This window comes from Candidatus Avelusimicrobium sp., assembly GCF_050873505.1.
Classification (GTDB): Bacteria; Elusimicrobiota; Elusimicrobia; order Elusimicrobiales; family Elusimicrobiaceae; genus Avelusimicrobium.
In genome coordinates this window covers 1-107,106 of sequence record NZ_JBNMIY010000006.1, presented here as the reverse complement: position 1 = coordinate 107,106, position 107,106 = coordinate 1, and the positions used below count along the sequence as shown (strand labels likewise).

The 107,106-nt window shown below is 49.9% G+C and carries 101 protein-coding genes and 2 tRNA genes; 57 read left to right on the top strand and 46 right to left on the bottom strand.

Annotated features, from left to right (window positions below; genetic code table 11):
* Positions 1 to 298: 298 nt before the first annotated feature.
* Positions 299 to 1,015: a type IV pilin protein gene (locus tag ACR0QV_RS05125; protein WP_432635130.1), complete on the top strand. Its 717-nt coding sequence runs from the start codon at positions 299 to 301 to the stop codon at positions 1,013 to 1,015.
* Here the strand turns inward: ACR0QV_RS05125 and ACR0QV_RS05120 are convergent.
* The 6 genes from ACR0QV_RS05120 to ACR0QV_RS05095 all read right to left on the bottom strand — a co-directional run bounded on the left by ACR0QV_RS05120 (position 1,010) and on the right by ACR0QV_RS05095 (position 6,758).
* On the bottom strand, positions 1,010 to 2,113 hold the full coding sequence (locus tag ACR0QV_RS05120) for a glycerate kinase family protein (RefSeq protein ID WP_432635128.1): 1,104 nt from the start codon (positions 2,111 to 2,113) through the stop codon (positions 1,010 to 1,012). The genes ACR0QV_RS05125 and ACR0QV_RS05120 overlap by 6 nt on opposite strands.
* Complete coding sequence (locus tag ACR0QV_RS05115; protein ID WP_432635126.1) at positions 2,113 to 3,450, bottom strand: outer membrane beta-barrel protein; 1,338 nt, start codon at positions 3,448 to 3,450, stop codon at positions 2,113 to 2,115. The genes ACR0QV_RS05120 and ACR0QV_RS05115 overlap by 1 nt, the downstream gene beginning before the upstream one ends.
* 54 nt (positions 3,451 to 3,504) lie before the next feature.
* Positions 3,505 to 3,852, bottom strand: coding sequence for a hypothetical protein (locus ACR0QV_RS05110; RefSeq protein WP_432635124.1), 348 nt, complete (start codon positions 3,850 to 3,852; stop codon positions 3,505 to 3,507).
* A gap of 134 nt (positions 3,853 to 3,986) precedes the next feature.
* The gene (locus tag ACR0QV_RS05105; protein ID WP_432635122.1) at positions 3,987 to 4,286 is read right to left on the bottom strand and encodes a hypothetical protein; all 300 of its coding nucleotides are present in this window, start codon (positions 4,284 to 4,286) and stop codon (positions 3,987 to 3,989) included.
* On the bottom strand, positions 4,270 to 5,928 hold the full coding sequence (gene recN, locus ACR0QV_RS05100) for a DNA repair protein RecN (RefSeq protein ID WP_432635120.1): 1,659 nt from the start codon (positions 5,926 to 5,928) through the stop codon (positions 4,270 to 4,272). The genes ACR0QV_RS05105 and recN overlap by 17 nt, the downstream gene beginning before the upstream one ends.
* Complete coding sequence (locus ACR0QV_RS05095) at positions 5,928 to 6,758, bottom strand: NAD(+)/NADH kinase (RefSeq protein ID WP_432635118.1); 831 nt, start codon at positions 6,756 to 6,758, stop codon at positions 5,928 to 5,930. The genes recN and ACR0QV_RS05095 overlap by 1 nt, the downstream gene beginning before the upstream one ends.
* A 111-nt stretch (positions 6,759 to 6,869) precedes the next feature.
* Between ACR0QV_RS05095 and nifU the strand changes: the two genes are divergently transcribed.
* From nifU to ACR0QV_RS05050, 9 genes are all read left to right on the top strand, one after another.
* A complete protein-coding gene (gene nifU / locus ACR0QV_RS05090; RefSeq protein WP_428060985.1) occupies positions 6,870 to 7,715 on the top strand; it encodes a Fe-S cluster assembly protein NifU in 846 nt (281 codons plus the stop codon).
* 1 nt (position 7,716) lies between these two features.
* Positions 7,717 to 8,886 carry a cysteine desulfurase NifS gene (nifS, locus tag ACR0QV_RS05085; RefSeq protein ID WP_432635116.1) on the top strand — a complete coding sequence of 390 codons (1,170 nt, stop codon included), beginning with the start codon at positions 7,717 to 7,719 and terminating at the stop codon, positions 8,884 to 8,886.
* Between the two features lie 48 nt (positions 8,887 to 8,934).
* Positions 8,935 to 10,377: a bifunctional metallophosphatase/5'-nucleotidase gene (locus ACR0QV_RS05080; RefSeq protein ID WP_432635114.1), complete on the top strand. Its 1,443-nt coding sequence runs from the start codon at positions 8,935 to 8,937 to the stop codon at positions 10,375 to 10,377.
* Between the two features lie 66 nt (positions 10,378 to 10,443).
* Entirely contained in the window at positions 10,444 to 11,910 is a 1,467-nt protein-coding gene (locus ACR0QV_RS05075; protein WP_432635112.1) for a bifunctional metallophosphatase/5'-nucleotidase, read from the top strand.
* 1 nt (position 11,911) lies between these two features.
* Entirely contained in the window at positions 11,912 to 13,405 is a 1,494-nt protein-coding gene (locus ACR0QV_RS05070; RefSeq protein ID WP_432635110.1) for a bifunctional metallophosphatase/5'-nucleotidase, read from the top strand.
* Entirely contained in the window at positions 13,402 to 14,382 is a 981-nt protein-coding gene (gene dusB / locus ACR0QV_RS05065; RefSeq protein ID WP_432635108.1) for a tRNA dihydrouridine synthase DusB, read from the top strand. The genes ACR0QV_RS05070 and dusB overlap by 4 nt, the downstream gene beginning before the upstream one ends.
* Positions 14,383 to 14,496: 114 nt before the next feature.
* Complete coding sequence (gene rplM / locus ACR0QV_RS05060) at positions 14,497 to 14,922, top strand: 50S ribosomal protein L13 (RefSeq protein WP_428053854.1); 426 nt, start codon at positions 14,497 to 14,499, stop codon at positions 14,920 to 14,922.
* 15 nt (positions 14,923 to 14,937) lie between these two features.
* On the top strand, positions 14,938 to 15,333 hold the full coding sequence (rpsI, locus tag ACR0QV_RS05055) for a 30S ribosomal protein S9 (RefSeq protein ID WP_428053852.1): 396 nt from the start codon (positions 14,938 to 14,940) through the stop codon (positions 15,331 to 15,333).
* 504 nt (positions 15,334 to 15,837) lie between these two features.
* Positions 15,838 to 16,671, top strand: a complete 834-nt coding sequence (locus ACR0QV_RS05050) for a pilin (RefSeq protein ID WP_432635106.1) — start codon at positions 15,838 to 15,840, stop codon at positions 16,669 to 16,671.
* Positions 16,672 to 17,127: 456 nt separating this feature from the next.
* Here the strand turns inward: ACR0QV_RS05050 and ACR0QV_RS05045 are convergent, their stop codons facing one another.
* Genes ACR0QV_RS05045 through ACR0QV_RS05025 form a run of 5 tightly spaced genes read right to left on the bottom strand, consistent with a single transcriptional unit; the run spans position 17,128 to position 20,909 of the window.
* A complete protein-coding gene (locus ACR0QV_RS05045) occupies positions 17,128 to 17,922 on the bottom strand; it encodes a TlyA family RNA methyltransferase (protein WP_432635104.1) in 795 nt (264 codons plus the stop codon).
* Complete coding sequence (gene xseB, locus ACR0QV_RS05040) at positions 17,912 to 18,157, bottom strand: exodeoxyribonuclease VII small subunit (protein ID WP_428053842.1); 246 nt, start codon at positions 18,155 to 18,157, stop codon at positions 17,912 to 17,914. The genes ACR0QV_RS05045 and xseB overlap by 11 nt, the downstream gene beginning before the upstream one ends.
* 6 nt (positions 18,158 to 18,163) lie before the next feature.
* Positions 18,164 to 19,369 (bottom strand): exodeoxyribonuclease VII large subunit, encoded by a 1,206-nt coding sequence (gene xseA, locus ACR0QV_RS05035; RefSeq protein ID WP_432635102.1) that lies wholly within the window; start codon positions 19,367 to 19,369, stop codon positions 18,164 to 18,166.
* On the bottom strand, positions 19,370 to 20,617 hold the full coding sequence (locus ACR0QV_RS05030; RefSeq protein WP_432635100.1) for a replication-associated recombination protein A: 1,248 nt from the start codon (positions 20,615 to 20,617) through the stop codon (positions 19,370 to 19,372).
* 4 nt (positions 20,618 to 20,621) lie between these two features.
* Positions 20,622 to 20,909 (bottom strand): hypothetical protein, encoded by a 288-nt coding sequence (locus ACR0QV_RS05025; RefSeq protein WP_428060968.1) that lies wholly within the window; start codon positions 20,907 to 20,909, stop codon positions 20,622 to 20,624.
* 374 nt (positions 20,910 to 21,283) lie between these two features.
* Here ACR0QV_RS05025 and pheS point away from each other — a divergent pair, with 374 nt between their 5' ends.
* Genes pheS through ACR0QV_RS05010 form a run of 3 tightly spaced genes read left to right on the top strand, consistent with a single transcriptional unit; the run spans position 21,284 to position 24,980 of the window.
* Positions 21,284 to 22,324, top strand: a complete 1,041-nt coding sequence (gene pheS, locus ACR0QV_RS05020; RefSeq protein ID WP_432635098.1) for a phenylalanine--tRNA ligase subunit alpha — start codon at positions 21,284 to 21,286, stop codon at positions 22,322 to 22,324.
* Positions 22,325 to 22,333: 9 nt separating this feature from the next.
* On the top strand, positions 22,334 to 24,718 hold the full coding sequence (pheT, locus tag ACR0QV_RS05015; RefSeq protein WP_432635096.1) for a phenylalanine--tRNA ligase subunit beta: 2,385 nt from the start codon (positions 22,334 to 22,336) through the stop codon (positions 24,716 to 24,718).
* Position 24,719: 1 nt separating this feature from the next.
* Positions 24,720 to 24,980, top strand: a complete 261-nt coding sequence (locus ACR0QV_RS05010) for a hypothetical protein (protein WP_432635094.1) — start codon at positions 24,720 to 24,722, stop codon at positions 24,978 to 24,980.
* 75 nt (positions 24,981 to 25,055) lie between these two features.
* On the opposite strand, the gene ACR0QV_RS05005 is transcribed toward ACR0QV_RS05010, so the two are convergent.
* Positions 25,056 to 25,442 carry an acyl-CoA thioesterase gene (locus ACR0QV_RS05005; protein WP_432635092.1) on the bottom strand — a complete coding sequence of 129 codons (387 nt, stop codon included), beginning with the start codon at positions 25,440 to 25,442 and terminating at the stop codon, positions 25,056 to 25,058.
* Between the two features lies 1 nt (position 25,443).
* Positions 25,444 to 25,860, bottom strand: coding sequence for a secondary thiamine-phosphate synthase enzyme YjbQ (locus ACR0QV_RS05000; RefSeq protein WP_432635090.1), 417 nt, complete (start codon positions 25,858 to 25,860; stop codon positions 25,444 to 25,446).
* Between the two features lie 48 nt (positions 25,861 to 25,908).
* Between ACR0QV_RS05000 and ACR0QV_RS04995 the strand changes: the two genes are divergently transcribed.
* From ACR0QV_RS04995 to ACR0QV_RS04980, 4 genes are all read left to right on the top strand, one after another.
* Positions 25,909 to 26,814, top strand: a complete 906-nt coding sequence (locus ACR0QV_RS04995; protein ID WP_432635088.1) for a hypothetical protein — start codon at positions 25,909 to 25,911, stop codon at positions 26,812 to 26,814.
* A 60-nt stretch (positions 26,815 to 26,874) separates the two neighbouring features.
* Positions 26,875 to 26,948, top strand: a tRNA-Gly gene (locus tag ACR0QV_RS04990).
* Between the two features lie 692 nt (positions 26,949 to 27,640).
* Positions 27,641 to 28,141 (top strand): type IV pilin protein, encoded by a 501-nt coding sequence (locus ACR0QV_RS04985; protein WP_432635086.1) that lies wholly within the window; start codon positions 27,641 to 27,643, stop codon positions 28,139 to 28,141.
* A 169-nt stretch (positions 28,142 to 28,310) separates the two neighbouring features.
* Positions 28,311 to 28,997 carry a hypothetical protein gene (locus ACR0QV_RS04980; RefSeq protein WP_432635084.1) on the top strand — a complete coding sequence of 229 codons (687 nt, stop codon included), beginning with the start codon at positions 28,311 to 28,313 and terminating at the stop codon, positions 28,995 to 28,997.
* Positions 28,998 to 29,113: 116 nt separating this feature from the next.
* Here ACR0QV_RS04980 and ACR0QV_RS04975 read toward each other — a convergent pair whose 3' ends face one another.
* Complete coding sequence (locus ACR0QV_RS04975) at positions 29,114 to 30,235, bottom strand: deoxyguanosinetriphosphate triphosphohydrolase family protein (protein WP_432635082.1); 1,122 nt, start codon at positions 30,233 to 30,235, stop codon at positions 29,114 to 29,116.
* A gap of 53 nt (positions 30,236 to 30,288) precedes the next feature.
* Here ACR0QV_RS04975 and coaD point away from each other — a divergent pair, with 53 nt between their 5' ends.
* Positions 30,289 to 30,771, top strand: a complete 483-nt coding sequence (coaD, locus tag ACR0QV_RS04970) for a pantetheine-phosphate adenylyltransferase (protein WP_432635080.1) — start codon at positions 30,289 to 30,291, stop codon at positions 30,769 to 30,771.
* 363 nt (positions 30,772 to 31,134) lie between these two features.
* The gene (locus ACR0QV_RS04965; RefSeq protein ID WP_432635078.1) at positions 31,135 to 34,914 is read left to right on the top strand and encodes an MFS transporter; all 3,780 of its coding nucleotides are present in this window, start codon (positions 31,135 to 31,137) and stop codon (positions 34,912 to 34,914) included.
* 332 nt (positions 34,915 to 35,246) lie between these two features.
* On the opposite strand, the gene ACR0QV_RS04960 is transcribed toward ACR0QV_RS04965, so the two are convergent.
* From ACR0QV_RS04960 to ACR0QV_RS04950, 3 genes are read right to left on the bottom strand one after another with little or no spacing between them, the layout of a single operon-like run.
* A complete protein-coding gene (locus tag ACR0QV_RS04960) occupies positions 35,247 to 36,926 on the bottom strand; it encodes a SulP family inorganic anion transporter (RefSeq protein ID WP_432635076.1) in 1,680 nt (559 codons plus the stop codon).
* 6 nt (positions 36,927 to 36,932) lie between these two features.
* Positions 36,933 to 37,748, bottom strand: a complete 816-nt coding sequence (locus ACR0QV_RS04955) for a PHP domain-containing protein (RefSeq protein WP_432635074.1) — start codon at positions 37,746 to 37,748, stop codon at positions 36,933 to 36,935.
* Positions 37,748 to 37,972, bottom strand: a complete 225-nt coding sequence (locus ACR0QV_RS04950; RefSeq protein WP_432635072.1) for a NifU family protein — start codon at positions 37,970 to 37,972, stop codon at positions 37,748 to 37,750. The genes ACR0QV_RS04955 and ACR0QV_RS04950 overlap by 1 nt, the downstream gene beginning before the upstream one ends.
* A 149-nt stretch (positions 37,973 to 38,121) precedes the next feature.
* Here ACR0QV_RS04950 and ACR0QV_RS04945 point away from each other — a divergent pair, with 149 nt between their 5' ends.
* The 10 genes from ACR0QV_RS04945 (at position 38,122) to mscL (ending at position 48,142) form a co-directional block, all read left to right on the top strand.
* The gene (locus ACR0QV_RS04945) at positions 38,122 to 38,589 is read left to right on the top strand and encodes an SH3 domain-containing protein (RefSeq protein WP_432635070.1); all 468 of its coding nucleotides are present in this window, start codon (positions 38,122 to 38,124) and stop codon (positions 38,587 to 38,589) included.
* A gap of 111 nt (positions 38,590 to 38,700) precedes the next feature.
* Positions 38,701 to 39,171, top strand: coding sequence for a hypothetical protein (locus tag ACR0QV_RS04940; protein WP_428053808.1), 471 nt, complete (start codon positions 38,701 to 38,703; stop codon positions 39,169 to 39,171).
* 129 nt (positions 39,172 to 39,300) lie between these two features.
* On the top strand, positions 39,301 to 40,026 hold the full coding sequence (locus tag ACR0QV_RS04935) for a hypothetical protein (RefSeq protein ID WP_432635068.1): 726 nt from the start codon (positions 39,301 to 39,303) through the stop codon (positions 40,024 to 40,026).
* Positions 40,027 to 40,098: 72 nt separating this feature from the next.
* Positions 40,099 to 42,684 (top strand): preprotein translocase subunit SecA, encoded by a 2,586-nt coding sequence (gene secA, locus ACR0QV_RS04930; RefSeq protein ID WP_432635066.1) that lies wholly within the window; start codon positions 40,099 to 40,101, stop codon positions 42,682 to 42,684.
* A complete protein-coding gene (locus ACR0QV_RS04925; RefSeq protein ID WP_432635064.1) occupies positions 42,681 to 43,109 on the top strand; it encodes a hypothetical protein in 429 nt (142 codons plus the stop codon). The genes secA and ACR0QV_RS04925 overlap by 4 nt, the downstream gene beginning before the upstream one ends.
* A gap of 5 nt (positions 43,110 to 43,114) precedes the next feature.
* On the top strand, positions 43,115 to 44,746 hold the full coding sequence (lnt, locus tag ACR0QV_RS04920) for an apolipoprotein N-acyltransferase (RefSeq protein ID WP_432635062.1): 1,632 nt from the start codon (positions 43,115 to 43,117) through the stop codon (positions 44,744 to 44,746).
* Positions 44,739 to 45,857 (top strand): peptide chain release factor 2, encoded by a 1,119-nt coding sequence (gene prfB / locus ACR0QV_RS04915; RefSeq protein ID WP_432635060.1) that lies wholly within the window; start codon positions 44,739 to 44,741, stop codon positions 45,855 to 45,857. The genes lnt and prfB overlap by 8 nt, the downstream gene beginning before the upstream one ends.
* Positions 45,857 to 46,957 carry a radical SAM family heme chaperone HemW gene (gene hemW / locus ACR0QV_RS04910; protein ID WP_432635058.1) on the top strand — a complete coding sequence of 367 codons (1,101 nt, stop codon included), beginning with the start codon at positions 45,857 to 45,859 and terminating at the stop codon, positions 46,955 to 46,957. The genes prfB and hemW overlap by 1 nt, the downstream gene beginning before the upstream one ends.
* Entirely contained in the window at positions 46,954 to 47,661 is a 708-nt protein-coding gene (locus ACR0QV_RS04905; RefSeq protein WP_432635056.1) for a coenzyme F420-0:L-glutamate ligase, read from the top strand. The genes hemW and ACR0QV_RS04905 overlap by 4 nt, the downstream gene beginning before the upstream one ends.
* Positions 47,662 to 47,683: 22 nt before the next feature.
* Positions 47,684 to 48,142: a large conductance mechanosensitive channel protein MscL gene (mscL, locus tag ACR0QV_RS04900; protein WP_432635132.1), complete on the top strand. Its 459-nt coding sequence runs from the start codon at positions 47,684 to 47,686 to the stop codon at positions 48,140 to 48,142.
* A gap of 42 nt (positions 48,143 to 48,184) precedes the next feature.
* Here the strand turns inward: mscL and ACR0QV_RS04895 are convergent, their stop codons facing one another.
* Positions 48,185 to 48,457 carry a hypothetical protein gene (locus ACR0QV_RS04895; protein WP_432635054.1) on the bottom strand — a complete coding sequence of 91 codons (273 nt, stop codon included), beginning with the start codon at positions 48,455 to 48,457 and terminating at the stop codon, positions 48,185 to 48,187.
* Positions 48,458 to 49,092: 635 nt separating this feature from the next.
* Between ACR0QV_RS04895 and ACR0QV_RS04890 the strand changes: the two genes are divergently transcribed.
* The gene (locus ACR0QV_RS04890) at positions 49,093 to 49,890 is read left to right on the top strand and encodes a type IV pilin protein (protein WP_432635052.1); all 798 of its coding nucleotides are present in this window, start codon (positions 49,093 to 49,095) and stop codon (positions 49,888 to 49,890) included.
* Here the strand turns inward: ACR0QV_RS04890 and dacB are convergent.
* On the bottom strand, positions 49,887 to 51,347 hold the full coding sequence (dacB, locus tag ACR0QV_RS04885) for a D-alanyl-D-alanine carboxypeptidase/D-alanyl-D-alanine endopeptidase (RefSeq protein WP_432635050.1): 1,461 nt from the start codon (positions 51,345 to 51,347) through the stop codon (positions 49,887 to 49,889). The two genes, ACR0QV_RS04890 and dacB, sit on opposite strands and share 4 nt — an antisense overlap.
* A gap of 61 nt (positions 51,348 to 51,408) precedes the next feature.
* Here dacB and ACR0QV_RS04880 point away from each other — a divergent pair, with 61 nt between their 5' ends.
* Complete coding sequence (locus ACR0QV_RS04880; protein ID WP_432635048.1) at positions 51,409 to 53,187, top strand: DUF2207 domain-containing protein; 1,779 nt, start codon at positions 51,409 to 51,411, stop codon at positions 53,185 to 53,187.
* Positions 53,188 to 53,257: 70 nt separating this feature from the next.
* Here the strand turns inward: ACR0QV_RS04880 and ACR0QV_RS04875 are convergent, their stop codons facing one another.
* Entirely contained in the window at positions 53,258 to 54,874 is a 1,617-nt protein-coding gene (locus ACR0QV_RS04875) for a hypothetical protein (protein ID WP_432635046.1), read from the bottom strand.
* Between the two features lie 130 nt (positions 54,875 to 55,004).
* Between ACR0QV_RS04875 and ACR0QV_RS04870 the strand changes: the two genes are divergently transcribed.
* The 7 genes from ACR0QV_RS04870 to ACR0QV_RS04840 all read left to right on the top strand — a co-directional run bounded on the left by ACR0QV_RS04870 (position 55,005) and on the right by ACR0QV_RS04840 (position 59,759).
* Entirely contained in the window at positions 55,005 to 56,063 is a 1,059-nt protein-coding gene (locus ACR0QV_RS04870) for a M24 family metallopeptidase (RefSeq protein ID WP_432635044.1), read from the top strand.
* A gap of 1 nt (position 56,064) precedes the next feature.
* A complete protein-coding gene (locus tag ACR0QV_RS04865; RefSeq protein ID WP_432635042.1) occupies positions 56,065 to 57,129 on the top strand; it encodes a M24 family metallopeptidase in 1,065 nt (354 codons plus the stop codon).
* Between the two features lie 35 nt (positions 57,130 to 57,164).
* Positions 57,165 to 57,731 (top strand): elongation factor P, encoded by a 567-nt coding sequence (efp, locus tag ACR0QV_RS04860; RefSeq protein WP_428053286.1) that lies wholly within the window; start codon positions 57,165 to 57,167, stop codon positions 57,729 to 57,731.
* The gene (locus tag ACR0QV_RS04855; protein WP_432635039.1) at positions 57,731 to 58,186 is read left to right on the top strand and encodes a hypothetical protein; all 456 of its coding nucleotides are present in this window, start codon (positions 57,731 to 57,733) and stop codon (positions 58,184 to 58,186) included. Before efp ends, ACR0QV_RS04855 begins: the two co-directional genes overlap by 1 nt.
* A complete protein-coding gene (locus tag ACR0QV_RS04850; protein WP_428043244.1) occupies positions 58,183 to 58,524 on the top strand; it encodes a DUF192 domain-containing protein in 342 nt (113 codons plus the stop codon). The genes ACR0QV_RS04855 and ACR0QV_RS04850 overlap by 4 nt, the downstream gene beginning before the upstream one ends.
* A 29-nt stretch (positions 58,525 to 58,553) precedes the next feature.
* Complete coding sequence (locus ACR0QV_RS04845; protein WP_428043243.1) at positions 58,554 to 59,321, top strand: hypothetical protein; 768 nt, start codon at positions 58,554 to 58,556, stop codon at positions 59,319 to 59,321.
* Positions 59,322 to 59,438: 117 nt separating this feature from the next.
* On the top strand, positions 59,439 to 59,759 hold the full coding sequence (locus tag ACR0QV_RS04840) for a cupin domain-containing protein (protein WP_177746239.1): 321 nt from the start codon (positions 59,439 to 59,441) through the stop codon (positions 59,757 to 59,759).
* A gap of 50 nt (positions 59,760 to 59,809) precedes the next feature.
* Here ACR0QV_RS04840 and ACR0QV_RS04835 read toward each other — a convergent pair whose 3' ends face one another.
* From ACR0QV_RS04835 to metK, 3 genes are read right to left on the bottom strand one after another with little or no spacing between them, the layout of a single operon-like run.
* Positions 59,810 to 60,349, bottom strand: coding sequence for a DJ-1/PfpI family protein (locus ACR0QV_RS04835; RefSeq protein ID WP_432635037.1), 540 nt, complete (start codon positions 60,347 to 60,349; stop codon positions 59,810 to 59,812).
* A complete protein-coding gene (locus ACR0QV_RS04830) occupies positions 60,350 to 60,799 on the bottom strand; it encodes a C-GCAxxG-C-C family protein (protein ID WP_432635036.1) in 450 nt (149 codons plus the stop codon).
* Between the two features lie 51 nt (positions 60,800 to 60,850).
* Complete coding sequence (metK, locus tag ACR0QV_RS04825) at positions 60,851 to 62,011, bottom strand: methionine adenosyltransferase (protein WP_428043240.1); 1,161 nt, start codon at positions 62,009 to 62,011, stop codon at positions 60,851 to 60,853.
* A 572-nt stretch (positions 62,012 to 62,583) separates the two neighbouring features.
* On the opposite strand from metK, the gene ACR0QV_RS04820 reads away from it, so the two are divergent.
* The 13 genes from ACR0QV_RS04820 (at position 62,584) to ACR0QV_RS04760 (ending at position 75,603) form a co-directional block, all read left to right on the top strand.
* Positions 62,584 to 63,153 carry a type IV pilin protein gene (locus ACR0QV_RS04820; protein WP_432635034.1) on the top strand — a complete coding sequence of 190 codons (570 nt, stop codon included), beginning with the start codon at positions 62,584 to 62,586 and terminating at the stop codon, positions 63,151 to 63,153.
* A 645-nt stretch (positions 63,154 to 63,798) separates the two neighbouring features.
* On the top strand, positions 63,799 to 64,242 hold the full coding sequence (locus ACR0QV_RS04815) for a DUF192 domain-containing protein (RefSeq protein WP_432635032.1): 444 nt from the start codon (positions 63,799 to 63,801) through the stop codon (positions 64,240 to 64,242).
* Positions 64,239 to 65,705, top strand: a complete 1,467-nt coding sequence (locus ACR0QV_RS04810) for a M20/M25/M40 family metallo-hydrolase (RefSeq protein WP_432635030.1) — start codon at positions 64,239 to 64,241, stop codon at positions 65,703 to 65,705. The genes ACR0QV_RS04815 and ACR0QV_RS04810 overlap by 4 nt, the downstream gene beginning before the upstream one ends.
* A 26-nt stretch (positions 65,706 to 65,731) precedes the next feature.
* Positions 65,732 to 66,598, top strand: coding sequence for a VIT1/CCC1 transporter family protein (locus ACR0QV_RS04805; protein WP_432635028.1), 867 nt, complete (start codon positions 65,732 to 65,734; stop codon positions 66,596 to 66,598).
* 32 nt (positions 66,599 to 66,630) lie between these two features.
* Complete coding sequence (locus tag ACR0QV_RS04800; RefSeq protein ID WP_432635026.1) at positions 66,631 to 67,608, top strand: ABC transporter ATP-binding protein; 978 nt, start codon at positions 66,631 to 66,633, stop codon at positions 67,606 to 67,608.
* The gene (locus tag ACR0QV_RS04795) at positions 67,605 to 68,585 is read left to right on the top strand and encodes an oligopeptide/dipeptide ABC transporter ATP-binding protein (RefSeq protein ID WP_432635024.1); all 981 of its coding nucleotides are present in this window, start codon (positions 67,605 to 67,607) and stop codon (positions 68,583 to 68,585) included. The genes ACR0QV_RS04800 and ACR0QV_RS04795 overlap by 4 nt, the downstream gene beginning before the upstream one ends.
* Positions 68,586 to 68,595: 10 nt before the next feature.
* Positions 68,596 to 69,741, top strand: coding sequence for a M20/M25/M40 family metallo-hydrolase (locus ACR0QV_RS04790; protein ID WP_432635022.1), 1,146 nt, complete (start codon positions 68,596 to 68,598; stop codon positions 69,739 to 69,741).
* A gap of 11 nt (positions 69,742 to 69,752) precedes the next feature.
* A complete protein-coding gene (locus tag ACR0QV_RS04785; protein WP_428053300.1) occupies positions 69,753 to 70,778 on the top strand; it encodes an ABC transporter permease in 1,026 nt (341 codons plus the stop codon).
* A 1-nt stretch (position 70,779) separates the two neighbouring features.
* Positions 70,780 to 71,655 (top strand): ABC transporter permease, encoded by an 876-nt coding sequence (locus ACR0QV_RS04780; RefSeq protein WP_432635020.1) that lies wholly within the window; start codon positions 70,780 to 70,782, stop codon positions 71,653 to 71,655.
* Positions 71,656 to 71,702: 47 nt separating this feature from the next.
* Positions 71,703 to 73,322, top strand: coding sequence for a class I adenylate-forming enzyme family protein (locus ACR0QV_RS04775; RefSeq protein ID WP_432635018.1), 1,620 nt, complete (start codon positions 71,703 to 71,705; stop codon positions 73,320 to 73,322).
* Positions 73,315 to 74,829, top strand: a complete 1,515-nt coding sequence (locus tag ACR0QV_RS04770; protein ID WP_432635016.1) for an HD domain-containing protein — start codon at positions 73,315 to 73,317, stop codon at positions 74,827 to 74,829. The genes ACR0QV_RS04775 and ACR0QV_RS04770 overlap by 8 nt, the downstream gene beginning before the upstream one ends.
* Positions 74,830 to 74,880: 51 nt before the next feature.
* Positions 74,881 to 74,951, top strand: a tRNA-Gly gene (locus ACR0QV_RS04765).
* 19 nt (positions 74,952 to 74,970) lie between these two features.
* Complete coding sequence (locus ACR0QV_RS04760; protein WP_432635014.1) at positions 74,971 to 75,603, top strand: hypothetical protein; 633 nt, start codon at positions 74,971 to 74,973, stop codon at positions 75,601 to 75,603.
* Between the two features lie 208 nt (positions 75,604 to 75,811).
* On the opposite strand, the gene ACR0QV_RS04755 is transcribed toward ACR0QV_RS04760, so the two are convergent.
* Positions 75,812 to 76,420, bottom strand: a complete 609-nt coding sequence (locus ACR0QV_RS04755; RefSeq protein ID WP_432635012.1) for a LexA family protein — start codon at positions 76,418 to 76,420, stop codon at positions 75,812 to 75,814.
* Between the two features lie 670 nt (positions 76,421 to 77,090).
* Here ACR0QV_RS04755 and ACR0QV_RS04750 point away from each other — a divergent pair.
* Positions 77,091 to 77,717, top strand: a complete 627-nt coding sequence (locus tag ACR0QV_RS04750; protein ID WP_432635010.1) for a type IV pilin protein — start codon at positions 77,091 to 77,093, stop codon at positions 77,715 to 77,717.
* Positions 77,718 to 77,810: 93 nt separating this feature from the next.
* On the opposite strand, the gene ACR0QV_RS04745 is transcribed toward ACR0QV_RS04750, so the two are convergent.
* From ACR0QV_RS04745 to cdd, 5 genes are read right to left on the bottom strand one after another with little or no spacing between them, the layout of a single operon-like run.
* Positions 77,811 to 79,316 carry a UDP-glucose--hexose-1-phosphate uridylyltransferase gene (locus tag ACR0QV_RS04745; protein WP_432635008.1) on the bottom strand — a complete coding sequence of 502 codons (1,506 nt, stop codon included), beginning with the start codon at positions 79,314 to 79,316 and terminating at the stop codon, positions 77,811 to 77,813.
* 13 nt (positions 79,317 to 79,329) lie between these two features.
* Positions 79,330 to 80,304 carry a UDP-glucose 4-epimerase GalE gene (gene galE / locus ACR0QV_RS04740; protein WP_432635006.1) on the bottom strand — a complete coding sequence of 325 codons (975 nt, stop codon included), beginning with the start codon at positions 80,302 to 80,304 and terminating at the stop codon, positions 79,330 to 79,332.
* A 55-nt stretch (positions 80,305 to 80,359) separates the two neighbouring features.
* Positions 80,360 to 81,532 (bottom strand): galactokinase, encoded by a 1,173-nt coding sequence (locus ACR0QV_RS04735; RefSeq protein WP_432635004.1) that lies wholly within the window; start codon positions 81,530 to 81,532, stop codon positions 80,360 to 80,362.
* Positions 81,533 to 81,562: 30 nt separating this feature from the next.
* Positions 81,563 to 82,501, bottom strand: a complete 939-nt coding sequence (locus ACR0QV_RS04730) for a DUF5107 domain-containing protein (protein ID WP_432635002.1) — start codon at positions 82,499 to 82,501, stop codon at positions 81,563 to 81,565.
* Positions 82,502 to 82,527: 26 nt separating this feature from the next.
* A complete protein-coding gene (gene cdd, locus ACR0QV_RS04725; protein ID WP_428059647.1) occupies positions 82,528 to 82,962 on the bottom strand; it encodes a cytidine deaminase in 435 nt (144 codons plus the stop codon).
* A gap of 78 nt (positions 82,963 to 83,040) precedes the next feature.
* Here cdd and ACR0QV_RS04720 point away from each other — a divergent pair, with 78 nt between their 5' ends.
* Together ACR0QV_RS04720 and ACR0QV_RS04715 are read left to right on the top strand one after the other, a co-directional pair.
* Positions 83,041 to 83,643: a GDSL-type esterase/lipase family protein gene (locus ACR0QV_RS04720; RefSeq protein WP_432635000.1), complete on the top strand. Its 603-nt coding sequence runs from the start codon at positions 83,041 to 83,043 to the stop codon at positions 83,641 to 83,643.
* Positions 83,644 to 84,304: 661 nt separating this feature from the next.
* A complete protein-coding gene (locus ACR0QV_RS04715) occupies positions 84,305 to 84,931 on the top strand; it encodes a pilin (protein ID WP_432634998.1) in 627 nt (208 codons plus the stop codon).
* A 38-nt stretch (positions 84,932 to 84,969) separates the two neighbouring features.
* Here ACR0QV_RS04715 and rimO read toward each other — a convergent pair whose 3' ends face one another.
* Positions 84,970 to 86,265, bottom strand: coding sequence for a 30S ribosomal protein S12 methylthiotransferase RimO (gene rimO, locus ACR0QV_RS04710; protein ID WP_432634996.1), 1,296 nt, complete (start codon positions 86,263 to 86,265; stop codon positions 84,970 to 84,972).
* Between the two features lie 29 nt (positions 86,266 to 86,294).
* A complete protein-coding gene (locus tag ACR0QV_RS04705) occupies positions 86,295 to 87,674 on the bottom strand; it encodes a TrkH family potassium uptake protein (RefSeq protein WP_432634994.1) in 1,380 nt (459 codons plus the stop codon).
* On the opposite strand from ACR0QV_RS04705, the gene ACR0QV_RS04700 reads away from it, so the two are divergent.
* Positions 87,654 to 87,905: a hypothetical protein gene (locus tag ACR0QV_RS04700; RefSeq protein ID WP_432634992.1), complete on the top strand. Its 252-nt coding sequence runs from the start codon at positions 87,654 to 87,656 to the stop codon at positions 87,903 to 87,905. The genes ACR0QV_RS04705 and ACR0QV_RS04700 overlap by 21 nt on opposite strands.
* Positions 87,906 to 87,966: 61 nt before the next feature.
* On the opposite strand, the gene ACR0QV_RS04695 is transcribed toward ACR0QV_RS04700, so the two are convergent.
* Genes ACR0QV_RS04695 through ACR0QV_RS04685 form a run of 3 tightly spaced genes read right to left on the bottom strand, consistent with a single transcriptional unit; the run spans position 87,967 to position 90,317 of the window.
* A complete protein-coding gene (locus ACR0QV_RS04695; RefSeq protein WP_428053316.1) occupies positions 87,967 to 88,983 on the bottom strand; it encodes an SPFH domain-containing protein in 1,017 nt (338 codons plus the stop codon).
* A gap of 46 nt (positions 88,984 to 89,029) precedes the next feature.
* Positions 89,030 to 89,455 (bottom strand): NfeD family protein, encoded by a 426-nt coding sequence (locus tag ACR0QV_RS04690; RefSeq protein WP_432634990.1) that lies wholly within the window; start codon positions 89,453 to 89,455, stop codon positions 89,030 to 89,032.
* A 16-nt stretch (positions 89,456 to 89,471) separates the two neighbouring features.
* Positions 89,472 to 90,317, bottom strand: a complete 846-nt coding sequence (locus ACR0QV_RS04685) for a transglutaminase family protein (RefSeq protein ID WP_428053318.1) — start codon at positions 90,315 to 90,317, stop codon at positions 89,472 to 89,474.
* A gap of 169 nt (positions 90,318 to 90,486) precedes the next feature.
* On the opposite strand from ACR0QV_RS04685, the gene ACR0QV_RS04680 reads away from it, so the two are divergent.
* Complete coding sequence (locus tag ACR0QV_RS04680) at positions 90,487 to 91,065, top strand: prepilin-type N-terminal cleavage/methylation domain-containing protein (protein ID WP_432634988.1); 579 nt, start codon at positions 90,487 to 90,489, stop codon at positions 91,063 to 91,065.
* 90 nt (positions 91,066 to 91,155) lie between these two features.
* Here the strand turns inward: ACR0QV_RS04680 and ACR0QV_RS04675 are convergent, their stop codons facing one another.
* The 12 genes from ACR0QV_RS04675 to ACR0QV_RS04620 all read right to left on the bottom strand — a co-directional run bounded on the left by ACR0QV_RS04675 (position 91,156) and on the right by ACR0QV_RS04620 (position 101,325).
* A complete protein-coding gene (locus ACR0QV_RS04675) occupies positions 91,156 to 91,791 on the bottom strand; it encodes an OmpA family protein (RefSeq protein ID WP_432634986.1) in 636 nt (211 codons plus the stop codon).
* A gap of 134 nt (positions 91,792 to 91,925) precedes the next feature.
* Complete coding sequence (locus ACR0QV_RS04670; RefSeq protein WP_432634984.1) at positions 91,926 to 95,174, bottom strand: autotransporter domain-containing protein; 3,249 nt, start codon at positions 95,172 to 95,174, stop codon at positions 91,926 to 91,928.
* Positions 95,175 to 95,415: 241 nt separating this feature from the next.
* Positions 95,416 to 96,222 carry a hypothetical protein gene (locus ACR0QV_RS04665; protein WP_432634982.1) on the bottom strand — a complete coding sequence of 269 codons (807 nt, stop codon included), beginning with the start codon at positions 96,220 to 96,222 and terminating at the stop codon, positions 95,416 to 95,418.
* A 76-nt stretch (positions 96,223 to 96,298) separates the two neighbouring features.
* A complete protein-coding gene (locus ACR0QV_RS04660; protein WP_432634980.1) occupies positions 96,299 to 96,850 on the bottom strand; it encodes an OmpA family protein in 552 nt (183 codons plus the stop codon).
* A 44-nt stretch (positions 96,851 to 96,894) separates the two neighbouring features.
* Positions 96,895 to 97,392 carry a 2-amino-4-hydroxy-6-hydroxymethyldihydropteridine diphosphokinase gene (folK, locus tag ACR0QV_RS04655; protein ID WP_428053323.1) on the bottom strand — a complete coding sequence of 166 codons (498 nt, stop codon included), beginning with the start codon at positions 97,390 to 97,392 and terminating at the stop codon, positions 96,895 to 96,897.
* Entirely contained in the window at positions 97,392 to 97,742 is a 351-nt protein-coding gene (locus ACR0QV_RS04650; protein ID WP_432634978.1) for a 6-pyruvoyl trahydropterin synthase family protein, read from the bottom strand. Before ACR0QV_RS04650 ends, folK begins: the two co-directional genes overlap by 1 nt.
* Positions 97,739 to 98,536, bottom strand: a complete 798-nt coding sequence (gene folP, locus ACR0QV_RS04645; protein WP_432634976.1) for a dihydropteroate synthase — start codon at positions 98,534 to 98,536, stop codon at positions 97,739 to 97,741. The genes ACR0QV_RS04650 and folP overlap by 4 nt, the downstream gene beginning before the upstream one ends.
* Before the next feature lie 8 nt (positions 98,537 to 98,544).
* Positions 98,545 to 99,165 carry a GTP cyclohydrolase I FolE gene (gene folE / locus ACR0QV_RS04640; RefSeq protein WP_428053326.1) on the bottom strand — a complete coding sequence of 207 codons (621 nt, stop codon included), beginning with the start codon at positions 99,163 to 99,165 and terminating at the stop codon, positions 98,545 to 98,547.
* Positions 99,090 to 99,683 carry a 7-carboxy-7-deazaguanine synthase QueE gene (locus tag ACR0QV_RS04635; protein ID WP_432634973.1) on the bottom strand — a complete coding sequence of 198 codons (594 nt, stop codon included), beginning with the start codon at positions 99,681 to 99,683 and terminating at the stop codon, positions 99,090 to 99,092. Before ACR0QV_RS04635 ends, folE begins: the two co-directional genes overlap by 76 nt.
* Positions 99,658 to 100,002 (bottom strand): 6-pyruvoyl trahydropterin synthase family protein, encoded by a 345-nt coding sequence (locus tag ACR0QV_RS04630; RefSeq protein ID WP_428059637.1) that lies wholly within the window; start codon positions 100,000 to 100,002, stop codon positions 99,658 to 99,660. Before ACR0QV_RS04630 ends, ACR0QV_RS04635 begins: the two co-directional genes overlap by 26 nt.
* Positions 100,003 to 100,743: a DUF1189 family protein gene (locus ACR0QV_RS04625; protein WP_432634971.1), complete on the bottom strand. Its 741-nt coding sequence runs from the start codon at positions 100,741 to 100,743 to the stop codon at positions 100,003 to 100,005.
* 24 nt (positions 100,744 to 100,767) lie between these two features.
* Positions 100,768 to 101,325 carry a hypothetical protein gene (locus ACR0QV_RS04620; RefSeq protein WP_432634969.1) on the bottom strand — a complete coding sequence of 186 codons (558 nt, stop codon included), beginning with the start codon at positions 101,323 to 101,325 and terminating at the stop codon, positions 100,768 to 100,770.
* A 149-nt stretch (positions 101,326 to 101,474) separates the two neighbouring features.
* Here ACR0QV_RS04620 and ACR0QV_RS04615 point away from each other — a divergent pair, with 149 nt between their 5' ends.
* The gene (locus ACR0QV_RS04615; protein WP_432634967.1) at positions 101,475 to 106,490 is read left to right on the top strand and encodes a PAS domain S-box protein; all 5,016 of its coding nucleotides are present in this window, start codon (positions 101,475 to 101,477) and stop codon (positions 106,488 to 106,490) included.
* The last annotated feature ends 616 nt before the right edge of the window (positions 106,491 to 107,106 follow it).

Below are 107,106 nucleotides of genomic sequence, written 5' to 3'. Positions count from 1 at the left end.
GATCCTGGACTACGACTTTCCAGGATGACGACAATGACTAATTACCCCAGCGGTAGGTCCTGAAACGAGTTCAGGACGACGCCCTTATTTTGTTGTGTTTTTCGCCGTCATCCCGGAAGGTTTTTATCCGGGATCTGTCGTTGCTTTTCCGTCGTTTATTTTAAAGGGGTTGTTTCGTTTTTTTTTTTTGTTAAAATTTTGATAAATTGCGGTGGTCGTACCCGGATGTATCCGCCGTATAAAAACGCGTATAAAAGGCCGTTTTGCCCAAATATAAAGGCCTTAACAAGGAGAAAAAATGAAAGGATTTATGAATACTTTATTGTCATTCCAGGGCCCGCATACGAGCGGGAACCTGGAATCCAGAAATAAAATGAGGAGTTTTTCTAATAAACAGATTGGATCCCGGATCCACGTCCGGGATGACAACTACAACGGCAACGACAGATCCCGTATAAAAACACTACGGGATGACGACTATATGAAAAAAGAAGGTCATCCTGAATTTAGTTCAGGATCTACATCTTGGGTTGTTAGCCGTGGCTTTACCCTTATAGAACTTTTAGTAGTTGTCCTCATTATTGGTATTTTGGCAGGGGCGGCGTTGCCGCAATACCAGCGGGCCGTGCACAAAGCGCGCCTGACAAATGCCCTGCAAGTTGCATTTAATATCCGCAAGGCACAGGAAGTTTATTATTTAGCCAATGGAACCTATGCGGTTGATTTATCTTTATTAGATATTGACTATGGGAAAAGTTGCAAAATTTATAGTTATGATGTGAGTATGCTGACGTGCAAAAATGCGATTCTTGATAATATTTTAGGTGAAACCTCAATTAACAATTCCTACACAAACCAAATATATATGTACTATGGGGTTTACGATACGGGATATCCGCCGAAAGGGATTGCCGAAGTATCTGTTTATTTTGAACACTCTTCCAAGCCAAACCAAATTGAGTGTACGGGGAAAACGGATGAGGGCATTGCGCTATGCAAGAGCCTTAATTTATAAGGTGTTGGCAATTTGTTTTAAATATTTTTCCGCGTGCTGTTGCGCGCTGGTTTCGTCCGGGGCGAAGTCGGTCAGCACCGCTACTTGTTGGGGGGCAAATTTTTGGCGGATGAGCGCTTTTTCGTCCAATTTCCCGCAGATAAACAAAACGGGCTTTTTATATTTGTACGCCAGTTGGAGTACCGCCAAGGGGGCTTTGCCGTAAAAGGTTTGTTTGTCCAATTTTCCTTCGGCCGTAATTACCAGGTCCGCCCACGGAAAATATTTTTCTAGCCCCGCTTTTTTGAAAAGAAAATCCGAGCCCAAAATCAGTTGCGCGCCAAAGCAACTATACAGCCCCGCCGCAATGGCTCCGGCCGCCGCGGTACTGGCGGCACGGGCGGGATTTTTTTCACCCGCAGAAGTGAGTGCCTTGGCCCAGGCGGACATTGCTTTGTCCAGTAGTTTGACTTGTTCGGGCGAGGCTCCTTTTTGCGGGCCGAAAACCTTGGCTGAACTTTTGGGGCCCAACAACGGGTTGGTTACGTCCGCTACGCCGTATATTTTTACGCCCGCAAAATTTTTTCGCAAGGCGGACAAATCCACACACTTTATACGCAAAAGCGGTTCAGCCCCTAACGGGAGTTCCGCTCCGTTTTTATCATATAATTTGGCTCCGGCCGCCACCGCCATCCCGGCGCCACCGTCGTTGCAGGCCACGCCGCCAAGCCCTACATAAATGGTTTTAGCCCCCAGTCGGGCGGCCTTTACTAATGCTTGTCCCACGCCGAAAGAGGACGCGTTTAGCGGGTCCAGTTCCTCTTTTTTAGCGCTTCCCAGACCGCATACGCGCGCGGTTTCCACCACGGCGGTTTTGCCGTCAGAAAGGAACAAAAAGGAAGTCTTTTTATTTTTTAGGAAAGCGTTTTTGGCGGTTAGCGAAATGGTTTTGGCGTGAGGGTCCAAGGTTTTAAAAAAATCTATAAACCCGTCCCCGCCGTCCGATACCGGGAGCGCACGCACCTCGTGTTTTTTTTGCAAGGTGTGCGCCAATACTTGCGCCGCCTTTACTGCGCTTAAAGAGCCTTTAAACGCATTGGGCAAAACAAGAATATTCATTAGAATTTCCAACTGAATTGCGCTTGAATCACCGTGTTGGACGAGGCGGAATTTTTGAGTTCGCCGCTGCGCTGGGCAAACACTTGGCGCGCTTCCAGGCCGAGCATAATGTCGTCCACCCACGTTTCCACACCTAACCCTACACCGCCCGCAAAACTGTTGGATTTAATGGAGTGGCTTTGCATTTCGCCGCGGTAATTTAAGGTCAGCATTTCATACATAGCGGTGGCCGTTAAATAAAAGGCAAAGCGGCTGTTGGGGTTTAAGTAATAGTTGGCGGCCGCGCCCAGCGTGAGGATTTGCCCGCTGGTTCTAACCGTCGGGTCGGGGTAAGAAAGTTCGCGGCTGGCGGCGATGTCTGCATCGTTGGCGGCTTTTACAGCCGGGTCTTTATCTTCAAAGGAAGCGTTTGCAATGTTGGCAATGCCCAACACCGGGCCCGCCCAAAAGTTGCTCTCTTTCACGCGCCACAAAAATTTGCTGGATATGGCCGCGCTCGTGCCGCCTACGTCAATGGAATCGTCCTGCGCGTCGTAGCCTTCGCGTGAGGAATTATCCAACTTTAAATCAAGCGGCATTGCGCCCGCTTGGATAGCAAAATATTTAGAAAAATCTTTTTCGCGCGGTTTGTCCGCCGGTTTTTTTGCCGGCTGAACCGTTTTCTTTTTGGTTAATTCTTCCTTGGCCGCTTTGGCGTAATCCTGCTGGCTGACGGTTCCCGTTTTTACGCCTTTTACAAAGGCTTCCTCGTCCGTCAGCGGCTTGGGGGCGGCTTGGGTAACGGTGGCGGAAGGTGTAACAACCGTGCCGTTTACCACGGTGGCCTTTTGCGCGGCAAACACTTGGTCAATGTCGGAGTCAAACGTCAAGCCTCCGGCGGCTTCCACCACGGGGGCGGAGCCTTTGGCCGCGGCCGCTTGTTTGGCTTCTTCTTTGGCCTGTTGGGCTTCCTGCGTTTTTTCTACAAATTCTTTTTGCGCGTTTTGCCCGCGGTCGTAATCGTAGGCTTCAATAGATACGATTTGCGGCATATCCACGTTTACGGTGGCGCCGTCGTCGGTTTGTAATTTTAAGTTAAATTCGTCCAAATCCAAAATTACGCCCACTAACTGCGTACCGCCCTTTAAAATAATGCGGTGCTTGTCGGGCAGGATTTGTTCAATTTCGCGCTGGTTTAAGGTAATGGTGCCGAACGAGGTGGCCAAGTTGAGCGTATATTCGGTTTGGGATAAAATGGACCCGCTGATAAATTCCCCGGATTTCATTTTAATCGTTTCGGCTTGCCCCAAGCAGGCCAGACAAAATAAACATAAAACGGCAAATACGCTTTTCTTCATACAACCTCGCTCAAAATAAAAAAGGCGGCACGCCTAAGCGCACCGCCGGATAAGTTATTTGGATTCTTCTTCCACGGCTTCTACGGCGTGTTCTTCCTCGGCGGCCGGCTCTTCGTGAGCGCAGCAGCAAGGAGCCACGGCGTTTTTGATTTTGCGCAGCACTTTTAACACTTTGGCTACGGTCAAAAAGCCTACGGCGGCGGCTAAATCGCTGGCGACGTAGAACGCGGCGGCCAGCCACATTTCGCTACCGGAAAGTTGCGGATGCGTAAAGATAGCATACGCTTGGAAAACAGCATAAACAAGCGCCAAATAAAAGAGTACCACGAACAACACGGACAAGCCTTTTAAGCACAGCCAGTTGTGCGGAAACCATTTGGCACATTTGCAGCAATTAGACATAATGTATCTCCTTTTATGCGGGGAACATTTACCCCCAACACATATATTGTATCAAAAGAATACGCCCCCGGCGATATTCCTTTTACCCGTTAATTTATCTTTTTGGACAGTGTGGCGCAAGGGGAAAAATCAGGCTATTTGATAAGGGCCTTTTGGCAAGCGTCCAGCGCCTGTAAGCCCAAGATAAAAAAGCGCATACCCGCACACGCGAGCGCGGCTTGTAACGCGGCCAGCCCATACAGGCGGCGCAACGGAGCGGACGCGGTGGCCAATTCATTGGCGGACATAAAAAATGTACCCGCCCAACATATTGCCGCATATAGGCCGATAGCCAAGGTCAAATAGAAAAGAACGGTAAAAAACCGCCGTAGGCCGTTTAGTTCCAGCCAATTATGCGGCAAATACGGGGTAATTTTTTTAAAGGCGTTTTGCATTTTTAAGTAACTCCTCCGCGTGCGAGAAAGCGGCTGAATTTTTATCCGCGTTTCCGCCCAGCATACGGGCGATTTCCGTGGTAAGCGTTTCGCCTTGTAAGGGGAAAATGGTTACCTCGGTAGAATTTTTATCCGCTTTTTTAGTAACGTGGAAATTGTGGTCCGCTTGTGCGGCCACTTGTGCCAGGTGCGTTACGCAGAGCACTTGGCGGCCTTGGGCGGCTTGGTGCAGTTTTTCGCCCACCAGCCATCCCGTCTCCCCGCCGATACCCGCATCCACTTCGTCAAACACCATTACGGGCACGGTAGGAGCCAAAACGGTTTTAAGCCCCAACATCACGCGGGAAATTTCCCCGCCGGAAGCAATATTTTTTAACGGACGCAAGGCTTGGCCGGGGTTGGGAGAGAATAAAAATTCCACCTTGTCGGCTCCCGTCGGCCCGACGTTTTCCTCATCCATTTCCACGGCGGCGGAAAAGCGCACCGCGTTAAACCCAAGCGGCCGGATTTGCTCCGTCAGCAGGGCGGATAATTTTTGCGCCGCCGCAAAGCGTTTTTCGTGCAAGGCGGAGGCCAATTTGAGCAAAGCCTTTTTGCCCTTTTCCAGTTCCGCCAAAAGTTCCTGCTCGTGTTCGGCGGAGTTTTGCAAATTGTCAATGCGCTCGCGCAGGTCGTCCGCGGTCTTTAATACGTCGCCGATTTCCGGGCCGTATTTGGCCTTTAAGCGTTTGATTTTTTCGTGGCGGTCCAGCATTTTGTCCAAGGCGTCCGGCTCCAAATTGATGTCGTCTTTGTAGGAGCCCAAGGTATCGGCCACGTCTTCCAGCGTTACGAGCGCGCTGTTTAAATCCTTGGCCAGCGCGGCTAAATTTTCGTCTAACTCCGCCATACTTTCCAGTTCGCGTGCGGCTTTGCCCGCGCGGGCGGTGGCGGAATCTTCCGCCGCGTAAAGTTCGTTATAGGCTTCGCTTGCCATTTCCAACAGGCGCCCGGCGTGCTTCATCTTGGGCAGGGTTTGTTCTAATTGATAATCTTCTTCCGCCGAGGGGTTTACGTCCTCAATTTCCTTTAACTGGTAGCGGCTCATATCCAAGAGTTGTTCCTTTTCCTGCGCGCTTAAACGGGCAGAATCCAACTTGGCCTGTACGGCCTGTACTTGGCGGTAGGCGTCTTCCACTTGTTTGACAAGCGTATCGTGTTTGGCAAATTTATCTAACAGAAGTAAATGTACGGACGGATGAAGCAAACTCTGGTGTTCGTGCTGGCCGTGGAAGTCCACGAGTGCGCGCCCCAGTTTGGCAAGTGCGGAAACCGTTACCGCGCGGCCGTCGGCCCAGGCTTTATTTTTGCCCTTTTTGTCCAGTTCGCGCTTTAAGGTAAACACGTCGCCCGTAATTTGAAATTCCTTGCGTAAACTCTCCGGTAGCATATCGCTTGAAAAGGTGGCGGTAACGCACATTTTGTCAGCCCCGTCTTTAATGACGGACACGTCTCCGCGCGCCCCTAATGTAAAACCCAAGGCTTCAATAACGATAGACTTACCCGCCCCGGTTTCGCCGGAAAAGACATTTAGGCCGGGTGCAAAGTCCAGCGTTAAATCGGAAATGATAGCAAAATTTTGTACGCGCAGGCGCGAGAGCATTAGCGGTTCCCCCAGTTGAGTTTACGGTTTAAAATAGAAAAAAATCCACGTTCCTTTGGACACAGCAGTTTAGCCCGCACCGGCCCGCGGGTAATTTCCAACTTGGCGCCGGGCGGCAAGGATAAATTGATTTGGCCGTCAATGCTGGCCAAGGCGCGGCCCGTTTCCTGTTTAAAGGTGGGCGTAAGCGTGAGCGTGGCGTTGCCGGGCAGAATAAGCGGCCGCTGGTTAAGGGTATGCGGGCAAATGGGCGTAACCAAAAGAACATCTACCTCGGGTTCAATAATGGGTCCGCCCGCCGCCAGCGAATACGCCGTAGAGCCCGTAGGCGTGGAAACGATAACCCCGTCGCCAAAATAAGAGGGAATTGAAGTCCCGTTGAAGGCGGCTTCGGTCAAAAAAGAGCGCGGCTCGGCGGCGCGCAAAACGCAGTCGTTAAACGCCAAAAAATCCTGTGTTTTTTCGTCCGAGGTTAGCAGACGGACTTGCAGCATAAAGCGTTCGTTTAAGGCACAGTTGCCGTCCAATACTTGTTGCAGAGAAGTTTTAAAATCAGTTTTTTCGCACGCGGCCAAAAAGCCCAAGGTTCCGCAGTTAATGCCAAAAATCGGGATATTCAGCGGTGCGGCGGCGCGGGCACAGCAAAGCATTGTTCCGTCTCCACCCATACTGACGAGTAAATCCGTGGGCGCATTTGCCAGTTCATCAAGCGACGTAATCACGCGCACGGTGAGGCCGTTTTGGGCCAAATAATTCCGCACCTCCTGCGCTAGTGGCGCGACGGCGGTTTTGCGGGTATTGTAAAAAACGGCTGCGCAGTGGAAATTCATTACTCTTATTTTAGCAAAAAACAAATAACCCTTTTTAGGCCCGCCGCACACAGGCCCCACTAGACCAAAATGATATAATATATATATAAGGTAAAAGAAAGGGGGCCTACTATGTGGGACTATACGGAAAAAGTAATGGATCATTTTAAAAATCCGCGCAACGTGGGAGCCATTCCCAACGCCGACGGCACGGGCCAAGTCGGCAGCCTGGTGTGCGGGGACGCCCTTAAATTGACGATTAAAGTCAATAAAGATACGGATGTAATTGAAGACGCCAAATTTGAAACCTTTGGTTGTGCCAGTGCGATTGCGTCCTCTTCTATTTTGACGGAAATGGTTAAGGGCAAAACGATTGCCGAAGCGTCCAAAATTACCAACCAAGATATTGCCGACGCCTTGGGTACCTTGCCGGCCGAAAAAATGCACTGCTCGGTAATGGGTATGGAAGCCTTGGAAGCCGCGGTGAAGAGTTACCGCGAAGGCGGCAAAGCCGTGGTGTTTGAACAGCAGGCGGAAAAGATTGTCTGCCATTGCTTTAATGTGTCGGAAGAAACGATTATCAAGGCTATCCGCGCCAACCACTTAAAAACGGTGGAAGACGTAACTCACTTTACCAAAGCGGGCGGCGGCTGTGGCCGTTGCAAGGGCGAAATCCAAAAGATTTTGGATAAAGTAAACGGAGCCGAAGCCGCGGCTAATGCACCCAAGACCTTTGCACAAATGACGCTTGTGGAAAAAATCAGAAAAATTGAACAAGTGCTGGAAAGCGACGTCCGCCCGATGCTGAATATGGACGGCGGTTCTGCGGAACTGGTGGACTTAAACGGCACCGTGGTAAAGGTCCGCTTGGTGGGTATGTGCAGCGGTTGCGCCGGAGCGGCGGGCACGCTTAAACACGTGATTGAAAAAGCCCTCCAAGAAAAAGTGGACCCGTCCCTGACGGTGGAGCAGGCCTAATATGAAAGTGATTTATTTGGATAACAACGCCACTACCCAATGCGCGCCCGAAGTGGTGGAAGCAATGCTTCCGTATTTCAGCGAGAAATACGGCAATGCGTCCAGTATGCACACCTTTGGCGGCAACAACCGCCACGTGATTGATGCGGCCCGCAAGCAAATGGCCGACTTTTTGGGCGCCGCGTATGCAGACGAAATTATTTTTACGTCCTGCGCTACGGAAAGCGACAACACCGCTATTTTTTCTGCGGTGCGCACCCAGCCGGAAAAGAAGCATATTATCACCTCTGCGGTGGAACACCCGGCCATTATGGAACCGTGTCGCTATTTGGAAGCGCAAGGCTACCGCGTGGATTACATCGGCGTAGATGAATTTGGCCGCTTTAATATGGAGCAGTTCAAAAAGGCCATTGACGCGGATACCGCTATCGTTTCCGTAATGTTTGCCAACAGCGAAACGGGAACCATTTTTCCGATTAAAGAAATTGCCCAAATCGCGCACGCGCACGGTGCCCTTATGCATACGGACGCGGTGCAGGCGGTGGGTAAAATTCCGGTCAATGTACAGGAATTGGGCGTAGATATGCTGTCCTTATCCGGGCACAAATTCCACGGCCCCAAGGGCATTGGCGTACTGTATGTGCGCCGCGGCACCCGCTTTCTGCCCTATTTAATGGGCGGACATCAGGAAAAGCAACGCCGCGCCGGTACGGAAAATGTGCCGTACATTGTGGGCATTGCCAAGGCCGCCGAGTTGGCGCAAAAACGCTTTGCGGACGGCGCACCTGCCAAAATTGCCGCCCTGCGCGACAAATTGGAAAAGGGCATTTTAGCCACTATCCCGGACGTAAAGGTAAACGGCGACCCGGAACACCGCGTGCCGAATACTACGAACGTCAGTTTTGGCTATATTGAAGGTGAATCCATTTTGATGTACCTCAATGATTTTGGCGTTTGCGCCTCTTCGGGTTCGGCCTGCACGTCGGGCTCGTTGGAGCCGTCGCACGTGTTGCGTGCAATGGGTGTGCCGTTCCAGTTTGCACACGGGTCTATCCGTTTTTCGCTCTCGGACCAAACAACCGAGGACGATATCAACCTGGTGCTCAAAGAGTTGCCGCCGATTATTGAACGGTTGCGTAAAATTTCGCCGTTTTCGCGCTTTGCCGCTTAACTAACCTGCGCCCTTTTCGGGCGCAGTTCTTTTATATAGGAGAATCAAATGAAAAGACTATTGCTTGCCTTGCTTTTGCTGTTCCCGTTGGTTTGTTCCGCCAAAACATTAGTTATCTTTCATACAAGCGATACCCACGGATTTTTTTATCCGCAAAATAAAGTAGGCGGGTTTGCCGCCTTAAAAAGTGTTTTAAACCGCGAGGAAAACCCATATTTGTTGTTAGACAGCGGGGACTTTGCCAACGGTACGGCGGAAACTAAATTCTCCCGTGGGGCCAAGGCCGTGCAATTGATGAACGCGGTGGGGTATAACGCTTCCACCGTGGGCAACCACGAGTTTGACTTTAAGGACGCGGGCCTAGTGGACTTAATTAAAGAGGTCAAATTTCCTATTTTGGCCGCTAACCTGCGCGAAAAAGATACGGGTCTTCTGCCTGCGGGCGTGAAAGATGCACAAATATTTAAGGTAGGCGGCGTAAAAGTTGCCGTTATCGGCCTTGCCAACAATCATCCCACCAAACCCACTCAAAAATATACCTTTATTAAACCGCTTACGGCCTTGGAAAAAGCCTTGCAAAAGGTAGAGGCTGAAAATCCTTCCGTGGTGGTGGTTATTACGCACGATTCGTTTGTGGATTACCAACATGGCGTACTGCCGTATATGGGTCAAATTGCCGAGCGCTTTGAAGGGCGTGTGCAGTTGGTGCTTGGCGGGCACGCGCATAAAATCGTAAACGAGCGGTTGGGAAGTACCTTATATGTGGAAAGCGGCTCGCACTTGGAAGCGGTTTCCAAAATAACGGTGGATGTGGACGACGAAACGGGCGAATTTTTATCTGCCCAAGCGGAATTAATCCCGTTAAAGGTGGACGAAGTCGGGCAAGATAAAGCCCTTGCCAAATTGGCCGAAAGTTTGCGCGAACCGGGTATTGATAAAGAGGTGGCTGTTATCACCAAACACCTTTCCAAAAAGCCCCGTATTCCGAATACGTTAGACGGCGAATTGGACGATTGGCTGGCTGATGAGGGGCGGAAATATACCCAAACGGAAATTTTTATCCACAACACGGGCGGCACACGGGTAGATTTAACTCCCGGTTCGCTGACGCACCGCAAACTGATTGATTTATTCCCCTTTAACGACGTAATGGTATCTATGGAAGTGCCGGGCTACAAACTTAAAAAGTTTATCAAGGCCGGGCTTTTGCCTTGGAACAAATATACTTATTCCGGCGTAACGGTGTCCTTTGATAAAATTGGACATAACCGCGTGAAAAATTTGCAAATTAAGGTAAACGGACAGCCGCTTGAAAACCGCAAAATCTACCGCGTGGGTACGAACTCTTATATTGCCCGGCAGGAACTGTTTAACGGTTTACCCAAGAAACAAGTGGGCACGCACAAGGTCAGCCAATTAATTGAGCAGGCATTGTCGGCCGGCGAGTTATTCGTGCCCGAAGCGGGACGGATTACCTATCAGCAAAAATAATAGGCAACTTGAACACGTCCCGGCGTTTTTGTTAGGATAAATTATCTGCTTTTAAGGAGAATTTCAATGAAAAAGACTTGGCTTTTGCTGTTTGCGGCGCTTTTATTGCCGCTGGCCTTAATGGCTAAAACAACGACGATTTACCACACCAGCGACGTACACGGTTTTTTCTTCCCGCGTAATGGGCAGGGCGGTTTTGCCGCGCTGGAAGCCGTGCTGAAAAAAGGCCCGCAAAACTATTTATTGTTGGACAGCGGGGACTTTTCCAACGGCACCGTGGAAACCCGCAATTCCAAAGGCTTAAAGGCCGTGCAGATTATGAACCGTATGGGTTACGACGCCGCCACTATCGGCAACCACGAGTTTGACTTTAAAGACGCCGCCGTCGCCCCCATTTTGGCAAATGCGCAATTTGCCGTTTTGGCCGCTAACTTTTTTGATAAAGCCACGGGCAAATATCCGGCCACCGTACAGCCTTATAAAATTTTTGATGTAAACGGCGTTAAAGTAGCCGTTATCGGGCTCGCCAACCGCACGCCTACGAATCCGGCTAAGTCTTATGCGTATGGCAAACCGTTTGATGCGTTGGAAAAAGCGTTAAACGAGGTGGAAGCCAAGCACCCCAATTTTGTGGTGGTTATCGTGCACGATTCGTTTAAGGACGAAAAGCACGGCGTAGGCTCTTATGTGGGCGAAATCGCCAAACGTTTTGAAGGCCGCGTGCAGGTGGTATTGGGCGGACACGCACATAACATTTTGCAAAACAAATACGTAAACGGCACCTTGTTTGTGGAAAGCGGCTGCTATCTAAGCAACGTAAGCCGCATTACCGTGGAAACGGACGACAAAACGGGTAAGGTGGTGTCTTCTAAATCCGAACTTATCCCGCTTATCGTAGCCCAAACCGGCGAAGACAAAGCGATGAAGGAATATGTGGATTCCTTGCGCGAACCCGGCGTGGACGAAGTTGTCGGCGAGGCCAAGGAAACTTTATCCAAACTCCCGGTGGAAAAGGACCGCCAAGATTCCCCGCTCAACGACTGGATTGCCGATTTGCTCCGCAATTATTCCGGTGCGGAAATTGCCGTACATAACAACGGTGGTACGCGCGTGGACCTTAAAAAAGGCGAAGTAACCAAACGCGATTTGATTGAAATTCATCCGTTTGACAACACGGTTACTTTGGTAACGGTGGACGGAAAATTCTTAAAGAAATTTGTAAAGAAGGGTTTTGCCCCGCGCAGTTTATATACGTATTCCGGCTTAACGATTACCTATAAACAAACCAAAAAAGGCAAAGTAAAAGATCTTAAATTGTTTGTAAACGGCAAACCCGTGGAAAACCATAAAAAATATACGCTGGTTACCAATTCTTACATTGCGGGCGGCGGAAGCGAAGGCTGGATGTTTAAGCAAATCCCGGCGGAAAACAAAAAATTGGCCGGGGATAAAACCATCCGCGACTTAATGGAAGAAGCCCTTAAAAAGGGCCCGGTAACCGCACCCGAAACCGGGAGAATTATCAAACGCTGATATGCGCGTAAAGTCTATTCTGTTTATTTTATTGGCGGCCGCCTTATTAGGCGGCTGCCTGCACGAAGAACTGCACCCGGTGGATATTTATTATACCGCCGATGTTCAGGGGTTTTATTGGTCCCGTATGGAGCCGCGCTTTGAAAATAAAGAAGCGGGCGGATATGCGGTACTTAAAAATTTCTTACAAACCCGCCAAACCCCGTATCTGTTGTTTGACGGCGGAAACTGGTTCGGCTCCGCGCCGGAGGGAAACTTAACCAAGGGTGCCTATGTGGCCGAACTGACCAAAACACTTCCTTATACGGCGGGTTCCATCAGTGATAAAGATTTGGTTTACGGTTGGCCGTCCTTGCGCAATACCGTGCGCGAGTTGCCTTATCCCTTTATTGTTTCCAACTTGCAGTTGGAAGGAAAAATTCCGTGGCCGTTGCACGATTACCAAATCCGCACGGTGGACGGCATTAAAATCGGTATTTTCGGTTTGATTGACCCGCAGGCTATTAATAAAAACAAAGGCCGCCTGCTGGGTTTATCCGCGCAGGACCCGGTGCAAGTGGCCAAGGATATGACTTCCTTGCTTAGGGAAAAGGGCGTAGATTTTATTATTGTGTTAAGCGCACTAGGTGAGGAGCAAAAGGACGGCATCAGCGATGCCTCCTTGGCCGGAGAGGTGGAACATTTGGGGCTTATTTTAAGCGCCAATAAAGACCGCGAAAACGCCGAAACCGATACCGTTAATAATACCTTTATCGTTTATCCCGGCTCCAAATTGGATAGTATCGGGCACATCCGCTTGTTGTTTGATAAAAATAAGCAACTGCGCGATGTGGAGTTTCAGGATATCCCTTTGTTTAAAGACGAGTTTGGCGAGGACGCAGAAATCGCCTCCCGCGCGGCCGCCTTGCGTGCGGAAACCCGCAAAAAAATGAACGCCCGCGTAGCCGATTTGCCGCAGGCGGTGGCTACGTCCTTAACGGCAGAATCCCCGCTGGGCGATTTACTGGCGCAATGCTTATACAAATGGTCCAAACTGGACGGCGCGATTATCAATTCGGACTCTATCCGTAGCGCCCTGCCTGAGGGCCGCCTGTCGGAATATGATTTGTACAAAACATACCCGTACGGGGATAACATTACTTTTATTACCATTAAGGGCGCGGCCTTTTTAAAGGCGTTGGAAGCCTCGTTAAACGCCAAGGATAATTTTCCGCAGGTAGCGGGGTTTACCGTGTCTTACGCGGTTACGCCGGAAGGCAAAAAAATCCGCCAGGTAGTGCTTGAAAAAAACGGGCGCGCCATTACCCCGCGCGAAACTTACCGCTTTGCCGTTACGGACCACGTTTTGGCGGGCGGCTTCGGGCACGACGGGTTTATTGATTCGCTAGAATTTAAAAATACCTTTGTGGAAGCGCGCCAAATTATGCGCACTTGTTTGGCCCGCCAGAAAACAGTAGAACTGCCCAAGTTGGGCCGCTGGAAGAAAGTAAAATGAATTTAATTCACCCATTAAAAATCGGCTCCTTTACCGCCCCCAATAATTTGGTTTTGGCCCCTATGGCGGGCATTACGGACTCGCCCTTCCGCGTGTTGTGCTTAAAGGGAGGTGCGGGGCTTGTGTGCGCGGAAATGGTGTCCGCACACGCCTTGCACTACGGCAACGAAAAAAGCGGCCGGATGTTGCAGGTCAACCCCAAGGAGCACCCGGTTTCTATGCAAATTTTTGGTTCGGACGAAGCCACCATTGCCGAGGCCGCCAAAAACGCCGAAGCCCGCGGGGCCGATATTGTGGATTTGAACGCGGGCTGCCCCGTCAAAAAAATTAATAAGGCGGGTGCGGGGTGCGTGCTGATGAAAGACGAAGCCAAACTGGGCCGATTGCTGGAAGCCGCTGCAAAGAGTGTAAAAATCCCGGTAACGCTTAAAACGCGCATTGCGCTAACGCATAAGGAACTGTTAGGGTCGCGGCTGGCCAAACTAGCCGAAGATTGCGGCTGTGCGGCGGTAACCTTGCACGCCCGGGCCGCGGTGGATGTACACAGCGGGGCGCCTAATATAGAGGCGTTGTCCGAAGCGTGCGCGGCGGTAAAAATCCCGGTTATTGGCAACGGCGGCGTGCTGGAAGCCGACACGGCGCGGAAGTTTTTGGAAGCCGGTTGCGCGGGCGTAATGATTGGGCGCGGAGCCATTGGCAACCCGTTTATTTTTAAGGATATTATTAACGCTTTTGAGGGGAAAGAACCTGTCAGCAAGTCGCCCGAAAAACGGCTGGAAATTTATTTGGATCTCATCCGCGAAAACGTGTCTTATTACGGCGAGCGTATTGGCGTAAACCGCAGCCGCAAAACCGCCGGGTATTGGATAAAGGATTTCCCTAACGCCTCGGAAATGCGCGGCCTTTTTGTGCGGCTGGATACCTTGGCGGAGATTGAAAAATTATTCGCGGAAACCTTGGCGCGTTTGCACGCGTAAAAAAATCCCGTAAAATCTTGTACATTTTGATATAATATATAGGAAACCACGAGTCATTAAGACAGCGGCCAACCACTCCGCTGCGCATTAATTACAAAAGGTAGAAACAAAATTATGACAAAAACTTTTTTGCCTTCCGTAAAGGAAGTGGAAACCACCCGCAAATGGCATCACATTGACGCCACGGGCCAAACCCTGGGCAGATTGGCTACCCAAATTGCCGTCTTGCTTATGGGCAAACACAAAAAGACCTATACGCCCAATATGGACTGCGGCGACTTCGTCGTCGTTACCAATGCCGGCAAAATCAAATTGACCGGTAAAAAACTGGAACAAAAGGTTTACTTCTCTCACTCTGGCTATGCCAAGGGTGGTAAAGAAACCCCGGTCAAAAGAGTGTTGGAAAACAACCCCACCAGAGTCTTGGAACTGGCCGTTAAAAGAATGTTGGACGAAAACAAACTTCGCGCGCCCAGAATGAAACGCTTGCGCTTGTTTGCTGGCGAAGAACACGCTTTCACCGAACGCTTTGGTAAATAAGAGGGATAGAAATTTATGAACAATACGAAAGAACTCAAAACCGGAAGAAGAAAAACCTCCGTCGCCCAAGTTGAACTTTTGAAGGGTAAAGGGGTTATTACCGTAAACGCCAAATCTTTGGATGAATACTTCGGCAACCACGCCCGCTGCAAAGCCGCCGTTAAGGCTCCGCTCGTGGTTACCAACCTGGAAAAAGAATACGACGTTACCGCCAAAGTAGTGGGCGGCGGCGTGTCCTCCCAGGCGGGCGCTTTGCGCCACGCGATTGCGCGCTCTATCGCCGCAATCAGCGAAGATCTTAAAAAGACCGTTAAAAAGGCCGGTTACCTTACGCGCGATCCGCGTATGGTGGAAAGAAAGAAACCCGGTCAGCCCGGTGCCCGCAAACGCTTCCAGTTCTCTAAACGTTAATCGTTGGCTGGAAACTTGCAGGAAATGTTTTACAAAACCCCCGTTCCTTTTGGACCGGGGGTTTTTCGTGTCTGTGGAAAAGAGGGGCTTGTGGTATTGCATTTTGTCGTCATCCCGTAGGGTTTGTATCCTAGAATAAAAAAAGCGGTCATCCTGAACTGGCGGCCCGCAGGGTTTTCAGTCTTTACTTATTGGGTTGTTATCTAACAAAGTCATACTGGAATGTTTCTGTCCAGTATCTGTCGTTTTCCACTTTTTTAGTAACAACAGATTCCCGACTACAACTTTCGGGAATGACGACCTTTCCTCTTTGTCATCCCCGAGTGTTTCTGTCGGGGATCTGTCGTTGTCTTTTTGGCTGTTCACTATAAAGGGGTTGTTTCGTTTTTTTTTTTGTTAAAATTTTAATAAATTGCGGTTGGTGTACCCGGATGTGTCCGCCGTATAAAAACGCGTATAAAAGGCCGTTTTGCTCAAATATAAAGGCCTTAACAAGGAGAAAAAATGAAAGGATTTATCAATAGTTTAATGTCTTTTAGCCGTCACCCTGAATTTATTTCAGGGTCCAGCGAAAGAGAGTCAAGGTGCGGCTGGATACTGAAAACCCTGCGGGCCGCCAAACCTTACGGAATGACGTCTGTTTTGGGAGGCCGCACGCTAAATACCTCTATTTTGTCATCCCCGAGGAATTTAGTCGGGGATCTGTCGTTTCGGAAGAGGGCGACAACAACTAACAACAGATTCCCGACTACGACACTCGGGAATGACATCAATAATAACGACAGATCCCGTATAAATACACTACGGGATGACGGCAAAGAGATAAGTCATCCTGAACTTGTTTCAGGATCTACCGATTGTGTCGTTAGCCGTGGCTTTACCCTTATTGAACTCTTAGTCGTCGTTCTTATTATTGGCATTTTGGCGGGGGTGGCGCTTCCGCAATACCAAAAGGCGGTGGCCAAGGCGCGCTACACTCAAATGATTACGGCGGGGAAATCACTCAAAGACGCAATGGAAGTATATTATATGGCAAATGGGGATTACCCGGTGTATTGGCGAGATTTGGATATTACTTACCCCGGTTGCCACGAGGGAACAGGACGGTACTTACTTTGGTGTGATAAATTTGCAGTAGATATGTTTGCCGGGGAAAATAGAAACCTTGTTTTTTATGATACATACGGATTGGAAAACAATGGGACAGATAAAGATACCGCTTTTTTAGGCTCTCATACACAAGCCACTTATACGGTTTGGTTGGACCAATCAGCCAATCCCGGGAAAACTTCTTGCAGTAGTAGGATTACAGGCCTTTGCCAAAGTATGGGTTTTTAACAAATATAAAAAGCACCCCGGGCGTAATTAATCCGGGGTGTTTTATCTAAAAAAGTCATACTGGAACAAGTGCAGGACGACGCTCAATTTTTATAACGGCTTTATTTATTGTTGCCGTTATCCCCGAAGGTTTCTGTCGGGGATCTGTTGTTTCGGAAGAGAACAACCTCGGCAAAAACAGATTCCCGACTACGACACTCGGGAATGACGACTTTATGAAATAAGAGGTCATCCTGAATTTATTTCAGGATCTACCTATTGGGTTGTTGTTCATTACTGTTGGACCGAACGACAAACTACCCAAGATGTAGATTCTGAAAACCCTGCGGGCCGCCAGTTCAGAATGACCCCAATTTTTATAACGGCTGTTGTCTTTTTACTGAACGGCCGCGCGCCGCGTGCCGCCCGCAAGCCCGTTTTATTAGTGCGCGTCTTTGCAAAAACAGTATGGCTCTATTAATCAAAAGAGAGCGGAAAATCTGCCGCGCGCAGCGTGCGGCCCGCAAGGGTAACGTGCCACAGGTATTCGGTGTTTCCGTGCGTGCCTTTAATGGGGCTTTCAATCACTTCGCCGCACACGCCACCGTATTTTGCTTGCAGTTTTTCCTTAAAAAAATCTTGCACGCGCTTAATGGCCAGTTGGCGGTTTTCCTCGGTTTTTACAATGCCGTGCGGTACCTGCTTGGGCGTCAGTTCAAATTGCGGTTTAATTAAAAATACGATTTCGCTTTCCGGCGCCATTATCTTAAAAAGCGGCTCCATAATCATCGTAAGCGAAATGAAGGACACGTCCACCGCCGCAAATTGCGGGGCTTCGTCAAACAAATCCGCCGTCATATAGCGGGCGTTGGTTTCGGGCTTAAAGTGGAAGTTTTTGTAGCGGCGCATCTCATCGGCCAGTTGCCCTTTGCCCACGTCCACGCCATATACCTCTTTGGCTCCGGCCTGAATCATACAGTCGCTAAATCCGCCCGTCGCCACGCCGATATCCACGCATACTTTATTTTTAATATCAATGTTCCAATGTTTTAGAGCACCTGCCAGTTTCAGCCCGCCGCGCGACACATACGGGCAGGATTTTTCTTTGAGGGAAATTTTATCTTCGGGCAAAATGGTGCGGTCCGCGCGGGTGTCAACCTCGCTGTTTACCAACACTTCGCCTGCCATAATGGAGGCCTGCGCGCGGTTGCGGCTTTGGAAGAAGCCCTGTTCTACAAGTGCCATATCCAGGCGTAATTTTTTATTTGCCATTTTCGTCCTCGGCCAGTTCGGTATCAAAGGGTTCCGTCATCATTTCTGCCCCTTTCTTTTTTAATTCTTCCACTTTAAATTTGACGGTTTCCAACTTTTGCGAAAGTTCCTTGGAAAGGGTTACGCCCTCTTCAAACAGTTTGACGGAAGCGTCCAAATCGGTTTGTTCTTCCTCCAACTTGGCGACGATTTCCTCCAAGCGGGAGAGTTGTTTTTCAAAATTAAATTTTGTCATAAATCCTCACTTAACGGTGGTATGAATCATACCGTCCTGTACTTGAATATATACGGTTTCGCCCGGGGCGGTTTGGTTTACGCGGCTGATGACGGACCCGTCCCGCTTGCGCGTAATGCTGTACCCGCGTTTTAACACGGCTTGCGGACCGAGCGCCGCCAGTTGCCCTTGGGCCAGTTTAAAGCGGTGCGAAAAGGTGTTTAATTTTTCCTTCCAAGCGGTTTCCAGCCGGGCGGTTAATTCGTCCAAATCCTGTTCTTTGTTTTGCGTAATCGTTTCCGGGTGTGCAAATACGCGGCTGTTTACACACAGGTCGTAGCGGCGTTTAGCGCGTTCGTAAAACAAACTGACGGACTGCAACAAGCGTTTTTGTAATTGCTTGATATAATCCTGCGTGTTTTGCGAATTTTTTACCACCAATTCCGCCGCGGCGGAGGGGGTGGGGGCGCGTAAATCGGCTACGAAATCGGCAATGGTAAAATCCACCTCGTGCCCCACGCACGAAATAACAGGAATTTTGCTTTTAAAAATAGCGCGCGCGACAACCTCTTCGTTAAACGCCCACAAATCTTCTATGCTTCCGCCCCCGCGGCCTACCAATAAAACGTCTAACGCAGGTTTAAAATGGTTTAAATCCGCAATGGCTTGGGCGATTTGCGGGGCGGCCTCGTCCCCTTGCACAAGCACCGGGGCAATTAAAATTTCCAAATGAGGACTGCGGCGTTTTAATACGGATAAAATATCCCGCACCGCCGCACCCGTGGGCGAGGTTACAACGCCAATGCGTTGCGGATAAGCAGGAATCGGTTTTTTATGTTCGGGGGCGAAAAGGCCCTCGGCCTCTAATTTCTTTTTGAGTTTTTCAAATTCCAAATACAGGTTACCCTTGGATAGGGCTTCCACGGTTTTGACCACGATTTGGTAGCGCCCCTGTTTGGCGTAGCAGGACAAACTGCCCCACACGCGTACCTGTAACCCTTCTTGCAGTTCCCCCGGGAATTTGCGCGCGTCCCATTTAAACATTACGGCGGCTAACAGGGCTTCGCGGTCCTTTAAATCAAAGTAAATATGCCCGCTGGCGGCCTCGCGCAAGTTGCTGATTTCGCCCTCTACAAAAATATCGCGGAACACACCCTCCAACGTCTGCTTGACGGCAAGCGTAATGGCGGTAACGGTGAAAACCTGTCCTCTAAAAGGGGCTTCGGGTTCCATTTATTCTCCTTTGATTTTTTTGAGCCGCTCAATGAGGGAGGCTTCTTTACCCAACACGCCGGGTTTAAAAAATTTCATCGGGCTGGGCATATAGAGTTGTCTAACGTAATGGTTGGGATAATCGTGCGCGTATTTGTAGCCACGGTTTTTGCCGCCGGAGCGTAAATTGTCCGGCACCGGGCGGTACTTGCCTTCGCGTACTTCTTGCAAGGCGGCGTCCACCGCCAAATAGGCCGAGTTGCTTTTGGGACAGCAGGCCACATAAATAGCCGCGTGCGCCAAGGGGATGCGGACTTCGGGCATACCCAACTCTTCCGCCGCTTGGAACGCGGCCTGCGCAATCATCAGCGCGGCGGGCTCGGCAAGCCCCACATCCTCGCTGGCGCAAATTAAAATGCGCCGCGCGATAAAGCGCGGGTCCTCGCCGCTTTCCAACATACGCGCCAGCCAATAAACGGCGGCGTCCGGGTCTGAACCGCGCATTGATTTAATAAAAGCGGAAATAATATCGTAATGCTCGTCGCCCTTTTTATCGTAATTTAAGTGGCGGCGTTGGATGCACTCTTGCGCAATTTCCAAGGTAATATGTTTTATTTTATCCTCGCCCGGTTCCGTGGTTACGAACGCCAGTTCGGCCGCGTTTAGCATTTTGCGGCTGTCGCCGTTGGCTTGCGTGATAAAATAGTCGGCGGCGTCCGGGGCGATTTGCGCGTGCTCCTTTTCGGCCGCGCGCGTTAAAATTTTAAGCAAATCTTTTTCGCCCAACGCCTTAAATTCAAAAACGGAAAAACGGGATAACAGCGCGGTATTAATATAAAAGTACGGGTTTTCGGTCGTAATGCCGATTAAAATAATGTCCCCGCGCTCCACGGACGGCAATAATACGTCCTGCTGGGTTTTATTAAAGTGGTGGATTTCGTCCAAGATGACCAACGTGCGCTTCTGGTCAAAGGTGGGCGTGCGTGCGCGCTCCTTGGCTTCCGCCAGAACCTTTTTAATATCCGCCACCCCTGCGGCGGCGGCGTTTAGTTCCACCGTATAGGCCTGCGTGCGCGAAGCGATATAGCGCGCGGTGGCCGTTTTGCCACATCCGGGCGGGCCAAAGAAAACGGCGGATTTAATCATATCCGCTTCCAGCAGGCGGCGCAACATTTTGCCCGGGCCCAACAAGTGCGGCTGCCCGGCAAATTCTTCTAAGGTTTTGGGTGCTTGGCGCGCGGCCAGCGGAATATTTTCGTCTTCTTGCATAAATTTATTTATGGGTGGCGTTCAGGGCGGATTGCAGTTTTACAATCAAATCGTCCACGCGGGATTCTTCTTCCTTGCGTTTACCGCCGTCGTTTTGGCGTTGCAAATACGCTACGGCCGCAAAGTGAAGGGCGGTCATAAGGGCTTGTTTGAGCGTATCTATTTCGTCCAAACTCTGCATATATTTTTCCACCGTCGCGGCCAGGTCCGTCAGTTCCACGGCGCCGAGTTCGGTGGTTTCTATATCCAGCGGAATACGCTTGATTTCTACTTGAACAATCTCTTTGGCCATATAAGGTTATTTTACTTTTTTCCTTCTTTTGTGTGCAAAAAGAGTATGTTCTTTTTCTAATCGTAGAAAAAGAACGAAAAAGACTCGTTGCCCAACGTCTTATAAAATGCAGGTTTTGGCAGGCATTTTTACAACTCGCCTGCGGCTCAAACAAATAAAAATGCTCCCCCGCCAAAACCGCCTTTTATAAACAAGGCAAGGGCAACCAAAACAACCAAGAGGAAAACATACCGATTGCCGCCACGGATACAAAACGGGCCAAGCCCTGCATTAACGGCACGGCAAGGGCAACAGAAACGACAAAAAAGGAAACAACCGCTTAAATTTCGCTTTATTTTCCCTATACAGCCGCCTAAAATACTATAATAAGATATATGACTATCACCGAATTTCAACAAGCCTGCTCCGCTATTGAGCAGGACTACAAAACAAAAATCAGCCAAGCGGCCGATTTAGCCGCCGTGGAAGAACTGCGCGTAGCGGCCCTCGGGCGCAAAGGCGCATTAACGGAACTTTTAAAAGGTTTAAAAGATTTTTCCATTGAAGAAAAGAAACAAGCCGGCCCCTTGGGCAACGCCTTAAAGGCATCCCTTTCCGCCGCGCTTGACGAAAAAACCGAATTTTTTGCCGCTAAACAAATTAACGACGAATTAAATAAAGTAAACTTGGATTTGACCTTGCCCGGCTATCCCGTGGCCAAAGGACATCGCCACCCGCTTTCCGTGGCGCAAGACCGTATGACGGCGATTCTTTCCCGCCTGGGGTTTGAGTGGGCCGAAGGCCCCTGGGTGGAGGACGAAAAGCATAACTTTGATTTGCTTAACATCCCCCTGCACCACCCCGCGCGCGACGCGCAGGATACCTTCTTTGTGGACGGCAAAATGCCGCTCGTACTGCGCACGCACACCTCTAACGTGCAAAGCCGCTATATGGAAAAGCACAAACCGCCGCTTCGCATTATGGCCCCGGGCCGCGTGTTTAGAAACGACAGTTTGGACGCTACGCACAGCCCCGTGTTCCACCAAATTGAAGGCTTGTATGTAGATAAAAACGTCAGTATGGCCAGCCTCAAAAGCGACTTAACCGCCTTTATGAAAGGCCTCTTTGGCAACAAGGCCGAAATCCGCTTCCGCCCGTCGTTCTTCCCGTTTACGGAACCCAGCGTAGAAGTGGACGTGAAATGCGTGTTCTGCCAAGGCAAGGGTTGCAACGTATGCAAGGGCAGCGGCTGGATTGAAATGTTGGGCGCGGGTGTCGTGCACCCCAACGTGCTTAGAAACTGCGGCATTGACCCCGAACAGTTTAGCGGTTACGCCTTTGGTATGGGCGTGGAACGCTTGGCGATGATGATGCTCAACATTAAAGATATCCGCACGTTTTACGAAAACGACTTGCGCGTACTCAAACAATTTTAAGGACGGATTATGAAAATTTTGTATTCTTGGCTCAAAGATTTTATTGATATTGATTTAACCCCCGAGGAGTTGGTAAAAAAACTGACCGACCTCGGTATTGAAGTGGCCTCTGTGGAAAAAACAGGCGCGGATTTTGAGGGCGTGCGCGTGGCGCAAATCATCAAAATTGAAGACCACCCCAATTCCGACCATTTGCACTTGGTAACCTTGGATTTGGGCGGCGGCAAAACCCAGCGTGTGGTGTGCGGGGCGCCGAACGTAGCCGTTGGACAAAAGGTGCCGCTTGCGCTGTTGGGCGCCCGTGTGGGTAAAATGATTATGAAGCCCGTGGTTTTGCGCGGGGTGCCGTCCGAGGGGATGATTTGCTCGTCTGACGAATTGGGTTTAACCCATACCCGCGCGCACGGTATTTTGGTGCTGGATGAAAATTTGGAACTGGGTACGGATGTTTCCACGCTCTACGGTAAAGCGGATTCCTTGTTTGATTTGGAAATTACGTCTAACCGCCCCGATTTGCTTTCCCACTTGGGCGTGGCGCGCGAATTGGCGGCCTTGCTCAATAAGCCCGTCAAAATGCCCGCTATTAAAGATTTGCCCGGTGAAGGGAAGGCGCTTAACGTAGAAATTAAAAACGCCGAAGCCTGCCCGCGCTATATCGGGCGCATTATCCGCGGGGTAAAAAACGCCGAATCGCCCGAGTGGCTTAAAACCCGCTTGGCCGCTATGGGCCTCAACCCCAAAAACGCCCTGGTGGACGTAACCAACTATGTAATGTTTGAACTAGGCAACCCTCTCCACGCGTTTGATTTGCGCGAAGTAGAGGGCGATACGGTTATCGTCCGCAACGCGGAAGAAGGGGAAAAATTTACCGTTTTGGGCGGCCGTGAACTGACGTTAAATTCCAACTGCCTGATGATTGCCGATACCAAAAAGGCCACGGCCTTGGCGGGTATTATGGGTGGTTTAGACAGCGGCATTAAAGAAGATACCAAAGATATTTTTATTGAAGCCGCTTATTTTAATCCGCCGACCATTAATAAAACGGTCAAAAAATTTGCCATTTCGTCTGATTCTTCCCAACGCTTTGAACGCGGTACGGATATTGAGGGCGCAATGACGGCGATGCGCCGCGCGAGCGATTTGTTTGTGCAAATTTGCGGCGGCACTCCCAGCGAAATTAACGACGTTTACCCCATTAAATATGAAAACCCGACGGTTACGTTTACCCCGGCGGAAATCAACGCTATTTTGGGTACGCAGATTAGCGACGAACGCCTGAAAGAAATCTTCGGCCGCTTGGCGGCGGAATTTCACGCGGACGGCGACAAATGGACCTTTAAGGCCCCTACGCACCGCCGCGATTTAAACCACAAGTGGGACCTGGCCGAAGAAGCCGCGCGCTTTGCGGGCTACGATATGATTCCCGTCAGCGAGACCAAGGCCAGCCTGCAATTTGCCGACAATCCCAAAGGCATTGATTTGGGCAAAAAATATGCCGCGGCTTTAATTGGCGCGGGTTTCTGCGAGTGCAAGAACATTGATTTCTTAGGCGAAAAGGAACTCAAAACCTTTGGCTTTGACCCCAAGTTCTGTATTAAAATTAAAAATGCCTTGGCCCAAGGGTGGGATTATTTACGCCCGACCTTGTTGCCCTCTTTGCTTAAAAATGTGGAGAGCAACTTCCGCTTTGGCAATACCAACTTGGCGCTTTTTGAAACGACCAAAACGTTCCAATCCATTAAGGGCTTCCCGGTGGAAGGATATGCCGTGTCCGGCGTATTGACGGGAACCTTGGAGCAGGAAAAATTCTTTGGCGGAGCGGAAAAACCGGTAGATTTTTACTGGTTAAAGGGCCTGATGCAAGCCGTGCTGGCGGATGTGGAAGGCTTAACCTTGGTTCCGTCCAAAAAGGCCCCGGTGTATATGCACCCCAAAATTTGTATGGATATTATGCTGGGCGGCAAAGTAATCGGCGTGTTCGGCAAATTTCATCCGCTTGCGTTAAAGGCCAGCGGCATTAAAACGCCCGAAGTGTGGGGCTTTGAATTTGCCACGAAACTTATTGAAAAGGCCTTCTCCGCGCAGGATTTTAAACCCGCCAAGGATGTAGCGGTCTTCCCGCCGTCCTTGCGTGATTTATCCGTTGTGGTGGCCGAAAATGTTTCTTATGCGGATATCGTCAGCGCGCTTGAAAAAACGCCGCTTGATGTGGATATGAACTATCACTTAATTGATTTGTATCAAGGTGAACATTTGCCCGCGGGCAAGAAGAGCGTAACGTTTAGTTTGGCGTTTTCCAATAAAGAACGCACCTTAAAGGATAAGGAAACGGACGAAGCGTTTAACCGCATTGTGGAACAGTTGCGCGGACAAGTAGGCGCGGAACTGCGGTAATATGCAGGAAAAATTAAAACAACTGGAACTTTTAACGTCGCAGGTTCTCGCCCGGCAGAAGGAATTGCAGGGCGAGAACAGCGCCTTGAAGGCACGGGTGCGCACGTTAGAGGACGGCCTGGAAAAATTAAAAAGCACGGAAGCCGAATTGCGCGAACTCAAAGAGTGGAAGAAAAATACGCAAACGGTGTTAAAACGCTTGACCGCCCGGTTGGATAAAGAAATCGCCAAGGCCAAAGAGGACGAGGAAAAAATCGTTTAGTCGGAATTGGCGGCAGATTTAAAAAAACGGAACGCTTAATAAAAAGCGTTCCGTTTTTGTCAGGCTGAAAAATACTTACGCGGCGGGGGTCATTGCGGCTTTTACGTCCGCGCCCATCGGCGTGGGCATCCCGTTTTTGTTCACGCAAACCAGCGTGGTTTTGCCCTTGGTGCAAAGGCGGCCGTTTTGGTTGGTAATCAGGTTTTCAAACACAATTTTAATGTCCGAAACTTCCAACACTTTGGTGGATACGTCAATTACGTCCGCATAGCGCACGGAATATTTGTATTCCACTTCCTGCCGTGCCACCACAAAGTATAAGCCGCGTTCAATAAGGGCGGGCACGGAAAAACCCTTCTCCGCCATATAGAGCGTGCGGGCTTCTTCAAAATATTTTAAATAGTTTGCATAATACACCACATTGCCGCAGTCCGTATCGTGATAAAAAATAGTCTTCTTCATTTTACTCTCCAATAATTTTAATCAAAATCCGTTTGTTTCTTTGCCCGTCAAATTCCCCGTAGAAAATGGTTTCCCACGGGCCGAAATCCAGTCGCCCGTCCGTTACCGCTACCACTACTTCGCGGCCGAGTAGGGTGCGCTTCAAGTGCGCGTCGCCGTTGTCTTCCCCGGTCAAATTATGCTGGTACTTATCTACCCCATAAGGGGCTAATTTTTCAGCCCAGCGCAAAAAATCCGCGTGCAAACCGCGTTCGTTATCGTTAATAAACACGCTGGACGTAATGTGCATTGAATTGACAAGGCACAACCCTTCTTTAATGCCGCTTTTGGCGAGGGCCGCCTCTACCTGCGGCGTGATATTTACGATTTCGTAATGGTTTTCCGTACAAACCGTTAGATATTGGGTATAAGATTTCATATAATAAATTATACTTGATATGGAGGTCCGGCAGAACGGCCGTATGTTATGAAGAAAGAAGAATTAATGGATTTACTGCGCAATCCCGCCAAGTATCACCAAAAAAAACAAGCGGCCCAAAACCCGCAGGGGGCTAAGCAAACCCAGGCGCCCGTTACGGCCGAAAAACGCACGCAGGACACGCTTTTATTGGGCGTGGGTATAAGTGTGGTGGCCTTGGTGCTTATTACGCTGGTAATCATTTTATCTGCCCAAAAGCGGGCTGATAATTTAACGGCGGCGTTGGACCCCAACCAAGTAAAAGGGCTTGCCGTAGCCAATACCGAATTTAACCCCAACACGGGCGTAACGTATGTGCAACTGCAAGAAGGGCAGGACCGCAACGTGGCCGTGAGCAACTTGGGCTCCACTCTGCCGATTATCAGCCGCTTTAATTTCAAGGCGTTTACGCCCAAAAGTTACGAAATTATCGGCGCGGCCCCGTGGGCGCTTACCACCAATTTTTCGTCCAATATCGCCGACCCGGATTTAATGCGCTACCTGCTGGCCAACGATAAAATGTGCAAGGCCTTTTTGGCCCGCCCGGATGTAGCCCCCCTGTTGGAGGACCCGCAACTACTCTTGGCGTTTAGCGAGGACCAAAACGCAATGGCGGAGTTTTTTGACAGTGAAACCGTCAAACAGGTGCTCGCCAGCGAGCCGATGGTGTTGGCGGTGGCAAACAGCCGCTTTATAAGTTATTTGCTTATCAGCAAGGCTGCTAAATATTTCCGCGACCGCCCGCAAGAGGCCGCGCACATTATTGCGTCTAACCCGTACTTAAAAGAATTGCAGAAAAACCCCAATATTCGCAAAGCGGTGCAACAAAATACGTATTTAAAACCGATTGCCAATATTTTGCTCGGGGGCAATTCTCCGACGGGAAACGCCGCGAAAAAGACGGCAAAAAAATAATTGTTGCACACATTGCAAAAAAATTGTTATAATTTATGTGTTGAAGGTAAACAGATTTACGCGGGCGTGGTTCAATGGTAGAACGCGACCTTGCCAAGGTTGAGACGAGAGTTCGATTCTCTTCGCCCGCTCCATTTAAAAGCCCCGGATTATTCCGGGGCTTTTAGTTTTTTATATTGCTTCCTTTTTCCTTTTCTTAATATTGCCGAAAACATTGTTAAACGTGGCTTGCTGGCGGCCCGCAGGGTTTGCAGAATCTACTGCTTGTGCTGGTAGTTGTTTATAAAAATAAAGGTCATACTGGAAGGTTTGCCGGCGCGGAGCGTTCCAGTATTTGTTGTTTTTCCTTTTTTAATAACAACGGATCCCCGACTAAATTCCTCGGGGATGACAAGGGAAAAGGGCTTTTTATAAAAAAGAGGTCATCCTGAACTAAATTCAGGATGACCCTCATTTTTATAACGGCCTAATTGTTATAAATGTCTTTTGCCTTGTGTCGTCATCCCGTAGTGTTGTTATACGGGATCTGTCGTTATTTAAAAGAACAGCCACGACAAAAACAGATTCCCGACTACGACCTTCGGGAATGACGGCTATTCTTCCTTAGTTGTCATCCCCGAGGAATTTAGTCGGGGATCTGTCGTTTCGTTGGTGGCGACATTGCAAAAAGAGTGTGGCCCCATTAATCAAATGAGCGCGGAAAATATGCCGCCTGCAAGGTGCCGTCCGCAGGACGCGGCCCGCAGGGTTACATCCCCTAGTTTTTATTGCTCCTTTTTGTTAGAATATATGTCCCGGTGCGTGGGGCAATATAATAGGAGTGTTTATGAAGAAAGGTTTTACGTTAATTGAGTTGCTGGTTGTCGTTCTCATTATCGGCATTTTGTCTGCCGTGGCTTTGCCGCAATATACCAAAGCAGTCAATAAATCGCGGTTGAGTGAAGCGTGGACGACACTAAAAGCGATAAATGATGCTTACAAAGTTGCAAATTTAGAAACAGGTAAACCTTTGTACCAAATCACTTTTGACGATTTGGCGGTTTCTTTTACTGATGTTACTGGGCGCCCTGCCACGGGGCGTTCTTTTAGTGGAAAGAATTTTACTTATTCTTTGGATTCCAGTTTTGAAAGGAATAGTGCCTCTTTTGCCACTCCTATTACTGGGGAAGATATTACTTTTAATATTGCTGACGGACAAAGGCTTTGCCGTGGACTCTATAATGTGGCGGCTTGTAAAAAATATGGCTTTTCCAGAGGGGGAGGAGTAGGTTGTACTTCTGGGGCAGGGGCTTATTTGCAAGAAGGTGATACTTGCTTTGTGGAATAATTGACTTTGGATTAGACTATACAAAAGCCCCAGGTATATGCCTGGGGCTTTTTATGGGTCCTATAAAAAAGATAGGTCCAAAAAGCCATAAAAATGGGTCCAAAGGCCCTCGTAAATTTTCACTTAAAAATAGATACTTAAATAAGAAGGATGTACAAGGGGATAATATATGAAAAACATACTTTTTATTTTAGCGGCTTGTTTGATGGTTTCGCTGGTTAATGCGGCCCCCGCGGCCCAACAGCGCCCGCAGTTAAACGAAAAATTGCAGGCGGCCGTACAAGCGGCGGCGCAAAGACGCCAAGCCGTAGTGGATTTGGAAAAAGAAGACGACTTTGGCAATACGCCGGTTTTCGCCGCGGCGCAAAAAGGGGATGCCAAAGCGATTGCCGCCTATATTAAATCTGCCAAGAACGGCGCGTTCTTGCTTAAAACGGGCAAAAACGGCAATAACGTCTTCCACATTGCCCGCAACAAAGATTCCTTTTTAGCCTTGGCCTATGGTATCCGCTATTTCTATCCGCGCGAATACCAAAAACATTTGCACGTGTTGATGAACCAGCGCAACGAAGCGGGGGAACTCCCGGTGCAAACGCAAATTAACTACGGCCGGGCGGATATGTTCTTTGCGGAAATCCCTTATACCGATTTGTACAAGCGCATTATGAACATTAAGAGCAAACTTTCCGCCGGTGGCATTGTGGCCGATGTGGCGCAGACCGAAGCCGCCGAAGTGGTGGAAATGAGCAAGGACGGCAGCGGTCGCACGATTGCCCAAGCCGCGCGCGATAACGCTTCCGTACCGGGTATGGATAAAGTAGTCGCTTTCTTTAACGAAAACGCTTCCTACCTGTAAAAGATTTCTTATCCCCTGCACCTCCGGTTCCCCCACCGGGGGTGTTCCTTTTTTATACAATACAATGAAAAACGCCCGGCTAAAACCGGGCGCTCTTCTATCCGTTTGGCAAAGGCTTAACTAAAAAACTTAATGGAGTTGGGCAGAATAACGTCTTCCATTACGCTTAACGCAAACGAATCGGTCATCCCGGCAATATAGTCGGCGATAATCGTATCAATTTGCACGGGGTCCTCTTTATAGACATTTGTCATAGAGCGCATATATTTGGCGAAGTTTTTAGCGGTGGTTTTGCCCTCTTGGTCGTAGGCCCCGTAGTCAAAGCCGTAACGCTTAAAAATCGTGCGGAAATAATCAAACAAATCGCGGATACATTTGTCTATGGTTTCCTTGCGCTGGCGCATTTGCTCGTTGTGGTAAATGCGGGTATAGTTAAACTCGCGCAACTGGGAAATAAGCCCGAATTTATCGTCCGAAAAGCCGATACAGTCCTGGTCCTTGGAGTGGTTAATCAGGTCCAAGGTCAGCGTGTTGATAATTTCCCCGTTGGACGTGCCGATTTCTTCGCGGACGTCTTTCGGAATATCGTTTGTGGTAATGAGGTCCGCCTTTACGGCGTCCTCAATGTCGCGCCCCAAGTAGGCGATTTTGTCGGACAGGCGCACAATGCACCCCTCGTAAGTGGAAGGCATATGGTCGCGCCCGGTAATTTTTTCCAAATCGTTCGGCACGGCGGCGGGGCGGAGTTGGTTATTGGTAAAGTCTTCGCCGCAATGGCAGATAATTCCGTCCTTTACGGCAAAGGTTAAATTCAGCCCTTCCCCGTAGTTGGCTAAATGCTCCACTACGCGGTAACTGTTAATTTCGTGCAAAAAGCGTTTGGGCGTAATACAGGCGTCTATGGCGCGTTCGCCCTCGTGGCCGAAGGGGGCGTGCCCGATGTCGTGCCCCAGGCCGATAGCGTAGGCCATATCCTCGCTTAATTGCCAGTTGCCGCTTTTGTTGAGCCCCCGGCAAATAGTGGCGGCAATGGTGGCCACGTGCAGGACGTGTTCAATGCGGGTGCAAATGTGGTCGTTGTTCGGCGCAAAGAAAACTTGCGTTTTGTGTTTTAAACGCCGAAACGGCAGCGAGTGGATAATTTTTGTCTGGTCGCGGAAGTATTCATCGCGCAAGTCCGGCTTGTGCGGATGCGTGCGCTGTAAATAAATTTCATCGCTAAACGGATTTTTTATCATAAAATTATGATACCATAATATAGAACCTATATAGAAGCGTTAAGGAGCCCTTTATGACTGTTGCGGCCGTTTATGCAGGTACTTTTGACCCCGTTACTCTTGGACACGCGGATATCGCGCGCCGGGCGGCGAGGGCGTTTGGGGGGCTGGTTGTACTGGTTATCCCAAACGGAAATAAAAAGCCGCTTTTTAGCACGGCTGAAAGAGTGGCCCTGTTAAAGGAAACCTTTCAGGATGAACCGCTTATCCGTGTGGAACAGGCCGAAGGGCTACTGGCGGATTACCTCAAAAAAAATAACCTGCATATTTTGGTGCGCGGGGTACGCGGGGCGGCCGATATGGAGCACGAACTGACAAACGCTTATTATAATAAGTTGTTTTGCCCCGGGGCCGAAACGGTCTTTTTGCCTGCGCGGCCCGAATACGCTTTTTTAAGTTCGTCCGCGGTGCGCGAAGCCGCAGGCTACGGCGGGGATGTGTCCGCCCTGGTTCCGCCTTGTGTGGCAAGAGCCCTAAAAGACAAGTTTGACAAATAGACGTAATACAAAAGACTTATATAAAAAGTGGGTCTTTTGTCCCGTTGTGCAAGTTGGCAAAGTTTACTAAAATATAGTTGGAGACGGATAAAAGGAGTTTTAGATGTACTGCGCCAAAGACCAACAACTTGCGTGCCAGTGCTCGCCCCTGCAATTTTTAGCAGTAAACAAGGGGGGCGTGTCCGCTTTCCCTAATTCCCTAAAAATTTCCCGTATTCAACCAGCCGTACCCCCGGAAATATGCCTGCCCAAGCGGCAGGGCCTATTTTTATATAGGGCTAAAAAACCTAGGACTTCTAGGTCTTTTGGCCCTATTTTTTTTGTGAACTTTTTCCAATAATTAAGGGAGAGGAGAACCTTATTATGAAAACAACCCTGTCGCTTTTACTCAGTTTCTGTATTCTATTTAGCAGCGTTTCCCCGTCGCTGGCGCAAGCCTTGCCCGAAAAAGGCGGCAAGGCCGTGCTCCAAACGGGCAAAACGGTCGGAAAAGCGGTTAGAAAGGGCGTTGCCGTACCCAAAGTAACAATTCCCGCTAACGCACAGGTATATTCCGCCGGAACGCGTCTTGTCCAGTCTGCGCGTGCGTTGCCCAAAGGCACCAATATCTCCTCTCTTACCGTAGTGCCCAATTCTTCCGCTTTGCAGGCGTCTTCCGAGTTAATCTCCTCTAAACTTACGGATTTGACCGCGCATCACACTTTGGCTGTTGGCGAATTGACCGACGGTTTGCCGGGTCCGATTTTTGCCCAAACCTCTCCTGCGGCCCGCTCGGCTGCACTCCGCACCCAGTTTGTAACTTTCTACTTGCACGGCAACGCCAACTTGGCCCAGCAAGCCGAAGCCGTTAAATTTTACCGCACGGAATTGGAAACGCTGTCCGACGCCTTTGCCAAACTCCCCAAAGGCGATGAACGCTCTGCCTTGTTAATCGCTTCCAACAAAAGCCACGCCAATTACAAGGATGTGTTGGCTTGCAATCACGCTCTGTCCGATGCGGCGGCCTTGGGGTTGGTCGGTACCAAAGCCGATGCCCCGGCCTTGATTAATTTTTATAAGAAAGCCGTAAACTCTCCCTTTGAAAAAACCGCGGAAGTAATTGCTGCCCGCGGTTTGTTGCGACAGGGCGCTTATACCCAGTTGCAGGAACTGGCCACTCTTACGGGGGCCAAAGGTCCGTTCTGGCAGAACTTAGCCGCTGTGGCGCAAGAAAAAGGTTTGCCCGTTCAAATTAATGCCACCGCTGGCGAGGCCGCTCCCGCGTCCGCCGATATGGCCCGCTTTTTGAAATTGGGCTGCCCGCAAAACGTTTTAAACGCTGATGTATCCCGCCAGGCCACCCAAGATTGGTTGGAGTTGGGCGCAACCGCTCCTGCGGCTGCCCCGGTGGCTGTTAAAGCCCAAGCCGCCGCTCCGGCTGCCCCCAAGGTGGAAATGCCGAAGGTCCAGTTAGGCGGAACGGATTTATCTTTATCTCCTACTGCTGTACCGACCGCTGGCGAAGCCGTAGCCGCCGAAACGCCTGCGGTACCCGCTGAAACCAAGAGCACGGTAGAATTTTTAGGCCGCTCCGACAGCGACAATTCCGGCGTAATGTACAGCGGCGTGCCCGTGTTTGCTATCGGCAAACTCTTTAAAAAGGGGGCGGCTTGGCTCAAAAACCGTTTTAGCAAAAAAGCCCCGGAACCGATTTACCACGAACCGGGCTTGCACGATGCTACGCAAATCAGCGAAGTGTATTCCAACCTCCGCTCGCCCGAAGCCCCGGCTTCTGCCGACGCCTTAATGGGAGCCGGAGAAGAAGGCCCGGTGCCGGTGTCGGAAAAAGGTTTCAAATTAACCCGCGTGGACGAAAAAGGCATTGAGCGCATTTTGCCCGTCAATTTGGAAATCAGCAACCGCTTCCGCGTAAAAGGTTACAACCGCGTGGCGTTTGCCTTGACTCCCAATTTTAAACACGGCTATGTGGCGGAACTTCGCAACCAAACCCAGCCGCCCTTGCGTATGGCGCACTTCTATATGCGCTTACAGCAGGACCAGGTGGGTGCGTTGGTAGATTTGGTGCGCGCTTCCGGTATGACCAAATTTAGTTTGAAACTGGAAACCCGCCCGGATGTGGTGTATCAGGCCTCCGTCCAACAGGTAACCGATGCGACTACGGGCGCGCTGTTACCCTTGGAAGTAACCTTGCCGGAAAAGAGCGTGGCGCACGGCGAAAAGGTAGTCTTGATGCCGGAAGGCAATTTGGCCTTGAAAGGCACGGACGGAAAAATTCATCAACTTTCCCGTTTCTATGTCCGCTTGCCTAAGAACCAAATCGGCAAGTTTGTGCAAATTTTGCGCAACAGCCCGACCAAATTTAACGTGTCCGTCCACCCCACCCAAAACCGTGCGGATTTAATCGTGCGCGACGCTTCCTTGACGAACGTCAGTTTGGGTAAAACGATGGGGCCGGTGGTAAACGGGGCCTTGGATATGGACGTAAGCGCGGCCAACGGTATGATGTTCGGTATCAACTATGTGTTGCCGGGTCTGGCTTCCTTGCTGACGCCTGTGCTTAAAAAATACGGCGAAAAGAATTTGATGGTGCTGTCCTTGGCGATGTCCACCGCCGCGGGTGCTTTGGCTACTGCGGGCGGCTTCTACGGCTTTGTGGAAGGGATGGCGTTAAGCCCTGTGCAGAAAGGGCTGTTTATTACCGCCTTGTTCTTAATGAGCGGTTCCAGCATTTTAAAACAGTTGGTTTCCAACCTGCTCATCCGTGCTAACCGCGGCGAAGTAATTTTGAACGCGGCCAAGGACGCCTTGAAGACGGCTGAAACGGAAATGACCGTTGCCGAAAAGCAGGGCTTTGCGAAACTGGGCGAACGCGTAAAAGAATTTTTTACCAAAAAGTCCGAAGTCAGTTTGAAAGATATCGTGCTGTACAATTTAAGTTTCGTGTACAAAAACGTCGGCACCTTGGCCTTCTTGGCTTCGCCGTACTTGATTAATCACGGTATCCAACTGGCTACCGGGGTGGATTTGGGGCTGGACTATTCTATCAGTTTCCCGATTTACGCCGGGTACAGCGGTTGGGTGGCGTGGAAGGTATGGCGCGCCAAACTGCGCGATGCGTATTCCGCCAAGAACCTGGAACAGAGCCAGAAAATGTTGCAGGGCACGCTGGATGCGGGTGCCAAAGTGTTGGGTGAAGCCAAAGGCGAAGTATCTTCCTTAATGATTGACGATGTGGCCCGCGGTTTTAAAGATTCGTTAGATGCGTGGGTGTTCGCTAATGTAAAAATGGACTCCACCAAGAAATCGGGCGAATTGTATAAAGATGCCAAAAAGGAACTGTTTGCCGGACTTGAAAAACAATTATCCGAACAATACAATATCCCTGCTGATCGTATGAACTCCTTGGTCCACAAGGTTAAACACTCTGTGGCCGTGCAGGAAAACACGATTGGGAATATGGGCAAAATGTTAAAGGCTCCGGGTGTGGCGGCGTTGGCCTCGGCTATGACGTTGGCTACGATTCACGAGTTCGTCATTTCCAGTTCGTTCGCTACTTCTATGAAGTCGCTCATCAGCCAAGGTGAATTTGCGAACTTCTTGATTGCCTGCTCGCTCTACTTGCCGTTTATCGTGGGCCGCTTGGGTGGTAACGTAGTTAGCCGCCGCATTAGCCCCGATACGATGTACATCCTCTGCTCGGGCCTGTCTGCCTTGGGTACGGGTATAATGGCAACGGCGGGCGACAGCGTAACGCAAACGATTGCGGGTGCGGCCGTAGCCAGTTTGGGTGTAGGTAACTTCTTTACCCAAATGTATGACTACATTATGAACCGCTATCCCAAACAGAACCGCGAACTGTCCTCTATCTTGGCGTTGACGATGGCGATTGGTGGTTTGGGTGCTATCCCGGCGGGTTATTTCGCCTCTATGGGCGGCGTTGGCGTGCCGATGGACTTGCTGTATGCGGGCACGATGTTGGGCGCCAGTTTACTCTTAACGCCCGGTATGATGCGCAATTCCTCTATTGTAAAAGGGATGAAGTACGAAGCCGGCCGCTTGTGGAAGAAATTCAAAGGCGTGTTTAAACGCGGTAATAAAGGGACTACTCCCACGGGATTAGACAACGCGGCTCCTGCCAACTAATAAAGTAATTTTAGCACAACGCCCCGGGCACCTTATATGGCCCGGGGCGCTTTCGTTTATACCCCTTATAGGATTACTTGTTGGGGCATTCGTGTGTTACCGTCGTTCCGTAGAGCCCCAAAAGAGCAACACTATAAAAGCAGTATTGCTCAATTAATCAATGGGGCGCGGATAATTCGCGGCCCGCAGGGTACCGGCCCGCTAGGGTGCCGTCCGCACGCAGGACAAAATAAAAGAGCAACACTACAAAAGCAGTGTTGCCCAAATAATCAATAGAGTGCGGAAAATCTGCCACCCGCTAGGGTGCCGTCCGCAGGGCGCGGCGCGCAGCGTTATTCTAGGAAGTGCTGGCGCCCGCTAACAATGGACTCGGCACGCATTAGGGAAATATCAATATTTTTGCAAATATGGTCTTCGCCCAAGCGTTTGATAAAGCCGTACTTTTCCAACGTTTTTAACACAGGCTTTTGGACGTGCGAAAGGATAAGTTGTACGCCGTCCTTTTGGCAACTGTTAAAAATGCTTTCCAGCGCGTGGAAGCCCGTCGCATCAATGGCAGGCACGCTACGCATACGCAAGATGAGCACTTTGCACTCCTTGTGATTTTCCAAGGAATCCACAAACACATTGGCGGCACCAAAGAAGAACGGACCATTGATTTCGTACACGCTGACGTTGTGCGTAATAATTTTGGTGTCAATGTCGTCCTTTTGGCGCACCTCGTCAAAAATATCATCGTCCATATTCTTAATTTGATAGACGTCGCTCATCCGCTTCATAAAGAGCACCGCCGCCAAGACAAGGCCAAACTCAATGGCTACGACCAAGTCTGCCGCCACGGTTAGGCCGAACGTAGCGAGCAGTACGGCAATATCGCCTGCCGGAGCCTTGAATAAGGCGCGGAAGGCCCGCCAACCGCTCATACGATAAGCCACCATAAACAAAATCGCGGCTAACGAAGTCATTGGAATTAGGCCAATATATTGCATAAGGCATAACATCATAATCAAAAGGAAAATAGCGTGCGCCATACCGGCAATTGGGGTACGTCCGCCGTTTTCAATGTTGGTGGCCGTGCGGGCAATCGCACCCGTGGCGGGCAACCCGCCAAATAAGGCCGAAGCCACGTTGGCTACACCCGTGGCAACCAGTTCCATATTGGAGCGGTGCTTTTTGCCAATCATCCCGTCCGCCACCACGGCAGAAAGCAAACTCTCAATCCCCGCCAAGAAGGCAATCGTTAGCGAAGCGGGCAACAGTTTTTTAATGGTCGCCAGCGTGATTTCACCCGGCATATGGGGCCAAACCAAGGTGCTGTCCACCGAGCCGAAAGTAGAAGTAATGGTGGCTACGTCCAAATGCGCAAATTTTACAACCAAGGTAGTAATGATAAGCGCAACCAAGGAACCGGGGAGCGATTTCCATTTTTTAGGCCAGAAAATAATAATGCCTAAGGTTAATAAACCAACGGCTAAGGTCTCCCAGTTAGTGGCAGATAAATGGTGAAAATACATATTCCACTTGGCAAAAAAGTCGCTTGGAATATTGGTTAAATTGAGACCCAAAAAGTCGTTAATCTGCGTGGAAAAAAGCACCACGGCGATACCGCTGGTAAACCCGGTGGTTACCGGATAAGGAATAAATTTGATGAACGCGCCAAACTTAAAAAGACCCATTAACATCAAAAATATACCCGCCATTAAGGTAGCGGTTAAAAGGCCGGAGAGACCGAACTCTTGGATAATGCCATAGACAATGACGACGAACGCGCCCGTCGGCCCGCCGATTTGAACGCGGGAGCCACCCAAGAGGGAAATCAAAAACCCGGCTACAATAGCGGTTAAAAGGCCCTTTTCAGGCGTAACGCCAGAGGCAATGGCCAAGGCGATAGACAGCGGCAGGGCCACACAGGCCACCACCAGCCCGGACGTAACGTCTTTTAACATACGCCGGGGGGTAAATTCTTCGGGGCGGTTGCGCCAGAGCGTAACCAATTTAGGGAGTAAGTGCATAATAATTTAACGGTTAAATAATCTGCGGAGCAGTTTGTCGTAGTGCGGCTGCGGGATTTGCATACCGGGGGTGGTAATGCGTCCCGCGCGCGGACCGTGGTAATCGGACCCGGCGGTAGCCAAAAGGCCGTATTTGCGGGTAATAGCCAGCAGGTCTTGCTTCATTGTAAAGGTATGGGCAGGATAAAACACCTCCACGCCTTCCAGTCCGGCTTCGGTCCAAGCCGGGAAATTCCAATGTTCCGATACAATACCGGGGTGCGCAATCACAGGCATACCGCCTGCGCGCTTGATGTGCCGGATCGCCTCAATAGCGGTTACCCCGGCAGACGGTACATAGCCGGGCTGGCCGGGCACCAAATAGCGGCGGAAGCCCTCTTGGCGGCTGGGCACAATGCCTTTGGCTTTGAGCGCATCGGCAACGTGGGCGCGGGAAACGGTATTGGGCGCACGGGAAAAGACTTCCTCTTCCGTAATGTCCACCCCGGCGGCAATTAATTGTTGGATGATTTTGCGGATGCGTTCGCGGCGGTTTTGGCGGTTTTGGGCCAAAAAGGCTTGGAACTCCGCATTTTCCAAATCAATGTTGTAGCCGGTAAAGTGCAGGTGGTCGTGTTCCCGGGTGCTGATTTCCACCCCGGGCGTAAAGAAGATACGGTGTTCTTCGCACACTTTTTGGGCGCGGAGTACGCCGTCAGTCGTATCGTGGTCGGTCAGGGCATAAACGAAAGCCCCGGCTTTTAAAGCGGCGTGAACCACTTCTTCCGGGGTACAGGTTCCGTCCGAAAAATCGGAGTGCGTGTGTAAGTCTATCTTCGGCATTAAACGCGTTCCACCGCGGTTACACCGGGGACGAGTTCTTTAATCTTGCGTTCCACTACGGCTTGCAAGGTCATTTGCGCGTGCGGGCAGCAGCCGCAGCGGCCGTGCAAACCTACGGTAACGATACCCGTTTTTTCATCTACGCTGATGAGTTGGATGTCGCCGCCGTCAGCCTGCAAAATAGGGCGGATGTCTTCAATTACTTGTTGGACTTGTTCTTTCATAATCTTCTCCAAAGGTTTATTTATCTTCTTTATTATATCTTTTTTGGGGGCGGGCCCGGTAAGAAAAAACTTGCAAAGTTTCGGGGAGTATTGCTATACTTTTTGTGTAGAGATTTTTTAGTTCGCCTTTTATAGGAGAAAGAAGGTATATGAAAAAAATTATTGCTTTGGCTATGCTCGTACTTTTTGTGAGCGCTCCTGTCTTCGCCCAAAAATACGCCAGCATCAACGCTAAAAGAGCCAATATCCGCACTTGCGCGGGTACGAAATGCGCTTTAAAATGGCACGCGTGGAGATACACGCCTGTCATTATGGTAAAAACCAACGAAGATAAAAGTTGGGTTCTTATTAAGGATTTTGAAGGATACAGCGGCTGGATTAAGGCCGACTTGTTAAGCCCGCAGGGCGGTATGTCCGCCAAAGTGGACTTGAACGTCCGCAAAGACGCCTCCGCCTCGGCCGATATCGTTTGCACCGTAGCCAAGGGCTATCCGTTCAAATACTTGGCTAAAAAAGGCAAATGGATCCAGGTATCCGACGAACCCGAAAACGCCAAAGACGGCGTTTGCAAAGGGTGGGTATATAACGCCAACCTGTGGGGCTTCTTTAAACAATAAGTTAAATTTGCCCGGAATATAAAAAAGGCCCTGTTTGTGGGGCCTTTTTTATCCGGCGTAAAAGGGAAAAGCCCCCTTGCCAAAAGGCAAAGTAAAGGGTAAAATATAAGTATGAAAAAGATTTTTATTACGGCTGCGGCCGCCAGTTTAGTGGTATGTGCTTTCTGCTTGGCGCGCACCGTCAGCGAAGGGCGTTTTAATATCTCGGGTACGGTTACCGTGCCGGAGCGCTTGGCCTCTATGGCGCAGGCGGATAACAATTCCTGCGCGATTATCGTTAAAAACGAGGCCGATGTGCCCGTGGCGATTAAGCGCGTGGTAAACCCGAAGTTCCCGCTTGCTTTTACGATGGGGGAAGAAGATTTATTAGCCGCTAATTTGGACGGCAATTTAAAGTTGGAAGTCCAAATCAACAACCACGGCCAGTTGGGCGTGGTAAAACAAGGGGACATCTTCGGCGCAGTGGACGGCACGATTAAACCCAATGCCAAAAATGTAACCGTTGCGGCGGATAAAACCTTGGGCCGCGTGCAGTTGGCCCGCAACGTAAAGGGAAATTTCTTCCGTACGGCTGCCCGCTAACCTGACGAATTTACATAAACCCGGGGCCGCAAAACGCTCCGGGTTTATTTTATGTTTCCCGGCGGAAAAGGGCTTGACTATACGCCCTATATATAGCAAAATACAAGTAACACCGATTTTGGGGGAAAAATGAGACGCAGTTTATTTCTTTTAGCCACGCTTGCTATGTCGTCTGCGCTGTATGCACAGCCGGACGCCAGCACCTATAACCGCGAAAAAGTATTGGACATTTTTGCCCAATACAACCCTGCCGTATTGGAAAACGCCAAAAAGAACGCCGATTATAACGCTATCTTGGAGGATTTGGCCGCTTCTTACCAAGCGCCCGATACGGAAGATGCCCGCTTTGAATTAATTTCCGTCGCGCGCAATTTTGATAATTCTATCCGCCTGCATACGCTTTCCGAACAGTACGAGGAGGCTTTATTCCTCTCTGCCGTAAACGGGGTGGACACGTCCGCTACGGATAAATACTTTAACCGCCAGGTGGCCGATGTATTGGGCCGGGTCTGGGCGGTTACGGTCAACCTGCGCGAAGAACAGATTAAAGAATATAAAAAGCAGTTGGCGCAAGTTAAAAAGGACAAAACCCTCTCTTCTGCGGACCGCACGGCTAAAAGCAACGCCTTAAAGGCCAAAATCAAAGCCGTAAAGGCTGAACTCAAAGCCCTGAAAAAGGACCCGGGCTCCCAGATTTCCACCGCCGCCCAAGTGTTTGGGCAGCAGGTGCAAACCCGCGTACAAGCCAGATTGGCCGCCTTAGCCGCTTCGGCCGAGAAAGACGCTGCTTTGCAAACGGAGCAAACGCCCAACCTGCAAGTAAAAACCAACCACAAAAAGCCGGTCGCCAAATAACAGGTTTCTTTTGGCCCGCCGTATGGGGCTATGCCTTGCCGTACTATTTTAATTTAAAAGGAACTTTGTTATATGATTAGAACTTTAATTGATAAAATTTTCGGAACCAAAAGCGAACGCGACCTTAAAAAAATCCAACATTATGTAGATGACGCCAACAAATTCACCGCTGAATTTGAACATTTAACCGACGACCAATTAAAAGCCAAAACACAAGAATTTAAAGACCGTTTGGCCAAGGGCGAAACCTTGGACCAATTATTGCCCGAAGCCTTTGCCGTGGTCCGCCTGGCCGCGCAAAGAGTCATCGGCCTGCGCCCGTACGATGTGCAAATGCTGGGCGGTATCGTTCTGCACCAAGGAAAAATTGCCGAAATGGGCACCGGGGAAGGTAAAACCCTGGTGGCTGTGTTGCCCTCTTACTTAAATGCGCTTACCGGAAAAGGGGTGCACGTCGTAACGGTAAACGACTACTTGGCCCGCCGCGACCGCCAATGGATGGGTCCTATTCACGAATTTTTAGGCCTTACCGTGGGCTACATCAGCCACGATATGGACAACGCCGACCGCCGCGAAATGTACGCCAAGGACATTACCTATGTAACCAATAACGAACTGGGTTTTGACTACCTGCGCGACAATATGGTAATTAACCGCGAGGACCGCGTTTTGCGCCCGCTAAACTATTGTATTGTGGACGAAGTGGACTCCATTTTAATTGACGAGGCCCGCACCCCGCTTATTATTTCCGGCCCGTCCGAACAAAGCACCGATAAATATTACATTGTAAACCGCTTAATTCCGTCCTTAAAGGTCCGTATGATTACGGAAAAGGACGAAGTAAAAGCCAAATACGAGGGCATTAACTTGGATGAGGGCGTGGATGCCATTATTGACGAAAAAGCCCACACCGCCACCTTGACCGACACGGGTATTGCCAAGGCGGAAAAATTCTTAAATGTACCCAACCTGTATAACGATGTGGAATCCGAGTGGGTCCACCACATTAACCAAGCCCTGCGCGCGCACCATTTGTATGAGCGCGATGTGGACTATGTGGTAAAGGACGGCGAAGTCATTATCGTGGACGAATTTACGGGACGCTTAATGCCGGGCCGCCGTTGGAGCGACGGTTTGCACCAAGCGGTGGAAGCCAAAGAAGGGTTGCAAATTAAAGAAGAAAACCAGACCTTGGCTACCATTACCTTCCAGAATTTCTTTAAACTTTACAAAAAACTCTCTGGTATGACGGGTACGGCTATGACCGAGGCCAACGAGTTCTGGCAGATTTACAAATTAGACGTGGTGGAAATCCGCCCCAACCGCCCCTCTAAACGCATTGACTACCCGGACCTCGTGTATTTGACGGAACGCGAAAAATTTAACGCTATTGTGGATGAGGTGGAAGATTTGTGGAAGAAGGGCGCCCCGGTGCTGGTGGGTACGCGCTCTATTGAAAAGTCCGAAAAGTTGAGCCATATGCTCCGCGCCAAGGGTATTCCGCACCAAGTGTTAAACGCCAAGTACCACGAAATGGAAGCCCAAATCATCAGCCAGGCAGGCCGCAAAGGAGCCGTAACGATTGCTACCAATATGGCCGGCCGCGGTACGGATATTGTACTGGGCGGTAACCCGGCCAATAAGCAGGAACAAGACGAAGTGGTAGCGTTGGGCGGTTTGCACGTTATCGGCAGTGAACGCCACGAGTCCCGCCGCATTGATAACCAGTTGCGCGGACGCTGTGCCCGCCAAGGCGACCCGGGCTGCTCCCGCTTTTATATTTCGTTGGATGACGAATTAATGCGCTTGTTCGCCAACACCACCAAAATTGCTTCCGTACTCAGCACAATGGGTATGAAGGAAGGCGAAGCCATTGAATCGCGCTTGATGACGCGCCAAATTGAAGGCGCCCAGCGTATGGTGGAAGGCCGCAACTTTGATATCCGCAAGCAGTTGCTGGATTATGATAAAGTAATGAACCAACAGCGCACCGCTATTTACGGATTAAGAAACGCCATTTTGGACGGCGCGGATATGACCGATAAAACGATGCAGATGATGGAAGAAATTGTAGATGAACTGGTAGAACAGTATTACAATTATTCCCACCCGCAGCGCTGTGATTTTGAAGCGTTAAACGTCAACTTGCGTAATTTCTTCCCTGGCGATTTCCACTTTACTGCGGAAAACGTCGGTCGCAAATCGCACGACCAGTTGGTAGATGAAATTATGGCGCAAGTAAAAGATTTATACCACGCCCGTGTGCTTTACTTTGCCGAGCAAGGCATTAACTTTGCGGAAATTGAGCGGATGCTTTTACTGCAAATTATTGATAACGCTTGGAAGCAGAACCTGTACGAACTGGACCAGTTGCAAAACAGCGTAAGCCTGCGCGGATATGCCCAAAAGGACCCGCTGATTGAGTATCAAAAGGAATCCTATAAATTGTATTCCTCTATGCTTAACCGCGTGCGCGACTTAATGGTCAGTTATATCTTCCGCTTGCAACTGCCTCCCCGCCGCACCCCGGCCCAGCAGGCGCAGGCCAACAATGCGGCTAGCCAAACGGAGCAAACGCCCAAGCACATCGGGCGCAACGATCCGTGCCCGTGCGGCAGCGGTAAAAAATACAAAAAATGCTGCGGAGCCAATTTATGAATAAGATAAAAGAACTGCTTTTGCTGTGCTGTGCCGTGGGCGTAATTGCTCTCTTGCCGCTATTATACAGCAAGGATGCCCCCATAGAGGTAAGCGTGCCTGCGCTTAACTCGCAGGAAATGGACGCCAAGGCCGAGGAACAACATAAAGAAGCCGCCGCGGCCGCGGTTAAAGCGCAAGTGCGCCGGATGTACCGCTGCCAAGCCGATGAGGATTGCATTATCGTAGATAAAGACCCGTGCGGCTGCTTGGTGGGACCTTCGGGCGTAACGGCCATTAATGCCGAATTTACGCTGGACTTTAACAAAATGCAGTCTAACCTCGTAGCCAAGGCCTGCCCGGACGGCGCGCCTTCTACGGTGCGGGAGTGCAGCCCGGATGCACAAGCCGTATGCGTGGAAAATGTGTGTAAGATACGGTTTTAAGGCATATGCGGGAGTTTAGGGAAACCATTTCACAACAAGACGCCCAGGCGGAGAAATCTTCCGCCTGGGTGCGTGTTAAAACCGTACTCTTGGGTGCGGCGCGGATTGTTTTTTTATTGGCTTGTATGCTGGGCACGGCTTGGTTGATGTACCAAAGTTATCCCAACAAATCCCAGCATTTTTTGGCTTGGTTTGCGTTGGCGCCGTTTATTTGGGGAGTGGCTAAAATCAAAGGATTTTGGTCCTCTTTTTTTTATGGCTGGCTGACGGCCCTGCTGTTTAACGCGGGGATTTTATATTGGATTTATTACACTTGTTTACACGGCGGGGGGCTTTCACAGGGGCTTTCCGTGGCCGCTTGGCTGGGGTTAAGCGGACTGTTAGCCGTACAATTTGCGATATTGGGCGGCGCGTGCTACTTTTTAAAGCGTACGGGTGGATTTTTCCCGGTGCTTATTGCGTGCGGCGTGGTGGCCTTGGAGTGGGTGCACCAAACGGTTGCTTTTTACTTTTTGGGCTTCCCGTGGATTATGCTGGGTTACACCCAATGGAACGCGCCCGAAATGCTGCAAATCGCCTCTTTTACGGGCGTATATGGCGTTAGTTTTGTAATTGCTTTTGTGGGGGCTTCTATCGGCTGGGCATTTGCCGAAAACGGCGTAAAAAAGGGCGTATGGCATATGGTGTTGGCCGCGCTTGTTTTTGTGGGCGTGTATGGCTATGGGCACAAAGTCTTGCCCGCTAAACCGCTTGGCGAAATGCGCCAGCCGCTTTTAAGTTTAAATACCGCGCTTATCCAGCCCAATATAGACCAATACAAAAAATGGAGCCCCGAATACGAGGCCGAAATTACCGATACTTTGGAACAATTAGGCGCCCAATTAGAGGGCAAAAATTTGATGTTGGCCGTCTGGCCCGAAAGCGCCGTACCAGGTGCGTTGACCGAAGAAAAATATACCGATTTGTTTGAAGATATTGCCGCCCGTTCGGGTGCGTACCAGTTTATCGGCTCCAATGTGGAGGACGAAACCAACCAGTATGTGGGGGCCTATTTGCTCCCGCCCAATGAGGGGGATTGGCAGAATTACCGCAAAATAAAACTCGTGCCGTTTGGGGAATATATCCCACTGGAAAATCTCGTCCGCTCGGCCTTTAAAAATGTAGAAGTGCTGGGCGAACTGGGGGCCTTTACCCCGGGCCCGCGCGAGCAGAAACCGCTGGACGTATCCGGCGTGGCGGTGGGCGAAACGATTTGCTACGAAAGTATTTTCCCGCAGTTGTGGCTCTCGCAAAACCGCCAAGGGGCTAAATTTTTTGTAAATATTACCAACGATGCCTGGTTCTTTAAAACAGCCGCGCCGTACCAGCATTTGGCCGTAAACGTATTGCGCGCGGTGGAAACGGGTCGCCCCGTGCTCCGCGCCGCCAACACGGGGTTTTCGGCGTATATTGACCCGTTTGGCCGCATTGAAAAGCAATCCGGCCTGTTTACGCAGGAAATTTTAACTGCTTCCGTTCCGCTTGCGGTCGGGGACAGACAAAACTTTTATACGCAGTTTGGCGATTGGTTCGCTTGGCTGTGCGCGGCGGTCTTTTTTACGCTGCTGGTTTCCACAATGGTTTTTGCTTATGAATAATATTGAATTTAAAGATGTAGAACAGACAATTTCCGATTTAGCCGCCCGCGTGGCCAAGATTGAATCCATAGACGACATTTCCGGCAAAAAACAGGAATTGGCCGCCTTGCAGGCGCAGTCGGCGGACCCCGCCTTTTGGAACGACACCCAAAAGGCTAAGGACGTTAGCCGCCAAATTGATTTATTAAAAACCTCTATTGACACCTTTTACGCGCTCCATAAAAAAATGGAGGACGACCGCGCTTGGTTTGACCTGTGCAAGGAAATGCAGGACCAAAACGAACTGGCCGCCTTGGCTGCTTCGTTGCAGGAAACCGAAAAACAAGTGGCTAAAAAAGAGGGCGAAATCCGCCTGTCGGACCCGAACGACAAACTAAACGCCATTTTGACTATTCACGCCGGGGCGGGTGGAACCGAATCTTGCGACTGGGCGCAAATGTTGGTGCGTATGTACACGCGCTGGGCCGAACAGCACGGCTTTAAATTTTCCGTATTAGACGCGCAACCCGGCGATGAAGCGGGTATCAAAACGCTTTCCGCAATGGTGGAAGGACCGTTTGCGTACGGCTATTTAAAGGGGGAAAACGGCGTGCACCGCTTGGTGCGCGTGTCGCCCTTTGACGCTAACGCCCGCCGCCATACATCCTTTGCTTCGTGCGACGTGCTGCCGGATATTGACGAGGACATTAACATTGAAATCCCGGAAAAAGATATCCAACTGGAAACCTCGCGCGCGGGCGGCCACGGCGGACAAAACGTAAACAAGGTGGAATCCGCGGTGCGCCTGTTGCATATTCCCACGGGGATTGTGGTGTCCTGCCGCATTGAGCGCAGCCAGTTGCAAAACCGCCAAACGGCTATGAAGATGCTCAAAGCCAAACTGTACGAAATGGAAATGGATAAAAAGCGCGGTGAGGCCGAAAAACGCTACGGCCAAAAGGGCGAAATTGCCTGGGGCCACCAAATCCGCTCGTATGTGTTTATGCCGTACCAGTTGGTGAAGGACTTGCGCAGCGGGTACGAAACTTCCCAAATCAACGCCGTAATGGACGGTGATTTGGACCCGTTTATTTTTGCCTTTTTAAACCACGAAGCCGAAAATAAAAAATAATGACTACCGGACTTTATTTCCATATCTCGTTCTGCAAACAAAAGTGCAACTATTGCGATTTTGCTTCCTTTGCAGGGCGGGAAAATTTAATTTCAGCCTATTTACAAGCGCTTGATAAATCCGCCGCCTCGGCCCCCAAGCGGGAGTTTAGCACGCTGTATGTCGGTGGAGGAACGCCCAGTTTGCTGAGTGCCGGCCAGTTGGAAGAGTTGTGTACCCTGATTGCCCGCCACTTTGGCCCGGTTTCCCATTTTGAAGAAAGCACCATAGAGGCCAACCCGGAAAGTTTAACCGCCGAAAAATTGGCGGTTTTAAAGCGCGCGGGCTTTAACCGTATCAGTATGGGGCTTCAAAGTTTTAACGATGCGGAACTGAAAACCTTGGGCCGCGTGCATAACGTGCAAACCTTTTTGTCGGCCTACGCGGCGGCGTGGAAAGCGGGCTTTACCAATATTAATGTGGATTTAATTGCCGGGGTGCCGGGGCAAAGTCTGCAAAGTTTTTTGGACGGTTTGCAAAAATTGGTGGACTTACACCCGGAACATTTGTCCGTTTACGGTTTACAAATAGAAGAAGGCACTCCGTTTTTTGAGCGCGGGATTGTGTGCGACCAGTTGCTAATGCGCCGTATGCTGGAAGAAGCACATACGCGTTTGCAGGCGGCGGGGTATCACCATTACGAAATTTCCAACTTTGCCTTGCCCGGGCGGGAAGCCAAGCACAATACACACTATTGGCACAACGGCGAATACTTGGGGCTAGGCAGTGGGGCCGCCAGTTATTTGGGCGGCGTGCGCAGCCAAAACACGGATGACGTGGCTGATTTTATTGCCCGTATAAATGCCGGGGAAAGCCCTATTGTTTACAGCGAAAAACTGGAAGGCAAGGAACACGAGGGCGAAAATTTAATGTTGGGGTTGCGCCTGTTGGACGGCATAGAACTGACGCCTGTGCAAGAGCAACTTTTCGGCAAGGATATTGAAAAGCATATCCAAAGCGGCCTTTTGGAGCGGGTGGGAAAAAAGGTAAAATTAACATTAGAGGGGCTGTTTTTAGCCAACGAAGTTTTTTGCAGTTTTGTGGCCCCGTTTGACCAATGAAGATTACACCCGTACAAACCGATATTTTTAAAGAGTCCGCCGACTTGCCCGCCTTTATCGTGCATCATATCCCGTCGGTGGCGGACAAAACGGTGCTGACCGTTTCGTCCAAACTCGTTTGTTTGTGGAAGGGCCTTTCCGTGCCGTACGAAAGCCGCGAACAGAAGGAAAAATTAATCCGGCAGGAAAGCGACGCCGCCTTAAAAACGCCGCTTGCGTGGCTCACGTTAAAAAGCGGTATGATTATGACGAACGCCGGGATTGACGAATCCAACGCGGACGGAAAACTGCTGTTAATGCCGCGTGATTTGTACGCGTGTGCGGACGAACTGCGCCAAGCGTTAAAAAAAGCGTGGGGCGTGGAAAACTTGGGCGTAATTATTACGGACAGTATGATTTTGCCCCTACGTGCGGGAATTATCGGCGCGGCGGTATCGTACAGCGGGTTTAAGGGCGTAAAGGACTTGCGCGGCAAACCCGACATCTTTGGTAAAAAATTGGATGTTACGCTGGTGGATATGGCGGACTCGTTGGCGGCGGCGTGCGCGCTGACAATGGGCGAGGCCGACGAGCGGCGCCCCTTGTGCTGGGTGGAAGGCGCCCCGGTGGAATTTGCGGACCAAACGGACCCGCAGGAAATAAAATATCCCGTAGAAAATGATTTGTTTACACCGCTTTTTAAGGCGGCTAAATTAATAAAATAAGGAGATAAAAATGATTAAAAATATGCTGGGCGAATTTAAAAAATTCGTAATGCGCGGCAACGTGATTGATATGGCTGTTGGTATCATCATCGGCGGTGCGTTTACCAAAATTGTAAACTCTATGGTGGCCGATGTGATGATGCCGCCCTTGGGGCTTTTAATGGGCAAGGTGGATTTCTCCAACTGGTTTATCGTCATTAAAGACGGCGCCCAAGTGCCCGCCCCGTATGCTTCCTTGTCCGCGGCCCAAGCCGCCGGCGCCACCACGCTTAATGTGGGCAACTTTTTAAACGCGGTTATCAGTTTCTTAATCGTGGCGTTTTGTATTTTCCTGCTTATTAAACTGATTAACAAACTGGACAATTTGAAGAAAGTGGAAGAACCGGCCGCCGCTCCTACCACCAAAAAGTGCCCGTTCTGCTGCTCGGAAATCCCGCTGGAAGCCACCCGCTGCCCGCATTGCACTTCCGAACTTAAATAACATCTGTTTAATTATTTAACGGTTGTTTATTGTTGTAGTGTTCTATTGTTCTATTGCCCCGGCATTTCGCCGGGGCTTTTTGTTGTTATTAAATAATGGGTCATCTTGAATTGGCGGCCCGCAGGCTGCGGCCTGCAAGGTGCCGTCATCCCGGAGTGTTTTTATCCGGGATCTGTTGTTGTCGTTGTTGTCATTCCCGAAAGTCGTAGTCGGGAATCTGTTGTTTGTTGTTTTCTCTTTTAATAACAACGGATCCCCGACTAAATTCCTCGGGGATGACAAGGAAAAGGTCCTCTTATAAAAAATAGAGGTCATACTGAATTTAGTTCAGGATCTATTGTGTAGTTGTCGTTTATAAAAATCAAAGTCATACTGGAAGGTTTCTGTCCAGTATCTAATCCTTATTTTATAACAACAGATCCTGGACTACGGCTTTCCAGGATGACGACAAAGACCAACAATCCAAAAGGTAGATTCTGAAACCTATTAATGGACCCCGTATAGAAACCTTACGGGGTGCCGCTTAGCGGTATGGGCGGCAGTTCAGAATGACCCCCAATTTTTATAACGCCTTTGTTTTATTTATTGATGTCGTTTCGTTGGGTGCGACATTACAAAAAGAGTGTTGCCCAATAAAATCAAATGAGCGCGGAAAATCTGCCGCCCGCAGGGTGTCGTCATCCCGTAGTGTTGTTATACGGGATCTGTCGTTATGTAAAAGAACAGCCACGACAAAAACAGATTCCCGACTAGGACCTTCGGGGATGACGGCGAAACATATTGTTTTTGTTGTTGTCTTTTGTCTGTTTACTGTAAAGGGGTTGTTTCGTTTTTTTTTTTTGTTAAAATTTTGATAATTCGCAGTGGATATACCCGGATGTATCCGCCGTATAAAAACGCATATAAAAGGCTGTTTTGCCCCAATATAAAGGCCTTAACAAGGAGAAAAAATGAAAGGATTTCGTGATAGTTTGTTGCTGTTGTCGTCATCCCCGAGGAATTTAGTCGGGGATCCGTTGTTATCAAAAAAGAAAAACAACAGATTCCCGACTACGACACTCGGGAATGACAACAAAAACAACAGAAACAACCACAACAGATCCCGTATAAGGACACTACGGGATGACGACACCCTAGCGGGTCGCCAATTTCTCGGCGCTGACGGCTTAACAGCACCCAGCCATATGGCCACAACCGCCGGCTTTACCTTAATTGAACTCTTGGTCGTCGTTCTTATTATTGGCATTTTGGCGGCGGTGGCTCTGCCGCAGTATGAACGGGCCGTAGAAAAATCCCGCGTTGCTGCGGCTCTGCCTCTTTTGGACGGTATCTATAAGGCCCAAGAGGCCTACTTTTTAGCCAACGGTTCCTATGCCAAAGAGTTGGAAGATTTAGATATGTCTTTGCCGTGGACGGGGAGCGATTGCCCAAGTTTTAATTCCTCTTTATGCGGCGTTTTTAAACAATTTTCCGAGGTTTCCTCCAGCTCGGATGGTAAATTTATTTTGGCTTCCAGCGTAAGCCGGAACGGAAATACCGTACTCGTGGCAGTAGTGGCGCAAAAATACGCGCCCGGTTCAGGGTTTTTAAAATATTCGGGGCCCGTTTTTAAAAACACTACTCCCGGGGTCTTGTATTGCGTACAACGTACGGACGGCAAGGGCGCCAACGATTATTGTAAGAAAATGGGCTACCCGAACCGCGTTACCGATTACGGTGGGTATTTTTACTTTTATTCCCAGTCTTAATTTCCACCCGGCAGGGCGAGTAAGCGTTTAATAATATCCTCGTGGATGCGGAAGAGGGCCTCGTCTTTACTGGCCAAATTATTGGCTATTAGCGCAAAGGCAATTAAACGCCCGTCTTTGTCGTGCGTGTATCCGGCCAAAGCCTTTACGCCGTCAATCGTGCCGCCCTTCACGCGCACCTCTTGCACGCGCTTTTGCGGCTTTAAAAATTTGCGCAACAGAAGCAAATCCCCGCGGTCGTCCGGCGTGGCCAAGGAATTATAATAATAGGAAAAGTTAGGGCTTTTGGACATAAACAAAAGCGTGTTTACCAGCGTTTTTGGGGTAACTAAATTATCGCGCGAAAGCCCGCTTCCGTCATACAAAACAGCCGTTTTTTCGTCCGCTAAATTATTCTTTTTTAAAAACGCGTATAACTCATCCAACCCGTTTTGCACGCTGCCCTTTTTCCCGGCGTGCAAGGCCAAATTACGCAAAAGCATTTCGGCGTACAGGTTAAAACTCCGCTTGTTTACAATGACGACAATGTCCTTTAATTCGGGCGATTGGTACGTATCCAGCAAAGTCATTGCGGTATAATCGGGGGCAGTCTGTGTGATGGCGGCGTGCCCGCCTACGGCGATACCTTCGGCGCGCAAGGCGTTGTGCAGGGCTTCGGCCGCAAACCGCGCGGAATTGGGCAGGGCGGCCTTAATGGTAAACCCCGTAAAATTGGTAGGAATCGTGCCGTAGAGTTCCATTTCGTACTGGTTGGGCGCACCATACGCATAGGCGTTGTCTTTCTTTGTTTTCCCGTCGGTGGTTACGAAACTTTTTAGGGTGAGCCCGGGAACTTGCGGAACAGTTTTTTCTACCTCGGCGAACCTGTCCGCACGGGGCTGGGGTTTAAAGTGAATTTCAAATAAATTATCGTTAAAGCACAACGGGCTCGCGGGCGCGGCGTAGTAATTGCCCATATTTTCCCAATTTACTTTATTGGGAATAGACGGCCCCTCAAAGGCCGATTCGTCCGCAATTAAATTGCCCTCCACGCGCGTAATGCCCGCCTGCTTGACGGCGCGCGCCCAGCGGGTGGCCACAGCCTGCCACGTTTCGCCGCCTGTTACGCGGGTGGAGCCCAAGGTCGGGTCGGCCCCGCCTTGCAGGTAAAGGTTTCCGCGCAAAACGCCTAGTTCATCGGGTGCGGTCTGCGCATATAAACGGGTTTCAAAGCGGTGGTGAGGGCCAAAGGTTTCCAGCGCGGCGGCGGTGGTTAAAAGTTTTAAGGTAGAAGCGGGGGTAAAGCGGGTATCGGCCTGAACGGAAAAAATGGTCGCGTCGTCGTAGGCGGCATAACCGCCCCACCAGGCCCCGTTCAAAACGGGGTGTTGCAGTCGCGCTTGCACATACGTTTGCAGGTCTTGCGCGCCGGAGAAAAGCGGGAAAAAGAGAAAAACGAGTAAGTAAAAGTATTTCATATGTATAGGATATCAAAATTAGCCCGCCCGCGCAGGCGCGGAAAATTGCTACAATAAAAAAATGAAAAAAATTCTTTTACTTCTTACTTTATTGTTTGCCGCGCACGCTTGGGCGGCCGAGCGCATTACGCGCTTTGATTCCACTGCTTGGGTAGATACCAACGCCACCGTGCGGATAGCGGAAGAAATTTCCGTCGTGGCGGAACATCAACAAATCCGCCGCGGTATCTACCGCGAGTTGCCCTCTTCGCGCAAAAATCCCGTGAAGGTGGAATCCCTGACAATGGACGGAGCGCCGCACCCGTATTTTACCGAGCGTGTGGACGCTAAAAATTTGCGCGTAAATTTTGGCGACGATAATTATATTGCCCCCGGCGCGCATACATACCGGTTGGTTTATTCCGTTCCCAATGTTATTTTGTTCTTTGACGGGTACGACGAATTTTATTGGAACGTAACGGGCAACGGGTGGAATTTCCCCGTAGAAACGGCACGGTTTTTTCTTAATTTGCCGGACGGCGCACAGGTGGATAAAAGCCGTATTTCCCTTTACACGGGCGCCTATGGAAGCCAAGGGAACGACGCGACCGGGGATTTTGAAAAACTTTCCTTTTGGACGCTCCGCCCGCTGTCTGCCTACGAGGGCTTTACCGTGGCGGTGCCGTTTGCCAAGGGGCTCATTATTCCGCCTGTTAAAACGTGGAGAGATGTTTTATTGGACCCGTATGGCTGGGGGGCGGTTGGCGCGGTGCTGCTGTTGCTTTGGGTGTATTATCTGTGGGCGTGGAACCGTGTAGGCCGGGACCCCAAGGCGCGCGTTCTGCGGCAGTTTGAGCCTCCTGCCGGATTTTCGCCCGCGTTGACGGGGTATGTCTATCGCTATGGCAAGTTGGATAATTTGCTTACGGTAGTGCTGGTCAGTTTGGCGGTAAAAGGCGTAATAAAAATAGAGGAGAAAAAGAAATTTTTATCGCGCGAATATACCTTGCAGCGGGTGGATGTTTCGCCGGATGCGTTGCCCGATTTAGCCAAGGAAGAACGCGCGGTGTTAAAAGCATTATTCCCCGGCAAAACCAAAGAGGTTACAGTGAACCAATCCTTCCGGGAAACCTTTTTAAAGGCCGGAAAGAAACTGCAAGAAAAATTAGAGGCGGATAAAGACCAGTATTTTACCGAAAACCTGGCCTGGAACTTGCCCACCTATTTAGTGCTGGCGTATTTTGCGTGCCTGCTCTTTATAATGGGCGGGATGGATTTGCTGCTGCCCGTGGCGTTTTTTATGATGTTGGCTATATGGGTGCCGCTGGTTGCCTTTAAAAACTGGTTTATGACTATTTATGCCTTAGTATTTGTCTTGTTTGTTGCGCCTATGTTTTTTACTGCCTTGCGGGAATTTGAGGTGGGCCCCGTACTTGCGGGCGTAGTGGTTGTTGTTGCATCCGCCGCCTTTTTTGCCTGGTGGATTAAAGCCTATACACGGGTAGGCCGGCAGAAAATGGACGAGATTGAGGGCTTTAAGGAATATTTAAAAATCGGCGAGGGGGGAAGAGTGGCCGCTTCCAACCCGGCGGATGCGGAAAAAATCTTTTGCGATTATCTGCCCTATGCGTTTGTGCTGTGCGTGGAAAATAAATGGATTTCCTATTTTGAGCGCACGCTGTCGGCCGAAATGGTGGAAAACGCAGTCCGCTCTCACGGGCTGTATGTCGGAAATTTGTACGGCTTAAATATGCTGGGCTCCTCTTTGGGTGGAGCGGTGGCTTCTTCCTCAAAGGGCGGTTCGGGCGGAGGAGGCTTTTCCGGCGGCGGTTTTGGTGGTGGCGGTGGCGGCGGAAGATAACGCTCCTCGCCCGCAAATCCTTCTGTAATTAAGGCCTAAAAAACCCCGCTTTCGGCGGGGTTTTTTGAAATCAGTTGAACCACGGATACCATTTGTCGCGGTCGCGGATGTTTATCAGCAGGGAAACTGCCAACAAATCGCGTGCGTTAATGGCTTGCGGTTTATCAATATTACATACAAAACTGTCAAACGGCGCGTGCGTATTTTGCAAGGCCCCTTGCGCGTCCATTGCGCCGCTTATCGTGTAATCCGCGCGCAACAGACCCCACAAGTGCCCGCAAACCTTGCGCAGCAGGGCTTTACCCAAACTGGGCTCCGTCAGGTGCGCCAGTGCCGCGCCCTCGCGCGTAAACAAACGCCAGTTGCGGCGGCAGGCAAAGCGTTGGCGGGTAACTACCAGCACATCCTTGGAGCGGGCGAAATAAATCTCGTACCGCTCGTTTTTGAGCCCAAAACCTTTTTGCAAAATAATGGCGGCCTTTTGCCCCTTGCGGTCAAAGAGCGTAATCTCGCGCAGGACCAACTGGGACCACACCAGTCCGCAGAAAAACACAATCCCGCCCAGCGGAATAATCAGCGAGCAGGCGGAATAAACCGTGTTATACACAAAGTTGGAAACGGGAAGCAAGTCCGTCTGTTCGCACAGTCCGGCCACCGCCAGCACCGCAAAGGACAGTACAATTAACAATAGCCCCGAGAATAAAAACAAACTATCCCAGCGCGAGGACAGCGAAATAAGCGTATTGCCTTGGTTGTCTTTGGCGCGGAAGATGAGCGACGGCGTGCCGTAGAGGCGTTTAAACCAAATGGGATAAAGCGAGTTGGGGTTGGCCGGGGGGAGATTTACCCCTTTGCGCAAAAACGGGCGCACGCACCCGGCCCCGGTAAGAAGTAAAATAAACAGTAGCCCCAGCCCCGTAAGCACATCAAACCCACGGCCCAACCGGCGCACATACGGCGGCATATTTTTGGATAACAGCGTTTTGCCCTTTAACGCACCCAGCGCTTTTTTAACCTTGGCAGAAAAAGACACCGACGGTTTTTTGGGCTTCGCGGGCTCGGCTTGTTGCGGGGCCGTTTCCGCCGCCGGAGCAACCACCGTTTCCTCTAAGGCTTCTTCGTGTACGGCGGGCAGGGCGGCAATGTCGTAGGCGCGCGGGTCCTTTAAATCCAGTTCTAAGGGTTTTACCTCCGGCTTTTCAACCGGGGAAATAAACGAAAATACCAAGTCGGTTTCCGCATAAGTCAGTTCCTTGGCTAAAATGGAATAGGCCTTGGAATCAATTAAAAAATATCCCGCGCTAAAATCGTTTTTGGGCGTAAAGAAACTGATGTAGAAGAAGGGGTCCCCGGTGGAAAATTCAATGCGTTTAATTTCTTCCCCGGTGTAGGAATTGCCGACCACCTGCATTTTTTTACTTTTTACGTCAGCCAAATCTGCGTTAATTTTCTTTTCAATGCAGGTTTCGGTGGTGCAGGATACACTTTTAATGTCCAGGCGCGAAGCACCCTTTTGTAGGGAAAGCACCGTAGGCGCAGGCGTGTTTTGCACCTGTTTCCAGCCCGCGGGCATATCCAGCGTAAAAGCCCCGTCCTTAGACGTAAATACTTCCGCTTGCAACGCAAACGGAACGCACGCTATAAGTGCGCCCAGCAGAATTTTTTTTAAAAACGCATATTGTGGCATACTTCCATTATTATATTATATTCTGGCGCGGTTTTACCGCAATATTCTCCTACGCGCGCGAAAACTATTAATTGTGAACGCGCTGTAAAATTGTTATGATATTTGTATAGAGGTTTTGGAGGAAAATATAATGGCTGAAAAAATTGTAACGGCGGACCGCTTGGCCGCGCTTAAAAATTTAATGCAACAAAACAAGTTGGACGGCCTGGTTGTTACCAACAATTTAGACCAATTTTATTTGAGCAATTTCTTCTTTTACCCAAATGAGTCCGTTTTTTTAATTCATACAAACGGCATTGTGTGCTTTACGCGCGAACTGTATGTAGAACCGTTTAGCAAGTTTGCCCCGTATATGGAAGTTATCGGCGGGGAAAACCGCGTAGCCGCCGCTGTGGCCAAGGTTAAGGAATTGGGCCTTAAAAAGGTAGGCTTTGATGCAGAAAAAGAATCCTTCTTAAACGGCGAATTAATGCTCAAAAACGGCCTTGTGCAACTGCCCAGTTTTGTTACGGAACTGCGCAAAACCAAGGACGAAGCGGAACTCAAAGCGATGCGCGAATCCAACCGCATTGCATACCTGACGTATGAATACATTTTGCCGCGTGTAAAAACCGGGATGACCGAGTGCGAAATGGCCGCGGAAATGGAAAAATTTATGCGCGAACACGGCGCAACCTCCACCTCTTTTAATACCATTGTGGCGTTTGGCGCAAACGCCGCCAACCCGCACCACGAAACGGGAGACACCAAACTCAAAGAAGACGATGCCGTTTTAATCGATTTCGGTTGCGTCTATAAAGGGTATTGTTCGGATATGACGCGCAGTTGGTGGCACGGCAAAAACGAACCCGCCGAATACAAAAAGATTTGGGAAATTACCGATACCGCCCGCAAGGCAGGCATTAAAAAAGTAGGTATCGGCGTAGCGTGTAAAGCCGTGGATGCGGCCGCGCGCGAGATTATTGAAGCGGCCGGATATGGCCAATATTATACGCACGGCACGGGGCACGGCGTGGGGATTGAAATCCACGAGGAACCGTACAACGCACAAAATTCCGCTTCTATCTTAAAAGAGGGGAACATTGTAACCGTGGAGCCGGGAATTTATCTGCCGGGCAAATACGGCGTGCGTTTGGAAGACACCGTGTCTGTAACCCAAACCGGGGCCAATATTTTAACGAAGAAATAATATGGCAAGTAAAGATTTTTCCCAAGAGCGGATGCGTGATTTCCGCCGCGTGCTCAAACAAGCGGGGCTGGACGGCTATTTAACCGCCGACCCGCTGGAACAGCGTTACTTGTCCGGCATTGAACTCTCTGCCGGGGAAGCCGTATTTTTGATTACGCCTACTAAGGCTTGGTGCGTAACCAAGCAGTTAATCGCCAGCAAAATGGTGCCCGCCGCCAAATTTTTAAAAACAATTATTGTTCCCTTTGGCGGGATGTTGGACGGGGCTTTAACGGAAATCAAAAAGCGCGGTTTAAAGGCTGTTGCCTTTGACCCGGCACTTGTGGATCTGGCCACCGGGCAGAAACTTTTGGATAGCGGCCTTAGCCGCGCCGAAGGACTCCTTGGCGAAATGCGCCTTAAAAAATACGACGACGAAGTCGCCCGTATCAAAAAAGCCTGCAAAATAGCCGCCCAAGCGTTTGACGAAGTCTTCCCGCAGATTAAAACCGGGATGACGGAGGATGACGTGCGGATTTTAATGGCGGTGGCGATGCTTCGCCGCGGGGCGGATTCTATTCCGTTTAATATTGTGTGCTTTGGCGAAAACACCGCCGACGCGCACCATACCGCCAGCAAAACGCGCAAGTTGAAGGCTGAGGAACCTGTGTTGATGGATTTCGGCTGTTTTTACGAAGGGTACTGCTCGGATATGACGCGCAGTTGGTGGCACGGCAAAAAAGAGCCGGCCGAATACAAAAAGATTTGGAACATTGTGGACAAAGCCCGCACGGCAGGCGTAAAAGCCTTGCGCCCGGGTGCGACGGCGGGAGACATTGACCGCGCCGCACGCAGCGTAATTGAAGCCGCGGGGTATGGAAAGGAATTTTTCCACACTACGGGCCACGCGATTGGACTAGTAGTGCACGACCGCCCGATTTTGCGCTCCGGCGCGCCGGACGAGTTGGAGGAAAACTTTGTAGTAACCGTGGAGCCCGGCATTTATTTTGACGGGCGCTGGGGTATCCGCTTGGAAGACAGTTTTCTGCTTACCAAGGACGGTTCCAAAAAATTGACGCACAAATAGATTCTTGGGCTTCGGCCCGAAAAGAGGTAATAAAAATGCTTAGCACGACAGAATTTCGTGAAGGTCTTATTTTTGAAGACGAAAACGGTCAGTTGGTAGAAATTATTGAATTCCAACACCACCGCAAAAGCCAGGCTCGCGCCGTCGTTCGCGTGAAACTGCGCAACATTAACACCGGTTCCGTGATTGAAACGGCTTACCGCCCCGAAGACAAATTCAAAGAAGTGGAAGTTGAAAAACGCCCCTTCCAATATTTGTACACCAATGGCGATATGGCTACCTTTATGAACGCGGAAACCTACGACCAAATTGAAGTGCCCCTTAAAAAATTGGGCGATTTGAGCAAATATTTAAAAGATAATATGGATGCTATCGGCATTTATATTAACAACCAACTTTTTAATGTGGAACTGCCGATTAAAGTACCGCTTAAAATTGCTTCCACCGTTCCGGGTGTAAAGGGCGACACCGTCGCTAACACCACCAAGGAAGCCACCTTGGAAACCGGCGCTGTAATCAAAGTGCCGCTTTTCATCAACGAAGGCGATACCGTGTTGGTGGATACCCGCACCGGCAACTACGTTGAACGCGTGGCGGCCTAATGTTTTATAAGCGCATAGTCCTGTTGGGGCTGTGTTTGTGGGCCTCGTCGGGGCTATGCGCTTTTACCTTGCATTACGGTTCTTTGTTTAAGGTGGCAGATATTACGCTTAGCCAAGAGGGTAAACCGGTTCTGCCGCTTTCCCGCGGAAAATATGCCAATATCCGCGTACTTACCAAAGATACGTTTGAGATGTTAAAAAAGTGTCCGGCCTCTTGCCGACAAACGGCAGATAAAGGCGAAATTTCCATACACGGGTTCCGCCCGGCCAAAACTCGCCCCGGTATGTGGATTGCCGAGGTGGCTTATGATGAAAAATGGCTGGTTACTTTTTTAATATTTCAAAATAAGGAAGGTTTTGGCGTCGTTGCGCCGGAGCATTTTGTATTTTTGGATAAAACATTACGAGCGCGTACCGAACAGTTGTTATCGGCCCGCGCACAGGAAGAAAAATGAAGTGCGTATTAAAACGCACCGGCGAAACGCTGGCGCAAGAAATAGAAATGGCAAATTCGTATTGGACCCGCTTAAAAGGTTTGATGTTCCGGCGGGGGCTTGCGTTTGGAAAAGGGCTTTTGTTGGACCCTTGTCCGCAGATACACACTTGCTTTATGCGCTTTGCGATAGATGCTGTATTTTTTGATAAAAACGGGCGCGTGTTGTATGTGGCGGAGCAAATGAAACCGTGGCGGTTTAGCCGCTTTGTGCGCGGCTCGCGCTATACGTTGGAACTGGCGGGCGGCACACTTGCCGGGCGGGTAAAATCCGGCGACGAAGTGGCGCTTATCAAATAACGATTTTAATTTTTATATAGAGGTTACAAATGAAAGTAAAGCAACTGGTTTTGGTTTTGACGGCGTTGTTTCTGTGCGCTCCGGGCGCGTTTGCCCGCAATATTTGGGACGATTTCGGCGCGAACGTAACCCAGCAAAACGTCCGTGCTTTTACGAAGGACTTGGGCGGCATTATCGGCTCGGGCACTTATACTACGGGCCGTATTTTGGGATGGGGGGGATTTCAAATCGGCCCCCGTGCCAGTATGGTTTTTAAAATGAGTAAAGGTAACGGTGAGGATCGTGCCACCCAACAACATACCGCCTTGGGTGACCGCGACGAAGTGGGAGCGGTGGAATACCCGTGGTTGCAGGCGGATATCGGTATGCCGTTTCGTATTGACGGGTTTATCCGCGCGAGCAGTTACCAAGGTTTGACGATTGCCGGCGGCGGTCTGCGCTGGGGGATTACCCGCCCGAACGAAATGTTAGGCTCCTTTCAACCTATGTTGGTGGTAGCGGCCCATAGCGCGAGCGCACGTGATTTTTCTGCCGCGCATTATAATGCCAGTTTGGTGCTGTCTATGAAGTTTAAATATTTTGTGCCGTATGTGGGCGGCGGGGTAGATTATACCACGCTTAATATTAACCAGGCTATGCTGGCCCCCGAACTTATTGGCACGCACGAACACGCCGCCACAGCGCGCGCTACGGCGGGTTTTAACTTTAAATTGCCGTCGTACTTGGATTTAAGTTTAGCCGCTAACTATGCCTATTACGGTTTAGGCGCGGAAGCGTCCTTGTCCTTGCGGTTTTAGTTTTAACCAAAAAATATTTTTTTATAAATAGGGTGGCGAGAGCCGCCTTTTTTAATCCTTTTTTGTAGTCAACAAAAATTATTTTTTTTGTAATATATTCACAAGGGGGGAACTTTTATGAAGAATATTCCTGTGGCTTCGGCCATAGAACTTAAAGACCAAGTATCGTACCAGCCCGGGCAGATTGTCAGCAAAACCTTGGTGCAAAACGGCGCGGTAAGCATTACGCTGTTTGCCTTTGATAAGGGCGAAGAAATCAGTACGCACGAATCGGGCGGGGATGCCTTGGTGCTGTGTTTGGACGGCAAAGGCGAGGTAACCATAGACGGCGTAAAGCACGAACTGTCGGCAGGGGAAGCAATTTTAATGCCGGCCCGCCACCCGCACGCGGTGTATGGCAAAGAACAGTTTAAAATGATGCTAACCGTTGTTTTTTAAGATATAAAAAACCCCGCTTTTAAGCGGGGTTTTTCTCTGGCAAGTTATAATTACTTGTAGTAAATTTCCTTTTTGGTTTTGTTGGCGGTTTCTTGCCCGGCGACGGCTTCTAACACCGCAAAGGCAAAGTCTATCGTGGCGGCCGCACTTTTGCCCGTAACAATATTTCCGTCCGCTACGGCATAATCGTCGTGATAAATGCCGCCGAAGTCCTCGTTCATAGAGGTAAAGCAAGTATAATTTTTGCCTTTTAAATACCCTGCGTGGCCCAGTAAGGTGGGGCCTGCACAAATGGCGGCTACTACTTTGCCTGCTTCTATAAAAGTTTTAATAAGAGCCTGTACGTCGGGGCTTGCTTCCAAGGCTTTATATTCCGGCCCGCCGGGAATAACCAGGGCCGCATAGTCAGCCGCATTTAGTTGGGAAAAAGGATTCAATTTTGTACAGGTAAGGCCAAATCGTCCGGTGGCATCTTGGTCAAGCAAGGAATAAATATCCACACTCAGCCCGCCCCGGCGCAAAATAGCGTAAGTGCCTACTGCTTCAATTTCTTCAAATCCGTCTGTTAAAATCATACAAACTTTTTTCATTTATTCTCCCTCCGTGCGCGGGGCATATGGTTCAAAAACCCCGTCAAAAAGCATTTCTTCGGCCAGTCTGGCTGCATCGGCAATACACCCTTGGCAACTGCGCAAAACCTTGCCCGTTTCTATCCCTTTTAATTCGCGGCAGACGGTTGAGCCGTTCCACTCCTTAAAGCGGGTCATAAGTTGTTGGCCTAGTTTTATGGTGCTTCCTCGGCCCGAACGGTCGTTCGGGTTTCCGTTGCTGTTTTTTAGCCCCGCCAACATTAGTAGCCCGCATAAGGCCCCGCAGGTGGAGCCGCTTCCCGCAATGCCGCCCGCAAAGGCTTCCATTGCGCGCAAGGCGTCGGTCTCGCTCATATTCAGTAGTCCGCAATAGGTGCATACGACCGATTGCGCGCAGTTGTAGCCGCGCTGGTGGCGCAGGTTGGCTTCGTGTACACGGGATTTTAACATAGTTGGAAATGTTCTCCTGATAAAACAGCCCCGCTTGCACGGGGCTTTAAATTAGTTTGCCGCTTTTTGAAGGGCACTTACTTTATCCGTCTTTTCCCACGGAAATTCTTTGCGGCCAAAGTGTCCGAAAGATGCCGTTTGCAGGTAAATAGGATTGCGCAGTTTGAAATATTCAATAATGCCGCGCGGGGTCATCGGGAAAATCTTGCGCGCAATTTGCGCCAGTTTTTCGTCGGGCAGAACGCCTGTGCCGTCCGTATCTACATAAAAGCCGACGGGTTCGTCGCGCCCGATAGCATACGCGATTTGTACCGTGCATTCTTTGGCAAGTTTAGCGGCTACAATATTTTTGGCAATGTAGCGCGCCATATATGCCGCAGAGCGGTCCACCTTGGTCGGGTCCTTGCCGGAGAAGGCTCCTCCTCCGTGCGGACAGCGGCCGCCGTAGGTATCCACGATAATTTTACGCCCGGTAAGCCCGGTGTCGGACTGGGGCCCGCCGATAACAAATTTTCCTGTCGGGTTGATATAGATTTTAGTATCTTTATCAATCCATTTTTTAACAGCCGGAATAATGGCCGCGGCTTCAATTTCTTTTTTAGATTTTTCGGTAATTTTACTGCCTGTTCTATCCAAAATATCTTCGGTATGTTGGGTGGAAACCACTACTGTATCCACGCGCACGGGCTTGCCGTCCACATATTCCACCGTTACCTGGCTTTTTGCATCCGGGCCTAAATAGGGGAGCATTTTCGTTCGGCGTGCTTTTTCCAAATTCTTTAAGATTTCGTGCGAAAGCACCAAAGACAATGGCATATATTCCATCGTTTCGTCCACGGCATAACCCACCATTAAGCCCTGGTCTCCCGCACCGCCCACGTCAACCCCTTGGCTGATGTCGGGCGATTGCTTGCCGATGACGTTAATTACGGCGCAGGTTTTGTAGTTAAAACCGTATTTGGCGTCGTCGTAACCGATATTTTTTATTACGTCGCGCGCAATTTGTTCCACATCTACCCAAGTGCGGGTGGTAATTTCACCGCCTACAATCACAAGTCCCCTCGTAATATATGTTTCGCACGCGACGCGGGCAGTTTTATCTTTCTTTAAAATTTCATCTAAAATCGCATCAGAAATTTGGTCGCAGACCTTGTCCGGATGTCCCTTGGAAACGGATTCGGAAGTAAAATAACATTTGCCTTGTTTAATCATAGTACGGCTCCTAGATACAGATTTGAGGGGTTTCCCATATATTATACCACTTTGGAAATCTGCGGGGAAATAAGGGGGGATTCGGTTCGGCAACCCAGAGGAAAGCCAAATCCTCGGGGATAACAACTTTATGAAAAAAAGAGGTCATTCTGAACTTGTTTCAGAATCTACCTTATGGGTTGTTAAAAATAAAAATAACAGAAAAAACTAACAACACAATCGGTAGATCCTGAACTAAATTCAGGATGACTTTTTTATAACGGCCTTGTTTTTTGCCGTCATCCCGTAGTGCCTTTATACGGGATCTGTTGTTGCCGTTGTCGTCATCCCCGAGGGTTTTGGCGGCCCGCAGGGTTCGGGGATCTGTCGTTTGTCTTTGTTGCTTATTGATTGGCCGTTAACGGGTCTAAAAGACCCGTATAAAAGAGTTTTTTCGTCTGGGTCCAAAAAAGGCTTGACTCGTTTTTTTTTTTTGATACAGTACCATTACGGTCCGGGGAGGGTTATATAAAAACTCCTACAGTTGCCCAAACCGGGCCGTACACAAGAGAAAGTGAAAAAGGAGAAGAAAAATGATTAAGAATAATAACAAAGGTTTCACGCTCATTGAGTTATTAGTGGTCGTGTTAATCTTGGGCATTTTGGCCGCAATGGCAATGCCGCAGTACTTCAAAGCGGTGGAACGCTCCCGTATGACGGAAGCCGTAACGCTGCTTTCTAACATTGCTTCTGCACAACAGCGCAAATACTTGCAGATTAATGCATATGCCAAGGATTATCGTGGCTTGGACGTTGCTCCTGCTGGGGCTACGGGTTCTGTTTACTATACCAAAGGTACAGTTACTTCCGGGGCTGGTGGTAATGGTTTCGGGGTAACTTTATCTTCTACAAATGCCTATACGACTGGTTTTGCTACGGCCACCCGTGAAGCCGGTGGTGTGCCCACTGATGCTGGTTTGAACTACCAGTATAATTTGGTTCGCTATTACGCAAGTGATTTAACTACTTGTAATGGTACTAATACCAATGGACAGGCTCTTTGCGCTGATTTCTGTGGTATTGATACTCCCAAAGCATCTTGCTGCAGCGATGGAACTGAGGACACTTGTGCTGCTCCGAAAACTGGTAATGAAACCAAATAATCCGTAAGTAATTCCATTGTACAAACCCCGCCTCGTGCGGGGTTTTTTAATGGGGAAAACACATAAGTTTATTGTATTGTCATTCCAGGGCAAGGAAGCCGCCCGCAGGGCCCTGGAATCCAGAAATAAAATAAGGAGTTTTTCTAATAAACAGACTGGATCCCGGGTCCACGCCCGGGATGACAACCAGAAAGAGTGTTATCCCAGAGTGTTTGGCGACCCGCAAGTGGCGGTGCTCCGCGTGTCGTTATCCCGGAAGGTTTTTATCCGGGATCTGTTGTTATCAAAAAGGCGGTCATCCTGAATTTAGTTCAGGATCTACTGCTTGGGTAGTTAGTTGTTGCTGTTGTTTTTAACAACACAATCGGTAGATTCTGAAAACCCTGCGGGCCACCAGTTCAGAATGACCTCCAATTTTTATAACGCCCTTATTGTTGTTGTTTCGTTTGTTTGCAATATTGCCAAAACAGTGTGGCTCCATTAATCAAAAGAGCGCGGACAATCTGCCGCCCGCAGGGTGCGGCCTGCAAGGTGTTGTCATCCCGTAGTGTCTTTATACGGGATCCGTTGTTTGCCTTTGCAGTTATTTCCGTTCGCTTTGTGCGGGCTGACAAAAACAAATGGGAATTTGCTAAACTTATATATATGAGAATCTTCTTTGCTCTGCTTGCTTCTTTATTGCTTGCCGCGTGCGGTGAATACCAAACCGTCCGCATTACGTTGCCCGACGGATTCGCGGTAAACGCCCTCGTGGCCGATACCCCGCAAAAGCAGGAAAAGGGCCTGATGTTTGTAAAGGACTTGCCCGAGGACAAGGGGATGCTCTTCGTCTTCAACCAAGAGGAAGACCAAGCCTTTTGGATGAAGAACACGCTGATAGATTTGGATATTATTTTTATCGGCGCAGACAAAAAAGTAAACTCCGTGGAGCCCGAAGTGCCGCACTCCTACACCTACACGCCCGATGACGAGGTGGCCTATTCCCTCGGTTACGGCCAATACGTGTTGGAACTGGCCTCCAAAACCGCCGCCAAACACGGCGTAACCGCCGGGGCGCCCTTGGACTTTACCGTGCCGGATAAAAAATGAAGCGCCTTTTGCTCTGCTTTCTGCTTATTTTTTGCACCTTATCCGGCCGCGCACAAGAAACGCCCGACTGGGCCCCTCTTAATGACGAGGCCAAACGCCACTTAATCAATCTGTTAAATATTGATACTTCTTTGCCGGAGCCGGACGAACTGGCCGCCGCGCGCTACATTTATAAAGAATTTAATAAACACGGTATAGACTGGGATATTTTTATTCCCCGCCAAGGCCGCGCCAATTTACTGGCCCGTATTAAGGGAAAAGACCCGGCCAAAAAGCCGCTTCTTTTAATCTCGCATTTGGACACCGCACCCGCCGCCGAGGGGTGGAGTTTCCCGCCCTTTAAGGCCACCGTGGAAAACGGCAATATTTACGGCCTGGGCTCTACCGACGACAAAAATTATACCGCTGCTTACTTGGCCCTGTTCACTTGGTTAAAAGACCAAAAGGCCGTGCCGGAGCGGGATTTGATTTTCTTGGCTACATCGGGCGAAGAAGCCGGAAGCGAAACGGGCCTGTTGTGGCTGGGCGGGGCGCATTGGGATAAAATTAACCCCGGCTTTGCGTTAAACGAGGGGGGCGGCATTATCAAAAATAAGGACGGAAAGGATATCGTCTTTGCCGAGGCTTCCACCAAAATGTATATGGATATTAAGGTTACTGCCTTTGGCACGGGTGCGCACTCGTCTATGCCCGTAAACGACAACGCGGTTTATTTGCTCTCGCAGGCGCTTGCCAAAATTGCGGCGTACAATCCGCCCGCCAAATTAACGTCCACCGCCCGGACCTTTTTTAAAGCCATTAAGCCGCTGTTAGATGAGGACGCACAAACCACTATCGGCTTTTTGCTCTCCGGCACCCAGCAAAACCGCCAGTCCGCCGCCGAGGTAATGGCCTTGGACCCCTTTTTTAGAACGCAGTTAAAGGACACCTTAAACCCCACCGTTTTGTCCGCCAGTAAAGATACGGGTTCCACCAGCGGGGAGGCTTCCGCCATTTTAAACGTGCGCTTATTGCCCGGCTCGGACCCGGACGAGTTTTTTGAAAATTTAACTAAATTGTTTACGCCGGACGAACCCATTTCGCTGGAAATTATAGAGCGCCCGCAACTGCCGTTCCCTACGCCGATGGACGGCACGGACCCGCTGTTTGCTTCCATAGAAAAAACCGCCAAAAAACTGGTGCCCGAGTCTATTACCGTGCCCGGTATGAGCCCGGCTTCGGGCGATAACGAATTTTTGCGCAAACTGGGCGTGATTACCTACGGCCTGGGCCCGGATATGGACCCGCTTGCCGAAAACGCTACCCACGGGCCGGACGAATTTATCAGCGAAAAAGATTTTTTTAACCAGTTGCAGTTTATCGCCGGAGTCGTGTTTGACTTTGCCTACGGCAAGGAATTGTTGCCGCTTACCCCGCAGGGGGCCGCTTCCGTTGCGCCCGCTGACGAAAAAGATGCAGACTGATTTTATTTTACTTACAAGAAGGCCTTATGCTAGAACAAGACAAAAAAGACTTGGAAGTTTTTTCCCGCAGTGAAATTACGGAGCATTTTATATACCGCCGTTTGGCGGAACTGGAAACGGACGAACATAACCGCTCCGTACTTAAAAAGATTGCGCAAGCCGAGTGGGAACACCACGAACTTATTAAAAACGAAACGGGCGTAAACGCCAAGGCTTCGCGCTTTCAAATTTGGCTGTATGTGTTATTGGCTCGCGTATTCGGGCTGACGTTTGCCATTAAGTTAATGGAATCCGCCCCGCACCACGCTTCGGGCGCGTACCGCGCGTTTACCAATTATCCCAAAATCGCCCAACTGGCCGATGAGGGCCCCGCTATGGAAAATGAACTTATTGCGCTGTTAGACGAAGACCGCCTGAAATATATGAGTTCCGTGATTTTGGGTTTGTCCGATGCGCTGGTAGAGTTTACGGGCGCTCTTGCCGGGTTTACGCTTGCGCTTTCCAATTCCAAATTAATTGCGCTGACGGGCGCCATTACCGGGGTGGCGGCGGCGTTGTCTATGGCGTCGTCGGAATATTTATCGTCCAAGACCGAAAAAACTTCGGGCAAAAAACCCTTAAAGGCCGCGCTTTACACTGGGGTAGCGTATGTGATTACGGTAGTAATGCTGATTGCTCCGTTTGCGTGCTTGTCTAATGTGTTTATTGCGTTGGCGTTAATGCTGTTACTGGCTCTGTTGCTGATTGCCGCATTTATGTTTTACTATGCCGTGGCCCGGAGCGAAAGTTTCAAACACCGCTTTATAGAAATGGCCTGTTTGAGTTTTGGCGTGGCGGCGGTCAGTTTTTTAATCGGCTACGCCTTAAAAGCCTTTACCGGGATAGAAGCCTAATCCGCCCGTGTTAAATTAGTATAATAATAAAGATGACAGACTCCGCCGAAAACGTATTGGAAGTACGCAATTTGCAGTTGGAATTTTCCTCAGACGGTAAAACCGTTCCCGTGCTGCGCGGGCTTTCGTATGTTTTGCCCAAGGGAAAAGTGATTGGCGTCGTGGGGGAATCGGGCAGCGGAAAAACCGTGCACGCCCTTTCCATTTTGCAACTGTTACCCCCGGCGGCGCATATCAGCGGCGGGGAAATTTTGTACCGGGGCAAAAATTTGGCCTCGCTCTCGCGCGAGGAATTGCGCCAAATCCGCGGCAATAAAATTTCTATGATTTTTCAGGACCCGGCCGCCAGTTTAAACCCTGTTTTAACGGTGGGGGAACAACTGACCGAAACTATTTTGGCGCACCGCAAAATTTCCAAAAAAGAGGCCCGCTTGCAGGCTGCCCAGTTACTCCATAAGGTGGGTATTGCCGAGCCGGAAAAACGGCTTTCCGAATACCCGTTCCAGTTTTCGGGCGGGATGTGCCAGCGCGTAATGATTGCAATGGCGCTTGCCTTATCGCCGGATGTGCTGATTGCCGACGAACCGACGACCGCGCTGGACGTTACGATTCAGGCCCAGATTTTAAAATTAATCAAAGATTTACAGAAGGAAAGCGGGATGTCCGCCGTGTTTATCACGCACAATTTGGCGGTGGTGGCGGGTATTGCCGACGATGTTCTTGTTTTGTATGCCGGGGAGTGTATGGAGTATGCCCCGGCGGCGGAACTCTTTAAAAATCCGCTCCACCCTTATACGCAAGGTTTGTTAAAATCCTTAGCGTCCGTGCATAATAAAGAGGATGTTTTACCCGTTATCAAGGGTCATCCGCCCGTACCGGGTGAAAAAATTACCGGGTGCCCGTTTGCACCGCGCTGTCCGCACGCGTTTGAAAAATGCCGCCAAACTTGCCCGCCGCTTTTTAGTAAAAACGGCCGCCAAGTGCGTTGCTGGCTGTTGGAGGACAAATGACTGCGCCTGTTGTGATAGAACATTTATTTAAAACCTACACCCGCCGCCGCTTTATCGGCAAAAATGTGGAAAAGACGGTCCTGCACGACGTCAGCCTGACGCTGGAAGAAGACCACGTGTTGGGCTTGGTGGGGGAATCCGGCTGTGGGAAAAGCACGCTTTGCAAGGTGCTTCTGGGCATTGAAAAGCCCACCGCGGGCACGGTGCTTGCCAACGGGAAAAATGTGGCCAAAATTTCCAAGAGCGAATTTAAAAAACTCCGCCGCGTAATGCAGGTGGTGTATCAGGACCCGTATTCCAGTTTGGACCCGCGTATGAACGTGCGCCAACTGTTAAGCGAACCCTTGGATATTCACGGCCTGAAAAAAGACCGCGAGGAGCGGAAAACCTTTTTAAGCGAACTCTTAAAAGCGGTCGGCCTGTCCGAAAGTCAGTTGGAGCGCTACCCGCACGAATTTTCCGGCGGGCAACGTCAGCGCATTAATATTGCGCGCGCATTGGCGTTAGACCCCAAAATTTTGGTGGCCGATGAGCCCGTTTCCGCCTTGGACGTATCCGTTCAGGCACAAATTTTGAATTTACTTAAAGAAATTAAAAAATCCCGCCGCCTTTCTATGCTTTTTGTAACGCACGATTTTGCCGTGGCGCGCTTCCTGTGCGACGACATTGCCGTAATGTACAAGGGGCGCATTGTGGAAAGGGCCCCGGCGGAAGCGTTGTTCACCAATCCCCAGCACCCATATACGGAAGCCCTGCTTTCGGCGGTGCCGTCGGCCACGGTGGCTAAAAAGCCCTTCGTGCCGTTTGAGGAACACCCGGAGCGCGCCGCTTGGGCGTGCCCGTTTGCCCCGCGTTGCCGCTACGCTTCGGAGCAGTGTAAAACAGGGGAAAACACGTTAAAGGAAGTTTTACCGCGCCACGCGTGTGCGTGCGGGGTATTGCCGTTTAAAGATAAAAAAAGTTCAGCAGCCGTATAGGAGAGCCTTTATGACGATTAACCAAAAACGCTTGGTAGAAACCTTTGTAGAACTTGCCCAAATTGACAGCGAATCCTTTTTTGAAAAGGATATCCAACAATTTTTAGCCGCCAAATTAAAGGAACTCGGCTGTAAAGTGCAGGTGGATAACGCCGGGAAAAAATATAACACCACCGCCCAAGGCAACGTAATCGGCCTTTTGCCCGGCACGATTAAAAGCGCGCCCATTGTGCTCAGTTCGCATATGGATACGGTTGTGCCCGGCAAGGGCGTTAAACCCGTGGTAAAGAAGGACAAAATCACCTCGGACGGTACCACCGTTTTAGGCGCGGACGACAAAGCGGGCATTGCGATTATTTTGGAAATTTTAAAAACCTTGCAGGAGCAAAAGTTGCCCCACCCGCCCGTGGAAGCCGTTTTTACTTTGACCGAGGAAAACGGTATGGCGGGGGCCAAAAATTTAGATGTTAAAAAAATCAAAGGCCGCGAGGGCATCATTTTGGATAACGAGGAATTAAATGAACTCTTAGTCCAAGGTCCGGCGGTCAATACGATTGAAGTAAAAATAAAAGGCCTTGGCGCGCACGCGGGCGTATGCCCCGAAAAGGGCATTTCCGCCATTGAAGTGGCCGCCTATGCCTTGTCAGTTATGAAGTTAGGCCGCATTGATAAAGAAACGGTAGCCAACTTTGGCATTATCAAGGGCGGCAATTTGACTAATGCGGTAACCGAGGATATTTATTTAAAGGGCGAAGCGCGCAGTTTGCAAAACGCAAAACTGGAAAAACAGACCGCACATATGAAGGCCTGCTTTGAAAAAGCCGTCAAACGCTATACCAAAAAAATTAACGGCAAAGTGCATAAACCCGTTTTGACGTTTACCGTTACGCCGCGCTATCCGGCGGTCAATGTGCCCAAAAATCACCCAATGGTTAAGGCCATACTGGCGGCGGGCAAAGCCCAAGGCGTAAAAATCAGCCCGGTGGCTTCCGGCGGCGGGTGCGATGCAAATATTTTAAGCGGAAAAGGCTTTACTTTGCCGAATTTGGGCGTTGGGTGCAGAGGTTGCCATACGGTAAAGGAAAGTTTACTTTTAAAGGAATTTTTTGCCGCGTGCGAAATTGCCCTTTCCGCGGTGCTGGCGTATAAGAAATAAAGGATAAATTTATGGTAAATTACATCTTTCGGCGGCTCTTGCTGTTGCCCTTGGTGGTATTGGGGGTAACGTTTTTGCTGTTCTTTTTAACCCAGCGGTTAAGCCCCGAAATGCGCGCCTCGTTGTATGTAAAGGACCCGCGCCAAATGGGCGCCTTGGAAGAGGTCATCCGGGAATATGGCTTGCGCGATAACGTATTTAAACAGTACGGCCGTTGGCTTAAAAACGTGGCGCACGGCGATTTGGGGTACAGCCCCAGCGCCAATATGCCCGTAGCCAAGGCTATCAAAGAATACCTGCCCGCCACCATACAACTGGCGTTTGTTACCATTATTTTTGTGGTGTTTTTCGGTGTATGGTTCGGGTGCGGCTCGGCGATACACAAGGACGAGTGGAAGGACGTGGTGGCGCGTCTGATATCGGTGGGGGGGTTTTCTCTGCCGATATTCGTACTGGGGCTTATTTTGCTAATGGTATTTTACGGGCAGTTGGGCTGGTTTGCGCCCGGCGGGTATTCCGTGCAGACGGACGTGATTATCCATAGCCCGATGTTTAAAACCTATACGGGTTTTTTATTGGTAGATTCCCTATTAAACGGCAATTTACGCGTGTTTTGGGACGCCCTATCCCACTTGGTTTTGCCGGCGGTTACGCTGTGTATCGGTTCGTTTGCCTTAATGGTGCGCGTAATGCGGTCCAGTATGCTGGAAGAGTTGAATAAAGATTATGTCCGCACCGCACGCGCCAAAGGCCTTACCAAATGGCAGATTGTTTATAAACACGCCGGAAAGAACGCCATTATCCCCGTGATTACCTTGGCGAGCATCCAGTTTATCCGGCTACTGGGTGGAACGGTAATTGTGGAAACGATTTTTGATTATCCCGGCATTGGCCGCTTTGGCGTGATTGCCGCACAGCAGTTGGATATTGCGGGCATATTGGGGTTCTCCTTAATGGTGGCGGTGCTGTTTGTGCTGGGAAATTTACTTTCGGATATTTTATATACCGCGGTGGACCCGCGTATCCGCTTGGATTAATATGATTAGTGAGCGCATTTTAAAACGTATTTATACCAATAAAACCTCCCTTTTAGGGCTGGTAATTGTGGTTTTCTTTTTATTGGTGGCCTTGTTTGCCCCTTGGCTGGCCCCGGTGCAAAACCCCAATAACCCCTATCAACTGCCGCAAAAGAGTTACCAAATTGCGCCCCAGCCGCCCTCCGCGCAAAACTGGTTCGGCACTACGGAACAGCAGTACGACTTGTATTATGGCGTAGTGTGGGGAACGCGGCTTGCGTTTAAAATCGGGCTGACGGTAACCTTTTTTGCCTTTTTAATTGGTCTTTTTGTGGGGGGAGCCGCGGCGTATTTCGGCGGAAAGTTGGACGAAATTTTAATGCGCCTGACGGATGTGGTGTTTGCGGTGCCTTCGCTGGTGCTGGCTATGGTGATTGCCGCTATGCTGGGGCCCGATATCAAAAATATGATGATAGCCCTTACGGCGGTGGCGTGGCCGTCTTATGCGCGCCTCGTGCGCGGGGATATTTTATCCGTCAAACAGCGCGACTATGTAACCGCCGCCCGTACCTTGGGCGCGCGTGGTCCGCGGGTTCTTTTGCGGCATATTTTGCCTAACTCCATTTATCCGTCTGTGGTGGTAGCCAGTTTGGATATCGGCTATGTGGTGCTGACGGCGGCGTCCCTTTCCTTTTTGGGCTTAGGCGCCCAGCCGGGCACGGCGGACTGGGGGCAGTTAATCGCTATGGCGCGCAACTGGGTGCTGGGAACTCCCGGCCACCCGTTTGCCTATTGGTACACGGTGGTGGCGCCGGGCGGTGCAATTTTTATGTTTGTATTGGGGTGGAACCTGTTAGGGGACGCGTTTAGGGATATTTTGGACCCCCGCCAGGCTTAATTTTTACTAAAATTTAGAAAAGGGATATTTTTATATAAGAGGTGCTTATGATTCGCCGTAAAGACTTATATACTGCCTTAGCCGATAGTGCTTTCCGCTTTCCGGACAAAATTGCCTTGGTGGAAGCGGGTACTGGTAAAAAGGTTTCCTATCACGAACTTTTAATGCAGGTGGACCGCGCCGCTGATATGTTCTTTGAACACGGTATCCGCAAGGGCGACCGTGTGGCCGTGGCGCACCGCAATTCTATTGATACGGTAGTAGCCAACTTTGGGCTCTACAAGTTGGGCGCGGTTTGTATTCCGATGAACTTTATGGTTACCAAACCCGAGGAAATTGAATACATCTTAAATAACGCGGGGGCCTCTGCGGTGGTAACGCAGGCCGAATTTATCCGCCATTATGTAAAATGCCTGCCCAATTTGCCCACCGTAAAATATATTTTTACGACCGATGAAATTCCGTCCTCTGCGGCGGAGTGCCCGATTGTGCAAAAATTCTGGGAAGAAATTAATAAATCCACCTTCCACGACGAAACCGCTTCTCCCCAAGCGGGATTAGAGGATTTGGCTTTTATTCTCTACACCTCCGGCACCACGGGTCTGCCCAAGGGCGCTATGCTTACGCACGGCAACTTGGCCTCTAACGTCATTTCGTGCGCGCAGATTTTTAAAATTAACGATAACGACTGCTTTCTGTGCTTACTGCCGATGTTCCACTCCTTTGCGTGGACCACTTGCGTAGTTATCCCGCTGTATCTTAACTTGAAAGTAGTTATCGTGGCCAACGTAATGCCCGCCAGCAAATGGTTGGGCGCAATGGGCACGGAAAAGGTAACCCTTATTTTGGCGGTTCCGCAGATTTATGCGGTGCTCTCCAAGGAAGCCAAGGGCTTAAAACGTCTTTATCTGCGCTTCTGGCCGTTTAAAAATGTGCGCTTTGGCGTATCCGGCGCGGCCCCCTTAACGCAGGAAATTAAGGACAGATTTGAAGAAAAAATCGGCGTGCCGATATTGGAAGGCTATGGCCTTACCGAAACGAGCCCGGTCGTCAGTGTGAACACGGAAGAATTGCAAAAAATTAAATCCGTGGGCCCGGCTATCCCGGCGGTCAGCACCTTGGTACTGGACGACGACGGCAAAGAAGTGCCGCGCAACGCCGAGGGCGAACTGTGCGTAAAGGGTCCCAACGTGTTCCGCGGGTATTGGGGCAACGAGAAGGCCACGCACGATGCGTTTACCGAGGACGGCTGGTTTAAAACCGGCGATATTGTAACGGTGGACGACGACGGGTTTATCTTTATTAAAGACCGCAAGAAGGATATGATTATCATCAAGGGCCTAAAAGTGTTTTCGGCCCAGGTGGAAGCCGTCATTTGCGAGCATCCGGCGGTGGAAGAGTGTGCCGTAATCGGCGTGCCGGACGGCCGCGGCGGCGAATTTGTAAAGGTGTATGTGGTTAAAAAAGAAGGCGCGGAACTTTCCGACGCGGAATTTAGAAAATTCTTAAAAACGCATTTGGATAACTACAAACGCCCGCGCGATTTTGAATTTGTGGAATCGCTCCCTAAAAACGCCCTGCGCAAGGTGTTAAAACGCGAACTGCGCAAGGACGCCGTTGCCAAATTGGCCGCGCGCGGCGCGAGTGCGGAGGAACCCCTTGCTTGATTTGGCCCGTATTTTAAACGAGGTAATTCCCCAGGCGCATTATGTGGGGGGAGTTGTGCGCAGCAGTTTATTAAAACGCCAATCCTCCGACCTGGACATTACCCTGCCGCCCGAAGACGTAAAGCCGGCGGCGTTGGAATTGGCGCGCCGTTTGAAGGCCGCCTCGTTTGAAATGGACGCTGAATTTGGCGTGTGGCGTTTGGTAACGCACAAAGATAAAATTCAAATTGATTTAACCGCCTATCAGGGCAAAGATTTAAAGGCGGACCTGTTGCGCCGCGATTTTTCGTTTAATGCGCTGGCGTACCCCGTTTCTGCCTTGCCCAAAATAGAAATTACGCCGCATAAAGACGGCACTGCCCGCGTGATTTTAAAACGCTTGCAACGCAAAAATATTGTAGATGTAAGCGGCGGTTTACAGGCGGTGGCGGAGAAAGTCATTGACGAAAATAGTCCGCGTGTATTTAAAGAGGATCCTTTGCGTATGCTCCGTGCGTTCCGCTCATCTGCGGAGTTGGGCTTTTCCATTTCGCCCCGCACGTTGGCGCAAATTAAAAAGGACCGCGCGCTGATTGTCCAGCCGGCGGGCGAACGCGTGCGCGAGGAGTTGGAACGGCTGTTTGCCACGTCCAAGGCGTACGAAAATTTACTTTTAATGGACGAGTGCGGTTTGCTGACCGCCTTGTTCCCCGAGTTGGAAGCACAGCGCGAGTGCGCCGAAGTCTATTACGGCAAGGGCGGCGTATTAAAGCACACGCTGGACGTGTTTAAGCGGATGGAATACCTGCTGGACCATTTGCAAAAGGCCTTCCCAAAATATGCGTCTAAACTGGCTCCGCTCGCCCAGCACAAAGCCCTTTATAAAATGACGGCCCTGTTGCACGACATCGCCAAGCCCGCCACCGCCAAAAAGGTGGGGGACCGCCTGCGCTTTTTCTATCACGAGGAACGGGGGGCCAAAATGGCCAAAGCGGTGTTGGAGCGGCTTCATTACAGCCGGGCCGATATCCGCCTGATTTGCGCGATGATCGGCGAGCATTTGCGCCCGTCCAACCTTGCCAGCAACGACGTGATAACCGATAAGGGCGCCTATCATTTTTTTCGCGATTTGGGCGAAGCCGGCGTGCCGATGCTTTTGCTGTGTTGGGCCGATTACACCAGTTACGTTACGGACGCGCAGTTGCGGCGCATTATGCCTAAAAGCGGCGAACGGCTGATGAGTATTGCCCGCGCGCAAAAAACGGCCAATGTGGGCAAAACCCTGCGTCATATGCAGGTGCTTACGTTACTGCTCCATAAGTATTTTGACCAACCGAAAAAGGTTCAGCCCACGCGGCTGATTACCGGGCGCGACGTAATGGACGAACTGTCCCTGCCGCCCAGCCCCAAAATCGGCGAGATTTTGGAAGCCGTTTCCGTGGCGCAGGTGGAGGGGAAAGTAACAAGCCGCCAAGAGGCCTTGGCGTTTATTAAGACACTTGATTTACGGGCACAGCATATTAAATAGTTGTGTACATCCGCCTAAAATTTGCTAAAATAAATGTGCGGACTCCGCTATGCGGGCGTGGTTCAATGGTAGAATGGAAGCTTCCCAAGCTTTAGACGAGGGTTCGATTCCCTTCGCCCGCTTTTTTAATCAGGAACCAATATGGAAAACGAAAACTTTGATTTAGACGCAAAACCTGCCGGAAATAAAGATTTGTGGCTGTTTCTGATTATTATAGACATTATCTTCCTGTGTGTTTTCGGTTATTTTATCTATAAACATTTTTCCGGGCGCGTGTTTGATGCGCCTGCCAATGCCCCGCGTGCCGAACAGGCCGAAGTGGTGCAAACGCCTGAACTCCCGCAAGCCAGCGAACCTGTACTGGTGGAAGAAAATAAACCCGTAGAGGATAGTGTTCCGGCGGCGGCCCCGGTGGAAATCCCGGTTACGGCCGTGATTGAGCAAGAGGAAAAGAAAGCCGAAGAGCCCGCCAAAGTTGAGCCGGCCCCCGAAGTGAAAGAGAACGCTAAAAAAAGCGTAATTGTGGCTTCTTCCAATGGTGGTAAATACCGCCGCGTAACCTTCCGCTGGTATGGCGAAGGTAAAAAGGTGGCGATTGTGAGCGGCTTTACAATGGCAAAACCCCAAGCGCTTAAAAAACGCAACGGCTATTGGGAAACTACCCTTTCCATTGCGCCCGGCACTTATAAATTCTTGTACGTGGTGGACGGACAAAACACCTTGGACCCGTACTCCCAAGAAAAAGACGGACGCTCGCTGTTAATCGTCAAATAAAAACTGATTTTATAGAAAACCCCGCCCTTTATCAGGCGGGGTTTTTTACGTATATCTTGCTGAACTCGGCGCGGGGGATGTTGGGGGCATATCTCGCCACACTTTTCCAGGCGCGCTTGCACCAAATAAAAAGCCCCCGCGCCAGCAAACGCGGGGGTGAGGTTACGACTAATTGCCCCGGGTTTCGGCACCCGAGACAGCAGGAGGTTTAGCAACTTACGTTGCGTTTGATAATACTGCGCACGATACCTTCCACGCGGAAGGCCGTTTTATCGGCTACAATGGGGTTATAGCGCGGGTTTTCCGATTGCAAAATGACGTTCTCGCCGTCTTGCGTAAAACGCTTTACCATTACTTCCCCGTTGTTCACGCAGACCACCACATCTTTGTTTTTTGGCTGGTGGTTTTGCTCCACAATCAGCCAATCGTGCGGGGAGATAAGGTTTTCCATAGAGTCGCCCTTGGCCTCTACCATAAAGCCCTTACAGGCCGGAAAATAAATCATACTCGGGTCCACGGGCACAATGCGCGTGGGCGTGCCGTCCAAAATAGTTCCCTCGGGGCCGCATTTTGCCATACCGTACATATTTAGATAAATGACGTTGCGCTCCGGGTCCTTTAAAATAATATAGTCGCGCGGGTTGGCAGGATTGCGCTTTAAAAAGCCCTTTTTTTCCAACTGTTTAATGTGGTGAAAGACCACGCTTTTGCCGCTTACGTTTAAGCGGTCGGCCAATTCTTCCATTGTCAGCGGGTCCGAAATATTACTTTTTAAAATTTCCAACAGTTCCATTTGTTTAGGATGCAGGGCTTTCATAAGCGTTCCTTTTACTTGTTTTATTGTTCTATACTTTGTTCTATAAAATTTGTGTGTAAAAAGTCAAGAGGGATTTTCTGTGGGTGGGGTTTTAGGACGGCCTTATTGTATGTTTTTTTGCCGTCATCCCGGAAGGTTTTTATCCGGGATCTGTCGTTGTCGTGGTTGTCATTCCCGAGTGTTTTAGTCGGGGATCCGTTGTTACCAAAAGATAAAAACGACAGATTCCCGAACGCTCCGCGCCGGCAAACTTTCGGGAATGACGGCTTTCTAAAAAAGGAGGTCATCCTGAATTTAGTTCAGGATCTACCTATTGGGTTGTCTTCTGGGTTGTTATTCAACAAAGTCATACTGGAAGGTTTCTGTCCAGTATCTAATCCTTATTTTATAACAACAGATCCTGGACTACGGCTTTCCAGGATGACGACAACGGCAAACGACCCAAGATGTAGATTCTGAAAACCCTGCGGGCCGCCAGTTCAGTATGACGGCAAGAAATAGGGTTTTTTGCCGTGGTTGTTCGTCGTTCTTTTTAAATGGGTTGTTATCGTTTTTTTTTTTGTTAAAATTTGAGTATTCGGCGGTGAGTGTACCCGGATGTATCCGCCGTATAAAAATGTGTATAAAAGGCCGTTTTGCTTAAATATAAAGGCCTTAAAAAGGAGAAAAAATGAAAGGGTTTATTTCTATTTTGTCATCCCCGAAGGTTTCTGTCGGGGATCTGCTTTTATTAAAAAAGGAAAACAACAGATTCCCGACTACTACACTCGGGAATGACACCCCTAGCAGAAGTGTCCGCACGGTTAATACTTGCCCAACAAGTGCCGGGTTTACCTTGATAGAATTATTAGTAGTTGTGCTTATTATAGGTATTTTGGCGGCGGTGGCACTGCCTAAGTACGAATTGGCCGTAGCCAAAAGCCGTCTGGCGGAAGTAAACATTATACTCAAAAAAGTTAGAGAAAATGCCCAATTAATGAAGTTAAACGGAAATGAGGGCGACCTCGAAGCCTTGTATGAAGATACGGGCCTAACTTATTCCTCTACGGGTGGTATAGGTAATTCTGGGGGTGCGTCCACCAAGAATTTTTGCTATGACACTACTTGGGTGGGTTTTATTGTATCGCCTAAACCCTGCAAAGAGGAATCAGCAGACTATTTGATTGGGTTATCTGATAACCCCGACGGCACTTACCAGCAAATCTGTATGGGGCAAACCGATTTTGGAAAAAGACTTTGCAAAAGCGTTTGCGGCTCCGAAGAGTGCGATATGCTAACCAACAAACCGATTAACTAACTAAACCGCCCCGGGTAAAGAAAAACCCGGGGTGTTCTTTTATAAATACTGCTCACAATAAACCCCGGGCAATGAATACCCGGGGCGCTATTTTTATAACTTTTTGATAAACCTATCAAAGGCCGCTTGGCCCTCGGGCGTGCGCTTAAATACGCCCGCGTATTCCAGCACCTTGGCAAACACCTTGCCTACCTCGCTATGCAAAACAGTTTGCGTATTTTGCGGGGTAAAGGTGTATTTTTTAAGCAGTTCCTCCGCCCAATCGGCGTGCTTATTTAGCGTTTCGCTCTTGCGGATAGCCGCGATATCCCGTTTGATAAGCAGGGGTTCCAGGTCGGCCAGTTCCTTGGCCAGCCGCGCGGGCAACACCGCCAGGCCCATTACCTCAATCAGGCCGATGTTTTCCTTTTTGATGTGCAAAACCTCTTGGTGGGGGTGGAAAATCCCCAGCGGAAACTGCGCGGACGTGCGGTTATTGCGCAGAACAAGGTCTATTTCAAACGCTTTTCCGCGCCGCCGGGCTATGGGCGTAATGGTGTTGTGCGGCGTATCGTTTGTGTAGGCTAAAATGTCGGCTTTTTCGTCGCTGTACGCGCGCCATTTTTTAAGGATATATCCGCTTGCTTCTATCAAATCTTTCTTGCTTCCCACCAGGCGGATAACGCTCATCGGCCAGTTGACTATGCCCGCCTTTACACGCGGAAATTTCTTTATTTTAAAGGACCTATCCAGCGGGGCTTTTTCCATAGCAAAGGTATAGCGTCCGCCCTGAAAGTGGTCGTGCGTTAAAATGGACCCGCCGACGATAGGCAAATCCGCGTTGGAGCCGATAAAATAATGTGGCAGAAATTCCACAAAATTAAGCAACCGCGCAAAGGTGGTTTGGGAAATCTTCATCGGTTCGTGATGTCCGGAAAGGAAAATACAATGCTCGTTGTAATACACATACGGCGAGTATTGCAAATACCACGGGTTCCCGTCCTTTAATACGTCCAGCGCAATTAAGCGCAGGTTTTGGCGCGCCGGGTGATTAATGCGCCCCGCGTAGCCCTCGTTTTCCTTGCACAGCAGGCACGGGGGATAGGCGGACGCCTTGGCCTTTAAGGCGGCGGCAATGTCCTGCGGGCTCTTTTCGGGCTTGGACATATTAATCGTGATGTCCAGCGTGCCGTATGGGGTGCGCGTTTTCCAGGCCAGGTTTTTCGCCACGCGTTCGGTGCGGATGTAGTCCAGCGCGCGGGCATCGTGGTAAAACTTGTCTGTGGCCGCTTTGGGGCTCTTTTTGTGGAGTTTAAAGAACTCCTCGGTAACCGCAGAGGGTAAGCCCGCAAACACGCCCATTAATTTCGTGTCAAACAAATCGCGCATTGTAACCGTATCGGGCGAAATGAGACCCTTTTTTGCGGCCCAGTCGCAGATGTTTTTTAAAATTTCGCACGGAAATTTGGGCGTTTTGCCCTTAAAGCCGCTAGGGGTGTATTCGTCCAAGTGCAAAAGCGCCAACAGTTGGTTTACTGCCCAAGCGCGGTCGCGCGACGCGAGCAGTTTTTCGTTTACCGCGTAGGCGACTAATTGGTCAATCAGTAAGTTGATGTCCATATATAAAAATCTCCTAGTATTTGCGGTGCTGTTCCCAGTTCCAGGCCGTTTCAATAATGCGGGACAGATTGTATTGCGGTTTCCAGCCTAACACTTTTTCGGCTTTGGTGCTGTCGGCCACCAATACAGCCGGGTCGCCCGCGCGGCGGGGGGCGGTTTCCACCTTAAAATCTATGTCCGTGATGCGTTTGGCTTCTTTGACGAGTTCCGCCACAGAAAACCCGTTTCCGCTACCTAAATTAAAGCGTTCGCTGACGTTATCCTTAACCATTTTTTCAAGTGCCAAAATGTGCGCGCGGGCTAAATCGTTCACGTGCACATAATCGCGCACGCAGGTGCCGTCGGGCGTGGGGTAATCCGTGCCGAACATTTTGATAGAGGGGCGTTTGCCCGCGGCGGCTTGCAGAACAATGGGGATTAAGTGCGTTTCGGGATTGTGCGATTCGCCGATTTCGCCCGAGTCGTCCGCACCGCTTGCGTTAAAGTAGCGCAGGGCCGTGGCCTTTAAGCCGTAGGCGGTGTCAAAATCCGCGAGCATTTTTTCCACCATTAACTTGGTGTTGCCATAGGGGTTAATGGGGTTTTGCGGGTGCGTTTCGTCAATTTTGGGGCGGACAGGTTCGCCAAAGGTAGCCGCCGTAGAGGAGAACACAAAGTATTTAATGTTATTTTCCACCATTGCGTCCAGCAAATCCAGCACCTTGGCTACGTTGTTGTGGTAATATTTGGACGGTTCCTTAACGCTTTCGCCCACTTCGGCAAACGCGGCAAAGTGCATTACCGCTTCAATGCCATATTTTTTAAACACCTCGGTTAGGCGCGCTTTGTCGCCTAAGTCGCCCAGTTCAAAGGGGTATTGGGCTACGGCTTCCCTGTGCCCCTTGGAAAGATTATCAAATACGACCGGATTATACCCTTGTTTGGCGAGCATACGCACCATATGGGAGCCGATGTAGCCCGCCCCGCCGATTACTAAAATATTCTTCATAAATTGTCCTCCATAAAATTAACCTTGCCGGGATGTTTTGGCCCGGCCTAAAATTTTAATACATCTTTTCTTCCTGCCGCGCGGGACCGCCAACGGAAGCAATGTAAAAATCGGCTTTGAGGCCTGTTTTGTCGTGGTAGATTTTGCCCACGTTATCAATAAAATGTTTGACGTCCTCATCCTTGACTAGCGCAATCGCACACCCGCCAAAGCCCGCGCCCGTCATCCGTGCGCCCAATACGCCCGGCTGTTGCCAAGCGGCTTCGGCCAAGGTGTCTAATTCCTTGCCGGTAACTTCGTAATCGTCGCGCAGGGAAATGTGGGACTCGTTCATTAATTTGCCGAAGGTCTTTAAATCGCCCGCCTTTAAGCGTTCCACCGCCTGCAAGGTGCGCTGGTTTTCATATACGGCGTGTTTGGCGCGTTTGCGTTCCACGGGGTTGGTGATTAAATCCTTATTTTTTTCAAATTCGTCTATGGATAAATCGCCCAAGGACTTAATAGGCAGTTTGGCTTGCAGGGCCTTTAAGGCTCGTTCGCACTCGCCGCGGCGTTCGTTGTATTTGGAATCGGCCAGTTCGCGGCGTTTGTTCGTGTTCATAATAACGATAGACACGCCCTTTAAATCAAGCGGGGCGTATTCGTAGTTTAGCGTGTTGCAGTCCAGCAAAATGGCGCAACCCTCTTTGCCCATACCGATGGCAAATTGGTCCATAATGCCGCAGTTCATCCCCACGAATTTATTTTCGGCTTCTTGGCAAAATTTCACCAGTTCTACCTGCGGGATATAGAGGTTAAAAACTTTGTTCATCGCTACGGCGGTGGCCAATTCTATGGACGCGGAGGACGACAAACCCGCCCCGTTGGGGATGTCTCCCCAGAACATCAGTTCAAAGCCTTGGTCAATGTCGTAGCCGTGGTTTTGGAGCGTTTTGATAACGCCCAGCGGATAGTTGGCCCAGTCTTGGTTTTTATCGTAGGAAATGTTGTTTAAATCCGCATCAATAATGCCCTTTTCAGGGAAATTGAGCGAGTAGAGGCGGATTTTTTTGTCGTCGCGTTTGCAAAACACGCAATGCGTGCCGAACGAAAGCGCACACGGGAAAACGTGCCCGCCGTTGTAGTCGGTATGTTCACCGATTAAATTAACGCGCCCCGGAGCAAAAAAGTAGAGTTTTTCCTTCTTAAAGACTTCATTGAATTTACTTCTTAAAGCCAGTTGGTTCATAATTATCCCCTTGGCGCCACGGCGCCTATTTTAAAGCACGGTCATTTTTAATTTCCAAACAAATTTGTCTTTGGGCTCTATTACGGCGGTGCGGCGCAGTTTGTTGGCAACGTATAAATCGTCAAACTCCCCCGTGCACGGTTCTAGGGCGATGTTGTAATCGCCGCGGTAGCCGCCCTGGGTCTTCCACACGCCCAAATAAGGTATTTTTTTGCCGTCGTAATCGTAGCGGAGTTCTTCGCCCGTATCGGTATGCTCAATGGCGCACCAGCCGGCTAAATTAAGGGCGGTAAAGTAAAATTTTTCGCAGTTGCCCGCAGTAGCGGGTTCGGTGGCGGCAAGGTCTATCTGCTTTCCGTGTACGTCGGTAGTTAAGGGGTAAGAATAGCGCGAGCCCCACACGCCCAAATGCTGGGTGGAGTGTTCCACCGTCATTACTTGGGTTAAATTTTCCGGCACGATTAGGCGCGTGGCGGGGGAACAGGCCAGCAGACAATGCGGCGTCCAAATAAATTTAAATTCCTCGCACGAAGTGTTTTCAACCTCGTATTCAAAGATGATTTCGTTTTGGTTTAGGGTCGTCCGGCGGGAAAAAATATACGGGAAGACCTTACTTTTGGTAAACGCTTTTACGGATTTTCCGTCCGGCGAAGCAACACCCTCCCACGGAAGCGTCCAGAGTTCGCCGTGGTCCGGCACGGGCAGGCCTTTGTAGGCTCCGTCCGGGTACGGGCAGGCGTCAATAGAGGGGAACACTTCGTCAAAGCCGCTGGAATCGTACTTGGAAAACGGCGCCCCGTATTCAGGTATGCGCAAGGTGGATTCCTTGGATTGGAACAGCCACTCCCGGCCGGTTTTCTTGCTGATTAAACTAGCCAGTTTGAACCCGTAACCGGGCAGAAAAGTCAGGCGCAGGGTTTCGTTTTCCAGCACAAGGGCAGAAAGCCCTTTATAGACGGCTTCGGTCATTGTTCCCCCAGTGTGTAAAGGCGGAATTATTTTTCCGTAAATTTATCAAACGGATACGGCATAATATCGCGCAGTTGCTTTTTATAGGCCACGCGTTTGGTTCCGTTTAATACAGCAATGTATATGGGCGTATCAGGCGCCATAAACTCGCTCATTACCTGGCGGCAAGCACCGCAAGGCGAGTTAAACGTTAGCCCGGGCAACTTTTGTGTGATGAGGGCCAGCGCGCGGAAACGGCGTTTGCCCGCACTAACGGCCGCAAATATCGCGTTGCGTTCAGCACACACGGTCAGCCCGTAGGAAGCGTTTTCAATATTGGTGCCTGCGAAGATATGGTTATCCTCCGTAAGCACGGCCGCACCTACTTTAAATTTGGAGTAGGGCGAGTAGGAATTTTCCCGCGCGTTCTGCGCGGCGTCTAACAGACTTTTTTCTTCGTCTTTGCTCAGCGGTATTCTCATACTCTTATTCTATAATAAAGTAACAAAAAGTCAACCCTTTTTTTGTACGCGCGTACGGTGCTTTGTTATAATAAAGGTATGAAAAAGATACTTTTAATTGCTTTGTGCGTGGGGCTTTTGTATTGGGCTTTTGGCCCGAAAAAGGCGGAAATTAAAAACTTGCATAACCCCGGTTTAGCCGTGGTGGCGTTTGGCGATAGTTTAACGGCCGGATACGGCGCCGGGAGGGTCAATTCCTATCCCAGCGTGCTGGCTAAAAAGATTACCCGCCCGGTGGTGAATTTGGGCTTGTCCGGCGATACGGGCGCGGCGGCCCCGGTGCGGTTGAATAAAGTGCTGGAACAAAACCCGTATATGGTGTTAATTGAGTTCGGCGGAAACGATTTTATGCGCGGGGTTGGTTTAGACGAAACGGAGAAATCTATCCGGCAAATTGTGGATGCCGTGCAGCAGGCTGGCGCCATAGCCGTACTGGTAGATACGGGGGGATATTCCCAAATGGCGCGCTACACCAAACTTTATAAACAGATTGCCAAGGAAACGGGTTCCGTTTTTGTGCCGGGCATTTTGGACGGCATCTTCCACCAAAACAAATATAAATCCGACCAAATCCACCCCAACGCCGCAGGGTACGAGATTGTCGCCGACCGTGTGTATAAGGTTATTAAACCGTATTTGTAAAAGGTATATGAAATGACTTTTATTTTATAGCGGATGTTGCCTTTTGCCGTCATCCCGTAGTGTTTGGCGTCCCGCAGGGGTACGAGATCTGTTGCTGTCATTCCGGGGCCCGCATACGAAGCGGGAACCCGGAATCCAGAAATAAAATAAGGTCTTTTCTAATAAACAGACTGGATCCCGGGTCCACGCCCGGGATGACAAATAGAAAGGCCTTTATTTTTATAAACGACCAATAACCCAAGCGGTAGGTCCTGAAACGAGTTCAGGACGACGCCCTTATTTTGTTGTGTTTTTTGCCGTCATCCCGGAAGGCTTTTATCCGGGATCTCGTTGTTATTCAAATAAGAGGTCATCCTGAATTTAGTTCAGGATCTACCGATTGTGTTGTTGTATTTGAGTGTATTGTTTCCTTTGTTTAATAAACGACCCAAGATGTAGATTCTGAAACAAGTTCAGAATGACCCCTTATTTTTATAACGACTAAACAATGTAGTTTTTGTCGTTGCCTTTTGGCAGTTCACTATAAAGGGGTTGTTTCGTTTTTTTTTTTTTGTTAAAATTTTGATAAATCGCGGTGGTCGTACCCGGATGTATCCGCCGTATAAAAACGCGTATAAAAGGCCGTTTTAGTCAAATATAAAGGCCTTAACAAGGAGAAAAAATGAAAGGATTTTCCACTATTTTGTCATTCCCGAGTGTTGTAATCGGGAATCTGTTGTTATTTAATAAAGGCAACAGCAACAACGGATCCCCGACTAAATTCCTCGGGGATGACGACAATAACCTTGCTTGGGGAGGCCGCACGGTAACAACAGGTTTTACCTTAATAGAACTCCTGGTTGTGGTTCTTATTATTGGTATTTTAGCGGCGGTGGCGTTGCCAAAGTACGAATTTGCCGTCAAAAAGACCCGTATGAATAATTATCTGTTGGTTTTTCGTAAAGTAAAAGAAAGTATGGCGATGTATTTACTAGCCAGCGGGGGCCAATTTCCCGATACCTTAAATGATTTGGATATGGAAATGCCCGGGTGCACAGTCCGGGTAGTTGGGGCGTCGTCTTATTACGATTGTAATGGTTTTAGTTTACGCTATTGGGGACCCTCTCTAGTCCATTTGAATATTGAAGGCCCGAATTTGCATAGCCAAGCATTTTATACACATTCGGCGGAACCAACCCAAAAGATACTTTGCCGTGCTTCGGCTGATATAGATAAAAAGATTTGTCAGTCTTTGGGTGGTAAATTGGTTTACGAATCTTCCTCAGAGTTTCGGTACGAAATGCCATAAAAATGCCCCGGGTTTTTCATTTCCCGGGGCATTTTGTTTTACTTTTTGATAATTTTTAGGGGTTCTAATACGCGGTCGTAACCCTCGGCGGCTACAATGCGCCCTTTGAAAATACAGCCGGGCGTAACGGGCTTGGTAAAGGTTACCCGTCCATCAATATCCGGCGCATCCTTGTAGGTGCGGCCAAAGTCCGCGCCGTCCGCTATGGCTTCCAGTTCCGTGCCGATAAGTTTTTGGTTAATTTTATCAATCACGCGGCTTTGCACTTCTTCCAGTTCGCGGGCGCGGCGGTGTTTTACATTGGCGGGGATTTGCTTCATATCGTAGGCCGCGGTGCCTTTTTCGCGGAAGTATTCAAACACGCCCATATTGTCAAATTCGTATTCGCGTACAAAGTCCTTTAATTCCTCAAAGTCCTGTTCCGTTTCTTCTGGGAAACCTACAATAAAGTTAGTGCGCAGGGAAACGTCCGGGATTTCCTTTTTGAGCATATCCAAGGTGGCGCGCACTTTTTTGCCGTCGCATTGGCGCTTCATATTTTTTAGCACCGGGTCTGCGATGTGTTGCAACGGAATATCCACATAATGGAAAATCTTTTCTTCCCCGGCGATAAGTTGCGCCAGTTCGCGCGTAACCATATTCGGGTATGCGTACATAATGCGCAAACGGCCTAATCCGCGGATTTTTAACAACTTTTTAAGCAGTTCCGTCAGTTGCGGTTTTTTATACAGGTCAATCCCGTAGGAGGTGGTGTCCTGCGCGATAAGGGAAATTTCCTTCACGCCGTTTTGCGTCATCAGGCGCGCTTCCTGCACCACCTGCTCCATCGGTTTGGAGCGGTACGCGCCGCGGATAAAGGGAATCGTACAATAGGCGCAACGGTAATTGCACCCGTCGGCAATTTTTAAATAAGCGGTGTGTGAGGCCGTCAAACTCATTTTGTACTCGGGGATATACAGGGCGTTGGCCAAAGATTCCAAAAACAGGCCGTTTTGCCCGATAATATCCTCAATATGTTCCTGCGCGGCAATGGAGAAAACGAGGTCCGCTTCCGGGAAGTCCTTTGCCATTTTATCCTTGTAGCGGTCCACCATACAGCCGGTAACGGCTACGCGTTTGATTTTGCCCTCTTTTTTCAGTTCCAGCGCGCGGCGGATTTCAGCCGTGCCTTCTTTGACGGCGGAGGAAATAAAGCCGCAGGTGTTAATAATAACGGTGTCGGCTTCCTCGGGCGAGAAGACGAGTTCGTGCCCGCTGGCTAAAAGCCGGGCGGAAAATTCTTCACTATTGGTTAAGTTTTTGGGGCAACCCAAACTGATAAGATAAAATTTCATACTTATATTTTACTAAATTGGCCTTTCGGTTAGACGGCCACGTCCTCTTTTTCGGCGGGTTTATCGTCGTCGTCCTCGTCATCGTTGCCGAGTAGTGCCATACCAAACGTAACCACGCCGATACGCCCGATAAGCATCGTGCCGATAATAATTAACTTGCCCAGCCACGAAAGGTGCGCCGTAATCCCCGTGGATAAACCCGAGGTGCTAAGTGCGGCGGAGGCTTCAAATACTAAATCTAAAAACGGCAGTTTTTCCGTCCACGTTAACAGGAAAATGCTGGCAAACAGCATTAACGTATAGAGCAAAAAGGTGGAGGTGGCCGCGTACATCCGCACCAAGGGCAAGCGGCGGCCCATCATTTCCACACGCTCGTGCAGGCGTAGGCGGTTGTACATAATCGCCATTACGCTTACAAAGGCCGTTGTTTTGATACCGCCCGCCGTGCCGGAGGGGGAGCCGCCAATGCTCATAAGCAGAATTAAAATAAGCAAAGAACACGAGGACATAATGTTTATTCCCACGGTGTTGAACCCGGCGGTTGTCATCGCGGCGACGGATTGGAAGAAGGCTTCCCAAACCGACAGTCCCGGCGTGGTTACAAATAAGGTAAATGTGCCGAACGCTACCATTACAAATGTGGAAAGGCAAATGAGTTTGGTGGTAAAAGAAATCTCTTTCGTGCGGCGGCAAATAAAGTTAAACAGGTCCGTTACCACAATAAAGCCCATTGCCCCCGCCAACATCAGGCAGGACATTACCAAGTTAATGGTTTTGCTGTCGGCAAAGTTTTCCAAACTGTTGTTCCAAAGCGAAAAGCCCGCCGTACAAAATGCGGAAACGCTGTGGAAAATACTGTACCAAGTTGCCTGCAAAATCGTGTAGTCGTGGTGGCGGAAATAATTAAACAAAAAGACCGCGCCGATACTTTCCGCAATAACGGTAAACGCCAGCGCCGCCCACAGAAAGTCGGACAGTTTTAATGTATTGGGCAGGGCCACTTCGGCGGTGAGGGCGTCCTGCTGGCTTTTGCGCAGACGGTGCTTTTGTGAAAAGGACAAATACACAAACGAAGCGAACGTCATATACCCCACGCCTCCTACTTGAATAAGAATTAAGACTACTAATTTGCCTAAAAATGTATAAGAGTCGGCAAAGTTTACACTGTTAAGCCCGGTCGTGGAAACGGCGGATGCAGCGGTAAAGAGATTATCCAAAAAAGAAACGTGTACCGTGTTCATAAACGGCAAAGAAAGGACAATCCACCCGATAAGCGTGTAGGATAAGACCGTTTGGGCGATGTTTTGGTGCGGAGTGAGGCGCACAAGAAACAACGAATATTTTTTGAGCGTAATTTTGGTAAATTCTTTTACTTCGGCATATACCTGGTGCCAGTTAATTTTTCCCATAAAATTATTATAGTAAATCCCTGCGGGTGGCTGCTCAAAGTGCTGGGTAGTGATTGGTGGAGCCACACGGTTGCTGTTATGTCGCGCTCTTCTAAAACGGCCTTGCAGGCCGCACGCTGCGCGTCGCCACTCAATGCGCTAGGTAACGATTACTTGGGCCACACTGCTTTTGCTGGGGCGCACTCTCCCGAAACGGCCTTACGGGCCACCACACACGACAAAGGGCATTAGAATAAAAAACACCCCGGGAAAGGAAAATCCCGGGGCGGTAATAATCTCTTGCCTGTTAAACTTATTTAGTGGGTACGCCGCCCGTTAAATCTTTAATAGCGGCTACCGCGCCCAACACATTGGAGGCTTCGTAGGGCATATAGACGATTTTGTTGTCTTTGCCTTCGGTCATTTTGGTTAAGGCTTCAATGTATTTGAGCGAAATCATATAACTGGCCGGGTTGGAGGATTGGGCCACCGTGGCGGCTACAATCTTGACGGATTCGGCTTCCGCCTGCGCCACCTTGATTTTGGCTTCCGCCACACCTTCCGCCTGCAAAATGGCGGATTGCTTTAACCCTTCGGCCTTTTTAATTTCGCTTTCGCGCACGGCTTCGGCCTTTAAAATTTGGGCCGTTTTCGTACCTTCGGCTTCCGTTACCATTGCGCGGCGGTCGCGTTCGGCCTTCATTTGTTTTTCCATCGCTTCGCGGATGGCGGCGGGGGGAATAATATCCTGCAATTCCACGCGGTTGACCTTTACGCCCCACTTGTTGGAAGCATCGTCCAAAATTACCTGCAATTTGCTGTTGATAATTTCGCGCGAGGTAAGCGTTTGGTCCAGGTCCATTTCGCCGATGATGTTTCTTAACGTGGTTTGCGTTAATTTTTCAATGGCGGTAGGCAGCGATTCCACCTTGTAGGCGGCTTTAATCGGGTCCGTGATTTGGAAATAGAGCAAGGCGTTGATTTCAATGCCTACGTTATCCTTGGTGATTACGCTCTGGCGCGGGAAGTCATACACCGTTTCGCGCATATCAATGGTATCACGCATTTCCATAAACGGCACGGAGCGCGTTCTGCCCGTGGAGTCCAAATATTCGCGGCTGTTGCGCCACTCCATTAAGTGCGGTTTATCCATAAGCGGGATAATCCAGTTGATGCCCGGGTTTAAGGTTTCCAAATATTTCCCGAAGCGCTCAATAATAATCACCTGCGCTTGGCGCACAATCACAATGCCCTTGGCGATGATTACGATGACAAAGAAGATAAAAGCGGCTAAAAAAATCAGCCCGAAGTTCCCTGCGGTTTCTGTCATAGACTGCTCCTTTTTTTATTTTACGCCCGTAGGCGTTCCTGCCAAATTACTCTTTGCGTACCGTTAAGGTTACGCCGTCCAACTTTTCCACCACGCATTTAGTGCCCACATTTAAGGGCTCCTTGGCGGTGGCCTTCCAACTTTCGCCCTCTACCTTCACGCGGCCCGTGTCCTGCACCGGGTCAATGGCAATTTCCACCACGGCGGGCTTGCCGAGCACATCCTCTGCGGGTGTTTTAACGGCCTTAGCCTTGCCGTAGAGGTGCTTTAAGGCAAAGGGGCGCACGCCTATCCAGGACATGGCGGAAATGGCGGCAAATACGCCCACTTGGGCCCATAAACCAAGCCCAAAATAGGCCGCGGCGGCCGCGCCTAATAAGCCGGTGCCCAAACACGCGAGCGAAAATTCCATAGAAAACATCTCGCCCACAAAACAACCCACGGCGATAATTAACCATACATAATAGTTCATTTTTTTCTCCTTGGGGTTAGCCCTTGATAATATCCAAATAGCCGCGCAAGTATTTTAAACGTCTTTCGTCGCGGATTTTGTTTAAGGCATAAATCATATTGGCGATGAAGCGCCGGATAATCAAGCGGGAGGAAAGCGGGGTTAAAAAGGCGTTATTCCAAGCCAGTTGGCGGACCTCAATGTATTGGCGGCAGTCGCGCTCGCTTAATACTTTGCCGTTGTCCAAGGGGTCAATAAACAGGGCCTCGCCCGTGGCGGGGTTTTGCAAGTTTACCAGGATTCTTCCGGCTAAATCAATGAGGTTTACGTCTAATCCAAAGCGTTGGCCCAAAACGGTATATAAGCAAGCCATACACAGCCCGGAGCCGCGTTTTTTGGCTAAAAAGCGCGAAAAGGACATATCCTTTATGTCTGCGCTGGTGGATAAGGCGGAAAATTGGCGGACATTAAAAATATAATGGCCTAAAATGGCGGCAATTTCGCCGTAATTGGCGGCGTTTAATAAGGCCGGGCGCAAGTCCTGCGCCATACGGTCCAGCGGTGCGGCAATATCCCCGCGCGCGGTGGTGGGGCTGGTGAATTTAGCCAGTAACGTGAGGCCCTCTTCCAGGTCCGGGTTGATTTTGGCACAGTAGCGCGCCAAGGCTTTGGAAAGGTCTTCCCAGCAGATTTCTTCCAGCGTGCGTACGACGGTGCGCGGCGCCGAGGATTGGAATTCCTCTTGCATTACGCGCTCCACTTGGTCGGGGGTTTGTTTGATAGCGGCGGCCAAAGCGTTCTTCAAAACGGGGCCGTAAGTGTCGCCCTCCGTTTCCAAGAGTTTAATAAGTGCTTTGATGCCGTCGTAACCGAGAATAGCCATATAATAAAAGATAGCAAATTGGGGGTGTTTTTTCTACTGTTTTTTGAAGGGCCCTTATTGACGGGGGAAAAGGGCTGTTTGGCTGGTGTATTTTAAAAGGGGTTGTATCGTTTTTTTTTTTTTGGTAAATTTTGAGTATATTCAAAATTTACCAAAAAAGGAGGGTAAAGTGAAAAATGCGTCTGTGGGCCGATTAGGTGGCCTATTGTTGAAAGGAAAAAAGCGTGCTAACCGAACAAATAAAATAGCGGAGGTCCGCACGATAAATGCGGGTTTTACGCTTATTGAACTATTGGTAGTGGTGCTGATTATTGGTATATTATCCGCGGTGGCTTTGCCGCAGTATCAAATAGCAGTAGAAAAAAGCAGAACAGCCGAGGCACGTACTATGCTGAAAACGATTGCGCAAGCGGCTGAGGTATATCGCTTGGCTAATGGTAAATATCCTAGCAGTTTTGATGACTTGGATATTACTGTGCCCGGTAGTGGAGATGATGAGCGTAGGCCCTCTAAAATATGGAGTTATATGTTAGTAGGGGGGGGAGAAGATTTTTATGTTGAATCAGCACGTGAAGAGGTGGATGATGACAATTATTATGTGATATCCTTCTATCCAAGTACCTATTATGAACCATCTGTGCGGGGAAAATTTACGTGTTATTTTAGTGGTGCTACCTCGGCTGAAAAATTTTGTCGTTCTTTTGGCGGACAATTAGATGACGAAACGGGTGAATACATTATGCCTTAAAGATACAAAAAATTTCTTTCTGTTTTATGACAAACACCCCACCCGGGAATATCCCAAGGTGGGGTGTTTTAACTATACCCTTCAAAAAAGTTATTGGATATCTTTTTCGTTGGCGGTGATTTGCAAGACTACGCGGCGGTTCTGCGCGCGGCCGGCAGCGGTAGCGTTGCTGGCAATCGGGTTAGAAGAACCATAGCCCACATAGGTAATGCTCTTGGTCTTTAAACCGCTGCCCAAGAGGAAATCATACACGGCTTTGGCGCGTTGAGTGGAAAGTTTGTTATTAATAGCGTCAGAGCCGGTAGAATCGGTGTATCCCTGTACCACAATGCGGTTTTTGGGGTATTTTTTGAACACTCTATTCAGGTCCGTCAGCGTCTGCATAGAATCAGCGCTGAGTTCGGAACTGCCGGTAGCGAACAAAATATCGTTCTTCAAGTAAACTTGAATACCGTTATCGGTTTTAACTACTTCGGCAATTTTGGCCAGTTCTTTGGCTTGTTTGTCGTAATAGTTGCCCAACGCACCGCCTACGGCCAAGCCGGCCAAGGCACCGTAAATAGCGCCGTGTTCGCTCTTGTGGCCGGAGTTGTTGGCGATGATAGCGCCGGCAGCCGCACCTACGGCAGCGCCGCCAGCGGCGCCCCAAGCGGTTCTTTTGCCGGGGGTGGTGCAGGCCGCGCTCAAAAGGGCGCAAACCGTGCAAAGCAAAACAACTTTCTTCATACTAGATGTATCTCCTTATACAACTTTTTTAAAGTATATATATTTTACTTTTTTTGACGTTTGCTTCAAAGTGTTTTTGATAAAAAAACCGGCCCCCGTAAAAAGGAGGCCGGTTTGAAAAAACTTAACTTGCGTTAGAACAAATAGCGCACTTTAAGTGTACCCGTGTGGGAGTTGTAATCTTGGCGGAAGTTGCCTTCGTAGCCAAGGAGCGCTTCCCAATTATCGGACAAGTAGGCCGATACAGAGGCACCCGCTTCCACACCCAGGCGGTGCAACCGTTCGCCGGAAATGGTGTAGTTGCTCCCGTTGGGCAGTACTACGTTGCCCTGAGTGCTGTCGCTTACGAAATCGTACGACAGGCCCGCGTGCAACTGCGGCAGTAAGCGCAAGGCGGACGAGGCATACACTTCGTTTTTAAGCGTTACGCCCAACACGCCAGAGAGGTAAGAATTTTGCTCGGCAGAAATGGCTTGGTCGGCAGAATCCTTATAGCCCTCTTGTTGCAGGTTGATGTAGCGCAAGCCCAAGGTGGGGGTAAGCATATCAGTCAGTTCATAGCCCGCGGTGGCTTGGGCAGAATAGGATTTAACGTGATAATCCGCATCTACCTTTAAGCCGGGCAGATATTTGGCTTCTTCGTATTTGGAATCACCGTAACCCAAGGACGCTTGCACATAGAAGCGGCTGGGGCGGTATTGGCCATAGACAAAGAAGTTATCGCCCAAAATGCGGTCGTGGCGACCGTCGGACGAAACATTGGTATGCGTATAAGCATAGCCGGCGCCGAGTAAAATATCGTCATTTACGCGGGTATCAGCACCAAAGGCCAAGCCCGTGCTGCTGCCGGTAAAGGCGGTAGTATCGGTGGCTTCTTTGTGCGATTTATTGAGTAATCCCTGCATCCAAACGGAGTAGGAACCTTGTTTTTGAACCTTTTGTTCGTCGTCCAACGCAAAGGCCTGCGGGGCCGCGTTGTCGGCGGTGTCCATACGGGTTTGCAGGGAGTTGAACACTTCGCGCGCAATAGAACCGTGTACCACCTGTTTGGCGGAAGCCGCTTCCGGCGCGACGGCATTGGTAGCCGCTACGGCCGCGGAAACATCGGTTTGAGCCAAGCGGTTGATGACGTCGGCCGTTTGGTTGGCGGCATCGGAGCCCATATCCGCCGAGTTGGTAAACGCGTTAATAACATTGGCGTTATTGGCGTTCCCGCCCGCGTTGATAATTTCTTTATTGGTTTCTTCCTGCGTTTTGCGTACGGCGGTAACAATGTTGTTATCAAAGGTTACATTGTAGAGCGCGTTGGACGCGTCCGCCATAGCAAAGGAACCGTTTTTAACATCGGTTCCGTTGGTCAGTTCGTGGCTGATGCCCGTGGTATCGGTCAAAAAGTCGCGAGACAAGGTAACCAGCAGTTTGGCGCTGTCGCTGGTGTTTTCACCAATGGTAATAGTGTGGGCTTTCAGGTTGCCCATAGCATCGTTGCCAAATTCCACGGCCAAGGTGGAGCCGTTGTCAAAGGCGATGCTGTCCGCTTCCGCGGTGCTTTGGCCCAGGTTCAGCACGGACGAACCTTTTACGTTCAAAGCGCCGTTACCCGTAATACCACCCGCCAAAGTGGTGGTGCCGGAATTGATATTTAACGTACCGTCGTTGTAAATATCGTTTGCAACGCCGTTAGCGGTGTTATCGGCAAAGGTGTTGTCGCCTTCCAGGTTTAACACGGCTTTGTTAGCGTTGAAAATAGCGCCGCCTTTGGTGCCGGCTTTGTTACCGGTAAAGGTGGAGTTTTTAATGGTGTTGGGGTTGCCGTTGCCGCCAATTAAGTAGTTGGCAATCGCGCCACCCTCATCCAAAGCGGTGTTATCTGCAAAGGTTACATTATCCAGTTTAATATAGGCCACCGGGTCCTCTGCGGTTCCTTGGCCCTCGTTGGTAGAGGCAATCGCGCCCCCGCGGTTACCTTTGTTGCCTGTGAAAGAGGAATCTTTCACGGCTAATTGGCCCCAACCGCCAACATAAATAGCACCGCCACCGTCGCGGGCTTCGGCGTGAGCGTCGCTTAAAATGGAGTTGTTGTTAAAGGTGGTGTTGGAAATTTCCGCTTCGGAAAATACACCAATCGCACCTGCGGACCATTGTTCGGACGCATTGCCTGTAAATTCAGAGTTAGAAATAATGAGTTTACCAGCAGAATCTTTCGGGCCCGGGTAAGGCGTGGCTTGCTCAATTACACCCATCCAACCCGCTTTGTTATTAAGGAACTTGGAGTTATCAATTTTGATAGTTGCGTTGTTTTGAAAAATTACGCCACCTTCGTCAGCATAGTTATTTTCAAAAACGGAATTGGTAATGTTGGTAACAGCCGTTCCACGCTCATCCTTTGCCGCTTTGGCATCAGATACAACCAATACACCACCAAAACTGGACGCCGTGTTATTTGAAAAGCGGGAGTTTGTAATATCCATATTCCCACCATTAAAAATAGCGCCACCAGCATCGGCAGTATTGGTAGTAAAATTACTGTTGTTTACGGTCAATACCCCACTATTGTAAATGGCTCCACCATATTTATCGGCTTTGTTGCCAGTAAAGGTAGCATCGTTTACATAGTTGTTGGCCGTAGCAAACTGGTTAAAAATAGCACCGCCAAATTTGGTAGCCGTGTTATTTTTAAAGGTATCCCCCGTGGAGCGCAGATAGGCATATTGGCTGATTCCGCCAGCCGTCGTGCCAATGGCGCCGCCGCGGTTGGAAGAGTTGCCCTCAAAAAGGTTGCCCTTTAAGGTTGCTTGGGCCCAACCACCTAAATAAAGCGCACCGCCACCGTCGGTAGCATCTGCCGGATCGTGCCCGCCAGCATTGTTATTTGTAAAGGTGGAATTAGAAATTTCACCCTCGGAGTAAAGACCGATAGCCCCGGCAGAATAAACGGTAGCCGTGTTGGAGTCAAAGGTAGAGTTTTTGACTACTAATTTACCAGCCCCGTCGGGTTGTTTGGAAATTCTGGGATAAGCAGTAGAAATGGCCCCACCGTCCCAATCGGCAGTATTTCCAGTAAAGGTGGCATTGTCAATATTCAAGGTTCCCGTATATTGAAAAATGGCGCCACCATATCCCTTTGCGGAGGTGCTATTGTTGGTAAAGTGGCTGTCTTTGATGTTTACAACCATATCACCACGGGTACCAGTAGCCGCCGCGGTGGGTTCGTTTAAAACAAATACGCCACCCATTTGATTACCAGTTTCGTCTTTAAAAGTTTCACCGGTAATGGTTTTGTCAGCAGAAATGGTTTCTGCCGCAAAGGCCGGCACAGCGTAGGCGTTTAACAAAGACGCGCTTAACGTAAGTGCCAGCGTTTTGTGCAAAATAGGATTCATTATGTCTCCTGTATAAAGTCAAGTTTTTGGAGGGGTAGAACGAAGAACGCCAAAATGCTTCCAAAAACCAGGCGAGTATGGGGATATCTTGGGCTTGTTTTTCATTTCTCCTACAAAAATGAGAAGCAAACTGTCAGCCCATCCTCACGGGTAATACAGCGGCGGACGCTAAAAGCGTCCGCCACGTAATTAAATTATAGCAAAAGCAAAAGCAAAAGCAAAAGCAAAAGCAAAAGCAATATTACCGTCTTAATAATTCTTTTTTTGTTTGGGCAGTTTGTGCGTTTAAAATTTTTAAATAAGTTTTAAAAAATGGAAACTCGTCCATTTTTGATAGTTCTTTTGCATTAATGCACGTCCAGGGATGTCCGTGCGCAAAAATTTGAGCCCTGCTTTTGCCGCGGGAGCGGACACGGAAAGTCAGCGGACCGTAAACCATTTTGCCCGTTTGTGCCTGGCGGATAAATTCAGGCGTTAAGGGCGGCGGGGGGAGTTTTTGCACGGGCAGGCGGGCATAGCGCGCCAAAACGGCTGCTTCAAAGGCGGGCCAGTCGTGTGCGGTGGCGGCTTGATTTTCCCGTGGCAACTGGGGCGTTAAAGAAAGGCACGCTTGGTAATAATCCGGCTGTTCGGTCGTTCTTTGGCGCATAAAGGCCACTTGTTTGGCGGTGGCCAGCACTTCATCACCCAGTGTAAGCGGCCAAATAAAGCCGTTTTCTTGGGCGAGGGCATCGTTTTGGGCGTGAACTTTTTCGTGTGCGTAAAGCGGGGCCAAACAGCGCGCCAAAAGTGCAGGTTCGGCGTGCGGGATTTGTTTGAGCCATTTTTTTAGCGCCGTTTTGGAAAGGTAAAAACGCTTTTTTTGACGGTCCCAGCGGGCCAGTTGTCCGCGTGCGCGGGGACGCTCCAAATAAAATACTACGGGATTTGTTTCGCCCATTTCCTGCGCCAGCGGGGTGCCCGCGCGGACGAGCAGTTCGTCAAGCGGCGCCGCCCCCAGGGAAAAGGGGAAAAATAAAAGCAAAAAAAGCAGTATGCGGATGAGCATAATCCCATTGTAGCAATTAACGGCTAAAACGAAAAAGCCCCGCACGGGGCGGGGCTTTTCATACAACCCAAACAAACTATTTGATTTCCAATTCCACGCGGCGGTTTTGAGCGCGGCCTTCGCGGGTTTTGTTGGAGGCAATCGGGTTCGCTTCGCCGTAACCGATAAAGGATACGTTCTTGGCGGGTACGCCTTCTTTAACGAGTTCCAACGCTACGGCTTTGGCGCGGCGCTGGGAAAGGTCCATATTGTAAGCGGCGGGGCCGAAGGAATCGGTGTAGCCGGCTACGCGGACGGTGTGGTCCGGGTATTTCTTCAAGGCGCGGGCGGTTTGTTTAATGGGCTTCAAAGAAGCGGGGTCAATTTCGTCGCTGTTGTAGCGGAAATTAATCGGTTCTTTATAGGTCAGCACAACGCGGTCGGCCTTGCGGTTGACTTTGGCCACTTCGGTAAAATCTTTGTCTTCCACTACGGTTTTAGCGGGTTTAGCAGGTTCTTGCTTGGGGGCCGGTTTAGCGGCTTGGGTTTGAACGGGCTTTTGGGTGGTTTTGCAGGTGTTTTTGGTGCAGGTGCAATGGCACGCGCCTAAAAATAAAGCGGCGGCCAACAGGGTTACTACTTTCTTCATTGGGGTCTCCTTATAGTGTATAGTATTACTACTTTACTTATATTTTACAAAATCCGGCAAGTGGGTGCGCCCTTTTTTTTCATTAACTCGCGGTACAGGCGGTAAATGGGCTTACCTAACTTAGGGTGGACATAGTCCGGCAACAGGTACGAAAGCGGCTTTAACACAAATTCCCGCTCGTGCAGGCGCGGATGCGGCAAAAACAAGTGATATTGCGGGTCATCCTCAAATAGGACTAAATCGTCATAAAACAAAATATCCAAGTCAATCACGCGCGGGCCGTTGGTAAAGGTCGGCTTTCTGCCGAGTTCCTTTTCAAGTGCTTTTAACTTTTTTAAAAGCGGCATCGGCTGAAAGGGCGTGCTTAAAATCAGTACGGTATTGATAAAATCCTCTTGGTGCGAGTATCCTTCCGGCTTGGAAATAATGTACGGGGCCACTTCTTTTACCGTGCCAGCGGCGGACAGGGCCTTAATGGCGCGGTCTATGTGTTCCTTGGCGGGGGCAATATTGCTGCCCAAAGCAATCACGGCGCGGGGCATTAGTTTTCTCCTCTGTATTCTATCCAGCGGTCGGGCTCTTCGCCTACTTTCACGCTAAACAAATGCGGCAATAGGGCATTTAGGCGGTTGTACATCCATACGGCCAGTTCCTCGGTGGTGGGGTTTTTTAAAAGCGTGCCCAAGTCGCACCCGTTTAGTTTGGCGTTAATTTCCTTTTGAAAGGTATCCGCTAAAAGGCGGAAATCAATCAGGTAGCCCTCCGCATTAGTGGGGCCGTAAAAGGTAACCCCGTAATGGAAATGATGCGCGTGAACGGCCTCGGCCAAGGTGCCGCCGTGTCCGTGGCGCGCGGTAAAGGAGCCGCATTGGGTCAAATAAACCTTGCTCATTTGGCCCCCTGTAATTCTTGGTAAAAGTCCATAATTTTGCGCGTGTCCTTTACATCGTGTACGCGCAAAATGTCCGCCCCGCCCTGCAACGCTACCAAATTGGCGGCCAAAGTCTGCGCCTTGCGTTTGGGGGGGAGTTCGCGCTTTTGCGCGAGAAAGGTTTTGCGCGACAGGCCGACGAGCATCCGCACGCCTAAATCTTTAAAAAAGGATAAATGCTTTAAGAGTTCGTAGTTTTGTTCGCGTGTTTTGGCAAAGCCGAAGCCTACGTCAATAATCACGTTTTGCTTGGCAATTCCGCACGAAACGGCTTCGTCAATTTTGCGGGCCAAAAATTCCTTTATTTCGCCCAATAAATCGGTATAGTCCGTCATTGATTGCATTGTCTGCGGCGTGCCTCGCGTGTGCATTACTACAATTTGCGCGTTGAAATCTTTGACGATTTTAAACATTTCCTTATCCGGCGTGCCGCTTACGTCGTTGATGATGGAAACGCCCGCCTTTAATCCCTCTAACGCCACCGGAATTTTGACGGTATCCAAGGAAACGGGAATTTTGGGCCAAGTTTTGCGAACCTCTTTAATAAGCGGCAAAACGCGGTTTATTTCCTCTTCCGCCGGAACGGGGGCGGCACTCGGGCGGGTGGATTCGCCGCCGATGTCAAAAATATCTACGCCGCCGTCTGCGTAATCCTTGCATTTGGCCAGCAAGGTGGGCAGATTATTTTGCGGGTTTCCGTCGTAAAACGAATCCGGCGTAGCGTTTACAATTCCCATTAAAAGCGGTTTTGTCATAAGCGGGCCTATTTAATCATTTCCAAAAATTCGCTGCGCACTTCCATTTTTTTGAACGCACCGCGGATAGCGCTCGTAACCATTACGGCGTCGTGCTTTTCAATGCCGCGCGCGCTGATACACATATGTTTGGCCTTGCATACCACCATTACGCCGTAGGGCTGTAAGGTTTCCATTAAACTGTCGGCAATTTGCGCTACCAGTTTTTCCTGGATTTGCAGGCGGCGGGCATACACCTCTACCAGGCGTGCCAATTTAGAAATACCGAGCACGCGCCCCTTGGGCAGGTAGCCGATGCTTATCGTGCCGAAGAACGGCTGCAAGTGGTGTTCGCAGGTAGAGTAAAACTCAATATTTTTAAGCACCACCATTTCCTCGCAGGAGCCTTCGGTAAACGTTTTTAACACGTCTTGCGGCTTCATTTTGTAGCCGCCAAAGAGTTTCTGCCAACTGCGCACAATGCGTTTGGGCGTTTCCAACAGCCCCTCGCGGGTCGGGTCGTCGCCGATGTAGGCTAAAATTTCGCGCAGGTTTTGCAAAATCTTTTCTTCGGTCAGCGGATGTTTATCAGTTTGTGCATTTGCAGGCTTAACCGGGCTGAGGGATGTTCTTTTAGCAGTTTTACGCATAAGTCAATGTTCTCCTGTTTGTTACTTTCGGGTTGAAGATAAATACGGGTGTGCGCGTTTTCGTACGCATAGTATTTTTTTAAATCCGTTAAATCGGTGTCTTGGCCGACGACAATTTTGATAATGTCCGCCTTTTTGAGCATTTCGGGGCTGACGTATTTCTTGGGCGATACGCAAACAAAATCCGCCTGGCTTACGTCGCAGTCGTTGGCGCCGTTTGTTTCCAAATGGACGGTGTAGCCGTGGGCCTTTAATAGCGCAATCAGCGCGGGCAAATCTTGCTCTGTGGGTTCTCCGCCCGTGATAATAACGGCCTTGGCCGGGTATTGGGCAAGGTCTTTTAATAGGGCGTCTTTGCCCATTTCTTTGCCCGAACCAAAGGCGTATTTGGTATCACAAAAGGAGCAGTTCATACTGCACCCGGACAGGCGCAAAAACACAGCGGGCATACCCGTGTGCTGCCCTTCGCCCTGGATAGAATAAAAAATTTCGCTAACCTTCCACAACGGCTGCGGCATTGTCGCTCTCCCAAATTTCCAAGGTTTTTAATTTTAAATCCTTTTTGGCCAGTTCCGCGCCAATTTTTTGGAACAGGTAATTGGCCAAGTTTTCGGCGGTGGGATTTTCCACCAAATCGTTTAAAAAGCGGTGGTCAGGCAGGTTTTCGTCCAATAGTTTTTTGATGACCTTAAAATCGCAGACCATACCGTCGGGGCGGATTTCGCCCTCAATCACAAAGACGGCCTTCCATGTGTGCCCGTGCAAATTGTGGCAGGGACCGTCGTAATGCGGCAGACGGTGGGCCGAACTGAAAGAACGGATAAGTTTTACTAACATTTATTTCTCCTCGGGAAGTGTATTAAAAATCTGTTGCATATAAATAAGGCATAAAATAATTTGGGCAAAGGTAAACAGCGGGATGTTCCAATACAGCCGCGCGTACCACAGCGCAGACAGCGGCCCCAGCATAAAAAACGCCCACTTTAAGACAATCCTGCGCGGCAGGGCGCTGCGGGTAAAAAGTTTAAAAAACATCCCGACCGCTCCGGCCACGCAAAAGCCAAAGAGCATTATAAACGGAATAGCAAAAAGCGCCGACATAAATGCCACCGCTGTAAGGGCCGAAGCCAAGGTGTCCTTTTGCTTGGCTAAATTGTCCTGCGAGGTTACAAAGTTTAGTTGCGGGGGAATTTCCCGGCTTTGTACGCCGTTGGCGGCGGGCATATAGAGTTTGTTGCCGCTAACGAGCATTAAAATTTGTCCGTTTACCATATCCGCTTGTGTGGGCGGTGTGGTGCGCGAAGCGTCAAATACCAGTTTTACGTCGCTTCCCGGCACGGTAACGCTGACCGCGTTTTTAGGGGACGTTAAAACACCCTTTTCAAAGGTAACTTCGGGAAAGTTTTTAAGCAGGACAGGCAGGTTTTTATCAATATACGAACCTGCAAAAAAGTAAAAAACAATCAGCGACAGCATAAACAGATAAATGCCGAACGCAATCATTTGTCCCCGCGTGGCAAAGGCCAAGCGGTGATAAAAACGGAAGGATAAAATACTTTTTATATGCAACCAAATCATACGTCCATTATAGCAATTTGGGGGTTAAATTTTGTTTTGGCAGGTGATTGGCGTGCCCAAAAAGTAGATTTGGTTCTTTTTAAACACGCAGGTAAGTTTGGCGGCTTGCACGGGGGCATTGGCTGACGGGGGCAACGCCCGCAGACAAGACACGCGCGTGCAGGAATAGGTTTGCCCGCACTCGGGGAAAGACGAGGACGGGAAATTATCAATAAACCACGAAAAGGATAAATTGTAGTTGAGCGCCTTTAAAAAGTTACCGCAGGTCAATTCGCCCTCAAAGGTGCAGGCGGGCTCGGCCGAGGTGTTTTCGGTTGTCAGCGTTTGGACGAGCAAGGTATAACGTTCGGTATCTATGGGGTCGCCCTGTACTCGGTACACGTCAAAACATTTGAACCCCGGCTCCTCCTTGGCGGAGCAGAAGAATTGTTTAAAAATATCATTGCCCGGGCAGGTGTCCTCCACGGCGGCGCCGTCGGTGGATAAATATTGCGGGGTTTCGCGCACCGTTTGGCGTTTTCCGTCCGCCGCTTGCAGGCAAACCGCGCACAGAGCCAGGCATAAGGTTAAAAGTTTCTTCATACAGGTATAGTAGCAAATTTGGGTTTTTATCCCGGTAAAAAAATTAATTAGTTTTATCCCGTACGCACGCGTACCTCTTTATGTTGCAAGTCCGGGCGGAATTTATTAAGATATATCCGTATTATCATCTTTTAACGTAAAGAGGGCTTATGTCCAATAACTTTTTTTCCTTTTTCTCCAAAAAAGAAGTACCTTCCGTTGCAATTAACACCTTAACGCCGGAAATGTTTTCCTTTTTAAGCCAGTTCCCTACGGCTCTACTTTTGTTGGACGCGACAGGCAAAATTGCCTTTGCAAACGCGAGTGCGGCCAATTTGCTCCATAGCAAGGTATCCGCATTGACCGGGGCCAAGGTGGACCGCTTCGGCCTGACGATGCCCCAGGTGCGTGCTATGGCGGAGGACAAAACGGCTAAAAAGGTGGTTATACAACTGGTCAACCGCGATGCGGACGCTGTTTTTGTCAGCGCCGGGGCCAGCAATTTGGCTTCCACTCCGTTTATTATGCTTACATTTGAGGCGGTGCCGCTTTTTAAACAATTAACGGCGGAAAAGAACTTTTTATCCTCACTCTTGGACGGATACCCCTGCGCGCTGGCCCTGCAAAATTTTGCGGGTGTTTGCACGCTGTGGAACAACGCGGCGGCCACCTTGTTTGGCCACAAGGCGGCGGACGTAACGGGCAAAAGCATTTATGACTTTTTGCCTAAGGAAATTATCCCGTCCGTCAAACGCGTGGACGAGCAAGTCCGCACCAAATTGGAACCGCGCGAGGGCGTGCAATTAACGTACCGCACCGCCAAAGGCGAGGAACGCGCCCTGTGCGTAAGCAAAACCTTGGTAAAAGGGGAAAACGGTAAACCGCAATTTATTTTAACCTCGTTTGAAGATTGCACCGAGCGGCGCAATTACGAGCAGGACCTGTTGCAAAACCGCACCTTGTTGCGTGCCGTATTGGATAACGTGCCCTTGGGCCTCTACACGCGCGACTGCGATAACGAAATGACGTTTTACAACCGGCAGAGTATGACGGTCCTGGGCGAAACGGACGCCAAATGCGTCAACACCGCCCACCCGTACCAAGATAAAAATGTCGTGGCCGAACACTACCACCGCGAACAGGAAGTGTTAAAAGAAGGGAAGATTAAAGACTACCCCGAAGAAGAATATGTGGACCACCACGGCAATAAGCGTATTTTGCACTTAATTAAGGTGCCGCTTATGGATGCAGGGCCGAAGCCCCTGGTGCTTTCTATTGTAGAGGACGTAACCGAACGCCGCCAGCAGGAAGAAAAAATTTCCCGTATGAACAGTATCCTTTCCGCTATTTTGCAAAACGCGCCTATCGGGCTGTATGCACGCGGCGAGGACGGCACAATGCTGCTTCGCAACAAGCAATGCTGTGTGATTTTTGGCGAGCAAAAGGAAGCCTTCTCGGCTGACGGCTCCCTGCCGCACGAAACGCCTACGCAAGTCAGCGGGTACATCACGCGCGAACACGATTTGTTAAAGAAAGGCACAACCCTGGATATCCCGGAGGAAGAATACGCCTTGGCCTCCGGCGAAAAGAAACTTTTGCATATGATTAAAGTGCCGATTACAGGCGCTAAGAGCGAACCCAATATGGTGATTACGCTCGTAGAGGATATCACGCAAAAGAAGGCGCAGGAAAAAGCCTTAATTGAAAACAAAAATTTCCTGCAAACCTTGCTGGACCAAGTGCCCGTGGCTATTTACGCCCGCGGAACGGATAAAAAGATTGCCTATGTAAACCGCCGCGCCTTGGAACTGTTCCCCGACGAAAACCCGGAAAAGGAAGATCCCTTCTACATCCAGCGCGAGGACAGTATCTTCCACGACGGCAAAATGGTGGAATTTCCCGAGGAGTGGTACACCACCAAACGCGGGAATAAAATCCTCTTGCATTTAATCAAGGCCCCCGTGTTTGATAAAGAGGGGAAGCCCTTTATGGTGCTGTCGGTGGCCGAGGACATCACGCAAAAGAAGGAACAGGAAAAAGCCATCGTCAATGCGCGCAACTTCTTGCAGACGGTTATTAACAACTTGCCTGTTTCCCTGTCCGTAAAGGATTACGAGGGAAAATATATTTTGTGGAACAAAAAGGCCGAGGAAATCTTTGGCGCGCTGGCCAAGGATGTTATCGGCAAAACCTCGTACCGCGCGGATTTGAACAAGGACCAAGCCGAATTTATCCGCGAGTCCGATTTGCGCGTATTTGATAACAAGCGCGAACAAAATATTCCGCAGGAACTCATTTCCACCGCCACCGAAGGCGTAAAGATTATGCACACGGTCAAAACGCCGCTGTTTAACGAGGACGGCACGCCTAACTGCCTGCTTTCCGTGTCGGAGGATATCACCGCCAAAACGCGTATGGAAAAACAAATCCGCGAAGCGAGCGACAAGAACACCCTGCTGGTGGAAAACGCCCGCGAGGGAATTGCAATTTTGGAGGACGGCAAAATTATCTACGCCAACCGCGCCTTGTGCCGCTTGCTGGGGTATGACGATTTAGCCGCCGTAAAGGGCAAGGCCCTGCTGGACTTGGCGGTTGAGGACCACCGCTTGTTCTTAAAGGATAAATACGATGCCGTGGTAGCCGGGGCCGATGACGCTTCGTCCGCCATTGATTTGCGTATGATTAAAAAGAACGGGGCTGAGATAGAAGCCGAATTTGCCGCCGTTGCTTCCACTTATTTGGGCCGGCGCATTGTGCTGGGCTTCGTGCGCGACGTAACGGGCGCCAACCGCACCCTGCGCGAGGTAAAAAACGAGCGCGCCAACTTCCGCGCCGCGTTTGAAAAATGCGTAACGCCTGCGTTTATTTTGACCCATAAGGGATATATCAGCGTAATGAACGAGGCCTGCCGCGGGTTATTTGACTTTACAGAAGCGGACAAGAATTTCTACCGCAACGTCTATATAAAGCCGGCTATTTCGCTGGCGGCGCGCAAACTGTTACGCGCGGGTCAGCCTGCCCAAATGAACTATACCTTTGATTTTGACCGCGCCGCGCGGATGTTCCCCGGCCGTGTGAAGGGTACGGGCAAATTGCCGCTGTCCGTCAGTTTCGTGCCGATAAACAAGCGCGACGCTAAGGACGGTTCCATTGAAGCCGACTATGTAGTTTTCTTGGAGTCCCAAAAAGCGCAAACGCCTACTCCGCCTGCGTCGCCCGTGGCCGAAGTGCTTACCAAAACGCCGCAGGAGATGCTCGTTCTGCCCAACAGCGAACCGTATGCCCTGTGCAAGGATACTTGGCAAATTGACGTGTGCAACGAATTGTTCTCGTCCTTGTGCCAAAAGCCGCAGGATGAACTGACAGGCAAGGACATCCGCACCGTATTTGACGAGGAATCCCGCAAACGCTTGGAAACGGATTTAAAGGATTTATTGCAGGACGGCACCTTGGTAAACCGCGAATACCACGTTTTGCTGGGCGACGGCCCGGAAAACGCCGCCGTGCGTTTAACTGCTATCAAAGAAACGGACGGACGGTATTTGTTTGTGTTCCGCAATATGGCGTTCCACCGCCAAATTATGAAGATTTTGGAGGAACGCTCCGCCCAGTTAAATGCGCTGTTGGAAGCCACCGACGGCGTGGTTTTTACCGTTATGTTTGAAAACGGCCGCTTTGGGCACATTGAGCAGGCGGGCAAACCGCTTGCGCACAAGTTGGGTTTTTCGCAGGATGAGTTGGTGCATAAAATGTTTGGCGAACTGTTTTATGATAAAGCCCGCGGCGAAAAATATTGTACTTCCGTATTGGAACGCGCGCAAGAGGAACTTGCCTTACAGGGCAAAACATCCTTCAAACTGCCCGTGCGCAAAAAGGACGGAACCACCTTTGAAGCGCAAACCGTGCTGACTGCGCTGGATATGCCTGGCAAGGATTCGGCCTTGGTGGTCGTGCACGATTTGTCCGAGCAAATGGACCGTATGTCCAAAGATTCCAAGGAAGCGCAGGAATTAAAAAGTGTCCGCCAAGCCCTGCCCGGCCTCTATTTAAAAACCGATAATAACGGCCGGGTGTTGGAAGTGTATTCCAACTTGGACTATTTAAATAACCAGCAGGCCGCGGAACTGTTTTTGGATAAAAAACCCGCCGAATATTGGCCGGAGGAAGCCGCCGGACGGGCGCTGTTTGCTATTAAGGAATCGTTATCCATTAACGTAAGTTCCAACTTTGAGTTTTCGTGGACGGTGCCGGATAAACTGCGCCACTTTGAAGCAAGCGTAACGCCCATTTCCGGGCGGGATGAGGCTGTCCTGTGGGTAAAGGACGTTTCCAACTCCCACGCATACGACGAGCAAATACACGAACTGTATCATTTAACAAGCGAACCGGGGCTTTCTATTACCGACCAGGTAAATAAAGTATTGGCTTTTGGTTTAAAGGCGTTCCGGGCGGACGTGGGGCTTGTTCTGCGGTTTGAACAAGGCAAATTGGGCTTGGAAAGCCACGTCGTGTACGTTACTAAAAATGATTTTCATTTGGAGCGCCATATGGAATTTCCGGTAGAGGAATGTTTGGTAGATGTTCCCGATGGAAATGTGGTGATGTTCCCGGATTTGGGTAATGCTTCCTGTGAGCATTGTTTGCATAAGGAAAAGAACTTCGGCTCCTTGGCTGCGGCCCCTTTGTATGTGGGGGGAAAGGTGCAGGGCGCGCTGTGTTTTGCTTCCCGAGCCTCCCGCCGCAGTTTTGACGACGGAGCAGAGGAACTGTTGGGAATTATGGCGCGGCTGCTCGGCCTGCGCATAGAATTGCGCCAAACCGGCAAGCAGTTGGGCGAGGCTTCGCGCTCGCTGGCGCGGACGCTGGAATATGTGGAAATGCCCGCCGCTATTATTGACTTGGATTATCAGACAACCTTTGTGAATAATGCCCTGTTGCAGACGACGGGCAAGCGCATTGGCAATATGCTGGGGCACGACTTCTTCGCTGCGGTCATCCGCAACGATGATTTATCCAAGCAAATGTTTAAGTCCGCGGAGCACTCCGCGTCCGGCAATGCGTTTCAGGTGCGTATGGATTTATTGCACGAAAACGGCCTGTACCAAGATACGGCGTGGGATGTGTACGCGTGCAAAAATTCCGACGGCAATATTGACGGCTACGCGTTGATTGCTTCCGGCAATTAAGTTTTAGTTTAGCAGTAGTGTGATTTAAGGGACGGCCTGTATTTTTCAGGCTGTCCCTTTTTATGTGTAGTCATCCCGTAGTTTTTGGCGGATCGCAGGGGTGCGGTACGCAGGGGGTGGCCCGCAGGGTGCGGCCTGCAAGGTGCGGCGCGCAGCGTGCCGTCATCCCGGAAGGTTTTTATCCGGGATCTCGTTCTTGCCGTGGTTGTCATCCCCGAGGAATTTAGTCGGGGATCTGTCGTTTCGTAAGAGAACAACCACGACAAACAACGGATTCCCGACTACGACCTTCGGGAATGACAACACACACAACAGCAAATGTAACTACAACAACAGAGCCCATAACCCTGCGGGTAGCCCGACTTTCGGGAATGACAAGAAGAAACGACCACTTATTAAACAAGGAGGTCATCCTGAATTTAGTTCAGGATCTACCTGTTGGGTTGTTGGTTGTTTATAAAAATAAAGGTCATACTGGAAGGTTTTTGTCCAGTATCTGTTGTTTTCCTCTTTTAGCGTAACGACAGATCCTGGACTACGGCTTTCCAGGATGACGACAACAACTAACAACACAAGATGTAGATTCTGAAAACCCTGCGGGCCGCCAGTTCAGAAT

Bases quoted from the DNA above. Each gene is read 5' to 3' on its own strand.
- ACR0QV_RS05125 (WP_432635130.1), top strand. From the start codon at position 299: ATGAAAGGATTTATGAATACTTTATTGTCATTCCAGGGCCCGCATACG.
- ACR0QV_RS05120 (WP_432635128.1), bottom strand. From the start codon at position 2,113: ATGAATATTCTTGTTTTGCCCAATGCGTTTAAAGGCTCTTTAAGCGCA.
- ACR0QV_RS05115 (WP_432635126.1), bottom strand. From the start codon at position 3,450: ATGAAGAAAAGCGTATTTGCCGTTTTATGTTTATTTTGTCTGGCCTGC.
- ACR0QV_RS05110 (WP_432635124.1), bottom strand. From the start codon at position 3,852: ATGTCTAATTGCTGCAAATGTGCCAAATGGTTTCCGCACAACTGGCTG.
- ACR0QV_RS05105 (WP_432635122.1), bottom strand. From the start codon at position 4,286: ATGCAAAACGCCTTTAAAAAAATTACCCCGTATTTGCCGCATAATTGG.
- recN (WP_432635120.1), bottom strand. From the start codon at position 5,928: ATGCTCTCGCGCCTGCGCGTACAAAATTTTGCTATCATTTCCGATTTA.
- ACR0QV_RS05095 (WP_432635118.1), bottom strand. From the start codon at position 6,758: ATGAATTTCCACTGCGCAGCCGTTTTTTACAATACCCGCAAAACCGCC.
- nifU (WP_428060985.1), top strand. From the start codon at position 6,870: ATGTGGGACTATACGGAAAAAGTAATGGATCATTTTAAAAATCCGCGC.
- nifS (WP_432635116.1), top strand. From the start codon at position 7,717: ATGAAAGTGATTTATTTGGATAACAACGCCACTACCCAATGCGCGCCC.
- ACR0QV_RS05080 (WP_432635114.1), top strand. From the start codon at position 8,935: ATGAAAAGACTATTGCTTGCCTTGCTTTTGCTGTTCCCGTTGGTTTGT.
- ACR0QV_RS05075 (WP_432635112.1), top strand. From the start codon at position 10,444: ATGAAAAAGACTTGGCTTTTGCTGTTTGCGGCGCTTTTATTGCCGCTG.
- ACR0QV_RS05070 (WP_432635110.1), top strand. From the start codon at position 11,912: ATGCGCGTAAAGTCTATTCTGTTTATTTTATTGGCGGCCGCCTTATTA.
- dusB (WP_432635108.1), top strand. From the start codon at position 13,402: ATGAATTTAATTCACCCATTAAAAATCGGCTCCTTTACCGCCCCCAAT.
- rplM (WP_428053854.1), top strand. From the start codon at position 14,497: ATGACAAAAACTTTTTTGCCTTCCGTAAAGGAAGTGGAAACCACCCGC.
- rpsI (WP_428053852.1), top strand. From the start codon at position 14,938: ATGAACAATACGAAAGAACTCAAAACCGGAAGAAGAAAAACCTCCGTC.
- ACR0QV_RS05050 (WP_432635106.1), top strand. From the start codon at position 15,838: ATGAAAGGATTTATCAATAGTTTAATGTCTTTTAGCCGTCACCCTGAA.
- ACR0QV_RS05045 (WP_432635104.1), bottom strand. From the start codon at position 17,922: ATGGCAAATAAAAAATTACGCCTGGATATGGCACTTGTAGAACAGGGC.
- xseB (WP_428053842.1), bottom strand. From the start codon at position 18,157: ATGACAAAATTTAATTTTGAAAAACAACTCTCCCGCTTGGAGGAAATC.
- xseA (WP_432635102.1), bottom strand. From the start codon at position 19,369: ATGGAACCCGAAGCCCCTTTTAGAGGACAGGTTTTCACCGTTACCGCC.
- ACR0QV_RS05030 (WP_432635100.1), bottom strand. From the start codon at position 20,617: ATGCAAGAAGACGAAAATATTCCGCTGGCCGCGCGCCAAGCACCCAAA.
- ACR0QV_RS05025 (WP_428060968.1), bottom strand. From the start codon at position 20,909: ATGGCCAAAGAGATTGTTCAAGTAGAAATCAAGCGTATTCCGCTGGAT.
- pheS (WP_432635098.1), top strand. From the start codon at position 21,284: ATGACTATCACCGAATTTCAACAAGCCTGCTCCGCTATTGAGCAGGAC.
- pheT (WP_432635096.1), top strand. From the start codon at position 22,334: ATGAAAATTTTGTATTCTTGGCTCAAAGATTTTATTGATATTGATTTA.
- ACR0QV_RS05010 (WP_432635094.1), top strand. From the start codon at position 24,720: ATGCAGGAAAAATTAAAACAACTGGAACTTTTAACGTCGCAGGTTCTC.
- ACR0QV_RS05005 (WP_432635092.1), bottom strand. From the start codon at position 25,442: ATGAAGAAGACTATTTTTTATCACGATACGGACTGCGGCAATGTGGTG.
- ACR0QV_RS05000 (WP_432635090.1), bottom strand. From the start codon at position 25,860: ATGAAATCTTATACCCAATATCTAACGGTTTGTACGGAAAACCATTAC.
- ACR0QV_RS04995 (WP_432635088.1), top strand. From the start codon at position 25,909: ATGAAGAAAGAAGAATTAATGGATTTACTGCGCAATCCCGCCAAGTAT.
- ACR0QV_RS04985 (WP_432635086.1), top strand. From the start codon at position 27,641: ATGAAGAAAGGTTTTACGTTAATTGAGTTGCTGGTTGTCGTTCTCATT.
- ACR0QV_RS04980 (WP_432635084.1), top strand. From the start codon at position 28,311: ATGAAAAACATACTTTTTATTTTAGCGGCTTGTTTGATGGTTTCGCTG.
- ACR0QV_RS04975 (WP_432635082.1), bottom strand. From the start codon at position 30,235: ATGATAAAAAATCCGTTTAGCGATGAAATTTATTTACAGCGCACGCAT.
- coaD (WP_432635080.1), top strand. From the start codon at position 30,289: ATGACTGTTGCGGCCGTTTATGCAGGTACTTTTGACCCCGTTACTCTT.
- ACR0QV_RS04965 (WP_432635078.1), top strand. From the start codon at position 31,135: ATGAAAACAACCCTGTCGCTTTTACTCAGTTTCTGTATTCTATTTAGC.
- ACR0QV_RS04960 (WP_432635076.1), bottom strand. From the start codon at position 36,926: ATGCACTTACTCCCTAAATTGGTTACGCTCTGGCGCAACCGCCCCGAA.
- ACR0QV_RS04955 (WP_432635074.1), bottom strand. From the start codon at position 37,748: ATGCCGAAGATAGACTTACACACGCACTCCGATTTTTCGGACGGAACC.
- ACR0QV_RS04950 (WP_432635072.1), bottom strand. From the start codon at position 37,972: ATGAAAGAACAAGTCCAACAAGTAATTGAAGACATCCGCCCTATTTTG.
- ACR0QV_RS04945 (WP_432635070.1), top strand. From the start codon at position 38,122: ATGAAAAAAATTATTGCTTTGGCTATGCTCGTACTTTTTGTGAGCGCT.
- ACR0QV_RS04940 (WP_428053808.1), top strand. From the start codon at position 38,701: ATGAAAAAGATTTTTATTACGGCTGCGGCCGCCAGTTTAGTGGTATGT.
- ACR0QV_RS04935 (WP_432635068.1), top strand. From the start codon at position 39,301: ATGAGACGCAGTTTATTTCTTTTAGCCACGCTTGCTATGTCGTCTGCG.
- secA (WP_432635066.1), top strand. From the start codon at position 40,099: ATGATTAGAACTTTAATTGATAAAATTTTCGGAACCAAAAGCGAACGC.
- ACR0QV_RS04925 (WP_432635064.1), top strand. From the start codon at position 42,681: ATGAATAAGATAAAAGAACTGCTTTTGCTGTGCTGTGCCGTGGGCGTA.
- lnt (WP_432635062.1), top strand. From the start codon at position 43,115: ATGCGGGAGTTTAGGGAAACCATTTCACAACAAGACGCCCAGGCGGAG.
- prfB (WP_432635060.1), top strand. From the start codon at position 44,739: ATGAATAATATTGAATTTAAAGATGTAGAACAGACAATTTCCGATTTA.
- hemW (WP_432635058.1), top strand. From the start codon at position 45,857: ATGACTACCGGACTTTATTTCCATATCTCGTTCTGCAAACAAAAGTGC.
- ACR0QV_RS04905 (WP_432635056.1), top strand. From the start codon at position 46,954: ATGAAGATTACACCCGTACAAACCGATATTTTTAAAGAGTCCGCCGAC.
- mscL (WP_432635132.1), top strand. From the start codon at position 47,684: ATGCTGGGCGAATTTAAAAAATTCGTAATGCGCGGCAACGTGATTGAT.
- ACR0QV_RS04895 (WP_432635054.1), bottom strand. From the start codon at position 48,457: ATGACCTCTATTTTTTATAAGAGGACCTTTTCCTTGTCATCCCCGAGG.
- ACR0QV_RS04890 (WP_432635052.1), top strand. From the start codon at position 49,093: ATGAAAGGATTTCGTGATAGTTTGTTGCTGTTGTCGTCATCCCCGAGG.
- dacB (WP_432635050.1), bottom strand. From the start codon at position 51,347: ATGAAATACTTTTACTTACTCGTTTTTCTCTTTTTCCCGCTTTTCTCC.
- ACR0QV_RS04880 (WP_432635048.1), top strand. From the start codon at position 51,409: ATGAAAAAAATTCTTTTACTTCTTACTTTATTGTTTGCCGCGCACGCT.
- ACR0QV_RS04875 (WP_432635046.1), bottom strand. From the start codon at position 54,874: ATGCCACAATATGCGTTTTTAAAAAAAATTCTGCTGGGCGCACTTATA.
- ACR0QV_RS04870 (WP_432635044.1), top strand. From the start codon at position 55,005: ATGGCTGAAAAAATTGTAACGGCGGACCGCTTGGCCGCGCTTAAAAAT.
- ACR0QV_RS04865 (WP_432635042.1), top strand. From the start codon at position 56,065: ATGGCAAGTAAAGATTTTTCCCAAGAGCGGATGCGTGATTTCCGCCGC.
- efp (WP_428053286.1), top strand. From the start codon at position 57,165: ATGCTTAGCACGACAGAATTTCGTGAAGGTCTTATTTTTGAAGACGAA.
- ACR0QV_RS04855 (WP_432635039.1), top strand. From the start codon at position 57,731: ATGTTTTATAAGCGCATAGTCCTGTTGGGGCTGTGTTTGTGGGCCTCG.
- ACR0QV_RS04850 (WP_428043244.1), top strand. From the start codon at position 58,183: ATGAAGTGCGTATTAAAACGCACCGGCGAAACGCTGGCGCAAGAAATA.
- ACR0QV_RS04845 (WP_428043243.1), top strand. From the start codon at position 58,554: ATGAAAGTAAAGCAACTGGTTTTGGTTTTGACGGCGTTGTTTCTGTGC.
- ACR0QV_RS04840 (WP_177746239.1), top strand. From the start codon at position 59,439: ATGAAGAATATTCCTGTGGCTTCGGCCATAGAACTTAAAGACCAAGTA.
- ACR0QV_RS04835 (WP_432635037.1), bottom strand. From the start codon at position 60,349: ATGAAAAAAGTTTGTATGATTTTAACAGACGGATTTGAAGAAATTGAA.
- ACR0QV_RS04830 (WP_432635036.1), bottom strand. From the start codon at position 60,799: ATGTTAAAATCCCGTGTACACGAAGCCAACCTGCGCCACCAGCGCGGC.
- metK (WP_428043240.1), bottom strand. From the start codon at position 62,011: ATGATTAAACAAGGCAAATGTTATTTTACTTCCGAATCCGTTTCCAAG.
- ACR0QV_RS04820 (WP_432635034.1), top strand. From the start codon at position 62,584: ATGATTAAGAATAATAACAAAGGTTTCACGCTCATTGAGTTATTAGTG.
- ACR0QV_RS04815 (WP_432635032.1), top strand. From the start codon at position 63,799: ATGAGAATCTTCTTTGCTCTGCTTGCTTCTTTATTGCTTGCCGCGTGC.
- ACR0QV_RS04810 (WP_432635030.1), top strand. From the start codon at position 64,239: ATGAAGCGCCTTTTGCTCTGCTTTCTGCTTATTTTTTGCACCTTATCC.
- ACR0QV_RS04805 (WP_432635028.1), top strand. From the start codon at position 65,732: ATGCTAGAACAAGACAAAAAAGACTTGGAAGTTTTTTCCCGCAGTGAA.
- ACR0QV_RS04800 (WP_432635026.1), top strand. From the start codon at position 66,631: ATGACAGACTCCGCCGAAAACGTATTGGAAGTACGCAATTTGCAGTTG.
- ACR0QV_RS04795 (WP_432635024.1), top strand. From the start codon at position 67,605: ATGACTGCGCCTGTTGTGATAGAACATTTATTTAAAACCTACACCCGC.
- ACR0QV_RS04790 (WP_432635022.1), top strand. From the start codon at position 68,596: ATGACGATTAACCAAAAACGCTTGGTAGAAACCTTTGTAGAACTTGCC.
- ACR0QV_RS04785 (WP_428053300.1), top strand. From the start codon at position 69,753: ATGGTAAATTACATCTTTCGGCGGCTCTTGCTGTTGCCCTTGGTGGTA.
- ACR0QV_RS04780 (WP_432635020.1), top strand. From the start codon at position 70,780: ATGATTAGTGAGCGCATTTTAAAACGTATTTATACCAATAAAACCTCC.
- ACR0QV_RS04775 (WP_432635018.1), top strand. From the start codon at position 71,703: ATGATTCGCCGTAAAGACTTATATACTGCCTTAGCCGATAGTGCTTTC.
- ACR0QV_RS04760 (WP_432635014.1), top strand. From the start codon at position 74,971: ATGGAAAACGAAAACTTTGATTTAGACGCAAAACCTGCCGGAAATAAA.
- ACR0QV_RS04755 (WP_432635012.1), bottom strand. From the start codon at position 76,420: ATGAAAGCCCTGCATCCTAAACAAATGGAACTGTTGGAAATTTTAAAA.
- ACR0QV_RS04750 (WP_432635010.1), top strand. From the start codon at position 77,091: ATGAAAGGGTTTATTTCTATTTTGTCATCCCCGAAGGTTTCTGTCGGG.
- ACR0QV_RS04745 (WP_432635008.1), bottom strand. From the start codon at position 79,316: ATGGACATCAACTTACTGATTGACCAATTAGTCGCCTACGCGGTAAAC.
- galE (WP_432635006.1), bottom strand. From the start codon at position 80,304: ATGAAGAATATTTTAGTAATCGGCGGGGCGGGCTACATCGGCTCCCAT.
- ACR0QV_RS04735 (WP_432635004.1), bottom strand. From the start codon at position 81,532: ATGAACCAACTGGCTTTAAGAAGTAAATTCAATGAAGTCTTTAAGAAG.
- ACR0QV_RS04730 (WP_432635002.1), bottom strand. From the start codon at position 82,501: ATGACCGAAGCCGTCTATAAAGGGCTTTCTGCCCTTGTGCTGGAAAAC.
- cdd (WP_428059647.1), bottom strand. From the start codon at position 82,962: ATGAGAATACCGCTGAGCAAAGACGAAGAAAAAAGTCTGTTAGACGCC.
- ACR0QV_RS04720 (WP_432635000.1), top strand. From the start codon at position 83,041: ATGAAAAAGATACTTTTAATTGCTTTGTGCGTGGGGCTTTTGTATTGG.
- ACR0QV_RS04715 (WP_432634998.1), top strand. From the start codon at position 84,305: ATGAAAGGATTTTCCACTATTTTGTCATTCCCGAGTGTTGTAATCGGG.
- rimO (WP_432634996.1), bottom strand. From the start codon at position 86,265: ATGAAATTTTATCTTATCAGTTTGGGTTGCCCCAAAAACTTAACCAAT.
- ACR0QV_RS04705 (WP_432634994.1), bottom strand. From the start codon at position 87,674: ATGGGAAAAATTAACTGGCACCAGGTATATGCCGAAGTAAAAGAATTT.
- ACR0QV_RS04695 (WP_428053316.1), bottom strand. From the start codon at position 88,983: ATGACAGAAACCGCAGGGAACTTCGGGCTGATTTTTTTAGCCGCTTTT.
- ACR0QV_RS04690 (WP_432634990.1), bottom strand. From the start codon at position 89,455: ATGAACTATTATGTATGGTTAATTATCGCCGTGGGTTGTTTTGTGGGC.
- ACR0QV_RS04685 (WP_428053318.1), bottom strand. From the start codon at position 90,317: ATGGCTATTCTCGGTTACGACGGCATCAAAGCACTTATTAAACTCTTG.
- ACR0QV_RS04675 (WP_432634986.1), bottom strand. From the start codon at position 91,791: ATGAAGAAAGTTGTTTTGCTTTGCACGGTTTGCGCCCTTTTGAGCGCG.
- ACR0QV_RS04670 (WP_432634984.1), bottom strand. From the start codon at position 95,174: ATGAATCCTATTTTGCACAAAACGCTGGCACTTACGTTAAGCGCGTCT.
- ACR0QV_RS04665 (WP_432634982.1), bottom strand. From the start codon at position 96,222: ATGCTCATCCGCATACTGCTTTTTTTGCTTTTATTTTTCCCCTTTTCC.
- ACR0QV_RS04660 (WP_432634980.1), bottom strand. From the start codon at position 96,850: ATGAAGAAAGTAGTAACCCTGTTGGCCGCCGCTTTATTTTTAGGCGCG.
- folK (WP_428053323.1), bottom strand. From the start codon at position 97,392: ATGCCCCGCGCCGTGATTGCTTTGGGCAGCAATATTGCCCCCGCCAAG.
- ACR0QV_RS04650 (WP_432634978.1), bottom strand. From the start codon at position 97,742: ATGAGCAAGGTTTATTTGACCCAATGCGGCTCCTTTACCGCGCGCCAC.
- folP (WP_432634976.1), bottom strand. From the start codon at position 98,536: ATGACAAAACCGCTTTTAATGGGAATTGTAAACGCTACGCCGGATTCG.
- folE (WP_428053326.1), bottom strand. From the start codon at position 99,165: ATGCGTAAAACTGCTAAAAGAACATCCCTCAGCCCGGTTAAGCCTGCA.
- ACR0QV_RS04635 (WP_432634973.1), bottom strand. From the start codon at position 99,683: ATGCCGCAGCCGTTGTGGAAGGTTAGCGAAATTTTTTATTCTATCCAG.
- ACR0QV_RS04630 (WP_428059637.1), bottom strand. From the start codon at position 100,002: ATGTTAGTAAAACTTATCCGTTCTTTCAGTTCGGCCCACCGTCTGCCG.
- ACR0QV_RS04625 (WP_432634971.1), bottom strand. From the start codon at position 100,743: ATGATTTGGTTGCATATAAAAAGTATTTTATCCTTCCGTTTTTATCAC.
- ACR0QV_RS04620 (WP_432634969.1), bottom strand. From the start codon at position 101,325: ATGAAGAAACTTTTAACCTTATGCCTGGCTCTGTGCGCGGTTTGCCTG.
- ACR0QV_RS04615 (WP_432634967.1), top strand. From the start codon at position 101,475: ATGTCCAATAACTTTTTTTCCTTTTTCTCCAAAAAAGAAGTACCTTCC.